This is a genomic window from Streptomyces sp. M92 (genome assembly GCF_028473745.1).
GTDB lineage: Bacteria > Actinomycetota > Actinomycetes > Streptomycetales > Streptomycetaceae > Streptomyces.
In genome coordinates this window covers 1-114174 of the sequence record NZ_CP101137.1, presented here as the reverse complement: position 1 = coordinate 114174, position 114174 = coordinate 1, and the positions used below count along the sequence as shown (strand labels likewise).

Genomic DNA, 114174 nt, shown 5'->3' with positions numbered 1-114174 from the left:
CACAGCATCGTGACGCCGCCCGCCAGGACGAGCGGGCGCAGCCGGGGGTGCCCCCACAGGTACCGGGCGCCCTCGGTCGTCTGCCGCCGCCAGTTCACCGTGGGCCGTTCCGGCCTCGCCTCCCGCCCGCGCACAGCCGCGTACAGCCCGGCGGCCAGCACGAACGTCGCCGCGTCCAGCAGGGCCACACTCGCGCCGCCGTACGCCGCGTACAGGCCCGCCCCGGCCGCGGGAGCAACGAGCTTCATGCCCTCGTTCGCGGTCATGCGCAGCCCGTTGAAGTCGCCGAGCAGCCGGGTGTCGACGGCGGAGGCGACGAGCGCCGACTCGGCCGCGTCGTGCACGACGCCCGCCGCGCCGTACACGAACAGCACGGCGAACAGCAGCCACAGCGCGTCCGGTGAGTCGACCGCGAAGAGGGTGAGCAGGAGGGCGGCCATGAGCAGGCTGGTGCCGATCAGCAGGGGCCCCCGGCGAGTGCGGTCGGCGAGCGTGCCCAGCGCCGGGCCCACCAGCGTGGGCGCCCACATCGCGAGCACGGCCAGCGCCGCGAGTCCGTCCGAGCCGGTGAGGTCCTTCACCCAGACGCCGGCCGCCAGCCACAGCGCCGAGGTGCCGAAACCGGACACCACCACCCCGGCGAGATACAGGCCCGCGTTGCGGTCGCGCAGGACGCGGGCCACGGGCCATGCCCTGCGCGTCATCTTCCTCGTGTGCGTCTTCCTTGCCGTCATGCCTGGTCATCGTCGATCTGAGGGGTGGGTGTCGGCATCGGGCAGACGCCTTGGGTGCGGGCGTGGCCGCCGATGAGTTTCGCGGCCGTGATCGGTCTACCTCCTGACAGAGCCGACCGCCCGTTCCCGAGGAGCAGCCGATGACCGCCGACCCCGCCACCCCCGACCTCGGACCGCAGACGCGGGTCCTGGCACGCCTCGCCGAGGGCGTGGGCGACGCCCGGCTCGCCGACCCGACCCCCTGCCCCGACCTGGCCGTCCGCAACCTCATCGGCCACCTCGCCGGCCTGGCCGTCGCCTTCCGCGACGCCGCGCGCAAGGAGCTGGGTGCCACCACCGACACCAGCCCCGAGGCGAGCGTGCCCGACATCGGCCCCGGCTGGCGCGAGGAGCTGCCGAAGGTGCTCGGCGAACTCGCCGAGGCCTGGCGCGACCCGGCCGCCTGGACCGGTATGACCCGGGCCGGTGGCGTCGACCTGCCCGGTGAGGTGGCCGGCGCGGTCGTCGCCGACGAGCTCGTGATCCACGGCTGGGACCTGGCCCGCGCCACCGGCCAGGAGTACGCCCCCGACCCGGCCGCCCTCCAGGCGGCGTACGGCCTCCTCGCCGCCTCCGCCGAGGAGTCCGACCGGGACGCCGGCATGTTCGGCCCCGTCGTCCCCGTGCCCGCCGACGCGCCGCTGCTCGACCGGGCGGTGGGCCTGAGCGGACGCGACCCGCGCTGGACGCCGCCCGCCCGGTAGCGGCACCGGAACCTCCCGGTAACGGCACCAGAACCTCAACTTCCTTTGTCAGAAGCATTGACGCCGCCCCGCGCCCCTCTTACCTTCAACGCGTCGTACTCCGTACGTCATATATGAGACGCGATACGCGATATCCCGAGAGGCGCGCATGACCTCTGTGCCCACGCCGATCCCCTCCCGCACGCAGTACGTGCTGGAGGAGATCAAACGCCGCATCCTCACCGGTCGGCTCACCCCCGGCCAGGCCCTGGTCGAGACCGACCTCGCCGCACAGTTCGGGGTGTCCAAGACACCGGTGCGCGAGGCGCTCAAGACGCTGGCCGGTACCGGACTGGTGGTGATGAACCAGTACAAGGGCGTCACGGTGCGCATGGTGGACGCGGACATGGCGCGCGAGGTCTACGACGTGCGGCTGCTCCTGGAGCCCGAGGCGCTCAAGCGCGCCGTGCGCCGCGGAGCCTCCCTGGACGCCGCCAGCGACGCGCTGACCCGGGCCGACCGGGCCACGGACACCGCCGAACGGTCGCTGGCCAACCGGGAGTTCCACCGCGCCCTGTACGTGCCGTGCGGCAACCCGCTGCTCGGCCGGATGCTCGACGAGGTCCGCGACCAGGCGGCCCTCGTCTCCGCCGTCGCCTGGGCCGCCGACCCCTCATGGGAACGGGAGGCCGGCGAGCACCAGGAGATCCTGCGCCTCGCCCTCGCCGGTGACGCGGACGGTGCGGCACGCGCCCTCCACGCGCACATCGCGTCCTTCGTCGAGCGGGCCTTCCCCGAAGCGGGAGACCAGGCCCAGGAAGAGGACGGTCAGGCATGACAGCGACGTTCGAGACCCAGCGGGCGGCCCTGGCCGACGTGGTGGCGATCCCGGTGACCCCGTTCGCCGAGGACGGCTCCGTCGACCCCGCCACCTACCGGGCCCTGCTGCGTCGTCTCCTCGACGGTGGCATCACGACCCTCACCCCGAACGGCAACACCGGCGAGTTCTACGCCCTCTCCCCGGCCGAGCGCAGCCTCGTCACCGAGCTGACGGCCGAGGAGGCCGGCGACCGCGCCGCGATCCTCGTCGGGGTCGGCCACGACGTGCCGACCGCCGTCGCCTCCGCCCGGCACGCCCGCGACCTCGGTGCTTCCATGGTCATGGTCCACCAGCCCGTCCACCCCTACGTCTCCCAGGGCGGCTGGGTCGACTACCACCGCGCCATCGCCGAGGCCGTGCCCGAGCTGGGCGTCGTGCCCTACCTGCGCAACCCGCAGCTGCCCGGCGCCCGCCTCGCCCAGCTCGCCGACGCCTGCCCCAACGTCATCGGCGTCAAGTACGCCGTCCCGGACGCCGCCCGCTTCGCCGCCTTCGCCCGCGACGCCGGCCTCGACCGCTTCGTGTGGGTCGCCGGCCTGGCCGAGCCGTACGCGCCCTCCTACTTCTCCGCGGGCGCCACCGGCTTCACCTCCGGGCTGGTCAACGTCGCCCCGGCCGTCTCGCTCAACATGATCGAAGCCCTTCGAGCCGGTGACTACCCGGCCGCGATGAAGGTCTGGGAGCAGATCCGCCGCTTCGAGGAGCTGCGCGCCGCCAACGGCTCCGCCAACAACGTCACCGTGGTCAAGGAGGCCCTGGCCTCGCTGGGCCTGTGCCGCCGTGAGGTACGCCCGCCGAGCAAGCCGCTGCCCGAGGACGAGCGCGCCGAGGTCGCCGCCATCGCCGCGGGGTGGTCGATATGACAGCCCCGGCCGGCCGGAGGTCTCCCGAGCAGCTCCGCAGCCACCAGTGGTACGGGAGCGGAGTCTCGTCGGGCCTGCGCTCCTTCAGTCACCGCGCCCGCACCCGCCAGCTCGGCTACCTGCCCGAGGAGCACCTCGGCAAGCCCGTCATCGCGATCCTCAACACCTGGTCCGACATCAACCCCTGCCACGTCCACCTGCGCGACCGTGCCCAGGCCGTCAAGCGGGGCGTCTGGCAGGCGGGCGGCTTCCCCCTCGAATTCCCGGTCTCCACGCTCAGCGAGACCTTCCAGAAGCCGACCCCGATGCTCTACCGCAACCTGCTCGCCATGGAGACCGAGGAGCTGCTGCGCTCCTACCCGGTCGACGGCGCCGTGCTCATGGGCGGCTGCGACAAGTCCACCCCCGCCCTGCTCATGGGCGCCGCCAGCGTCGACCTGCCCGCCGTCTTCGTGCCCGCCGGGCCCATGCTCCCCGGCCACTGGCGCGGCGAGACCCTCGGCTCCGGCACCGACATGTGGAAGTACTGGGACGACAAGCGGGCCGGCCTCATCGGCGACTGCGAGATGCTGGAGCTGGAGAGCGGCCTGGCCCGCTCGCCCGGCCACTGCATGACGATGGGCACCGCCTCCACGCTGACCGCCGCCGCCGAAGCCCTCGGCGTCACCGTCCCGGGCGCCTCCAGCATCCCGGCCGTCGACTCCGGCCACGACCGGATGGCCGCCGCCGCCGGACTGCGCGTCGTCGAACTCGTCCACCAGGACCGGAAACTGAGCGACATCCTCACGGCCGACGCCTTCGAGGACGCGGTCACCACCGTGCTCGGCCTCGGCGGCTCCACCAACGCGGTGATCCACCTGATCGCCATGGCGGGCCGCGCGGGCGTCACCCTCACCCTCGACGACTTCGACCGCGTCGCCCGCACCGTCCCGGTACTGGCCAACGTCCGCCCCGGCGGACAGACCTACCTGATGGAGGACTTCCACTTCGCCGGCGGCCTGCCCGGCTTCCTCTCCCGCATCCCCGACCTGCTCCACCTCGACCGGCCGACCGTCTCGCACGACACGATGCGCGAGCAGATCGCGGCCGCACGGGTGCACCACGACGACGTCATCCGGCCCCGCGACAACCCGGTCGCGGCCGAGGGCGGGGTCGCCGTCCTGCGCGGCAACCTCTGCCCCGACGGCGCCGTCATCAAGCACATCGCCGCCGAGCCCCACCTGCTCAAGCACACCGGCCCCGCGGTCGTCTTCGACGACTACAAGACCATGCAGCGCACCATCAACGACCCGTCCCTCGGCATCACCGCCGACAGCGTGCTGGTCCTGCGCAACGCCGGACCCAAGGGCGGGCCGGGCATGCCCGAGTACGGCATGCTGCCCATCCCCGACCACCTGCTCAAGCAGGGCGTGCGCGACATGGTCCGGATCTCCGACGCCCGCATGAGCGGCACGAGTTACGGCGCGTGCGTGCTGCACGTGGCCCCCGAGTCGTACGTCGGCGGACCGCTGGCGCTGGTCCGCACAGGCGACCCGATCACCCTCGACGTCGAGGCCCGCTCCCTCCACCTGGGCGTGGACGACGAGGAGCTGGAGCGCCGCAGGGCCGCGTGGACGCCGCCACCCGCCCGCTACGAACGGGGCTACGGCGCCCTCTACAACGAACAGATCACCCAGGCCGACACCGGCTGCGACTTCGAGTTCCTGGCCCGGCCGGGCAAGGTGCGGGACCCGTACGCCGGCTGAACCCCGTACGACATGAACGCCTCCGCACACCCCTGCACGCCGAGAAAGCGCTTCCTGCACGACCCACGCACGATGTACCAGAACGGAGAACTGTCATGGCCCAAGCCGCAGCCGTGGCGAAACCGCCCGCGCCACCCCGGCGGCGCCGTGCCTCCGCCACACCGCGCAGGCTCCCGTACCTGCTGATCGCACCGGCCGCCCTGCTGATGCTGGGCTTCATCGCCTACCCGGTCATCAGCGTCTTCTACTACAGCCTGCAGGAGTACAACCCCACCAAGCCGTGGCGGAACGGCTTCGCGGGCCTCGACAACTTCGTCAAGATCTTCACCGACGACCCGATCTTCTGGGACACCCTCGTCTTCAGCGCCAAGTGGGTCTTCGTCGAGGTCGGACTCCAGCTGCTCTTCGGTCTGGCACTGGCGCTCATCGTCAACCAGACCTTCGTCGGCCGGGGCATCGGGCGCGCCCTGGTCTTCTCCCCCTGGGCCGTCTCCGGCGTGCTGACCTCCGCGATCTGGGTGCTGCTCTACAACTCCCAGACCGGCATCACCCGTTACCTCGCCGACCTGGGCATCGGCGACTACGGCACCAGCTGGCTGTCGGACACCTCGACCGTGTTCTCCGCGGCCGTCGTCGCGGACCTGTGGCGCGGCGTGCCCTTCTTCGCGATCCTCATCCTCGCCGACCTCCAGTCCGTCTCGAAGGACCTGTACGAGGCCGCCGAGGTCGACGGGGCCAGCCGGATCAAGCAGTTCTGGCACATCACGCTGCCCCACCTCAAGGACGCCATCATCCTGTCCACGCTGCTGCGCGCGGTGTGGGAGTTCAACAACGTGGACCTGCTCTACACCCTGACCGGCGGCGGACCGGCGGGGGTCACCACGACCCTGCCCCTCTACATCGCCAACACCAGCGTCGACGCCCACGACTTCGGCTACGCGTCGGCCCTCACCACGGTCGCGTTCGTGATCCTGCTCTTCTGCTCGATCGTCTACCTGCGGCTGAGCAAGTTCGGAGGCGAGAACAAGTGATCACCAAGGAGGCCACCGCGCCCGCCCCCGCGCCCGCGCGGGCCGACCACGAACCGCCCCGGCCGGCGAAGAAGCGCCGCCCGGCCTGGGACGAGGTCCCCCGCTGGCAGATCTATCTGCCGCTCGGCGTCTACCTCGTCTTCACCCTCGTCCCGTTCTACTGGATCCTGCTCTTCGCGCTCCGCCCGGCCGGCTCGACCTCGCTCGTGCCCTGGCCGATGACCTTCGACCACTTCGAGAAGGTCTGGAACGACCGGTCCTTCGGCACCTTCTTCGAGAACAGCGTGTACGTCGGACTCGCGACGCTGGTGATGACCACGCTCGTCGCCCTGGCCGGCGGCTACGCCCTCGCCCGGTTCGACTTCAGGGTCAAGCGGGTCTTCATGCTGGCCCTGCTCTGCTCCCAGTTCGTGCCCGGCGCGCTGCTGCTGGTCCCGCTGTTCGAGATCTTCGCCGAACTCCAGCTGATCAACTCACTCGGCAGCGTCATCATCGCCGAGACGGTCTTCCAGCTGCCGCTGTCGATCATCCTGATCAGCAACTTCATCAAGAACGTGCCGTACTCCCTGGAGGAGGCCGCCTGGGTCGACGGCTGCGGGCGGATGCGGGCCTTCCTGGTCGTCGTCCTGCCGCTGCTGCGGCCGGGCCTGATCGCCGTCGGCTCCTTCGCCTTCGTGCACTCCTGGAACCACTTCCTGTTCGCCCTGATGTTCCTCAACAACCAGGACAAGCAGACGATCCCGGTCGGCCTCAACACCCTGATGAGCGCGGACAGCGTCGACCTCGGCGCGCTCGCCGCCGGCGGCATCATCGCGGCCGTGCCCGTCGTCCTGGTCTTCGCCTTCATCCAGAAGTGGCTGATCACCGGCTTCAGCGCGGGGGCGGTGAAGGGATGAGCCCGGTCCCCGCAACGAACCCGATCCCCGCAAGGAGCCCGGTCCCCGTCGTCCTCGCCGGTGCCCGCGGTCACGGCCGCTGGCACGTGGCCAACATCCGCCGCCTGGAACGGGCGGGACTGGTCCGGCTGGCCGGTGTCTGCGAGCTGACCCCGCTGACCGAGGAAGAGGCCGGCGGGCAGGTGCCCGAGCAGTCCGCCGACCTCGGTGCTCTGCTCGACTCCACCGGCGCCCGGATCGCCGTGATCTGCACGCCGATCCCCACCCACACCGACCTCGCGCTGACCGCCGCCCGCCGTGGCGTCCACCTGCTGCTGGAGAAGCCCCCGGCGCCGTCGTACGCCGACTTCCGCCGTATGGCCGACGGGGTCGCCGAGGCCGGGGTGGCCTGCCAGGTCGGGTTCCAGTCGCTGGGCTCGCACGCCGTGCCGGCGATCCGCGCGCTGATCGCCGAGGGCGCGATCGGGGAGGTCGTCGGCATCGGCGGGGCGGGCGCGTGGGTGCGCGACGAGGCGTACTTCCGCCGGGCGCCCTGGGCGGGCCGGCGGCGGCTGGACGGCGCCGACGTCATCGACGGCGTGCTGACCAACCCGCTCGCGCACGCGGTCGCCACCGCCCTCGCCCTCGGCGGCAGCACCCGCGCCGAGGACGTCACCGGCATCGAGACCGAGCTGAGCCACGCCAACGACATCGAGGCCGACGACACCTCCTGCGTACGGATCGGCACCGCGCGCGGCCACCGCGTCACCGTCGCCGCGACCCTGTGCGCGGAACGGGCGGACGAGCCGTACGTCCTGGTGCACGGCAGCAGCGGCCGCGTCACCTTCTGGTACAAACAGGACCGCGTCCTGCTCCAGCGCGGCGGCCACGGCCCCGAGGAGTACGAGTACGGCCGCACCGACCTGCTGGAGAACCTGGTCGCCCATCTCACCGACGGCACGCCCCTGCTGGTGCCGCCCGAGGAGACCGGCGCCTTCATGCGGGTCGTCGAGGCGATCCGCCGGGCCCCCGACCCCGAACAGTTGCCCGACGCCGCCTGGCGCCGCGTCGCCGGAGAGGCCCGCCGCGTGGTCCCCGGCATCGACCAACTGGTGGCCGCGGCGGCCGACACCCTCTCCCTCTACTCCGAACTGGGCGCCCCCTGGGCCCCGCGCACCGAGCACCCGCTGAGCGAGGTGAGCACCCGATGACCGGCCACGACTCCCTGGTCCTGCGCGTGGCGGGCCGCCCCGTCGCCCGCTACGTCACCCGGCCCGAACTGCCCGTCCGGCTCTCCCCACGCCCCTACCTGCACCCGGTCACCACCCTGGCCGGCACGGCCGTGACCGAGTTCAGCCCCGCCGACCACCTCCATCACCTCGGCGTCGGTGTCGCCGTTCCCGACGTCGAGGGGCACAACTTCTGGGGCGGGCGCACCTATGTACGCGACCGGGGGCCGACCGAGCTGGACAACCACGGCGCCCAGCGGCACACCGCCTTCCAGCTCCGCGATCCCGACGGCTTCGTCGAGGAACTGCGCTGGGTCGCCGCCGGTACCGAGTTGCTGCGCGAGCGCCGTACCGTCGCCGCCACCGGCCTGACCGCCACCGCCTGGGCGCTGGACTTCACCTTCTCCCTCACCAACGTCACCCCGGACCCCCTCACCATCGGCAGCCCCGCCACCAACGGGCGCCCCGGCGCGGCCTACGGCGGCTTCTTCTGGCGCGCCCGCAAGGAGGCCACCGCCCCCCGGGTCTTCACCGCCGACCGCGAGGGCGAGCCCGAGGTCCACGGCCGCCGCGCCGACTGGCTCGCGCTGACCGGCGCGACCTGGTCGCTGGTCTTCGCCGGGGCCACCGAGCCCACCCGCCGCGACCCGTGGTTCGTGCGCACCGAGGAGTACCCGGGCGTCGGCTCGTCCCTCGCGTACGACGCACGGCCGGCGATCGCCCCCGGCGACACCCTCGTGCGCCGGATCGTCACCGTCGTCGCCGACGGCCGCCTCGGCCCCGACGACGCCGAGACCCTCGTACGGAAGGCGGTGAGCCAGTGACCCCCGAGCACCCGCGTGCCGAGCCCCGGGACACGTACACCAACCCCGTCCTGAACGCCGACTGGTCCGACCCGGACGTGGTCCGCGTCGGCGACGACTTCTACCTCACCGCCTCCAGCTTCGGCCGCGTCCCCGGCCTGCCCCTCCTGCACTCCCGCGACCTGGTCAACTGGACGCTGGTCGGGCACGCCCTGCCCCGCCTGGAACCGGCGGAGGCCTTCGCGACGCCGCGCCACGACTGCGGCGTCTGGGCCCCGTCCCTGCGCCACCACGCCGACCGCTTCTGGATCTTCTGGGGCGACCCCGACCACGGGATCTTCCAGGTCAACGCCCCCGGGATCCGGGGCCCGTGGACGGCGCCGCACCTGGTGAAGGCGGGCAGGGGCCTGATCGACCCGTGCCCGCTGTGGGACGACGAGACGGGCGAGGCGTACCTCGTGCACGCCTGGGCCCGCTCCCGCTCCGGGATCAAGAACCGCCTCACCGGCCACCGCATGCGCCCCGACGCCACCGGACTCCTCGACGAGGGCAAGGTGATCGTCGACGCCGACCGCATCCCCGGCTGGTTCACCCTGGAGGGCCCCAAGCTCTACAAGCACGACGGCCGGTTCTGGATACTCGCCCCCGCCGGGGGAGTGGAGACCGGCTGGCAGGGCGCCTTCCGCTCCCGCGACTTCTTCGGCCCGTACGAGGAGAAGGTCGTCCTCGAACAGCGGGACACCGACGTCAACGGCCCCCACCAGGGCGGCTGGGTGCGCACCGGGGCCGGCGAGGACTGGTTCCTGCACTTCCAGCAGCGCGGGGCGTACGGCAGGGTGGTCCACCTCCAGCCGGTGACCTGGGCGGAGGGAGGCTGGCCGGTGATGGGCGACGACGGTGCCCCGGTCACCGGGCACGCCCGTCCCGCCCTGCCCCCGCAGCCGCCGGCCGCGCCCGCGACCGACGACGACTTCCCCGGCGGACGGTTCGGCCGCCAGTGGTCCTGGACCGCCAACCCCCGCGACGGCTGGGCCACGCAGCACTCCGGGGACGGGCTGCGGCTGGCCTGCGTCCGCTCGGCCGACGCGCACGACCTGCGCCGGCTGCCGAACGTGCTCACCCAGCGGCTGCCCGGCGTCCCCTCGGTTGTCGAGGTCGACCTGCGCCTGGACGCCGAGGAGCCGGGTGCGCGGGCCGGGCTGGCGGTGCTCGGCGACGCCTACCGCTGGATCGGGCTCCAGCGGGACGCGGACGGGGCCGTGCACCTGGTCCACCGGTTCGCCGAGACGGTCGCGGAGACCGAGCGGGACGCCGACCACCCGCGTCCCGCCCCCGGGGGCCGGGTCCGGCTGCGGATCGAGACGGTGCCCGGCGCGCGCTGCCGCCTCTCCTGCGACCTGGGCGACGGCCACCGCCCCACCGGCCGGGAATTCGCCGCCACCCCCTGGCGCTGGGTGGGCGCCCTGCTCGGTCTGTTCGCGCTCGCGCCCGCCGGCGAGGGGCACGCCGGCACCGCCACCTTCACCCGGTTCCGGATCGGACCCCGGTAACCACCGACCTCATCCGCACGCCTGTTGGGAGAGCCGCAATGACGCACCTCCGTCGCAAGCGCTTGCCGGGCACGGGCACCGGCAGGGCGCTGGCCGCCGTACTCGGCCTGGTCGCCGCCCTGGCCCTGGGGACGGCCGGGGAGGCCCGGGCCGTCCCGGCCGAGGGGACGGCAGCGCCCCGCCACTCCGACCGGCCGCACGGTTTCGCCTCCCTCGCCGGCGGCACCACCGGCGGCGCGGGCGGCGAGGTCGTCACCGTCACCGACCAGGCGGCGCTGGCGAAGTACGCGGCGGCCGAGGAGCCGTACGTGATCCGGGTGGCGGGCTCGATCGAGGTCGCGCCCTTCGGTTCGGACATCCTGGTCGCCTCCGACAAGACGATCGTCGGCGTCGGCGACACCGGCGAGATCGTCCACGGCGAACTCCACCTGGACCCGGGCACGCACAATGTCATCATCCGGAACCTGACCATCCGCGACAGCTACGTCGAGGGCGACTGGGACGGCAAGACCAACGACTTCGACGCGATCCAGATGGACTCCGTCCACCACGTCTGGATCGACCACAACCGCCTCACGCGGACGGGCGACGGACTGCTCGACATCCGCAAGGACAGCGAGTACATCACCGTCTCCTACAACCGGTTCGAGAACCACAACAAGGCGCTCGGCATCGGCTGGACGGACAACGTCCGCACCCAGATCACCATCGACCACAACTGGTTCACCGGCACCAAGCAGCGCAACCCGTCCGCCGACAACTGCGCCTACGCGCACCTCTACAACAACTACCTCTCCGCCCAGGTGTCCGACGGCGATCCGCAGTGGACGTACGGGAACTGGGCGCGCGGCGCGACCCGGATGGTCATCGAGAACAGCTACTACGACGGCGTCCAGCACCCGTACCAGGCGGACGCCACCGCGGAACTGGTGCAGCGCGGATCGGTCCTCGAGAACACGACCGGCCGGCACGACGCGTGGGGCGACGCCTTCGAACCGGGCGACTTCTACCCGTACCGGCTGGACCCGGCGGCCGCCGTCCCGGCGCTGGTCAAGCGCTTCTCCGGGCCGCAGAAGCACCTCGGCGCCCACGCACTCACCCACTGATCCCCCCCCACGTGTCCAGCACGTCCGAAAGAAGAGAGCCGACCAATGAAGATCAGCAATCGCAGCAGCAGAGGCACGCGCGCGGGCCGGACCTCCGCCGCCGTGGCCCTGGGGGCCGTACTCGCGCTGACCGCCACCGCCTGCGGTGACGACGGCAGCGGGGCGGGCGGCGACAAGGGCGCCGAGGGCAGCGGCACGGGGAAGATCACCTTCTGGGACAACAACGGCGGTATCCGTACGGCCGTCTGGAAGGAGATCATCGCCGACTTCGAGAAGGCGAACCCGGACATCGACGTCGAGTACGTCGGGATCGCCGCCACCGAGTACCAGTCGAAGGTCGACACCGCCATCCAGGGCGGCGGCCTGCCGGACGTCGGCGGTGTGGGCGCGGCGATGCTGGCCGGCTTCTCCGCCCAGGGCGCCCTCGAACCGCTGGACGACCGGCTCGCGAAGTCCTCCCTGAGCGGCAAGCTCAACAAGGACATGGTCGAGTCCCTGAAGGCGGCCGGGGGCGGCGACGGCACGCTGTTCTCGGTGCCGACCTCCGCCAACAACGGCGTCCTCTACTACCGGACCGACCTGTTCGAGAAGGCCGGGCTGGACGCGCCGACGACGTGGGACAAGTTCTACGACGCCGCCGAGAAGCTGACCGACGAGGACCAGAACGAGTTCGGTTACACCATCCGCGGCGGGTCGGGATCGATCGCCCAGGCGCTCGACGCCATGTACGGGCAGTCCGGCATCACCTCGTTCTGGAGCGAGGACAAGAAGACGACGACGGTAAACGACCCGAAGAACGTCGAGGCGCTGGAGAAGTACGCGGCCCTCTACAAGAAGGTCACGCCGGCCGCCGACGTCAACAACGACTTCGCCAAGATGACCGCCCAGTGGGACACCGGCACGATCGGCATGCTCAACCACAACCTGGGCTCCTACCAGGACCACGTGAAGGCGCTCGGCGTCGAGAAGTTCCGCGGCATCCCGCAGCCGGTCGGCGCCTCCGGCAAGCGGGTCCAGGTCTCCAACCCGGTCGACGGGCTCGGCATCTTCAAGAGCTCCAAGAACAAGGAGGCCGCCTGGAAGTTCATCGAGTTCGCCACGTCGCACGAGCAGAACTCGCGGTTCAACGAGTCGGCGGGGCAGGTGCCGTCGAACACGGAGGCCGCGAAGGACGCGTGGATCCAGAAGGCGGAGCCGACGAAGCTGGCGGCGGACGCGCTGAACGACGGGTCCACGACCATCGTCCAGCTGCCGTACTACCTGCCGGACTGGAACACGCTGTCCAAGTCGGAGAGTGAGCCGGGGTTCCAGAAGGTGCTGCTCGATGAGATGAGCGCGAAGGACTTTCTGGACGACCTGGCCGAGAAGCTGAACGAGGCGCAGGCGGAGTGGACCGAGCAGATGGGTTAGTTCTTTCCGGGTTTCGCCGTGGGGCGGTCCGTTGTGCGCGGGCTGCGGGCCGTCCCTGGCTGGTCGCGCCCACGCGGCGGAGCCGCACATCGATACAGCCCCGCGCCCCTTGGGTGAGTCACCTTCCCCCTTCTGAAAGGTACCCAGCGTGGTCCTCAGCCGAAGACAAGTCACCGCGGCCGCCGTCTCGGCCGTTCCTCTGGCGGTCGCCGCCGCCGGTACCGCACGTGCCGGCGGGCACCGCCCCCGCACCCTCTACATCGCCGGTGATTCCACCGCCGCGCAGAAATACGCCGACGCCGCGCCCGAGACCGGATGGGGGATGGCGTTGCCCTTCTTCCTTCGCAAGGGGCTCCGGGTCGCCAACCACGCCGTGAACGGGCGGAGTTCCAAGAGCTTCGTCGACGAGGGGCGGCTGGACGTCGTCCTCGACGCGATCCGGCCCGGCGACTTCCTGCTGATCCAGTTCGCGCACAACGACGAGAAGGCGGCGGACCCCGCCCGCTACACCGAGCCCTGGACGACGTACCAGAACCATCTGCGGCTGTACGTCGACGGGGCGCGGGCCCGCGGGGCGCGGCCGGTGCTGGCCACGCCCGTCGAGCGGCGGCGGTTCGACGCGGCGGGCGACGCGCGGCCGAGCCACGGGGAGTACCCGGCGGCGATGCGGGCGCTCGCCCGTCAGGAGGGCGTGGCCCTGCTCGACGTCCAGGCGTTGTCGCTCGCGCTGTGGCAGCGGCTCGGTGCCGAGGAGACCAAGGCGTACTTCAACTGGACCGCCACCGAGCAGGACAACACCCACTTCAACCCGCCCGGTGCGATCGCGGTCGCCCGGCTCGTCGCGCGGGAGCTGCTGCGCACGCGGGTGCTGGCGCACCGGGACGTGCGCCGGCTGGACGAGGAGGTCCCCGAGTCCTGGATCGAATGGCCCGCAGCGGACCTCGCGTAACACCCACCGACCTCCGGAAAAGGAGAGCCGCACCATGAGCACATCGAGATGGCATGGGCATGCCATGAAGAGAACCGCCGCGCTCGTCGGCTGCACCGCCCTCGTCCTGAGCCTCACCGCCGCCACCGCGCAGGCCCGCCCCGGCCACCACCCCCGCGACACCGCCCGGCAGACCCTGCCGGCCAACGACGGCTGGGCCTCCCACGGCACCGGTACCACCGGCGGGGCGGACGCCGCCCGGGAGCGCGTCTTCACCGTCTCCACCTGGGCCGAGTTCAAGGCCGCCCTCGCGGTGGAGGGCACCGCGCCGCGGATCGTCAAGGTGAAGGGCACGATCGACGCCGTGTCCGAGGGCTGCGAGGCCTTCGCCGCGCCCGGCTACGACTTCGACGCTTACCTGGAGAAGTACGCACCGGAGAGCTGGGGCAGGGAGACCGACCTGAGCGACGAGCCCGACGACAGCCCCGAGGGGCTGCGCCGTGCCTCGGCCGAGCGGCAGGACCGGTCCATCAAGGCGAGCGTTCCCTCCAACACCACCATCATCGGCGTGGGCCGCGACGCCGGGCTCAAGGGCGCCAGCCTCCAGATCAAGGGCGTGGACAACGTCATCGTCCGCAACCTGACCTTCGAGAGCCCCGTGGACTGCTTCCCGCAGTGGGACCCCACCGACGGGGACAAGGGCAACTGGAACTCCGAGTACGACAGCGCCGTGGTGTACGGCTCGACGCACGTCTGGCTGGACCACAACACCTTCACCGACGGCGAGCACCCCGACAGCGCCGCGCCCACCTACTTCGGCATGCTGTACCAGCAGCACGACGGCCAGCTCGACATCGTGAAGGGCGCCGACTACGTCACCGCCTCCTGGAACGTCTTCACCGAGCACGACAAGACGATCCTCATCGGCAACAGCGACAGCGAGTCGACGGCTGCCGTCGACCGCGGCCACCTGAAGACGACCTTCCACCACAACCTCTTCAAGGACCTCGTCGAGCGCGCGCCCCGGGTGCGGTTCGGCCAGGTCGACGTCTACAACAACCACTTCGTGGCCGGCGAGGACTACTCCTACAGCTTCGGCGTCGGCAAGGAGTCCCAGCTCGTCGCCGAGCACAACGCCTTCACCCTGCCGGACGGCGTCAGCCCCGCGAAGGTGCTCAAGAAGTGGAGCGAGGCGCCGGTCACCGCCGCGCACAACCGGGTCAACGGCCGCTCCGTCGACCTGATCGCCGTGCACAACGCCCAGATCCCGGACGAGACCCTCCAGTCGGGCGCGGGCTGGACACCCACCCTGCGCACCAAGGTCCTCCCCGCCTGGGCCGTCCCCTTCGTCGTCGGCCACGGCGCGGGCGCCGGCCGCCTGCGCTGACGCCCGCCCCCGAACCGGGCCGGGGCGCCCGCACCGCCCCGGCCCTCCCCTCCCTCCCGCGCCCCGAAGGAGAGCACCCGCATGCCCCGACCCGCCCTGTCCCGCCGAGGCTTCCTCCTGACCACCGCCGCCACGGGCGCCGCCGTCGGCCTCGCGGCCGGCCCGGCCGCCGCCGGCCCCCGTCGCCCGCGCCCGTTCGGCCGGTACGGCTCGCCGGCCGACCGCCGCACCCCGAAGACCCTGTACGTCGACCCGCACGGACGGGGCGACTTCACCTCCGTCCAAGCCGCCGTGACCGCGGCCGAGGGCCCCGGCTGGACGCTGGTCCTCGCACCCGGCACCTACCGCGAGACGGTGTCCGTGGCCGCCGACCGCACCGACGCGACCTGGATCGGCGCCTCCCACGACCCCCGTGACGTCGTCATCGTCTACGACAACGCGGCCGGCACCCCCAAGCCGGACGGCTCCGGCAACCACGGCACCAGCGGGTCGGCCACCACCACCGTGCGGGCCGACGGCTTCACCGCCCACCGGATCACCTTCGCCAACGACTGGCTGCGCGCCGACCACCCCGGCCTCAGCGGCACCCAGGCCGTAGCCATCAAGGTCCAGGGCGACCGCAGCGCCTTCCACCACTGCCGCTTCCTCGGCCACCAGGACACCCTCTACGCCGACACCCGCGACCTCGGCCACTTCGCCCGCCAGTACTTCGCCCACTGCTACGTCGAGGGCGACGTCGACTTCGTCTTCGGCCGGGCCACGGCCGTGTACGAGGACTGCCACTTCCGCACCCTGGTCCGCACCGACCTGTCCGGCGCCCCGTACGGCTTCGTCTTCGCGCCGTCCACCGCGGGCGCCAACCCGCGCGGCTACCTGGTGACGCGGGGCCGGATCACCAGCGAGGCCCCCGACGGCTACTACAAGCTGGCCCGCCCCTGGGTGCCCAGCTCCGACACCACCGCCCGCCCCATGCTCACCGTGCGCGAGACGCGCCTCGGCGCGGGCATCGACGCGGTGGCGCCGTACGCCAACATGCGGGACGCCCACCCCTGGCAGGAGCAGCGGTTCGCCGAGTACCGCAACACCGGACCGGGCGCCGCGGTCACCGTGCCGGAGAACCGGCCCCAGCTCACCCGCGCCGAGGCCGCCGCCCACACGCGGGAGGCGTACCTCGGCGACTGGCGGCCGTATGACCGCCGGAGGTGATCCGCCCGGTGTGCTCCCCGGCTTCCACCCGGCGCTCAAGGACGAGCTGACCTTCCCGCTCGCCTGGGGCACCTCGCCGGTCCGGGACTTCGAGGCGTGGCGGCGCACCGCCCGCGCCACCGTGGAGGCGCACCTCCTCGTCGACCGGCAGGACGACACCCCGTACGCCCCCGAGTCCACCGCCCGCGAGGACGGCGACGGGTACACGCGGGAGCTGGTCACCCTCTCCCTGACCCGGTACGGACGGGTCCGCGGCGCCCTGCTCACCCCGCGGGGCCCCGGGCCCTTCCCGGCCGTCCTGTTCCTGCACGACCACGGCTCGCGTTTCGACATCGGCAAGGAGAAGGCGGTCCGGCCCTGGTACGACGACACCCGGCTCGCCGCCGCCGAGGAGTGGGCGGACCGGCACTTCGACGGGCGCTTCCCGGGCGACGAACTGGCCCGGCGGGGCTACGTGGTGTTCTGCGCGGACGCCCTGGGCTGGGGCGACCGCGAACCGCTCGCCTACGAGCGGCAGCAGGCCCTCGCGAGCAACCTCTTCCACCTCGGCAGCTCGCTGGCCGGGCTGCTGGCCCGCGAGGACCAGCGCGCCGCCGGCTTCCTGGCCGGCCTCGACCGGGTGGACGCCCGCCGGGTCGCGGCCGTCGGCTTCTCCATGGGCGGCTACCGCGCCTGGCAGGCCGCCGCCCTCAGCGACGACGTCGCCGCCGCGGTGAGCGTGTGCTGGATGACCGGCCTCAAGGGCTTGCTGGTGCCCGGCAGCAACACCCTGCGCGGGCAGTCGGCGTTCCACATGCTGCACCCCGGGCTCGCCCGCCACCTCGACCTGCCCGACGTGGCGAGCATCGCCGCGCCGAAGCCCATGCTCTTCCTCGGCGGAGGACGGGACCCGCTGTTCACCGCCGAGGGCGTCCGCACCGCCCACACCCGGCTGCGCGCCGTCTGGCACTCGCTCGGCGCCGCCGGCCGGCTGCGCACCGAGACCTGGCCGGAGGCAGGACACGCCTTCCCCGGGCGCATGCAGGAGGCCGCCTTCGCGTGGCTGGATTCGGTCACCGGCATCCGGTCCTGAAACGGGGAACGCCCCGCCGGTCGTTTCACGAACCGCTGGCTCACGAACCGCCGTCGCGGGCTGCGAAGTCACCCCGCACCGAGAGCCCGCCGGACCCGGCGGCGGCCGTCGCGGTGTAGCGGTCGGCCTGCGCGTCCCGGCCCCCGCGGGCGTGGTCGTACTGGCCGGCGAACACCCACTCGCCCGCCGGGACCGTACGGCCCTCCTTCAGCGTCCACCGGTACACCAGGAAGCCGTCCCGCTCGCCGACGGCGAAGTCGAAGTCGTCCTCGGGCAGGGAGCGCCAGGCGCCGGTCGAGGTGACCCCGCCGGTCTGCGCCACCCTCAGTTCCACGGTGAGCGCGGTCAGGGCCTCGGCGGTCCTGAGGGTGACGTTGTTCTGCGCCCAGAACTCGTTGCTGTGCGGGTCCACCGCGCCGTTCGACCACAGCGGGCCGTCGGCCGCGGCGGAGGCGGGCGGACGGGAAGGGACGGGGGCGTCCGGGGCCTTCGAGCCGGGTGCGGTGCTCGGGGTCGACGAGGCGGCGGCGACTGAACGCCGCTCGGGAGCGTCGTCCTTCAGCGCGGAGGCGACCGCGTAGCCGCCGACGGCGAGGACCCCCGCCACGGCGGCCGTCGCCCCGGCCACCCGCGCCCAGCCCGGCAGCGGCGGACGCGTCGTCCGGTGGTGGACCGGGCGGCCCCCGCCCGCCATGCCGCGCTCCACCCGCGTCAGGATGCGCGCCCGGTCGGGCCGGTGCGCCCCGGCCGCCTCGTGCAGCCGGGCCCGCAGCTCCTCGTCCACGTCCCGCCGCCCGGTCATCGGTTCCTTCCCGCGGTCCCGCCACTGCGCGCGATCGCCGCGTGCACCTGCCCGACGGCCGCCCGCGTGCCCAGCAGCCGCTGTAATTCGGCCATCCCCTTCGACGTCTGGCTCTTCACCGTACCCACCGAGACGCCCAGGGCGAGCGCCGTGTCCTTCTCCGAGAGGTCGAACGCATGGCGCAGCACCACGCACGCCCGCTTGCGGAACGGCAGCCGGCGCAGCGCCTCCTGCACGTCCACCACCCCGGCGACGTCCGGGTTCTCCGTCCTCTCCTCGCGCTGCGACCAGAACAGGGCGACCCGTCTGCGCTCGCGCACGGCGGTGCGGACGCGGGTACGGGCGAGGTTGGCGACGACGCCGCGCGCGTACGCCGCCGGACGGTCGGCGGCGCGGACCCGGTCCCAGCGGTGCCACAGGGCCAGCAGGGCGTCCGCCGCGAGGTCGTCGGCGGCGTCCGGTTCGCCGGTCAGCAGGTGGGCGAGCCGGGCGAGTTCCGCGTAGTGGCGCTCGAAGAAGGCGTGGAACTCCGCGGAGGCGGCGTCGTCGACGAACGTCCCCACGGGCGGACCCTCCTCGCAGCGGCTTCCCCGGCGTCGAACAGCCGTGCGCCGGGCCGGAGTCCGGAACTGTAGCAGCGTTCGACGCACCACCTGTACGGTGCGTCGAACGCCGTGTGACAAGCCGAACCGGCCGCGGAAGCCTGCCCGTCGGGTCAGGTCTTGAGCGCGGCCTCCATCATCGCCTTGGCCACCGGGGCGGCCAGGCCGTTGCCGCTGACCTCGGAGCGGGCCGCGTCGGACTGCTCGATGATGACCGCCACGGCCACCTCCCGGTCCGAGGAGTCCGACTCGGCGTACGAGGTGAACCAGGCGTACGGGGTCTTGCTGTTGTTCTCACCGTGCTGGGCGGTGCCCGTCTTGCCGCCCACGGTCGCGCCGGAGATCTGCGCGTTCGACCCCGTGCCCTTCTCGACGACGGTCTGCATCGCCGACCGCAGCTGCTCGGCCGTGTCGGAGGAAACGATTCGCTTCGAGTCGGGGTCGGTGTGGTCCTCCAGGACCTCGCCGCCGCTGTCGGTGATCTGCGACACCATGTGCGGCGAGACCAGCTCGCCGCCGTTGGCGAGCGCCGCCGACACCATGGCCATCTGCAGCGGGGTCGCCGTCACGTCGAACTGGCCGATGCCCGTCAGCGCCGTCGACGACGCGTTCATGTCCTTCGGGTACACGCTGGTGTAGGCGCGCACCGGCACGTCCTGCGTCTCGTCGTTGAAGCCGAACTTCTCGGCCATCGCCCGCACCTTGTCCTGGCCGAGGTCGACGGCCATCTTCGCGAAGACGTTGTTGCACGAGTACCGCAGCGCGGTGCGGATCGTGGCGTCCTCGCAGGGCGCGTTCGGGTTCTCGTTCGTCAGGTCGGTCACGGTGCCCGGCAGCCGGTACGGGTCCGGGCTGTCGGTCTTCTCGTCCACCGACCCGTACAGCCCGTCCTCCAGTGCGGCGGCCGCCACCACCAGCTTGAACGTCGAGCCCGGCGGCAGCGGCTGGCGCAGGGCGCGGTTGGTCAGCGGCTTGTCCGGGTCGCCGGTCAGCCTCTCCCAGGCCTCACCGGCGGTGTTGGCGTCGGTCAGCGACGTCGGGTCGTACGACGGGGTCGACACGACCGCCAGGATCTCGCCGGTCTTAGGGTCGATCGCGACGGCGGCTCCCTTGGTCTCGCCCAGCGCCTCGAATCCGGCCTTCTGGACGGCCGGGTCGATGGTCGTGACCACGTTGCCCGGCTCGGCGCGGGTGCCGGTGACCGTGTCCATCACGGTCTTCAGCCGCGGGTCGGTGCCGTTGAGCACGTCCTGGTAGATGCCCTCCAGCTGCGTCGGCGCGTACGCCTGCGAGGCGTAGCCCGTCACCGCGGCGTACAGCTTGCCGTTCTCGTACGTCCGCTTGTACGCGAGGTCACCCCCCTCCGTGGGTGCCGAGCCGGTGACCGACCGGCCGGCCACGATGATGTTCCCCAGCGGCTCCGCGTACGTCTCGATCGCGTTGCGCCGGTTTTCGTTGTCGTCCGCGAGTGCCTCGGCCTTGTAGAACTGCACCCAGGTCGCTCTGACCAGCAGAGCGAACACCAGGAGCAGCGTGAAGACCGATGCGCGCCTGATCGTCTTGTTCATCCCGCTTGCTGGACGAACGGGGCGGAGCGAATCGTTCCCGTGTGCCCGTTTTCTCATCGTCCGTTCATGAAGCCGGCCTCGTAGGCCCGGATGACCGCCTGGGTGCGGTCGCGGCTGCCGGTCTTCGCCAGCACCGACGCCACATGGGTCTTCACCGTGGCCGGCCCCACCCGCATGCGCCCGGCGATCTCGGCGTTGGTCAGCCCGGTCGCCATCAGGCGCAGCACCTCGGCCTCGCGTCCGGTGAGCCGTGCCGCCCACGCCGGCGGGGCGGGGTTGGCGCGCGCGTGCTCGGCCGCCAGCGCGCGCACCGCCGACGGGAACAGCAGCGTGTCGCTGTGCGCCACCAGCCGCACCGCCCCGACGAGCGTGTCGGCGTCGGCACGCTTGAGCAGGAAACCGGCGGCCCCCGCGCGCAGGGCGTCGTAGACGTACGCGTCGTTCTCGAAGGTGGTGACGACCACGACGCGGGGCGGGTCGGCGAGCGTGGCGAGGATCTGCTCGGTGGCGCGGATGCCGTCGGTCCCGGGCATGCGGACGTCCATCAGGACCACGTCCGGCAGGGTCTCCCGCACGACCGAGACGGCCTCGGCCCCGGTGGCCGCCTCGCCCGCGACCTCCAGGTCCGGCTCGGCGGAGAGGATGGCGCGCAGGGCGGTGCGGACCATGCGCTCGTCGTCGGCGAGGACGATCCGGACGGGCGGGCGGGCCGCCCGGTCCGCTGCGGTCTCCTGCGATGCCGTCACACGGTCTCCTTCGGTCTTCTCCCGCGTACCGCGGTCGGTCATGTGGTGCTCGCCAGGGGCAGCCGTACGTGCAGGCGCCACGTCCGGCCGACGGGACCCGCTTCCGCCACCCCGCCCAGCAGGCGGGCCCGGTCGGCGATGCCGCGCAGGCCGTGCCCGCCGCCGGGGCGCGGGACGCCGCCGGACGGGTGGGCCGCCCCGCCCGCCGGGCCGACGGGGTTCTCGACGGTGATCCGCAGCTGACCGTCCCGCACCTCCACGCACAGGGTCACGGTGACCTGGCCGCCCGCGTGCCGCAGCGCGTTGCTCAGTCCCTCCTGCACGATGCGGTACGCCTCCCGGGACACCGGCGGCGGCAGCGCTCGCGGGTCGGCGGCGACGGTGGCCGTGACCCGCAGTCCGCCCGCCCGGGTGCGGTCCAGCAGGCCGTCGAGGTCGGCGGCGAGGGTGGGGGCGGGCGCGGTGCCGGGCGCGTCGCCGTCGCGCAGGACGCCCAGCACGGCGTCGAGTTCGCCGACCGTGCGCCGCGTGGTGTCCTCGATCGCGGCGAGGGCCTCGCGGACGAACCCCGGGTCGGAGTCCAGCAGCCGGCGGGCCGCGCTCGCCTGGAGGGTGACCGCGCTCAGGGCGTGGCCCACGGAGTCGTGCAGTTCGCGGGCCAGCCGGTTGCGGACGGCGAGGTCGGCGGCGCGTGCCTCGGCCGCCGCCACCCGGTCCTCGGGGGAGGGGCCGAGCAGGGCGGGCGCCCACCGGGCCAGCAGCGTGCCGCACCCGGCGGCGCACGCGGCGAGCGCGACCAGCATCACGGCACCCGCGACCGGCGCGAGCACGAGCGCCCACGCGTGGTCGAGAAAGGCGGGCAGCCCCGGGTCGTCGCGCAGTGCCGGGACGAACGGCAGCACGATCAGCGCCGCCGCGAACGGCGGCACCGCCAGCGACATCCCCGCGACGATGCCGCCGAGGCCGAGGTGGAGCGTGAACCAGGCCGCCGTGCGCCCCTTCTCGCCCTTCGTCCGGGCGGGCCCGTACGCCAGCCGGTCGGCCCCGACCCCGCACAGCCACCGCACCACGCCGGACTCCAGGGGGCGGGTGAGCGGGAACAGCGAGGTGACCGCGGCGAGCGGCAGGCCCACCGCGAACGAGGCCAACTGGAGGGTGAGCGACCCGAAGACGTCGTCGACGCCGGTGAACGGGCCGACGACGACCGAGCCGACGAGGACGTACGGCATGGCGAGCGCGCCGCCGAGGATGAGGTGGATCCACCGCAGCCGGGCCCGCCGCCCGAACAGGAGCCGGAGGAGAGCGGTCACGGCCGGACGCGGGACGTGGCCGACCGCCGGGCGAGGAAGTGGGCGCCGACTGAGGCGAGGAGCAGGCCGACGGTCATCTGACCAGCGTAGGTGAAGGTCATCAGCGCTGTGGGGCGCTCCGCGGAATCGTCGGCCGGCAGCAGCGCCGCGAGCAGCACCCAGCCGCCCCAGCAGGCCGCGGCGCCGGAGCCCGCCCAGGACGAGGCGAGCGGCACCTTGACCGGCAGGACCCGCGCGCCGCGGAAGGCGAGCAGCAGGGTCCCGGCGACCGCCGCCGCCAGGAAGGCGACGTGCATGGCCTCCAGCGCCCGGAAGCCGGCGGTGCGTTCCCCGTCCCCGAGCCCCGTGGCGCCGCCGCACGCCCAGTACAGCCGGACCGCGACCGGGAACGACGCGAGGACCGCACCGACGACGGCGAGCACCTTGTACGGCGCCCCGACGGAGCGCGCCGGCAGGTCCCGCACCCGACCGCGCCACAGGTGCCCCCAGCGGCCACGCGCGTAGCGCACGAACAGCGCCCCCAGGGCCAGTCCCTGCACGATGAACCCGGTGTAGACGACCGTGAACACCCATGGGTCGAGGAAGGGTTCGCGATCCGAGCCCGACGCGGACACGTCGTCCCCGCCGAACGCCCGCGTCAGGAGCTGCAACGGAAACCCGGCCATGATCGGCGCGAGCAGCCCCGTGGCGACCCACACCGGGGAGGCCAGCGCCCACGCGGGCACCCGCAGTCCCCAGGGACGGGTCAGCACCAGGGCCAGCACGATCACGCAGCTGTCCAGCAGCAGGGTCAGTGCGTTGCCCACCGCCATGGCCACCCGGTGCTCCAGCAGCACGCTGCCGTCCGGGATGCCGATGTGACTCCCGGCGATCCAGGCGGCCTTGAGCCCTAGGTAGGGAAGGCAGGCGGCGACGGCGACGGCCCGCAGCAGCCGGAGTGTCCGGGCGGTACGGCGGCCGGGGGCCGGTGCGGAAGCGGATGCGAGCGTCTGCGTCATGGCTCCACGCTCCCGCGTCCGGCCCCGCGGGCGCGTCCTGCGCCGCGACGATCCGCCTCCGCCGCGCGGTGGAGAGCCGCTCAACCCGCGAGGTGCAGCACGACCTCGTCGATCTCCTCGCCCCGGGCCCTGGCGAATCCGCGGGCCCACGCGGAAGTCTCGAAACCGCACTTCTCCAGCACCCGGCGCGACCCGGCGTTGTCCGCCGCCGCCCGTGCGTACAGCGGGCGGTCGCGCACCTCGGAGAGCAGCGCCCGCAGCGCCGCCGTGGCCACCCCGCGCCCCCAGTACGCCCGGTCGACCCAGTACGTCACCTCGCGCTCGCCCGGCTCCCCGTACACCGCCGCGCTGCCGATCACGTCACCGTCGCCGAGGACGGTGCGCACGACGTCGCGCGAGGCCCGGATCTTGCGCCAGTGCGTGGTGAACGCGTCCCAGTCGGCGGGATCCGGCGGGGTGAAGGCCGCCATGCGCAGGGCTTCCGGATCGTTCATCTGCCGGAAGAAGACGGGCAGGTCGCTGTCGTGTACCTCGCGCAGAGCGATGTCCATGGCTCAGAGCCTACGCGTGGCCAGCGTCAGCCGGTCCCGCGCGTCGAACAACGCGTCCTTCACCATCTGCTCGTGCGCGGGCGTCAGCCGCGCCACCGGCACCGAGCAGCTGATCGCGTCCCGCGCGGGAGTACGGTAGGGCACCGCCACACCGAAGCAGCGCAGGCCCAGCGTGTTCTCCTCGCGGTCCACGGCGAAGCCCTGCTCCCGCACCTGGCGCAGCTCCTCGATGAGCTTCTCCCGGTCGGTGATGGTGTGCTCGGTCAGCGCGGGCAGCGTCTGAGGGAGCATCTTGCGCACCTGCTCGTCGCTGTAGGTGCTCAGCAGCGCCTTGCCCAGCGACGTCGAGTGCGCGGGCAGCCGCCGGCCGACCCGGGTGAACGGCCGCAGGTAGTGCTGCGACTGCCGGGTGGCGAGGTAGACGACGTTGGTGCCGTCCAGCCGCGCCAGGTGGATGGTCTCCGTGGTGTCGTCGGAGAGCCGGTCCAGCGTGGGCCGCGCCGCCGCGACCACCTCGTCGCCGTCGATGTACGACGTGCCGACCAGCAGCGCCCGCACGCCGATCCCGTACCGGGTGCCGGTCGAGTCGGTCTCCACCCAGCCCAGCTCCACCAGCGTGCGCAGCAGCATGTAGAGGCTGGACTTGGGGTAGCCCACGGCCTCCTGGACGGACGCGAGGGAGTGCATACCGGGGCGTCCGGCGAAGTACTCGAGCAGTTCCACCGTCCGCACGGCGGACTTGACCTGCGCTCCGCCCCCCGTCTCGCCAGCCGACATCGCCCTTGACCCCTTCGTTCGCCGGGAAATAGTCTCCAACAGCATATTCATCATGAGAGACGGCGTTCAGTATATCGAACGAGCCTGATGTTGGGCACGTTCGACGCCGAGCACGTTCCGATGCAGAGCACGTGGAGGGACCGCGGTGGCAGCAGCACCAGTCTGGAGTGTCGACCCCCGTACCGGGAAGCAGCGTGAACAGGTCGCGGTGGAAGCCACGGCCCAGGAGGTGGACGCCGCCGTGCGCGCCGCGCACGCCGCCCGGGACGCCCTCGCGGACCGCACCGTCCGCGCGGCGTTCCTGCGCACCGCCGCCGACGAACTGAAGGCCGCCGAGGACACCCTCGTCGAGGCCGCCGACGCGGAGACCGCGCTCGGCCCGGTCCGGCTCACCGGCGAACTCGCCCGCACCTGCTACCAGCTGCGCGCCTTCGCCGGCATCGTCGACGAGGGCGAGTTCCTCGGCGTCGTCGTCAACCACCCCGACGACACCGCCACCCCGCCCGTCCCGGACCTGCGCCGCTACAAGGTGCCGCTCGGCGTCGTCGCCGTCTACTCCGCCTCCAACTTCCCCTTCGCCTTCTCCGTCCCCGGCGGCGACACCGCCAGCGCCCTCGCGGCCGGCTGCCCGGTCGTGGTCAAGGCCCACCCCGATCACCCGGCCCTGTCCGAGCTGGTGGCGAAGGTGCTGCGCCGGGCCGCCGCGCGGCACGGCATTCCCGAGGGCGTCATCGGTCTGGTGCACGGCTTCGAGGCGGGCATCGAGCTGATCAAGCACCCGCTGGTCGCGGCGGCCGGCTTCACCGGTTCGGTACGCGGCGGGCGCGCGCTGTTCGACGCGGCGGCGGCGCGTCCGGTCCCGATCCCCTTCCACGGCGAGCTGGGCTCGCTGAACCCGGTCGTGGTCACGGCGGCGGCGGCCGCGGAGCGGGCGGAGGCGATCGGCGCCGGGCTGGCCGGTTCGATGACCCTGGGCGTCGGCCAGTTCTGCGTGAAGCCCGGCCTGGTCCTGGTCCCGGCGGGCGACGCCGGGGACGGCCTGGTCAAGTCCCTCACCGACGCGGTCGGCGCCACCGACGCCGGGGTGCTGCTCGACCACCGGATGCGGGACAACTTCGTCGCCGGGGTGGCCGAGCGCGCGGCGCTGCCCGACGTGGAGGCCCCGGTGACACCGGGCCCGGGCGACGAGCACACCGTCAGCGCCGGGTTCCTGACCGTGCCGGCCGCGCGACTGGCGGCCCGGGGCGAGCACGACCTGCTGCTGGAGGAGTGCTTCGGGCCGGTCACCGTGGTGGCCCGCTACGAGGACGAGGCCGAGGTCCGGGGCGTGCTGTCGCGGCTGCCGGGGAACCTGACGGCGACGGTCCAGCTCTCCGCCGGGGAGACGGCGGGGGAGGGGGCCGGGGCGGCCCTCCTCGCCGAGGTGACGCCGCTGGCGGGGCGGGTGCTGGTCAACGGCTGGCCGACGGGGGTCGCGGTGGCGGCGGCCCAGCACCACGGGGGGCCTTACCCGGCGACGACGTCGACGTCCACGTCGGTGGGGGGCACGGCGATCGAGCGGTGGCTGCGGCCGGTGGCGTATCAGGGGGTGCCGGAGGCTCTGCTGCCGGCTGAGCTGCGGGACGGGAATCCGCTGGGCCTTCCCCGGCGGTTCAACGGGGTGCTGGAGCGGTAGCGCCGTGGGGTGCGGGGTCGTATGCGCAGTGCTGCGCCGTCGTGGCTGCTCGCGCGGTTCCCCGCGCCCCTGGGTGGGATCCGGCGGCCTGAGAGGATCATGCCATGTCGCTTGAACTTCCCGAACTGCCCTTCCCCCTCCGTCCGTACGGCCCCGACGGCGATTGGGCCTACGAGGACGGCGTGCTCACCGGAACCGCCGGGCCCCGGCAGGACCGCTTCGTGCCGCCCACCGGGGAAACGCTCGACCCCGCCTCCGACGCGCCCCGGCTGCTGGGCGCTCCCGAGGGGGACTTCCAGCTGATCGCCCGTGTCACCGTCGGCTTCGGGGCCGCCTTCGACGCCGGGGTGCTCTACGTCCACGTCGGTGAGCGGGCCTGGGCCAAGCTGTGCCTGGAGTACTCCCCGGACGTGGCCACCGTCTGCACGGTGGTCACCCGGGGGCACTCCGACGACTGCAACTCCTTCACCGTGGACGGGGACTCGGTGTGGCTGCGCGTCAGCCGCGCCGGGCGGGCCTTCGCCTTCCACGCCTCCCGCGACGGCGAGCGCTGGACCTTCGTCCGGCTCTTCACGCTGGGCGACGAGGAGGAGACCGGCGCCGCCCTGGTCGGCTTCCTGGCGCAGGCACCGACGGGCGACGGCTGCACGGTGACGTACGACCACCTGGAGTTCCGGCCGGCCTGGCCGGCGGACCTGCGGGACGGCAGCTGAGGGCGGGAATGGGACCGGCTGGTTGAAGGTTCACACGGGTAGCGGAGGGGGCCTCCGTACCCGTACGACCTGGAGAAGAGCCGAGACATGCGCGTCGAGATCTGGAGCGACATCGCCTGCCCGTGGTGCTACGTGGGCAAGGCCCGCTTCGAGAAGGCGCTGGCGGCCTTCGAGCACCGGGACGGCGTCGAGGTGGTCCACCGGTCCTTCGAGCTGGACCCCGGGCGGGCCAAGGACGACGTCCAGCCCGTGCTGACCATGCTCACCGCCAAGTACGGCATGAGCGAGGCACAGGCCCAGGCCGGTGAGGACAACCTCGGCGCGCAGGCCGCCGCCGAGGGCCTGGACTACCGCACCCGGGGCCGCGACCACGGCAGCACCTTCGACATGCACCGGCTGCTGCACCACGCCAAGGACAAGGGCCGGCAGGAGGCACTGCTGGACGCCCTGTACCGGGCCAACTTCGCCGAGGAGCGTTCCGTCTTCGACGACGACGAGCGCCTGGTCGGCCTGGCCGTCGCCGCCGGTCTGGACGCGGACGCCGCCCGCGCGGTGCTCGCCGACCCCACCGCCTACGCCGACGAGGTGCGCGCCGACGAGCGCGAGGCCGCGCAGTTCGGGGCGACGGGTGTGCCGTTCTTCGTGCTCGACCGGAAGTACGGTGTCTCCGGCGCCCAGCCCGCCGAGGTCTTCGCGCAGGCGCTGACCCAGGCGTGGGGCGAGCGCACGCCCCTGAAGCTGATCGACGACGGGGACGCCGAGGCGTGCGGTCCGCAAGGGTGCGCGGTGCCCGGGCAGTGATGCCGCAGGTGGGCGCGCTCGCATAAGCGTCCCTTGGAGGTACCGCGTAGAAATACGCGATGGACGGGGAGATCGCGGGGCCGCACAGTGGTCCCATGGAGAGCTTCGACAATCTCGTCCGTACCGAGTTCGCCCCGAAGACCACGTACCTCAACACCGCCAGCACCGGTCTGCTCCCCGCCCGAGCCCTCGTCGCCATGCGGGACGCGGCGGCCTCGGCGGCGGCCGGGCTCCCGTCCGACATGTTCGCCGACGTCGAGGCGTCCCGGTCCGCCTACGCCCGGCTGTCGGGGGTGCCCGCCACCCGGGTCGCGGCCGGCGCGTCGGTCGCCACGTACAGCGGGCTCGTCGCCGCCTCGCTGCCCCGGGGCGCCGAAGTGCTCACCGCCGAGGGCGACTTCAGTTCCCTGGTGAATCCGCTGTACTCGCGGGACGACCTGAAGGTGCGCGGTGTGCCGCTGGAGCGGATCGCCGAGTCGGTGGGCCCGGACACCGCGCTCGTCGCGGTCAGCTCCGTCCAGTCCGCCGACGGGCGGATCGCGGACCTCGCTGCGGTTCGGGACGCCGCCCGGGCGCACGGGGCGCGGACGCTGGTCGACGCCTCGCAGTCGAACGGGTGGCTGCCACCGGCCGCGGACGACTTCGACTTCGTGGTGGCCGTCGCCTACAAGTGGGTGCTCTGCCCGCGCGGCGTCGCCTTCCTCGTCGTACCGGAGGACCTGGGAGAGGCGGCCGGGCTGACGCCGCTGTTCGGCGGGTGGGCGTCGGGGGAGCACCCCTGGGACAGCTGCTACGGCCGCGTCGAGGAACTCGCGCACTCCGCGCGGCGCTTCGACGAGAGCCCCGCCCTGTTCTCCTACACGGGAGCCCGGCACTCCCTCGCCCTGATCGAGGAGCTGGGCGTGGACGCGGTGCGCGCCCACGACACCGCCCTCGCCGACCGGTTCCGCGCGGGGCTCGCCTCCCTGGGGCACGAGCCGGTGCCCGCGCCGGGCTCCGCGATCGTGTCCGTGCCCGGGCTCGGCCACCGCCAGGAGGAGCTGGGCCGGGCCGGGATCCAGGTCTCCGACCGGGCGGGCAACCTGCGGGCCGCCTTCCACGTGTACAACACGGCGGCGGACGTGGACCGGCTGCTGGACGTGCTGGCGGGCTGACACGGCAAGGCCGCGAGAATATCGGGCAGGGGCCTCCCGTCCCACACGAAAAGGCCCCTGCCCGAGATCAGATGCGGGTCACTTCACCGGAGTAAAGTCCCGCGCCCCGATGCTGTGGTCTCCGGGGGACAACCCCCGGGCCCCCGGCCGGGCCGGGTCACCGGACGGGAGTGAAGTCCCGCGCCCCGATGAACTCCGGCCGCCGGATCGGTGCCGCGAACGGCTCGACCGCCGTGTTCTCCACGCTGTTGAACACGATGAACACGTTGCTGCGCGGGTACGGCGTGATGTTGTCGCCGGAACCGTGCATGCAGTTGCAGTCGAACCAGGTCGCCGAGCCGGCCTTGCCGGTGAACAGCTTGATGCCGTACTCGGACGCCATCTTCGTCAGCGCCTCGTCGGACGGCGTCCCCGCGTCCTGCATCTGCAAGGACTTCTTGTAGTTGTCCTTCGGCGTGGCCCCCGCGCACCCGAGGAACGTCTTGTGCGACCCCGGCATGATCATGAGACCGCCGTTGGTGTCGTAGTTCTCGGTGAGCGCGATCGAGACCGAGATCGTGCGCATGTTGGGCAGGCCGTCCTCGGCGTGCCAGGTCTCGAAGTCCGAGTGCCAGTAGAAGCCGCTGGCCCCGAAGCCCGGCTTCACGTTGATCCGCGACTGGTGGACGTAGACGTCCGAGCCGAGGATCTGCCGGGCCCGCCCGACCACGCGCTCGTCGCGCACCAGCTTGGCGAAGACCTCGCTGATCTTGTGCACCTCGAAGACCGACCGGATCTCCTGGGACTGCGGCTCCACGATCGAGCGCTCGTCCGCGCGGATGGCCGGGTCGGTGGTGAGCCGCTCCAGCTCGCGGCGGTAGACCTCGACCTCGTCCGGCCCGATGAGCTGGTCGATGGCGAGGAAGCCGTCGCGGTCCAGGGCCTGCAGATCACCCGCCGAGACGGGACCGGGCGTGTCCGGGGAGCCCCAGACGACCGGGTCCTGCCGAGGGGTGGCCACCTCGGCGGCGCCGCGGGTGGGATAGAGATCGGTGACGTTCGTGGTCGTGGTGGTCACGGGACTCACACCTCCTCGGTGAGCAGCGGGTAGACGCCGTTCTCGTCGTGATCCTCCCGTCCGGTGACGGGCGGGTTGAAGACACAGATGCAGTGGAAGTCCTCCTTGACCTTGAGCGTGTGCCGCTCGTGGCCGTCCAGGAGGTACATCGTCCCCGGCGTGATGTGGTACGTCTTCCCCGTCTCGCGGTCGGTCAGCTCGGCGTCGCCCTTGGTGCAGACGACTGCCTCGATGTGGTTCGCGTACCACATCGACGTCTCCGTACCCGCGTACAGGATCGTCTCGTGGACGGAGAAGCCGACCTTCTCCTTCGCGAGGACGATGCGCTTGCTCTCCCAGGTGCCGGACGCCGATTTCACGTGCCGGTCGGTGCCTTCGATCTCCTTGAACGAACGGACGATCACGGTGTTGCGATGCCTCCTAGGTGAAGGGTGTGCAATGGTCCCCGGCGTCTTCGGCCCACGGTCGCGCGGGCCGAAGACGCCGGAAGCACGGGGGGTGCCGGCGGGCGGGCCCGTCCGGCGGTCATGCGGTCAGGCGGTCTCGCGCACGGCGCGGGCGAGGGTCTTCATGCCCTCGTCCAGCTCGTCGGGCGTGATGGTGAGCGCCGGCAGCAGCTTGACGACCTCGCTCTCGGGACCGGACGTCTCGATGAGCAGCCCGAGCTCGAAGGCGCGCTTGGCGACCCGGCCCGCACGCTCCTTGTCGTGGAACTCCAGGCCCCAGACCAGGCCGCGGCCGCGGTACTCCTTGACGTCGGCGAGGTTCTCCTCGGTGATGGCGATCATGTGCTGCTCGACCTGCTCACCGCGGGTGCGGGTCTGCTTCTCCATCGCCGACCCGTCGGCCCAGTACGTCTCCAGCGTGGCGGTCGCCGTGACGAAGGCCGGGTTGTTGCCGCGGAAGGTGCCGTTGTGCTCGCCCGGCTCCCAGACGTCCAGCTCCGGCTTGAACAGGGTCAGCGCCATCGGCATGCCGTAGCCGCTGATCGACTTGGAGACGGTGACGATGTCCGGCGTGATGCCCGCCTCCTCGAAGGAGAAGAAGGCGCCGGTACGGCCGCAGCCCATCTGGATGTCGTCGACGATGAGCAGCATGTCCTGGCGCTCGCACAGGGCGGCCAGGGCGCGCAGCCACTCGGCCCGGGCGACGTTGATGCCGCCCTCGCCCTGCACCGTCTCGACGATCACGGCGGCCGGCTTGTTCAGGCCGGAGCCCTGGTCCTCCAGCAGCCGCTCGAACCAGATGAAGTCCTCGACGGTGCCGTCGAAGTAGTTGTCGAACGGCATGGGCGTGCCGTGCACCAGCGGGATGCCGGCGCCGGCCCGCTTGAACGCGTTGCCGGTCACCGCGAGCGAGCCCAGCGACATGCCGTGGAAGGCGTTGGTGAAGGACACGATCGACTCGCGCCCCTTCACCTTCCGCGCCAGCTTCAGCGCGGCCTCGACGGCGTTGGTGCCCGTGGGGCCCGGGAACATGACCTTGTACGGCAGGTCACGCTTGCGCAGGATGATGTTCTGGAACGTCTCCAGGAAGCGGCGCTTGGCGGTGGTCGACATGTCGAGCCCGTGCGTGACGCCGTCCCGCTCCAGGTAGTCGATCAGCGCGCGTTTCAGGACGGCGTTGTTGTGCCCGTAGTTGAGCGAGCCCGCTCCGGCGAAGAAGTCGAGGTACTCGTGGCCGTCCTCGTCGTACATGCGGCTGCCGTGCGCACGGTCGAAGACGGTGGGCCAGCCGCGGCAGTAGCTGCGCACCTCGGACTCGACGGTCTCGAAGACGCTGAGGTCGGGCTGGGTGATGGTCACGACGAATCGCTCCTCGTTGGGTGAGGGTGGGAGAGGAAGGTCGTACTTGGTCCGAGGGACCGGTGCGGTCCCGCCGGGAAGTCTGAGGGGGCCGGACTGGCACGGGGTGCCGGGCTGTCCGGCGCGCCGGTCGGTCAGCGGGCGGTGGCCCGCAGGGGGCCGATGCGGTACAGGACCTCGGGCTCGTGCGGCCCGTCGGGGAACAGGCCGGTGTCGAACAGCACCTCACGCTCCAGCCGGGCGCCGTGGCGCTCGGCGAACGAGGTGAACAGCCGCTGGGACGCGGTGTTGTCCGGCGAGATCGTGGTTTCCAGGGTGGTCAGTCCGCGCTCCGCGACGGTGCGGGCGGCCAGTCCGTCGAGCAGGGCGGCGGCGAGCCGGCGTCCGCGGTACGCCTCGTCCACCGCGACCTGCCACACCAGCAGGGTGTCCGGCCGGTCCGGCCGAACGTACCCGGTGACGAAGCCGACCGGCTCCCCGCGCTCGTCGCGGGCGACGGCCGACGTGGCGGCGAAGTCACGGCACCAGAGCAGATAGCTGTAGGACGAGTTCAGGTCGAGGACCTTGGAATCCCTCGCTATCCGCCACAGGGCGGCCCCGTCGGCCACTCTCGGACGGTCGATTTGCAGGTCTGCTTGCGCGGCAGTCATGCAAATTGAATTTACCGAGCGAAATTCGAAATTGCATCGCCGCGGGGGGTTACGTATGGGCGCGTCGTGTGCTATCACGCGGGCGCGTGCCGCCGCGCGAGGCGACGGCGTTATGTGGGGGTTTCTGCCGGGTGTAAGCCGCAAAACGGGCAGCGTGTGTATCGGGTCACAATCGCGTAACTCGCACGGGACGTGCCCGAAATGTGTAGCTTGGGCTTCGCGGAATCTTTGTGTTTAGGTCCCGGAAAAGCGGGCAGAAGAATACGGGAAGCTGTGCTGAGCGTAATTCCTTAATTCTGTTTGTGTGAGCGTCGGGAATTACCCCGAATTCACGCGCCCGTGCCCGCCGCCGAATGGCCGGGAGCGGCCGGCCCGTCCCAGGCGTCCTCGACGGCCCGCCGGGCGGCCTCCAGATCGGCCTTCAGTCCCTTCTCGACCAGTGCGGCACCCAGTGCCGCCAGGGAGCCCTGAACGGTCCCGGGCGTGGCGCCCGGGCCGTAGTGGTTGACGCGGATCATCTCCTTGGCCAGCGCGCCCCCGCCCGCGGCCAGCGGCAGCGACGGGTCGGACTCCAGGGCGCGGGCCACCAGTTCCGACGCGTCCACGTCCGGCGGCGTGCGCAGCGTCGTCGCGACCGGCGCCGCGTCCCGCTCCGCGTGCACGTACGGCTCCAGACCGCCCAGCGCGAGCACGCCGGCCCGGGTGGCCGCCGCGGCCGACGCGTGCCGCGCCGTCACCGTCTCCAGCCCTTCCGCCTCGATGCGCTCCACGCACGCCTCCAGCGCGAGCATCTCCAACTGCGCCGGCGCGTGCAGCAGCGCCTTGCGCCCGCCGTCGACCCAGCGCTCCTTCCAGTCGAGGAGGGACAGGTAGGACCGCCGCGGGGCGTTCGGGTTCGCCGCCATCCGCGCCCACGCCCGCTCGCTCACCGACACCGCCGACACCCCGGCCGGGCCGCCCATCGCCTTCTGTGCGCCGATCACGCACAGGTCCACGCCCCACGCGTCCGGCAGCACCGGCTCGGCACCCACGGAGGCCACCGCGTCCAGGTAGAACAGCGCGCCGTGCGCCCGCACCACCTCGCCGATCTCCGCCACCGGGTTGGTGTTCCCCGTCGCCGCCTCCGCGTGCACCAGGGACACGAAGTCGATCTCCGGGTGTTCGGCGAGGGCCGCGCGGACCTGCTCGGCGGACACCGCCGTGTGGAACGGCACGACGAGGTCGTGCACGGTCGCGCCGCAGTCCCGCAGCCAGTCCCCGAACGTCTGCCCGTACGGCCCCGTGATCACGTTCAGGGCGACGGTCCCCGGCCCGGCGGCTGCGCGGATGGCGCCCTCCAGTGGCAGCAGCGCCTCGCCCTGCATGATCACGACGTCCTGCCCGGTGCCGAGCAGGCGTGCGACCCGGTCCTCGATCGCGGCGAAACGGCCGGCGCTCAGCGGGGGGAGGTCCAGGAAGGGGTGGGTCACGGCGGTGCTCTCTTCAGTAACGGTCAGGTGTACGGCGCGTACGCAGTCGAGAGTAACCACCGCCCCCGCCGCCACTCGCGCCGGAGGGCTTCCGTTGCGACACCCCCACGCCCGGAATTGTGGCTTCCGCAACAGCCACGGTGATCGCCGGGGTGATGGACTCGGCCCGTGCTCGCTCTCCTGCTGCTCGTCCTCGTCGCGGTGGCGACGGCCGCCGTCCTGCGCCGGGGCGCGGGCGCGTATCCCCGTGTGCGGAAGGCCTCGGCCGTCGTTCCCCCGCCGCGCAAGCCGGGCGCGCCCTTCCGCGTCGCCGCCGGGGTCGCGGGCTGGGCCGCCGCCCTGCTGTACCTCTGGGGCCTGGTGTGTGTGGGTTTCGCGGCCATGGAGGCCGAGGACGGCGGCACGGACTCCGCGCCGCTGCGGCCGTGCCGAGCCGGCGTGTCCCCGGAGCTGTCCGGTCAGGTCATCGACTACTCCGTCTCCTACCTGCCCCTGCGCTTCGAGTGCGAGACCGTCGACGGCGAGACCTACGGCTCCGCCGACGTCCCCGGCTACGTCAACCCCGGTGTCGCCGTCCTCGCCCTGACCGCCGTGGCGAGCGCCGTCGCGGCCGGGTACGCGACCGAACTGCGCGCCCGCGCGGCAGCACGACGGGACGGCGGCCGGTGACCGGGCCCTCGAACGGCCCCGGGGCCCGGTCTAAGGTGCGGGGCATGAGCGATCGCACGGTGCTGCACGTGAAGGGTCGGGTGCTCGTCGGACCGCAGGACGTCCGGGACGAGCTGTGGGTGGTCGACGGCAGGGTCACGTACGACCGCCCGGCCGGCGCCGCCGACATCCGCACCGTGCGCGGCTGGGCCCTGCCCGGCCTGGTCGACGCCCACTGCCACGTCGGGCTCGACCAGCACGGAGCCGTTCCCGAGGACGTCGCCGAGAAGCAGGCGCTGACCGACCGGGAGGCGGGCACCCTGCTCATCCGCGACGCCGGCTCGCCCTCCGACACCCGCTGGATCGACGACCGCGACGACCTGCCGAAGATCATCCGGGCCGGCCGGCACATCGCCCGGACCCGCCGCTACATCCGCAACTACGCGTGGGAGGTCGAGCCCGACGACCTCGTCGCGTACGTGACCCAGGAGGCCCGGCGCGGCGACGGCTGGGTCAAGCTGGTCGGCGACTGGATCGACCGCGACCTCGGCGACCTGTCGGCCTGCTGGCCGCGCGGCGCGGTGGAGGCGGCCATCGCGCAGGCCCACCGCCTCGGTGCCCGCGTCACCGCGCACTGCTTCGCCGAGGACTCCCTGCGCGACCTCGTCGAGGCCGGCATCGACTGCGTCGAGCACGCCACGGGCCTCACCGACGACACCATCCCGCTCTTCGCCGAGCGGGGCGTCGCCATCGTGCCGACCCTGGTCAACATCGCCACCTTCCCCGCCCTTGCCGACGGCGGCGAGTCCAAGTTCCCCCGCTGGTCGGCCCACATGCGCCGGCTCCACGAACGCCGCTACGACACCGTGCGCAGCGCCTACGACGCCGGGATCCCGGTCTTCGTCGGCACCGACGCGGGGGGTTCGCTGGCGCACGGCCTGGCGGCGGCGGAGGTCGGGGAGCTGGTCACCGCCGGCATCCCGCCCGTCGAGGCGCTGGCCGCGACGACCTGGGCGGCCCGGCGCTGGCTGGGACGCCCCGGCCTGGACGAGGGCGCGCCGGCCGACCTGGTGGTGTTCGACGAGGACCCGCGCGCGGACGTGCGGGTGCTCGGCGCTCCGCGCCGGGTGGTGCTGAACGGGCGGGTCGTCGGTTAGCCGACCGGAGTGACGGAGGGGAACACCCGTGCCGTGAGATTCGAAAAGAAGGCCGGAAACCCCACGAAGGGGTGAAGTGTCCCGCTATCGCTGACGGTTCGCCGTGCGCGGCGACATTCTTTCCGGGTCCCAAGCATGTCGCTCATGCGTGTCCCGCACGCATGTCTCACTGGGGGTCCCACCACCTTGAACGGCAACACCTTCCGCATGCCCGCACGCCGCCTCGTGACCGCCGCGGCGGCCACCGCCCTCGCCGTCGGTCCCGCGGCGCTGGCCGGCGCGGGCACCGCACAGGCGACCGGCGACCACGGCCGTGCGAGCGCCACCGTCCTGCGCACCGGGCTCGACGTGTCCCTGCTCAACAAGACCGTGAACGTCCCGCTCACGGTCACCCTCAACGAGGTGCGGGCACCCCAGAGCGCCGAGAAGACCGCGCTGACCGCCCGCCTCGACGGCGTCGACGGCGGCAAGCCCTTCAGCGTCCTGCGCGCCGACGTGGCCCGGGCGAAGGCGACGGCGACCGCGGCGAAGAGCGAGGGCCGCACCGAGCTGGCCCACGCCAAGGTGCACGTCCCGGGCCTGCCCCTGCTGTCCCTGATCGAGGTCGGGAAGGTCACCTCCACGGCGACCTGCGAGGCCGGGAAGGCGCCGGTCGCCGACGCCAACCTGCTGGGCGCGGTGACCGTCCTCGGCAAGAAGGTCACGCTGACCACCGGCGGGCCGACGGAGGTGAAAGTGCCCGGCGTCGGCGAGGTGCGGCTCGACCTCTCCAAGACGCGGACCACCTCGACCACGGCCGCCGCCACCGCGCTCGAACTCGAGGTGTCCGTCAACCCGCTCGACCTGAACGTCGCCGAGGTCGACGGCACCCTGACCCTGGCCGAGGCGACCTGTGAGTCCCCGGCCGCCCCGGCATCGGAGGCCGCACAGCCCCCGGCGAAGGGCGAGGAGCCCCCCGCCGCCGAGCAGGAGGCGGAACCGGCCGCCGACGTCCAGCCCCAGGGCGCCCGCGCCGAGGCGGACCTGGCCGAGACCGGCGGCAGCTCCGCCACCCCGTACATCGCCGCGGGCGCCGCCGCGCTGGTCCTGGCGGGCGGCGGCTCCCTGGTGCTGGCCCGGCGCAGGCGCGGCTGAACCGGCGACGGCGGCGGCCGGGCGGTTCCGGTTCCGGGAGGGAGCAAGACCGTGCGGGGCCCCAGGCGGAGCACCGCGCGAAGCTCCGGGGGAGGCGCGGGAGTCCGGCGCGCGGGCCCGGCACGGCTCCTGGGGGGCGTGGGGCCGGTCCGGCTCCTGCGCGCAGGTTCTGAGGGACTGCGCACGGGACCCGGGAAGAGTGCCTGTCGGACGTACGCCGGTCCGCGCGGGTACCGGTACCTGACCGGTGGGCGCCAGCTGGCGCGTGGGGGCCGATGGGAGGGGCGTGCGGTCCCGTCGGCCCGACGGGGACGGCTGCGCGTCCGGCCCGGGCAGGGCACTCGGAACGGCCGTGAGGCTCCGCAGGCCGCAAGTCCCCGCCCCGCTCACGGAGACTCCGCCACCGCCCGCCCCAGCGCCCCCAGGAAGCCGTCCGTCGTCGCCCGGCCCCGTACCGCCAGCCGCAGCCACTCCTCGCCCAGCCCCGGGAAGGTGTCCCCGCGCCGCACCGCGTACCCGAGACCGCGCAGCCGGTGGCGCACGGCGGCGGCCCGCGGGAGGCGGAGGAGGACGAAGGGACCCTCGGCCGGAGCCACGACCCGCAGCCCGGCGCCGCCGAACTCGGCCAGCCCGGCGACCAGGTGCGCCCGGTCCGCGGCGATGCGGTGGGCCGCGTGGGCGGCCTCCGCCAGCGCACGCGGCGCCACGCACGCCTCGGCCGCCGCCAGCGCGGGCGTGGACACGGGCCACAGGGGCTGGGCGCGTTCCAGGTCCGCGATCGTGTCCGGGGCCGCCAGGACGTACCCGATGCGCAGCCCCGCCAGCCCCCACGTCTTGGTGAGACTGCGCAGGACCACCAGCCCGGGCACGTCCGTGCGCCCGGCCAGCGCCTCCCGCTCGTCCGGTACCGCGTCCATGAACGCCTCGTCCACGACCAGCGTCCGCCCGGGACGGGCGAGCCCGGCGAGGGCGTCCGCCGGGTGCAGCACCGACGTCGGGTTCGTCGGATTGCCGACGACCACCAGGTCCGCGTCCTCGGGGACGGCGGCCGGGTCCAGCCGGAAACCGTCCGCCTCCCGCAGCAGCACCCGGCCGACCGTGTGCCCCGCGTCCCGCAGCGCCGCCTCCGGCTCCGTGAACTGGGGGTGCACCACGACCGGCCGGCGCACCTTCAGCGCCCGCGCCAGCAGCACGAACGCCTCCGCCGCGCCCGCCGTCAGCAGCACCCGCTCCACCGGCAGCCCGTGCCGTGCCGCCACCGCCGCCCGCGCGGCCCGCCCGTCCGGGTAGGCCGCGAGGGAGCCGAGCGAACCGGCGACGTGCTCGCGCAGCCAGGCCGGGGGCGTGTCCGCGCGGACGTTCACCGCGAGGTCCACCAGCGCCGAACCGTCGCCGCGCACCTCGGCGTCACCGTGGTGCCGCAGGTCGGGGCCCTGGTGCCCGGTGTGCGGCCCCCCGGCCTCAGTGTGCGTGGGTGTGTGCGTGTCCATGCCCGTGATGGTGCCCGTGGTGGTGATGACCGTCGTCGTCGGGGTGGAAGTGCGGCTGCTGCGGCAGCCCCACCTTGTCCTCGAACCCCGGCAGCGCGATCCGGTACACGCAGGAGTCGCAGTTCATCCTCAGGTCGCCCTTCACGGCCTCCTCGTACCGCTCCCACACCAGGTCCAGCAGCTCCGGCTCCGGGCCGATGACGTCCGCCGACCGCACCTCGGTCTCCGGGTGCGCGGCGGCCCACTCCTCGGTCTGGTGCCGGACCCGGTCCGGGAGGATGCCCGTGAACAGGAAGTACGGCAGCACCACGACCCGCCGCGCCCCCAGCCGCACGCACCGCTCCAGGCCGCCGGGCACGTCCGGCTTCGCCAGCGACACGAACGCCGTCTCCACGGCCCCGTACCCGCGCCCCTCCCACAGCAGCCGCGCCGCCTTGAACACCTCGGCGTTGGCGTCCGGGTCCGTCGACCCGCGCCCCACCAGCAGCACGGTCACCTCGGACGGCTCCCAGGACGGGTCGACCGCCTCGGCCAGCCGCCGCTCCAGCACCCGCAGCAGCGCCGGGTGCGGGCCCAGCGGACGCCCGTACGTGTACGAGATGCCGGGGTGGCGCTCCTTCTCGCGGGACAGCGCCGCCGGGATGTCGCCCTTGGCGTGTCCGGCGGACACCAGCATCAGCGGCACCGCGGCGAACCGGCGCACCCCGCGCTCGACCAGCTCGGTGACCGCCTCGCCGAGCGGCGGCGGGGACAGCTCGATGAAGCCGCCCGCGACGGGCAGCTCGGGGTGGCGGCGGCCCAGCTCGCGCACGAAGTCGCGGAAGGCCTCGGCTCCGGCCTCGTCCCGGGTGCCGTGTCCGGCGACGAGCAGGGCGGGCGGGGGGGTGGTCACGATTTCTCCTCGGAATGCTCGGAATGCTCGGGATACTCGGAGTGCTCGGGGTAGTGAGCGGGGTGGTACAGCAGGGCGTTGAGCGCGGCGGCGGCGACCGCCGAGCCGCCCTTCTCGGACACGTTGCTGACGGCGGGCAGTCCGCTGTCGCGCAACGCGGCCTTGGACTCGGCCGCGCCGACGAAGCCGACGGGCAGACCGACGACGAGCGCCGGGTCGGCGTCCAGGGTGAGCAGCTCCTCCAGGGCGGTCGGCGCGTTGCCGATCACCCAGAGGGCACCGGGACCGACCTGCTCGTACGCGAGCCGGATCGCGTGCGCCGAACGGGTCAGGTCCGGCCCGGCCACGGCGTCCTTCAGCCGGCAGACGGTCTCCCGCCGGGTGATCCCGGCCGCGACCATCTCGACGTCCACCACGACGGGCGCCCCGGCGTGCAGCGCGGCGTAGGCCTTCTCCAGCGCGGCCTCGTCGGTCACGAGGTCGCTCGCGTACTCCAGGTCGGCGGCGGAGTGGATGACCCGCTCCACCACCGCCCGGGTCAGCGGCGGGAAGTGCGAGGTGTCCAGGCGGGCGCGCAGCCGCCGGTAGGACTCCTGCTCGATGGGATGGACGACACGGTTCACTTCGGTTCCTCCTGCCACCGGTAGCCGCGCGGCGTCACCATGCGCCCGGCGATCCGGCGGGTCGCGGTGTTGCCCACCGTCACGACCGTCATCATGTCGACCGTCGCCGGGTCGAGGCCGGCGAGCGTGGTGAGGCGGCTGGACTCGTCCGCGCGGGACGCGTTGCGCACGACACCCACCGGCGTCGCCGGCTCCCGGTGCTCCGCGAGGATCGCCAGCGCCTTGGGCAGCTGCCAGTCCCGGCCCCGGCTGCGCGGGTTGTAGAACGTCACGACGATGTCCGCCTCGGCCGCCGCCCGCACCCGCCGCTCGATGACCTCCCACGGCGTGTGCAGGTCGGAGAGGCTGATCGACACGTGGTCGTGGCCGAGCGGCGCGCCCAGGATCGCCCCGGCCGCCAGCGCCGCCGTCACGCCCGGCACCCCGACCACGTCGATGTCGTCGGACGCCTCCGCCAGCGCGGGCGAGGCCATGGCGTACACCCCCGCGTCCCCGCTGCCGATCAGCGCCACGGCATGCCCGCGCCGGGCCTGTTCGACCGCTGTCCGGGCCCGCTCCTCCTCGGCGCCGAGCCCCGACTCCAGGACGCGCGTGCCGGGCCGCAGCAGGTCGCGGATCTGGTCGACGTACTGGTCGAGCCCGACCAGCACCGACGCCCGCCGCAACTCGGCCTGCGCGCGGGGCGTCACCAGGTCCCGGGCGCCAGGCCCGAGCCCGACCACCGCGAGCCGCCCGCGCCCCGGCCGCCGTACGACCGCGCAGGTCGCCATCGCGGGCGACGCCGCCGACTTCCGCTTGGGCACGAGCAGTTCGCCGCCGCCCACCAGCGCCGCCGCCTCCGCGACCGAGGGCGTGCCCACGGCCGCGAGCGGGGCGTCGGAGGGGTTGGGCACCTCGACGCCCGCCAGCTCGTCGGCGGCGTACGTCACCAGGGGCACGCCCAGCCGCTCGGCGGCGCCCACGATCCCGGGCTCCTGAGCCTTGGCGTCCACGGTGGCCAGCTCGGCGACCGACGCGGCGGACAGCCCGGCGTCCCGCAGGGCGTCCTCCACCAGCCCGAGCACCTCGTCGACCGGCGCGCCCTTCGACGCGCCGACGCCGACCACCAGGGACGGCGGACGCAGTACGGCCTCGCGCCCGGCCGGCTCCACCAGACGGTCGGTCAGCCGGACCGTGTACGCCCCGTCCCCGGCGACCGGCAGCGGCGGCAGCGGCCAGCTCACCTCCGCCCGCAGCGCCACCGGGTCGCCGTCCAGCAGGGCCCGCGAGACCCCGGCGACGTCACCCTCCACGGGCAGCCCGAGCGTGTCCAGGCCGGGCAGGCCCACGGCGTCCGTCGCCGTCGTCACCACCGGCTCCGCGCCCAGTACCCCGCCGACCGCGCGGGCCAGTTCGTTGGCGCCGCCGCCGTGGCCGCCGACCAGCGACACGGCGAACCGCCCGCCCTCGTCGACGCAGACCACACCCGGGTCCGTCCGCTTGTCGTCCAGCAGCGGCGCCACCAGCCGGACCACGGCCCCCGTGGCCAGGAAGCACACGAGCTGCTCGCACTCGGCGAACGCGGTCCGCACGGCGTCCGCGACGGGACCCCCGTACACGCGCGTGCGGTCCGGCCACGCCGCGGCCAGCCGGTCCCGCGCCGCCGCTCCCGCCGCGGTGGCGGAAATGAGGCCGATCAAGGGGCAACTCCTTCGGTACGGCTGTGCGGCCTGACGCCCCACAGCAGGAACACGGGATTGGTGGCCGCGAGCCGGGTCACGTCACCCGGCAGCGGTGCCAGCCGGGACGACTGCAGCAGCACCCCGTCACACTCCAGCCCGGCGTCGAGCAGCGCCTCGCGGGCCGCCGGCACCCGGTCCAGCGCGGCCATCGCGACGACCACGGCGCGCCGGGCGCGCCGCGCGCAGGCGGCGACGATCGACGGCAGTTCGCGCCCGCCGCCCCCGACGAACACGGCGTCCGGATCGTCCGGAGCATCCAGGCCGGACAGCACCGCGGGAGCCGCCCCGTGCACCACCCGCACGTCCAGACCGTGCGCGGCGGCGTTGGCGCGGACCCGCTCCACGCCGTCCGGCGTCTTCTCCACGGCGGTGACGGCGGCGCCGAGCCGCGCGCACTCCACGGCCACGGACCCCGAGCCGGCCCCGACGTCCCACACCAGGTCCCCGGGCCGGGGCCCGAGCCGGGCCAGCGCCAGCGCCCGCACCTCGAACTTGGTGATCATCGAGTCGCGGTGGGCGAACTCCGTCTCGTCCAGGGCCCAGCCACCGGGGCCCGTCCGCGGCCCGGCGACCGAGCGCACCGGCCCCAGCGCCCGCGCCTCGTCCAGGCACAGCACCACGCTCACCGCCGACCCCCAGTCCCGCCCGGCGGCCTCGGCGGGCGTCACCCGCTCCACCCGCTCCTCGCCGGAGCCCAGCGAGGACGCGACGACCAGGACCCGGGCGTCCCCCCGCAGCGCGGCGCCCAGCTCCGCCGGACCGGCCCCCGGCCCGGTCAGCACGGCGACCTTCGGGTGCGCCCGGCACAGGTTCACCGCCGTCCGCAGGTCCCGCCCGTGCGCGCTGGCCACCACGGCGTCGTCCCACGGCAGCCCGGCGCGCGCGAAGGCGGCGGCCACGGAGGACACCCCGGGTCGCACGTCCAGCCGCTGAGCCCCGAACCGCTCGGCCAGCACCCGCACGATCCCGAAGAACCCCGGGTCGCCGGAGGCCAGCACGACCACCGGCCGTTCCTTCGCGACGTACTCCGCGACCGTGTCCAGGGCGGGCGCCAGCGCCCCGAGGACGACCCGCTCGGCCCCCTCGGGCAGCCGTACGGCGTCCAGGTGCCGCCGCCCGCCGACGACCAGCTCCGCCCCGGCGGCGACGTCCGCGCCCGGGGGCGCACCGGCGCCCATGCCCACCACGGTGATCACGTGCTCGCACCCCGCGCACGCAGCTCACGCCGCGCCTCTGGATCGGCCTTCCGGTAACCGTGGAAGTGCCCCGGGTGGTACAGGTGCGAGCGCGTGCCGTGCGCGTCGAGGGCCGGACCGACCAGGAACAGGGTGTGCTTCCAGAGCTTGTGCTCCTTGACCGTCTCCTCCAGGGTGCCGACCGTGCACCGCACGACCAGCTCCTCCGGCCAGGTGGCCTGGTAAGCGACGACGACCGGCGTGTCCGTCGGGTACCCGCCCTCCAGCAGCTCCCGCACCAGCTGCCCGCTGCGCGCCGCCGACAGGAACACCGCCATGGTCGTCCCGTGCTTCGCGAACTCGCGGACCTCCTCCCCGGGCGGCATCGGCGTCTTGCCGCCGCCGAGCCGGGTGAGGACGACGGACTGCGCCACCTCCGGGATCGTCAGCTCACGCTGCGCCAGCGCGGCCACGGCGGAGAAGGCGGAGACGCCGGGCACGACCTCGGTCGCGATGCCGATCTCCGCGCACCGGTCCAGCTGCTCCTGCGTACCGCCCCACAGCGCCGGGTCGCCGGAGTGGATACGGGCCACCCGCAGCCCCTGGGCCAACGCCCGCCGGTAGACGGCCACGACGTCCTCCAGCGACATCGTCGCCGAGTCCAGAACCTCCGCGTCCTCCCGCGCGTGCTGGAGCACCTCCGCCTGCACCAGGCTCGCCGCCCAGATCACGACGTCGGCCTCGGCGATGGCGCGCGCCGCACGGAACGTCAGCAGGTCGGCGGCGCCGGGACCGGCACCGACGAAGGTCACCTTGCCGGTACGGGCGGCGGCATCACGGGCCACGAAATCCATGGGACGGGGTCCTTTCCTACGCATACTTACTGCCGTTGCTGCTGTCGTGCGCACGGATTCGCGCTCCGATCGGATAGCAAGGGCCCATGGCGGTCTTCGTCGCGCTCGGCGCGTTCCTGATGACGCTGGCCGGCGGCTGGACGGCACAGCGGGTGACCGACCGGCGCCACCTGGTCCTCGGTCTGGCCGGCGGCCTGATGCTGGGCGTGGTCGGCCTCGACCTGCTGCCGGAAGCCCTGGAGGCGGCCGGCGACGAGGTGTTCGGCGTGCCCGAGGCGCTGCTGCTCTTCGTCGCCGGCTTCCTGCTGGCGCACCTGGTGGAACGCCTGCTGGCCGCCCGCCGCGCCGCGCACGGCGCCGAGGAGCACGGACACCGCTCGCCCGAGGTGGGCCTGACGGCCGCGGCCGCGATGGTCGGGCACAGCGCGATGGACGGCGTGGCGATCGGCGCGGCCTTCCAGGTCGGCGGCGGCATGGGAGCGGCGGTCGCGATGGCCGTGATCGCCCACGACTTCGCGGACGGCTTCAACACCTACACGCTCACCAGCCTGTACGGGAACGCCCGCCGCCGCGCCGTCGCGATGCTGTTCGCCGACGCGGTGGCCCCCGTGGCCGGTGCCGCGTCCACGCTCCTGTTCGAGATCCCCGAAGGCGTACTCGGCGCCTACCTCGGCCTCTTCGGCGGTGCGCTGCTCTACCTCGCCGCCGCCGAGATCCTCCCCGAGGCCCACCACGAGCACCCGGCCCGCTCGACGCTGCTGTGCACGGTCGCGGGCGCGGCGTTCATCTGGCTGGTGGTCGGCGTGGCGGAGTGACCGGCCCCGGTTCACAACTTCCCGCCCCGCCCGCCCTCGCGCCGGGCGGGCGCGATGAGCGTCGAGAGGTAGGGCAGCGGCCCGCCGTCCAGCTCGGCGGCCGCCCGTACCGACTCCTCGGGCAGTCCCAGCGCCGACCCCCACACGGCGTCGTCCAGCCGCCCGGTCTCCCGCAGCGCCTCGGCCACCTCGGCGGCCTGCCGGCCGAACTTGTAGGCGACGACGGTCCCGGGCCCGTTCAACGCGTCCTTGAGCACGGCCGCGCCCGCCGTCACCGGCACCAGCGTCAGCGGCTCGGTGCCCTCGGTCAGCACGGCCCCCGACCGCGCCGCGAGGTCCTGCATCGCGGTGATCCCCGGCACGGTCTCCACGACGGTGCCCGGCACCAGCTCGCCGACGGTCTGCGCGAGGTAGGTGAAGGTCGAGTACACGTTGGGGTCGCCGATGGTGGCGAAGGCGACGCGCCCGTACTCCCGCAGCAGCCCGGCGACCCGCTCCCCGGCCGCGTCCCAGGCCGCCTCGCGCCGCGCCCGGTCGGTGCGCTCGTTGAGCGCGAACACGACCCGTACGACCTTCTCGGCGCCCACGTAGTGCAGCACGGTCGCCTCGGCGCGCCCCCGCTCACCCGTGTCCATGACGGGCACGACGACGACATCGGCGGCCCGCAGCGCGTTGACCCCCTTGACGGTCACCAGCTCGGGGTCACCCGGGCCGACCCCGACCCCCACCAGACGGCTGCTCATGACGTTCGGCACCTCTCCACGAACCGACGGGCGACACCGGGCTCGGACGCCCAGTGCGTGTGCAGATAGCTCGCGTGCACACCGCGCTCCACGAATCCCTCGACGCGCCGCTCGGGCGCCCGCATCCCCCATGCCGGCGTGGCCCCGGCCCCCGGCTCCACCACGGTCCGGTGGAACTCGTGCCCCCGCATCCGCGTCCCCGCGACGGCCAGCGCACTGTCGGACACGGCCACGGCGTCCCGGTATCCCAGCGTCAGCCGCTCCGACATCCGGGCCGAGGCGTCCAGCACCCCGCACATAGGCAGCCCGTCCAGCTCCCGGCACAGGTACAGCAGCCCCGCGCACTCGGCGGCGACGGGAGCACCGCCCAGCACCAGCTCGGCGACGGCCTTGCGCAGCGGCTCGTTGGCGGACAGCTCGGAGGCGTACACCTCGGGGAACCCGCCCCCGACGACGAGCCCGGCGGTCCCCTCGGGCAGCTCCTCGTCCCGCAACGGATCGAACGTGACGACCTCGGCCCCGGCGGCGGTGAGCAGCTCGGAGTGCTCGGCGTAGGAGAACGTGAACGCGGCCCCACCGGCAACGGCAATGCACTTCAGCCCGTCTGGGGGCGCAGCCCCCAGGGACGGGACGGGAAGGGGCGGCGGGGGCGGGGAAACCAAGGCGTCACCCGCATCCCACGCCGCACAGGACAACGCACCGGCCCCCCGCGCCAGCCCGACCAACGCCTCCAGATCACACCCGTCGGCCACCTGCGCCGCCATCGCGGCAACGGCCTCCACCGCCTGCGAACCCCGTTCGGCCACCGGCACCAACCCCAGATGCCGAGCCGGCGTCTCCGCCTGCGCGGCCCGCCGCAACACCCCCAGCACCGGCACCCCGACGGAGTCCACCGCCTCCCGCAGCAGCGCCTCGTGCCGGTCCGACCCGACCTTGTTGAGGATCACGCCCCCGATCCGCACCTCCGGATCGAAGGACACGAACCCGTGCACCAGCGCCGCCACCGACCGCGACTGCGACGACGCGTCCACGACGAGCACGACGGGCGCCCGCAACACCTTGGCGACCTGCGCGGTGGACGCGAGCTCGCCCTCCCCGGCGGCCCCGTCGTACAGCCCCATCACGCCCTCGACCACGGCGATGTCACACCCGCGCGCCCCGTGCAGGAACAACGGCCCGATCAGCTCGGGCCCGCACAGGTAGGCGTCCAGGTTCCGCCCCACCCGCCCGGTGGCGAGCGCGTGGTACCCGGGATCGATGTAGTCGGGCCCGACCTTGTGCGGCGACACGGCGAGCCCGCGCCCGGCGAGCGCGGCCATCAGCCCCGTGGCGACGGTGGTCTTGCCGCTCCCCGAGGAGGGCGCGGCGACGACCAGCCGGGGCACCGACGAGGACGCGGACGAGGTCACCACTCGATGCCCCTCTGCCCCTTCTGCCCCGCGTCCATCGGGTGCTTGACCTTGGACATGTCGGTGACGAGATCGGCGAACTCCACCAGCTTCTCCGGCGCGTTCCGCCCGGTGATCACGACGTGCTGGGTCCCGGGCCGCTCCCGCAGCACCGACACCACCTCGTCGGTGTCGACCCAGCCCCAGTGCATCGGGTAGGCGAACTCGTCCAGCACGTACAGCCGGTACGTCTCGGCGGCCAGGTCCCGTTTGACCTGCTCCCAGCCCTCCCGGGCCTTCTCCTCGTTGTCCATCTGGGCGTCCCGCTGGACCCAGGACCAGCCCTCGCCCATCTTGTGCCAGTCGACGGACCCGCCCTCACCGCTGGCGCCGAGCACCCGCAGTGCGTTCTCCTCGCCGACCTTCCACTTCGCCGACTTGACGAACTGGAACACCCCGATCGGCCACCCCTGGTTCCAGGCGCGCAGCGCCAGCCCGAAGGCGGCGGTGGACTTGCCCTTCCCGATGCCCGTGTGCACGACGACCAACGGACGATTACGCCGCTGACGGGTCGTCAGGCCGTCGTCCGGCACGACACTCGGCTGCCCCTTCGGCACTACGCGGCCCTCCTCGTCCCCTGCACGTCCCTCACCAAGCCGGCGATCGAGTCCGCCCGCAGCTCGTCCAGCGTCACCGCCGTACCGCCCAGCTCACCCGCGAGCCGCCCGGCCAGCCCCAGCCGCACCGGCCCCGACTCGCAGTCCACGACCACGGACGCGGTGCCCTCGGCCGCGAACAGCCGCGCCGCCCGCCCCGCCAGCGCGACGGGCTCGGGACCACCCGTGGCCCGCCCGTCCGTCACCACCACGACCAGCGCCCGCCGCGCCGGGTCCCGCAGCCGCTCGACCCGCAGCACCTCGTGCGCCTTGAGCAGCCCGGCGGCGAGCGGCGTACGCCCCCCGGTCGGCAGCGACTCCAGCCGCACCGCCGCCGCGTCCACCGACGAGGTCGGCGGCAGCGCGACGTCGGCCGCCGAACCCCGGAAGGTCACCAGTCCCACCTTGTCCCGCCGCTGGTAGGCGTCCAGCAGCAGCGACAGCACGGCACCCTTCACGGCGCTCATCCGCTGCCGCGCGGCCATCGAGCCGGAGGCATCGACGACGAAGAGCACGAGATTGCCCTCGCGCCCCTCCCGGCTCGCCTGCCGCAGGTCGTCCCGCCGCACCACCAGGCCGGGCCCCGACCGTCCCCGCGCCCGCTGGTGCGGGGCGGCGGCCTGCACGGTGGCGGCCAGATGCAGCTTGGTCAGGGCACCCTGCGGCCGCCGGGCCCCGGTGGTCCGCCCGTGCTCGGTCCGCGCCCGCGAACGCCGCCCGGCGGCACCCTCACCGAGCCCCGGCACGCTCAGCACCTTGGTCCGGAACGGCTCGGCGGCACGCGCGGGCGACTGCTCACCCGCACCACCGGCAGGCTGCGGCTCCCCGCCCTCCCCGGCCTCGGGCCGCGCGGCGGCGTCACCGTCGCCCTGCGGCGCGTCATCGGGCTCCGGCTGCCCACCGGGGCCGTCGGGACCCGGGTCGGGATCGTCGTCCCCACCGCCGTCCCCGTCCTGCCCGCCGAACTCCTCCAGCGTCTCGTCCAGTTTGTCCTCGTCCAGCCCCGGCGCGTCGAACGGATTCCGCCGCCGCCGGTGCGGCAGTGCCAGCAGCGCGGCCTGCCGCACGTCCTCCGCCAGTACGTCGGTCCGCCCGGCCCACGCCGCCAGCGCGGTCGCGGTCCGCGCCATGACGATGTCGGCGCGCATGCCGTCCACCTCGAAGGCGGCACAGGTCGCCGCGATCTGCCGCAGCGCCCCGTCGCCCAGCCGCACCGACGGCAGCAGCGCCCGCGCCGCCACGATCCGCGCCCGTACGGCGGCCTCCTCGTCCGCCCAGCGCGCGGCGAACCCGGCCGGGTCGTCGTCGTAGGCCAGCCGACGCCGTACGACCTCCACGCGCTGGTCGGGCTCGCGCGAGGCGGCGACCTCGACGGTGAGACCGAACCGGTCCAACAATTGGGGCCTCAACTCCCCCTCTTCAGGGTTCATCGTCCCGACGAGCAGGAACTTCGAGGCGTGCCGCACCGACACACCCTCACGCTCGACATAGGAGGCGCCCATGGCGGCGGCGTCCAGCAACAAGTCGACGAGGTGGTCGTGCAGCAAGTTGACTTCGTCGACGTAGAGGATCCCGCGGTGCGCGTCAGCGAGGAGGCCCGGCTCGAACGCCTTCACGCCCTCCGCGAGCGCCCGCTCGATGTCGAGGGCGCCCACCAGCCGGTCCTCGGAGGCGCCGACGGGCAGCTCGACCATCCGCGCCGGCCGCGAGGCGAAGGCACCCGGCTCGTGCGGACCGTCCGGGCAGCCCGGGTCGGGGGAGTCGGGGTCGCAGGAGAAACGGCACCCGGAGACGACGTCCACCGGCGGCAGCAGCGCGGACAGCGCGCGTACGGCGGTGCTTTTCGCGGTGCCCTTCTCACCACGCACAAGGACGCCACCGACGGCTGGGCTCACCGCGTTGAGGAGTAGTGCCAGACGCAAGTCGTCCTGTCCGACGACTGCAGTGAACGGAAAAGGCATGCTCACGCGGTGATCACTCCTTCGGGTGGTTCAGTCGAGAAATGCGCGCGATTCACATGTCGATCAGCGACAGTGAATGCCTGCTCCCCGCCGATGCGGGGGTGGTCCGTCCCGTTTCTCCGGGTCCAAGACGTACTCGGTGCGCTCCCCGCACTCGCGGGGTTTTCCAGAGGGATCACGCGTCTCCCTCCAGATCCCCCTCAAGTTCGAGGTAGGTCGCCCGGAGCCGGTCCAGGGTTTCCTGGTCCGGCTCCGCCCACAGACCCCGGTCGGCGGCCTCCAGCAGCCTTTCCGTGATGCCGCGCAGTGCCCAGGGGTTGGACTTCCGCATGAATGCCTGGTTCTCGGGCGAGAACACGTACTCGGCAGACAACTTCTCGTACATCCAGTCGTCCACGACCCCGGCCGTGGCGTCATACCCGAAGAGGTAGTCCACAGTCGCCGCCATCTCGAAAGCACCCTTGTAGCCGTGCCTTCTCATGGCGCTCATCCAGCGCGGGTTGACCACCCGCGCCCGGAAAACGCGATGCGTCTCCTCGCCCAGCGTCCGCGTCTTCACCTGGTCCGGGGTGGCCGAGTCGCCGACGTACGCCTCCGGGCTCTCGCCCGTCAGGTGTCGCACCATCGCCACCATGCCGCCGTGGTACTGGAAGTAGTCGTCGGCGTCGACGAGGTCGTGCTCGCGGGTGTCCACGTTCTTCGCCGCCACCGCGATCCGCCGGAACGCCGTCTCCATGTCGCCGCGCGCCGCCCGCCCGTCGAGCCCGCGCCCGTAGGCGTAGCCGCCCCACACCGCGTACACCTCGGCGAGGTCCGCGTCACTGCGCCAGTTCCGGGCGTCGATCAGCGGGAGCAGACCCGCACCGTACGCACCCGGCTTGGAGCCGAAGATGCGCGCCGTGGCCCGCCGCCGGTCGCCGTGCTCGGCCGCGTCCTCCTCCACGTGCGCCCGTACGTAGTTGGACTCGGCCGGCTCGTCCAGCTCCGCCACCGCCCGCACCGCGTCGTCGATCAGCCCGACGACGTGCGGGAACGCGTCCCGGAAGAAGCCCGAGATGCGCACGGTGACGTCCACGCGCGGCCGGCCCAGCTCGGCCAGGGGCACGATCTCGAAGCCCGTCACCCGGCGCGACGCGTCGTCCCACACCGGACGGCAGCCCAGCAGCGCCAGGATCTCGGCGATGTCGTCACCCTGGGTGCGCATCGCGGACGTGCCCCAGACCGTGAGGCCCACCGACTTCGGGTACTCGCCGGTGTCGGTCAGGTACCGCTGCACCAGCGAGTCCGCCAGCGACTGCCCGACCTCCCAGCTCAGCCGGGACGGGATCGCCTTCGGGTCTACGGAGTAGAAGTTCCGGCCGGTCGGCAGCACGTTGACCAGGCCGCGCGTCGGCGAACCGGACGGTCCGGCCGGGACGTAACCGCCGTCCAGGGCCCGCAGGATGTGCCCGATCTCGTCCGTGGTCCGGGCCAGGCGCGGCACGACCTCCGTGCAGGCGAACTCCAGCACCGCGACCGCGTCGGGGAGTTCGGCGCCCAGCACCTCGCCCACCAGGCCAGGGGCCGCCGCCGTGTCCCAGGCCCGCAGCTCCATGCCCTCCGCGATCCGCCGGCACAGCTGCTCCAGCAGGTCGATCGCGTCGGCGGCCGACCGCGCCGGGCCGTCCACCAGGTCCGTCAGCTCCACCGGCACCTTCACCGGTGCGCCCGGCTCGGCCAGCAGCTCCTTCTCCACCAGCCCGAAATGCTCGGCGAGGGACGCCCGCAGGCCCGGCAGCGCGTTGGCCTGTCCGCCCCACACCTGGGAGGCGCGCAGCACCGCCAGGACCAGGTTCACGCGCGGCTCGCCGACCGGACCGCCGCCCAGGACGTGCAGACCGTCGCGGATCTGCACGTCCTTGATCTCGCACAGATAGCCGTCGATGTGCATGACGAACTCGTCGAACTCGTCGTCGTCCGGCTGGTCGTCCACATGCAGGTCGTGGTGGAGCTCGGCCGCCTTGACCAGCGTCCAGATCTGCGCCCGGACGGCGGGCGCCTTCACCGGGTCCAGGTCGGAGACGAGCGCGTACTCGTCGAGCAGCTGCTCCAGCTTGGCCAGGTCGCCGTAGGTGTCCGCGCGCGCCATCGGCGGCACCAGGTGGTCGACGACCGTGGCGTGGCCGCGCCGCTTGGCCTGGGTGCCCTCGCCGGGGTCGTTGACGATGAACGGGTAGATCAGCGGCAGGTCGCCGAGGACCGCGTCGGGCGCGCAGCCGGCGCTCAGGCCGAGGCCCTTGCCCGGCAGCCACTCCATCGTGCCGTGCTTGCCCATGTGCACGATCGCGTCGGCGCCGAAGCTGTTCTCCAGCCAGCGGTAGGCGGCCATGTAGTGGTGCGACGGCGGCATGTCCGGGTCGTGGTAGATCGCGATCGGGTTCTCGCCGAAGCCGCGCGGCGGCTGGATCATGACGACGACGTTCCCGAACTGCAGTGAGGCGAGGACGATGTCGTCCCCGTCCACGTACAGCGAGCCCGGCGGCTCGCCCCACGCCTCCCGCATCGCGTCCCGCAGCTCGGGGTCCAGCTTCTCGAACCACGCCCGGTAGTCCGCCAGCGGAACCCGCGCGGGCGCCGCCGCCAGCTGGTCCTCCGTCAGCCACTCCACGTCGTGGCCGCCCGCCTCGATGAGCCGGTGGATCAGTTCGTCGCCCTGGGAGGGGTAGTCGGTGACCCGGTAGCCCGCCTCGCGCAGCGCGTCCAGTACCCGCACGGCCGACGCCGGGGTGTCGAGACCGACCGCGTTGCCGACGCGGGAGTGCTTGGTCGGGTACGCGGTGAAGACCAGCGCGAGCCTCTTGTCCGCGTTCGCCTTGTGCTTGAGAGCCGCGTGCCGTACGGCGATCCCGGCGACCCGCCCGGCCCGCTCGGGGTCGGCGACGTACACGGGCACGTCGTCGGGGCCCTGCTCCTTGAAGGAGAACGGCACGGTGACCAGGCGCCCGTCGAACTCCGGGATGGCGACCTGCATCGCCGCGTCCATGGGGGAGAGGGCGGCGTCCGACTCGTCCCAGGCGGCCCGGGAGGAGGTCAGGCAGAGCCCTTGCAGCACGGGGACGTTCAGGTCGGCCAGCGCCCCGATGTCCCAGGCCTCCTCGTCGCCGCCCGCCGACGCCTGCGAGGCGTGCGTGCCGCCGGCCGCGAGGACCGTGGCGACCAGGGCGTCGGCCCGGCCCAGCAGCTCGTACAGCCCGGCGTCCGCGCCCCGCAGCGAGCCGCAGTACACCGGCAGGGCGTTGGCGCCGCGCGCCTCGATCGCGTCGCACAGGGTGTCGACGAAGGCGGTGTTGCCGCTGAGCTGGTGGGCGCGGTAGAAGAGCACGCCGACCGTCGGGCGGCCCTCGACGACGCCCCGGGTGCCGTGGACGCCGTACTCCGGCATCTTCTCCGGCTCCTCGAAGCCCTCGCCGGTCAGCAGCACCGTGTCGGACAGGAACCGGGCGAGCTGGGTGAGGTTGGCGGGCCCGCCCTCGACCAGGTAGCGCAGCGCCTCCGCCACCACGCCGGCCGGCACCGAGGACTCGGCCATCAGCTCGGCGTCCGGGACGCTCTCGCCGCCCAGCAGGACGGTCGGGACACCGGCGGCCTTCAGCGCCGCGAGCCCGTCCTCCCAGGCGCGCTTGCCGCCCAGCAGGCGCACGACGGCGACGTCCGCGCCCTCGACGAGGGACGGCAGCTCCTCCGTCACGTCGACCCGGGTCGGGTTGCCGATCCGGTAGGCGGCGTCCGACGCGCGGGCCGCCAGCAGGTCCGTGTCGGCGGTCGACAACAACAGCACTGTGCTCATGCGGGCGCTCCCGGTGGAATGAAGGGCAGTCCTTGTGGCGCGCCGGACTCGATGAGCCGCCACAGCGCGTCCGTGTCCGCGTGGTGTTCGATCAGGTCGCCGAGCCGGTCGAGCTGCTCCTCACGCAGCGCGGCGAACGAGGTGTCGGGGGCCGGCACGAAGCGGCGGCCCGCGGCGGCGGCCACCTCGCGCAGGAACGCCCGCCGGAAGCCGTCCGACTCCAGCGAGCCGTGCCAGTGCGTGCCCCAGGTCTGGCCGACCCGGCAGCCGTCCAGGAAGGGTTCCCCGCCGGTCACTTCGGCGACCCCGTGATGGATCTCGTACCCCTCGACGTGCTCGCCGAGGGCCTTACCGACCGGCCGGGTGAGGGTCTTCTCGCGGGCGAACCGCACCCGTACGGGCAGCAGTCCGAGCCCGGCCACGTTCCCGGCACGCGACTCGACCTCGTCCTCGATGTGCTCGCCGAGCAGCTGGAAGCCGCCGCAGATGCCGAGGACGGGCCGCCGCGCGGCCACCCTGCGCGCGACGGCGTCCGCGAGCCCCCGCTCCCGCAGCCACTCCAGGGCCCGGACCGTCCCGCGCGTCCCCGGCACGATGACGAGATCCGCGTCGGCCAGCTCCTCCGGCCGGTCCACGAACCGCACCACGACACCGGGCTCGGCGGCCAGCGCGTCCACGTCCGTGAAGTTGGACATGAGCGGGACCGCGCAGACGGCGACCCGCAGCACGTCCTCGCCGACCGGCGGTGCGACGACCGACTCCCGCACCGTCCCGCGCAGGGAGACGCGGAGCCCGTCCTCCTCGTCGATGCCGAGCCCGTGCCGGAAGGGCAGGACGCCGTACGTGTGCCGCCCGGTGAGCCCGTGCAGCATCTCCAGCCCCGGCTCCAGCAGCGAGACGTCGCCCCGGAACTTGTTGACGAGGAACCCGGCGACCAGCGCCTGGTCCGCGGGCGCCAGCAGCGCCACCGTCCCGAAGAACGAGGCGAAGACCCCGCCCCGGTCGATGTCGCCCACCACCAGCACGGGCAGCCCGGCACCCCGGGCGATCCCCATGTTCACGATGTCGGTCCGGCGCAGGTTGATCTCGGCCGGACTGCCCGCCCCCTCGCAGATCACCGCGTCATACGTGCCCCGCAGCTCGGCCAGACAGTCCAGCACGGTGCCCAGCAGCTGCTGCTGCCGTCCGCCGTGGTAGCCGCGGGCGCTCATCTCGCCGACCGGCTTGCCGAGCAGCACGACCTGGCTGCTGCGCTCACCGCCCGGTTTCAGCAGCACCGGGTTCATCTGCGCGGCCGGCTCCACCCGGCAGGCCTGGGCCTGCATGGCCTGCGCCCGCCCGATCTCGGCGCCCTCGCGGGTCACGAACGAGTTGAGGGACATGTTCTGCGCCTTGAAGGGCGCGACCTTCACGCCCTGGCGCACCAGCCAGCGGCAGATCCCGGCGGTGACGACGCTCTTGCCCGCGTCGGAGGTGGTGCCGGCGACGAGGAGGCCACCGTTCATGACGTACGTCCCTTCTTGACGACCCCGCGGACGAGCAGCCGCGCGCCCGCGCACGCGCCGAGCGCCAGCCAGCCCACGCGCCGGGAGAGCCGCACGGCCCGCTCGATGTCGCCGGAACCGGCCCGTACGGGGCGTCCCGCCGCCCCGTTCAGGACGGGCCGGTGCTCGACCCGCCCGCCGTAGGAGAGCGTCCCGCCGAGCCGCACGCCCAGGGCGCCCGCGAACGAGGCCTCCACGGGGCCGGCGTTGGGACTCGGGTGCTGCGCGGCGTCGGCGCGCCAGGCCCGTACGGCACCCCGGGGATCGCCGCCGGCGGCGGTGGCCAGGGCGGCGGTGAGGCGGGCGCCCGGCCAGCCCGCGAGGTCGTCGAGCCGGGCCGAGGCCCAGCCGTAGCGGCGGTACCTGGGCGACTTGTGGCCGACCATCGCGTCCAGGGTGTTCACGGCCCGGAAGCCGACCAGTCCGGGCACCCCGCCCAACGCGCCCCACACCAGGGCGCCCACCACCGCGTCCGAGGTGTTCTCCGCGACGGACTCCACGACCGCCCGGGCGATCCCGTCGGCGTCCAGGGCCTGCGGGTCCCGGCCGCACAGGTGCGGCAGCCGCGCGCGGGCCGCCTCGACGTCACCGGCCTCCAGGGCGCGGCCCACCGCGCTCGCCTCGCGGGCGAGCGAGGTGCCGCCGACGACCGCCCAGGTGGCGGCGGCGGTCAGCGCGACGGAGGCGGCGGGGGAGTGGCGTACGGCGCGGCCGGCGGCCAGCCCGAGGGCGGCGGCGCCACCGGCGCACACGGCGGTGTGCAGCACGCCCCAGCCTCGGTGGTCACGCCACAGCAGCCGTTCCACGGCACCGGCGGCACGGCCGAACGCGGCGACCGGGTGTCCGCGGCGCGGGTCGCCGAGGAGGTGGTCACCGAGGAGGCCGGCGGCGGCGCCGTACGCGAAGACGCGTTCGGCGCGCACGGCTCAACCGGCCGTGGGGACGGGAAGGCGGAGAGTCTCGCTGGTGAGCCTGGAACGGCAGCCGCGCATGGCGATAGGTCCTCACTCAGGGTGTCCGCGCCCTGGTTAGAAGAGAACGGCGGTGGGAGTTCCTGGCTCCCGGGGATCGCTCCCCGGTCACAGTGGCGGGACCGCGCCGGATTCGCACCGGGCTTCCTCTCCAGCCGCCGCATTGGCTCCGGCAGTCCACCACGCCCCGCGAACACCCGTCAACTTGCCGTTGACCTGCGAGGCCAGGTGTGCTGAGGCCCACACCGTCGATAGTTGGCCATGCCCGCGACATCGGCGCTTTCTGGGCTCTTCCCCGGCGGGCGGGCTGGGAAGACTGGAGGGGATGGCAGCGCGTGTACGCGGGCGGGTGGCAGCGGCAGGGCGGCGGGTGAGGGGGCCGGGGCCGCGTGACGGCCGGTGGGCCGAAGGAGGTGGGTGCGATCGAAAGCGAACTGTCAGAGCACGCGTGGGTCACGAGCAGTTACACGGACGGGGGTGAGGCATGTGTCGAACTGGCCATGGGGAGCGGCCGTGTACTGATACGTGACTCGAAGCAACGTCGACACGCTGTGCTCGCCTTTCGTCACGCCTCGTGGTGTGGTTTTCTGGCGGGGCTTGTGGACCCGGATTCGCGCGGCGCCTGACCGCCGCGCGGGGGGACGGGAGGTACACGCATGGCAGACCGAATCAAGGGGACCGCTTCCGCGCGTGCGGGTTGGCCCGGCACGCGTGGGCACCGGATGACCGGGGCGGTGCCGCTGGCGCTCTTCTGCTCGGTGGCGGGGGTCCTCGCCGTCGGGCTCGGCGCGCTGGCGGCGTTCCTGGCGCCGAGCGGTGCGGCGCGCGGCACGGTGTGGCTGGTGGTGACCGCCGCGGTGGCCGTGGGCGCGGGGCTGTGGTGGGGGCTCACTCCCGTCACGGACCGCCTCCGCGTTCTGAACCGCGCTCTGACGGCCGTGGAGCCTCGGCGGCGCCACCACTGACGGGCTGGGCGGGCGCCGACGCGGCTCGGCCGCGCAGCGCCCTGCCGAGTCCGGCGCCCAGGGCGGTGAGGAGGGCCGCGCCGAAGGCGCCGATGGCGGCGGTGGTGAGGGGGGACGCGGGGCCGTGCGGCAGACTGGGCGCGACTCGTGTGGCGAGAGCCATGCTGAACAGCAGGATGCTCCCGCACGCCGTGCCCAGCAGAAGCCGGGTGGAGACCAGCCGGATCTCCCCGGCCACCCGGGCGTTCTCCACGTCGATGAGCGCCTCGGCCCATTCGGGTCGCTGCATGGCGTACGCCTTGAGCATGCAGTCGTCGAGCGGGGGAGGGCCCTGTTCCGCGTCACCGGATCCCCCCGGCGGGTCGGCGGTGGGACCGGTGCCGGCCGGCGCGCGCCACCGCTGCCACCACGCTCGTACTCCGAAGACCGTCATGGGGCCTCCCCCGTCTCGTGCCGGGCCGTCCCAGCCCGGATTCAGCTGTCGGCCAGGCTCTCCCTGACCTCGTCGAGCAACTCGATCACCCGAGCGCCGTCATATGCCTTGTCGCTGATGTCCTCGAAGGATTCCTGGTGGCGGGCGGTGAGTCCGAGGTCGTCACGGCTGGACAGGCCGCCGCCCGGGCCTTCGAGGTACAGCAGGTCGTCGTCGTCCTTGAACTCGAGCAGGATGAAGGACGTGGAGACACTGAAGTGGGCGCCGACGGAGAAGGGCAGCACCCGGATGGTGAGCCTCGGGTGTTCCATCAGCGACTTGAGGTGGTCCAGCTGCCGCCGCATCACCGCCGGGCCCCCGATCTGACGCCGCAGGGCCGCCTCGTCGAGGACGATGTCGATCTCCGGGCCGTCGTCGCTGTCGAAGAACCGCTCCTGGCGGGTGATGCGCAGCTCCACCTGCGGGCGCACCCGTGCTTCTTCCGTCAGCGTGGACATCAGCGCCGTGGCGTAGTCCTCCGTCTGCACCAGACCGGGCAGCACCACCGGGTTGTACATGCGGATCGTGTCCGCGGAACCCTCGTAGCCCAGGTAGAGGGCGTACGCGGGCGTCACGACCTCGCTGTACTGCACCCACCACGACACTCCCTTCGAGCCGCGGGCGGCCTCCTCCAGCTCCTCGACCCGAGCGGGGTCCGTGACCCCGTACAGCTGGAGCAGGGCCCTGAGGTCGGTGACGCTGAGGCTGACCGTGCCCTTCTCGATCCGGATCAGTTTGGAGAGTGACCATTCCAGCTGCTGCACGGCATCCCGTTGGGTCAGTCCGGCCTGATCGCGGGCTTTGCGCAGCTCGATTCGCAGCCTTCGTCGGTTGAGGCTCGGATCGATGTCCCTGGCCATGGTGCTCCCTGCCACATGTCGTCGTTGACCGGTCGGGTCGCCACCGTCGAAATAACAACTCTCGTTGAGAATAGGTTAGTTCGACACTGGCGACCAGAGGTGGTCAGTATGACATGTGTCTTTCCGGCAGGGTCACCTCGCTAGCCCGAACGCTGACGAAGCCGCTCGAAATGACACCAAAGGGATGTGCCTTCTGAGGGGAAAGTTGCTCGTGTGGCAGGACCGGAGCAGTGGGTCCTGCGTCGGCTACTGGAGGTCGACGAAAATTCACAAGCGGAAGCCGTCACACGCGGTTGACGGTGGGATTCCCTCCCAGGGGGGCACCGGAGCCGCAAGGTGCGCACGTCGCCGGTGTTGTCCGTGAAACGGGAACCGCCCCGCCCGGAGGCCGGTGGAGACCGGGTCCGGACGGGGCGGGCGAGTACGTGCGGGTGGGGCTCAGGCGACGATCAGATAGATGCCGTACGCCACCGCCGCCGCGCAGGCGGCGAAGCACGCGTAAGCGCCGGTGACCGCGAGGCCCGCGGAGCCTCCCTCGGCGGCGGCCCGCTCCTGGCGGGAGAGGCCGGCGATGCCGAGGGTGAACAGGCCCACCAGGGCCACGGTGGCCACGAGGCTGACCCCGAAGACGGAGCCGAGAGCTGCCCAGTCGATGCTCATGGAGGTTCGTTTCCTTCGTACCCGGGGCGCGGGCTCAGACGGTGGTGGCCGAGGGGGCCTTGGACTCGGACGACTCCGGCGACTCCGCCACGGAGGACGCGACGGCGGCCACCGGCTCCTCGGTCACGCCCGCCGGGGGCGGGGTCACGGCGGCCATCGCCTGGGTCACCACGCCGGACTGCTCGGGCTCGTCGGCGTCGATGACGTTGGTGTGGTCGACGACCTCGCGCCGGGAGAGCTTCCAGATGGCGGCGCTGGAGGCGACCAGGAAGACCGCGACCAGGGCGGTGCCCCAGTCACCCAGTCCGCAGACCCACTCGGCGATCGCGGCGACCAGGGCCGCGGCCGGCAGGGTCAGGCCCCAGGCGACGAACATCCGGGTGGCCGTGGACCAGCGGACCACGCCCCCCTTGCGGCCGAGGCCCGCGCCCATCACCGCGCCGGAGACCGAGTGCGTGGTGGAGAGGGAGAAGCCGAGGTGCGAGGAGGCCAGGATGACCGTCGCGGCGCTGGTCTGGGCGGCGAAGCCCTGCTGCGGCTGGAGGTCGGTCAGGCCCTTGCCCATGGTGCGGATGATGCGCCAGCCGCCGAGGTAGGTGCCGAGCGCGATGGCGATGCCCGCGGAGAGGATGACCCACATGGGCGGGTCGGAGTCGGGGGCGAGCGAGCCGCCGGCGACCAGGGCGAGGGTGATGATGCCCATCGTCTTCTGGGCGTCGTTGGTGCCGTGGGCCAGCGAGACCAGACCGGCGGAGGCGATCTGTCCGGCCCGGTAGCCCTTCGCGGCGGCCTTGCCGTCGGCCTTGCGGCCGAGCTTGTACGTCAGCCGTGCGCCGAGCATCGCCGCGACGCCCGCGACGAGCGGGGCGGCGATCGCGGGGATCAGCACCTTGGTGACGAGCGCGTCGCCGTTGACCGCGCCGACGCCCGCCGAAGCGACCGCGGCACCGATCAGGCCGCCCATGAGGGCGTGGGAGGAGCTGGACGGGAGCCCGACCAGCCAGGTCAGCAGGTTCCAGAGGATCGCGCCGACCAGGGCGGCGAAGATGACCTCGGGACGGATGCCGGTCTCGTCCACGAGACCCTTGGAGATCGTGTTGGCGACCTCCACGGAGAGGAAGGCGCCGACAAGGTTGAGGACGGCGGACATCGCCACCGCCACCTTGGGCTTGAGCGCACCGGTCGAAATGGTCGTTGCCATCGCGTTGGCGGTGTCGTGGAAACCGTTCGTGAAATCGAACGCGAGAGCGGTCACCACCACAATCGCGAGGATCAGCGAGAAGCTTTCCATTTACCCAGGCAATCGTTCGAGGTCATTGGCTGGACGAACGTAGGTAACCATGGTGAACGGAAGATGAACTGAGCAGGGCGCCACGGTGACCGGAACCGGCGCCACCGCCTCCCTCCGCGTGTCCGCCCCGATGCTCTCCGGAGACGTGCCTGGCAGGATCGCCGCGACGCCGGTCGGCGGTGGCCAAAACGGGCCCGGAGCGGGCGGGGAGGAGACGGTGACTGTGACGTATTCGCGGGCCGCAGGGGCGGCCGGACGAACGGAACCGGAAGAGGAACGGGACCGGAGGGCGGCCTGGGCGGCGCTCGTCGCCGCGGCCCGGCGGACGGTGGCGGACGGGCTGGTGGTCGGCACCTCGGGCAACGTCTCGGTGCGCGTCGGCGACACGGTGCTGGTCACCCCTTCGGGTGTGTCCTACGACCGTCTGGCCCCCGAGGACATCACCGGCGTCGACCTCGACGGCCGGCAGGTGCTCGGCACCCTCGTCCCCACCAGCGAACTGCCCATGCACCTCGCCGTCTACCGAGCCACCGACGCCCGCGCCGTCGTCCACACCCACGCCGTGCACGCCACGGCCGTCTCCCTGCTCGTCCCCGAGCTCCCGCCGGTCCACTACATGACCGCGGCGCTCGGCGGCCCCGTCCGCGTCGCCCCCTACGCGGCCTACGGCACCGACGAACTGGCCCGCCACATGCTCGACGCCCTCACCGACCGCACCGGCTGCCTGCTCCAGAACCACGGCACCCTCACCTACGGCACCTCCCTCGACCAGGCGTACGACCGCACCGCCCAGCTGGAGTGGATGTGCCGTCTGTGGCTGACGGCCTCCTCGGTGCCGGGCCGGTCGCCGTCGCTGCTGACCGGGGAGCAGCTGGCCGAGGCGGCCGACCGGCTGCGCGGGTACGGGCAGCGGCCCTGACCCCCGGCACGGCCCACGGTCCCGTTGATCCGAACGGGCCCGCGCGTCCGTCGTCCGGTGGCTTACTCCGCGGCCCCCCGGGAAACTGAAAGGCGTGCGCATCCTCCCCGCGACGGCCGCCGCCGTCACCGCAGCCCTGGCCGCAGGGGCGGCGAGCGTCGCCGCCGGACGGCTCGCCAGCGACGCCGCGCTCAAGGCTCCGCCCGGCCGGCCCCTGCCCACCGAACCGCGGCTCACCGTGCACGGCACCGCCGCCGGCCAGATCATCCTCACCCGGGACCTGGCCGCACTGCGCCCCGGCCGCTACGGCCTCGCCGGCGACGGCTCCCACGCGGTCGTCGGCCCGGTCCTCGGCACCGCCGACCACGGCGCCGACACCGTCGTACGCCGCCTCGAACGCGTCACGCACGGCACCCTCACGGCCGGCGACCGCGCCTGGTTCACGCCGAACCTGTACGTCGGCAACCCGGGCACCGCCCTCGACCTCGACTTCGCCGACGTCGAGGTCCCCGGCGAGCTCGGGCCGCTCCCGGCCTGGTTCCTGCCCGGGTCCCGGCCGACCTGGGTCATCGCCGTGCACGGCCTGGCCGCCACCCGCGAACACGCCCTGAACCTCATCGCGCCCCTGCACCGCCGCAGCGTCCCGGTGCTCGCCCTCGCCTACCGCGGCGACGTCGGCGCCCCGCCCTCGCCGGACGGCCTGCACCACTTCGGCGAGACCGAGTGGCGCGACGTGGACGCGGCCGTCCGCTACGCCGTCGAACACGGCGCCCGCCAGGTCGTCCTGCTCGGCTGGTCCACCGGCGCCACCATGGCCCTGCGCACCGCCGCGCTCTCCGGCGTACGCGAGCGCATCGCGGGGCTCGTACTCGACTCCCCGGTCCTCAGCTGGGAGACCACCCTGCGCGCCCTGGCCGCCGCCCGCCGCACCCCGGGCGCGCTCCTGCCGCTCGCCGTCCGCGCCGCCCAGGGCCGCGCCGGCCTGCACGCCGACCACGACGCGGGAACCGCCGGCCTCTACCGCCCGGCGGTCCCCACCCTGATCTTCCACGGCCCCGACGACGCGGTCTCCCCCTGGCGCCTCTCCCGCCGCCTCGCCGACACCCATCCCCGCCTGGTCGCCCTGCACCCCGTCAAGGGCGCCCCGCACGGTGCCATGTGGAACGCCGACCCCGACGACTACGAAGAGACGCTGCGCCGCTTCATGACCCCGCTGGTGTGACCCGGCGGTCTCCGCGCCGGCCGCCTCCGTCGGTCCGCCCGGGCACTCCGGCGCGCACCCGTGCCGGTGTTCCCTCGAATCCCTGCCCGGTGCCTTCGGCGGCCCTGCTCCCTGCCTCGTCGGCGCACCCGTGCGGTGCGCCTCCAGGGACGCGCCGGCCAGTCGGCGGCTCTTTGCCACCCGCCCCGGCCCGCCCGCCGGTGCCTCCGGTGGGCAGGCCGGTGCCTGCCGTGTACGGGCGGCCCCGTGCTCCGTACCGCCGGGTACGCCCCGGCCGCGTGCCTCCGTCGAGTCCGTGCCGTGCGTGTCCGCCGGGTCTGTCGTGTACTGCCGGTGATCGTCGCGATTCGTCCCGCGGGTTGGCCTTCCCGCCGGTGTCTTCCGGGCACGCGTGCCTGAGGGGTGCCTTGCGGTGCGCGTGCTGTGTTCTGGCGGTCCGGTGCCGTGCGTGTCCGCCGGGACTGTCGCGTACTGCGGGCGGCCCTCGCCGTCCGCTCCGGGCGCCGCCCGGCCGGCGCCCCCGGCGACGGGTGACGGGCGGCCCGGCGGGACCGTGCCCACCCTGCTCCCTACCGGTTCCGTTTAATGCCGTACTGGTGGCTTGATCGTGCTCCGGAAGGCGTTCCAGACCGATACGTCCCCCGTGCCGGACGGGGGTCGTCGCATTCCGTTTGGGTTTTCGGACGGTCAACCGGAAGACTGCACCCGTGACGTCCCGTATCCCGCGCGACTCCAGGCTCCGACTCGTCCGCCCGCGACCCCTGGCCGCCGCCCCCCAAGCGATGACCCAGCGGCGTCCGCGCCGCGCCGCGCCCCGGCCTCCGGAGGGCACCCCGGCCCGGTCGGAGCTGGCCAGAATGGCACGCTCCGGCCTGGCAGACGCGGCCCGCGTCGCCCGCTGGGCCGACACCGCACTCGGCAGCGGCAGCGCGACCGCCGACGGCAAGGCCACCCTCTCCGACGCGACCGCCGACCGCGCGGCCCGGGAGCTGGGCCTCACCCCGGCAGAGGTCCGCGCCGACTGGGACACCGCCCGCCTCGCCGGACTGGTCGAGGTGCACGGCGACAGCGCCCGCCCCGGCTGGCGGCTGCGCGCCTGGAACCGTGACGACAGCGCCGTGCTGCGCGGCTGGGTCGCCCTCTTCGACGCCTGGTCGCTCGCCCACCCCGAGCCCGCCGGGCAGGAGCCCGCAGCCGTGGCCGAGGTCATCTCCGCGATGCCCCAGGTGCTGTCCTTCCTCCAGCTGTCCGCCGGACCCGTTCCGGTGGCGCAGCTCCTGGACCTGCTGGAGCAGCGCGTCACCGAACTGCGCACCGAGCGCTGCGAGGTGCCCTACGGCCCCCGGCTCGAGCCGGGAACCCCGCAGCCCGCCGAGGCCGCCCCGGTCCCGGACGCCGCCCCCGGCACCCCGCTCGCCCCGCTCCTCGACTGGGCCCTGCACGCCCTCGCCTCCGTCGGCGCCCTCACCTGTGGCGACGGTCACGCCACGCTCACCCCGCTCGGCAGCTGGGCGGTCTGGGTCAAACTGGAGCAGATCTGCGTCGCCGCGCAGAGCCCCGCCGGCAACATCGAGCAGCCGGCCGAGGACATGCTCCGCGGCTGCGGCCGGCTCCGCCCGAACGCCGCCCGCGCCGAGTACCGCGCCTGGCTCGCCGCCCGCCCCGTCGGCAGCGCCGTCGCCGAGCTGATCGGTGCCGCCCGCGGCGAGGACGCCCTGCTGCGCGGCCTCGCCTTCGACGCGCTGCGGGTCGTGGGCGCCCCCGCCGAGCCCGACGTCCGCGCCGTCGTCGACGAACCGGCGTTGCGGCCCTACGCCCTCCTGTGGCTGGCCGAGCACGACGGCGCCGACCCCGAGGACGCCCACCACGTCCTCACCCGCCGGGAGGCCACCTGGCTGTGGGTCGACACCGCCGCCGCCGTCGCCGACCACGGGGAGGCCCCGCTGCTCGTGCGGCACCTGGAGTCCGCGGTGCAGCCCACCGTCCCGGCCCTGCTCGACGAGGTACGGGCGGTCGGGCACCCGCGCACCGTGCAGGTCCTGGTCGCGCTCGCCGCCGCGCACCCCGACCCCGCCCTGGCCAAGGCCGTGCGCCGGGCGGCGTTCCAGGTGCACACCGGAGGCGGCTGAGGGGCGGGCCGAGGACCTCGGCCCGGGTTCAGGCGCGGATCTCCGGCGCGTAGGTGCCGAAGCTCCAGATGTTGCCCTCCAGGTCCCGGGCCATGTAGTCCCGCGAGCCGTAGTCCTGGTCGGTCGGAGGCATCAGGATCTCCGCGCCGTGCTCCACCGCCCGGCGGTGGTGGGCGTCGACGTCGTCCACCACGACGTACACCCCCGTCGTCCCGGCGTTCTTCATCGCCTCGTCGAAGCGGCTGCCCGTGCCCTTCGAGCCGAGCATGACCGCGCCGTTGCCCTGGGCGAGCTCGGCGTGGGCCACCGAGCCGTCCTCGCCCTCGTACACGGCGAGTTCCGTGAAGCCGAAGGCCTGGGTGAGCTGGCGCACCGCCGCCTTGGCGTCCGCGTACAGCAGCGTCGGGTAGACGCTGGGACGACCGCCGTCCATGCCTGCCATGCCGATCACTCCCTTGTGAGCCGGTGCCGGAGCCGGACGCCGCGAGGACCCCGACTGGCCTGTGAGGTCCCGGAATCCAGCCCTGCCGCCAGTCTGGCACCGTCCACCGACAACGGCCCGGACCAGCGCTTCCGAACAGGGGAGCCCCGAACAAGGGGCCGCTGACGGCCGGACCCGGGAAAAGTGCTTGCACGGCCCCGTTAGACTGGCCCCATGGCCATTCTCCTCGCGCATTAGACGGCGGGAACGTCCTCCAGCCGCCCGTCCCGCCACCCACCCGCCCAGGAGTCTGACCGTGATCTCCGCCTCCGGCATCGAGCTGCGCGCCGGTGCCCGCGTCCTCATCGAAAGCGCCACCTTCCGCGTCGCCAAGGGCGACCGCATCGGCCTGGTCGGCCGCAACGGCGCCGGCAAGACCACCCTCACCAAGGTCCTCGCCGGCGAGGGCCAGCCCGCCGGCGGCACCGTCACCCGCTCCGGCGAGGTGGGCTACCTCCCGCAGGACCCGCGCACCGGCGACCTCGACGTGCTCGCCCGCGACCGCATCCTCTCCGCGCGCGGCCTGGACGTACTGATCCGCAAGATGCGCGAGAACGAGCAGCGCATCGCCAACGGCCAGGGCGCCACCCGCGACAAGGCGCTCAGGCAGTACGAGCGCCAGGAGACCGAGTTCCTCACCAAGGGCGGGTACGCCGCCGAGGCCGAGGCAGCCACCATCGCCGCCGCGCTGAACCTGCCCGACCGGGTGCTCGGCCAGCCCCTGCACACGCTCTCCGGCGGTCAGCGCCGCCGCATCGAGCTGGCCCGCATCCTGTTCTCCGACGCGGACACCCTGCTGCTCGACGAGCCGACCAACCACCTCGACGCCGACTCGATCATCTGGCTGCGCGACTACCTGAAGACCTACCGCGGCGGCTTCATCGTGATCTCCCACGACGTCGAGCTGGTCGAGACGGTCGTCAACAAGGTGTTCTACCTGGACGCCAACCGCTCCCAGATCGACGTCTACAACATGGGCTGGAAGCTCTACCAGCAGCAGCGCGAGGCCGACGAGAAGCGCCGCAAGCGCGAGCGCGCCAACGCCGAGAAGAAGGCCGCCGCCCTGCACTCGCAGGCCGACAAGATGCGCGCCAAGGCCACCAAGACGGTCGCCGCGCAGAACATGGCGCGCCGCGCGGACAAGCTGCTCTCCGGCCTGGAGGCGGTCCGCCAGTCCGACAAGGTCGCCAAGCTCCGCTTCCCCGAACCCTCACCCTGCGGCAAGACCCCGCTGACCGCCGAGGGCCTGTCCAAGTCGTACGGCTCCCTGGAGATCTTCACCGACGTCGACCTGGCCATCGACAAGGGCTCCCGGGTCGTCATCCTCGGCCTCAACGGCGCGGGCAAGACCACCCTGCTCCGCCTCCTCGGCGGCGTCGAGAAGCCCGACACCGGCCAGGTGATCGAGGGCCACGGCCTCAAGCTCGGTTACTACGCGCAGGAGCACGAGACCCTCGACCCCGAGCGCACCGTCCTGGAGAACATGCGCTCGGCCAACCCCGACCTGGACCTGGTGGAGGTCCGCAAGACCCTGGGCTCGTTCCTGTTCTCCGGCGACGACGTCGACAAGCCGGCCGGTGTCCTGTCCGGCGGCGAGAAGACCCGCCTGGCGCTCGCCACCCTGGTGGTGTCGTCGGCCAACGTGCTGCTGCTCGACGAGCCCACCAACAACCTCGACCCGGCCAGCCGCGAGGAGATCCTCGGCGCGCTGCGCACCTACAAGGGCGCGGTCGTCCTGGTCACCCACGACGAGGGCGCCGTCGAGGCGCTGCAGCCGGAACGAATCATTCTGCTGCCGGACGGCGTCGAGGACCTCTGGGGCGCCGACTACGCGGATCTCGTCGCCCTGGCTTGATCGAATGGATGATCCACTGGTTATGGATCATTCGGTCGATCCGTGATCCACCATCTGTGTGAGATCTCCTCATCACGAGGTGTGTCCTACACGGATTTCGCGGCCGGACCCCCCATCGCCGGGGGTCCGGCCGCGACGCCTTTCTGACCTGGCACTTCGTGGAGAAACCCGTTCGGGTGTACGGACACGATTCTCTGGAATCCCGTATTCCGTATGTGGGGACCCGCTCCTGTCGTCACAACCTTGTCTCATCGACCTTGCCGAATGGGTGGCCATCGGGGCCGGGAGGGGTGATCATGAGGAGACCAGAGCGCACTTCCCATGAGGAGGCACGGGTGGCCGAGACTCTGAAGAAGGGCAGCCGGGTGACCGGCGCCGCGCGCGACAAGCTCGCGGCAGACCTGAAGAAGAAGTACGACGCCGGTGCAAGCATCCGGGCGTTGGCCGAGGAAACCGGCCGCTCGTATGGCTTCGTGCACCGCATGCTCAGTGAGTCGGGCGTCACGCTCCGAGGGCGTGGCGGGGCTACCCGGGGCAAGAAGGCCACATCGGCCTGACGCTCCGGGCGACCCCTCGGCTTTCGAAAGTGAAGGTGGTCACCCGGTCGGTCGTCGGACCGTCCGGGTGGTTACTGTGCAGTCACTTAACTCCGTCGTCGCACGGCATGCCCGTCGGCGTACGACGGGGACGACGACCGCACCTTTCGGAGGCGCCCCATGGCTTCGCCCGCCCACGACCCCGGTCCCGCACTCGACAAGGACGGCGTGCGGCTCACCGTCGACGACGCGATCGCCACGGTGACACTGACCAACCCGGCCAAGCGCAACGCGCAGAGCCCCGCTCTGTGGCGGGCGCTCACCGAGGCCGGCCGGCTGCTGCCGGGCTCCGTCCGGGTCGTGGTGCTGCGCGCCGAGGGCAAGTCCTTCTCGGCCGGGCTCGACCGGCAGGCGTTCACGCCCGAGGGCTTCGACGGCGAACCGTCGTTCATCGACCTGGCCCGGGGCGACGACGCCGAGCTGGACGCGACCATCACCGAGTACCAGGAGGCGTTCACCTGGTGGCGGCGCGGCGACATCCTGTCGATCGCCGCCGTGCAGGGGCACGCCATCGGGGCGGGCTTCCAGCTGGCCCTCGCCTGTGACCTGCGGGTCGTCGCGGACGATGTGCAGTTCGCCATGCGCGAGACCAGCCTCGGCCTGGTGCCGGACCTGACGGGCACGCACCCCCTGGTGTCCCTGGTCGGCTACGCCCGCGCGCTGGAGATCTGCGCGACGGGCCGCTTCGTCATGGCCGAGGAGGCCGTGAACACCGGGCTGGCCAACCTCGCCGTGCCCGCGGACCAGCTCGACGGTGCCGTCCACGACCTGGCCTCCGCCGTGCTCGCCGCGCCGCGCGACGCCGTCATCGAGACCAAGGCGCTCCTCCAGGGCGCCGTCGGCCGCGACTACGAGGCCCAGCGCGCCGCCGAACGCGCCGCCCAGGGCCGCCGCCTGCGCGACCTGGCCGGTCTCGGGGAGTGACCGGGGCCGTCGGCGCGTCGGAGTAGCCGGTGCGCCACTGCGGTCAGTCGACCGCCGTCACCAGTACCGCCACCGAGGGACGGTCCGGCAGGGCGTCGGACACCGCCGTGCGCACCTGCCGGGCCACCTCCACCGCGTGGTGCCCGGCGCCCACGGCCAGTTCCACCCGGACGTGACGGCGCGGCAGGGCGGACTCCCGTGGCGGCTCCGCGATGTCCACCGCACGGCCCAGCGTGGCCGTCAGCCGGGACACGCCCGGCACGGCCAGCGCCGCGTCCGCCACGCGACCCGCGTCACCCTCCCCCCGGCTGACGGCGCCGCCCTTCCCCGGCTCGCGCCCCGGTGCCGGCGCCGGTCCCGCGGCGGGCCCCGCGGCCGTCTCCAGCAGGGCCGTCGCCCGCAGATCCACGTCCGTCACCGTCAGGCCCAGCCCGCGCGCCGCCGTCGCCAGCGCGGCACGCAGCCGGGCGGCCGTCACCGGCAGCGGCTGAGCCGCCGTCGCCGCGAAGTCGGCCGTCACCCGCAACGGCCCGGGCGGCACGGCACTCGGCGGTGCCGGCACCGCCGGTTCCCGCGCGTCACCCGGATCGGCGGGTGCCACGCGCAGAACGTCCGTGCGCACACCCGCCACGGCTCCGGCAGCGGCCAGCAGCACTTCGCGCACCGCCCGCTCGGCGATCCACGCGCCGTCCCCCGGCCCGCCCAGCGGCAGCAGCCTGCCGAGCCCCAACTGTTCCCGCACCGCCCGCGCCCACCGGTCCGCCGTCGTCATTCCTCCACCCTGCCGCATCCCCGGCGCGGGATCGCGCAACCTTGCTTACGGTGGTCTGAGAAGGACGGACCGGGAAAGGACTGTGGCGATGAGTGACCTGACGGAGAAGGACACGCCCGAGACCGGAGCCCAGCGAGCACAAGGCGCCCGGCGCGGCGGTGGAGCCCCCGGCGAACGGGGCCGCACCACCATCGCCGACGGCGTCGTGGAGAAGATCACTGGAATGGCGGCACGCGACGTCGCCGGTGTGCACGCCATGGGCAGCGGCATGTCCCGCACCTTCGGCGCCGTGCGCGACCGGGTGCCCGGGGGCACCAAGTCGGTGACGCGCGGCGTCAAGGCCGAGGTCGGCGAGAAGCAGACCGCCCTCGATCTCGAGATCGTCGTCGAATACGGCGTGTCGATCTCGGACGTGGCCCGCGATGTGCGGGAGAACGTGGTGGCGGCCGTGGAGCGGATGACCGGCCTCGAGGTCGTCGAGGTCAACATCGCGGTCAGCGACGTGAAGCTGCCCGACGAGGAGGACGAGGAGCAGCCGGAGCCTCGGATCAAGTGACGCGGACGCGGACTGAGGGGAGCGCACCATGAGCATGGCCGTGGTCGGCCTGATCGCCGGCATGGCGCTGGGTTTCGCCGGGTACTTCGGGGGCTTCGGGGCCTTCGTGCTGGTGGCGGCCCTGGGAGCCGTCGGCTTCGTCGTGGGCCGCCTGCTGGAGGGGGACATGGACCTCGGCGACTTCTTCCGCTCCCGCGACGACCGGCGGCGGTGACCGGCGTGAGCGGTGGGGCCGGTGAGCTCCTCGAACCCCTGACCGTCGTGCCGCCGGGCGAGCGCGGAGCCACCCGGATCGCCGACCGGGTCGTCGCCAAGGTCGCCGCGCGGGCGGCGCGCGAGGCGGTCGGTCCGCTCCACCCGGACGCGGCACGCCCGTACGCCACCGTCGCGGTCCACCACGACACCGCCCGCGTCCGGGTCCACCTCGAACTGGACTACCCGTGCGACATCGGCGCCCGCTGCGGGCAGGTGCGGCACCAAGTCGTCCAGCGGGTACGGGCGTTGGTGGGCATGGCGGTGCCGGAGGTCGCCGTCCAGGTGGAGCGGCTGCATCTGGCGGCGGAGTACGGCGCGAAGCAGGGGAGGGCGCGATGAACGACCCCCGGGGCACCGAGGGTGCGGAGGGCACCGAGGGCAGCACCCGCCGGCTGCCCGTCATGGAGCCCGGCACGGAGACCGGCACGGAGGGGAAGGCACCCGGCGACGGACCGCCGCCGGAGCCCGGACCCGACGCCGCCGACGGACGGGCCGGCCGCTTCTGGTCGGCACGCCGCGTCCCCGCGGGCATCGTCGCGCTGCTGCTCCTGCTCGTCGCGGCCGCCTTCCTCTACGACGTCGTCGCCGTGCGTACCGGCCGCTCGGCCCTGGGCTGGCGCCGCGACCTGGCCCGGCAACTGGCCGAGCGGACCCTCGACGACACGTGGGTCCTGGTCGGCGCGGGAGTCGCCGCGGCCCTCGGGCTCTGGCTGCTGCTCCTGGCCCTCACGCCCGGCCTGCGCAAGGTGCTGCCGATGCGGCGCACCCTGCCCGGCGTACGCGCCGGGCTCCACCGGGACGCCGCCGCCACGGTGCTGCGCGACCGGGCCATGGAGGTCGCCGGAGTGCAGTCGGCGCGCGTGCGCCTGCGCCGCCGCAAGGCACGCGTGCGCGCGCTGTCCCACTTCCGCGAACTGGACGACGTAGGGACCGATCTGGACGGCGTGCTCGACGACGCGGTGCGCGGGCTGGGCCTGGCCCGGCCGCCCGCCGTGTCCGTCAGGGTGGCGCGCCCCGGGAAGAAGGGGTGAGGACGGTGCTCAGGACCGTCGACCGGGTGCTTCTGGGGCTGGTGGGCCTTGTCCTGCTCGCCCTCGGCGGCTCGGTGCTGGCCATCGGTTTCGGCGCCCCCGCGCCCTCCTGGTGGCTGCACCAGGGGCCGCACGACGTGCTGCTCACCGCCGCCGAGCGGACCAGGTGGCGGGAGGCCGGCTGGTGGTGGCCGGTCGTCATCGCCGCGCTCGCCGTTCTGCTGCTGCTCGCCCTGTGGTGGCTCGTGGCCGTGGTGCGCCGCCGCCGGCTCACCGAGGTGCTCGTCGACACCGGTGACGGCGAGGGCGCGGCGCTGCGCGGCCGGGCCCTGGAGGCCGTCATCGCCCAGGAGGCCGACGGTGTGGACGGGGTCGAACGGACCAGGGTCCGGCTCACCGGCCGCCGCACCTCCCCGGCCGCCCGGGTCCGTCTCCTCCTCGCCCCCCACGTCGACCCCGGCACCGCCCTCGACGACCTCACCACCCGCGCCCTGACCCACGCCCGCACCTCGGCGAACCTCGCGGCCCTTCCGGCCGAGGTCCAGCTCAAAGGCGTCAAGCACGGTGCCGAGCGGGTCAGCTGACCACCGCGAACGGGGACCGTGCCCGACGTCTAGAACCCGTGCCGCATCCCGCCGTCCACCGGCAGCATCACGCCCGTGACGTACGACGCCGCGGGGGACAGCAGGAAGGCCGCCGTGCGGCCGAACTCCTCCGGGGCGCCGTAGCGGCGCAGCGGGACCCGGGACTCGGCCGCCGCCCTCGTCGCCTCGGGGTCGGCGGACATGCCGTCCAGCTCGCGCACCCGGTCGGTGTCGATGCGGCCCGGCAGCAGGCCGACGACGCGGATGCCGCGCGGGCCCAGCTCGTCGGCGAGGGACTTGGCGAAGCCCGCCAGGCCGGGCCGCAGGCCGTTGGAGATGGTCAGGCCCGGGATCGGCTCGTGCACCGAGCCCGACAGCACGAAGCCGATGACGCCGCCGCCCTCCAGCTCGGCCGCCGCCGTCCGGGCCAGCCGCACCGCGCCGAGGAACACCGACTCGAACGCGGCCTGCCACTGAGCGTCCGTGTTGTCGGCGACGAACCCGGGCGGCGGCCCGCCCACGCTGATCAGTACGCCGTCGAAGCGGCCGAAGCGCTCACGGGCGGCCGCGATCAGCCGGCCGGCGGCCTCCGGGTGGGCGTTGTCGGCGGCCACGCCCACCGCGTCCGGCCCCAGCGCCGAGGCCGCCTCCGCGACGGTCTTCTCGTCCCGCCCCGTGACGACCACCTTCGCCCCGTCGGCGACCAGCTCGCGCGCGGCGGCGTTGCCCAGGCCCCGGGTGGCTCCCGTGACGACGTACACCCGGTTCTTCAGTCCAAGATCCATGGCCCTATCCTGCCCCCTCGTCCCCGAACAGGGCGAGGGCCGTGTTCACCAGACCGACGTGGCTGAACGCCTGCGGGAAGTTGCCCAGCTGATGGCCGGCGACCGGGTCGTACTCCTCGGCCAGCAGCCCCACGTCGTTGGCGAGCCCGACCAGCCGCTCGAACAGCGCACGGGCCTCCTTGGTCCGGCCCGTCGCGTGCAGCGCGTCCGCGTACCAGAACGAGCACACCAGGAAGGTGCCCTCGCTGCCCGGCAGCCCGTCGACCGGCTCGCCCTCGGTGCTGTACCGGCGCACGAGCCCGTCCCGGGACAACTCCGCGCCGATCGCGTCGACCGTCCCGACGACCCGGGGGTCGTCCGGCGGCAGGAACCCGACGCGCGGGATGAGCAGCAGCGAGGCGTCCAGCTCCCGCGAGCCGTAGGACTGGGTGAAGGTGTTGCGCTTTGGGTCGTAGCCCTTGTCGCACACCTCCCGGTGCACCTCGTCGCGCAGCGCGCGCCAGCCGTCCGGGTCACCGCCGCTCAGCTCGGGATGGTTCTCCAGGGTGCGCACCGCCCGGTCCAGCGCCACCCACGTCATCACCTTCGAGTGCACGAACTGGCGGCGCCCGCCGCGCACCTCCCACAGCCCTTCGTCGGGCTCGCGCCACGCCGTGGCCAGGAAGTCCATCAGCGCGCACTGCAGCTCCCACATCTGCGGCTGCGGGTGCATGCCGGCCAGCCGGGCCAGCGACAGGGAGTCCATGACCTCGCCGTACACGTCCAGCTGGAGCTGGTTCACCGCGTCGTTGCCGACCCGTACGGGCGTGGACCCGGCGAAACCGGACAGCCACGGCAGCTCGAACTCCGGCAGCCGCCGCTCACCCGCCAGGCCGTACATGATCTGCAGGTCGGCCGGGTTGCCCGCGACCGCGCGCAGCAGCCAGTCGCGCCAGGCCTCGGCCTCCTCCAGGTACCCGGCCGACAGCAGGGCGCCCAGGGTGAGGGTGGAGTCGCGCAGCCAGCAGAAACGGTAGTCCCAGTTGCGCACGCCGCCCGGCTCCTCGGGCAGCGAGGTGGTCGGCGCGGCCACGATGCCGCCGGTGGGCTTGTAGGTGAGCGCCTTCAGGGTGATCAGCGAACGGACGACGGCGTCCCGGTGCGGGCCGTCGTAGCGGCAGTGCGCGGCCCAGGCCCGCCAGTCCTCGACGCTGTGCTCCAGGGCGATGAACGGGTCGACCAGCGGAGGGCGGGGCTCGTGCGAGGGGTGCCAGGTGAGGACGAAGGCGACCTTCTCGCCCTCGGCGATCGTGAACTCCGCATGGGTCCCGAAGTCCTGCCCCCAGCTGCGCACCTCCGGCTCGCTGCGCAGCCACGCCGAGTCCGGCCCGGCGACCGCGACCCGGTGCCCGTCGGTCCGGCGCATCCAGGGCACGACCGAGCCGTAGTCGAAGCGCAGCCGCAGCACACTGTGCACGGTGACCTCGCCGCGCAGACCCTCCACGACGCGTACGAGGTCGGGGGCGCGGTCGCGCTGGGGCATGAAGTCGGTGACCCGAACCGCGCCGTCCGCGGTCTCCCACTCGGTGTCCAGGACCAGGGTGTCCGGCCGGTAGGCGCGCCGAGTGCAGCGCTGAGCCCCCTTGGGGGCGATGCGCCAGTGACCGTTGTCCTCGTCGCCGAGCAGCTTGGCGAAGCAGGCGGCGGAGTCGAAACGGGGCAGACAGAGCCAGTCGACGGAACCGTCCGTGCCGACCAGACCCGCGGTCTGCTCGTCGCCGATGAGCGCGTAGTCCTCGATGTGGGGGTGCACGGGGTCCGTCTTCCCGACGAGGAGCGGAGCAATCGGGTCCGTCCGTGTGCTCCGTCCGTGTGCTCCGTCTGCGCGCCGCTGTCGGGACGCCCTTGACGGGCGGCTAGACCTTCGCGGGTTCCGCCTGCGCCGGTGCCACGTCCTCGGCGGCCTCACGTTCGCGCTTCTCGCGACGGACCAGGAACCACCAGCCGACCGGTACGGCCGCGGCGAACAGCCACCACTGGATCGCGTACGCGAAGTTCAGCGCGGCGTCCGCGTTGCCGGGTTTGCCGATCCGCTCCGGGGTGTTGTTCTCCGGCTCCGGCTCGATCAGGGCGACGTACCCGCCGAGCACCGGGGCGTCCAGGCGCTCGGCCTGCTGCTCGCTGTTGATGAGCATGATCTGCCGGTCCGGCAGGCCCTCCAGGTCCTTGATGCCGCTCGCCTCGGTCGTCTCGTCGGGCATCAGCCGCCCGGTGACGGTGATCTCTCCGCCGGGCGGTGCGGGGATCTCGGGGAACGCGGTCTGGCTCGGGCCGTCGGCGGGGATCCAGCCCCGGTTGACCAGCAGGATCCTGCCGTCGTCCAGCACGAACGGGGTCAGCACGTGGTAGCCGATGTTGTCGTCGGAGTCGGTGCGGCGGCGGACGACGACCTCGCGGTCCGTGTCGAAGCGCCCCTGCGCGGTGACGGTCCGGTACCGCTCACTGGTGGTGATCTTCTTGCCGGGAGCGGTCAGCGACTCGGCGGGCACCGGCGCCGCGTCGAGCGCCCGCGCGACGAGGTCGTTCCGGGCGGTGCGATCCTCGTAGCGGTGCATCTGCCAGAAGCCCAGCCAGATCATCGTGGGGATGAGCAGCACGGCGATCAGGGTGAGGATCACCCACTGGCGGGACAGGAGGAAGCGGTACACGCGTCGACGGTACCTTGACCGCGCTCGGCCCTCGCGGGGAGGTCCCTGCGAGGGCCGTGGCCCCGCGTCGGCGGGGAGTACACGACCGGCTTGTAGCGCCGTGGGGTCCACCGCGGAGCATTCCCGCGTCGGCGGGGAGCACGTTCGACATTCACGCCGCGGCGTGGGTCTCAGCGAGCGGTTTGCCCGGTGGTCGTGCGAAGCGCTCAGACCTTGTCGACGATCCCCGCCCTCCCCTCCGCGCGGGCGCAGTGGGCGCCGCAGTACCAGTGGCCCTCGACCTCGACGCCCTGGCCGATGATCTGCACGCGGCAGTGCTCGCAGATGGGGGCCATCCGGTGGATCGCGCAGGAGAAGCAGTCGAAGACGTGCACCGCTCCCTGGGCGTGGACCTCGAAGGTCATTCCGTAGTTGTTGCCGCAGACTTCGCATGTCGCCATGCGCCACAGGGTGAGCCGTCGCCGCGACGCGGGCGAGCGGGCGCCGGGCGAGTCGCCCGGAATCACCCGTCCGTACGGCTCGCCCGGGAAGCTTGCCCGGCCCGGCTCAGGGCTCCGCGTCCGCCGGTTCGACGTCCCTCAGGAGCTGGCCGAAGGCCGCCTCGTCCACCACCGGCGTCCCGAACTGGCGCGCCTTGACCACCTTCGACGTGCCCGAGTCCGGGTCGTTGGTGACCAGCAGGCTGGTCAGCCGGGACAGACTCGTGGCGACGTGCAGCCCGGCCTCGGTGGCACGGTCCTCCAGCAGGTCCCGCTCGACGGAGGTGTCACCCGAGAAGGCGACCCTCATGCCTTGCTTGAGTCTTTTGCCCGCTTCGTACCGGCCCGGGTTGGGATAGGGGCATGCGGGCCTTTTGCGGGAGGGGCGCCAACTCGTCGGCCGGTAGCCGCCGTAACCGGCCTGCTGTCCGATCCGGGGGGCGGGCGCGTCCGACCACTCGGTCAGCGGCCGGCACTCGTGCAACGGCAGCCGCAGACCTCCCGCCGCCGCGGCGAGCAGGCTCGGCCGGAACGCCTCCGCCAGCACCCGCGCGTCGTCCAGCGCGTGGTGCGCCCGCCGCTGTACGACGCCGAAGTGGGCGGCCAGCGACTCCAGCTTGTGGTTGGGCAGCGGCAGGGCCAGCGCCTTGGACAGCGCGATGGTGCACAGCCGTTGCCGCACCGGGGCCTCACGCCTCGCGCGGGCGTACTCGCGGGCGATCATCTGCCAGTCGAAGACGGCGTTGTGCGCGACGAGCACCCGCCCGTCCAGACGGGCGGCGAACTCCTCGGCGACGTCCGGGAAGAGCGGCGCGTCCCGGAGCACCTCACTCGTCAGACCGTGTATCCACACCGGCCCCGGGTCCCGCTGGGGATTGACCATGGTGTACCAGTGGTCCTCGACCTCGCCGCGGGCGTCCAGACGGTAGACGGCCGCGGAGATTATCCGGTCGTCGCGGGCCAGTCCGGTGGTCTCCACGTCGACGACCGCGTACCCCTGCGGATACGCGGCCGGCCACGCCGTGGCGGACGGCGCTGCGGTCGTGCGGTCTTCGAGCATGGTCCATGAGGATACGGGCCACGACCGACACTCCGGTGCGGCAGGGGCCGCACGGCGCTGAGGCGAAACGGTTCCTCCGCCAAGCGGCCGACCGTGAGCGGGCGTTGCGGGACTCACCACCGGATCACCACCGGATCGGCACCGGAAGGGCCGTCAGCAGCCCCGAGACCGCGACCACCACACCGAGTACGGCGACCTCCGCGCGCGCGGGGGAGCAGGCGGCCAGCGGGTCGGGCGCGCGGCTCAGCCGGACCCTGGCCCACAGGGCGAGAGCCGCGACCGCGACCATGAGGATGACCTTGGCGAGCAGGACCCGCCCGTACGCCGTGTCCGTCAGCTGGTCCGCGATCGTGCCCGGCGGCATGCGGCGCAGCGAACTGCACACGCCCGTCGCCGTGATGGCCGCCAGCAGAACGGCCGCCACGCGCGCGTAGAGGCCCAGCAGCGCCGGGCCCGCCTCGGCCTGCCGCCAGGTGCGCAGGGTCCGCAGCACGTACAGGAGGCCGCCCACCCACAGGGACGCGCACGTCAGGTGGACGAGGGTGAGTCCCGATCCGAGCAGCGGGCTGTACTCGGTCGTGGGGTGCGCGCGCAGCGCCTCGGCGACGATCACCGCGGCCAGCGGCCAGACCTGGAGGCCGGGGCGCCGGGAGGTGGCGCACAGGCCGACCGCGAGGAAGCCGTTGACCTCCAGGAGGGCGAGTTTCCCGTCGCGGGACGAGTAGAGCCCGCCGACGTCGATGTCGGCGGCGCTGTCCGGCACCAGGTTGCCGGTGGCCACGACCGACGCCAGGCCCAGCGCGGCCACGAAGCCGGCGGCGGCCGCGTACGGGGCCCAGCTGCGGGGGCGCTGCGCGGGAGCGCCGGGGAGCGACCCGGCGAGCCGGTTCACGAAGAGTTCGCCGACCGGGACGCTCAGGGCGGCGAAGAGCACCGTGCGCAGCAGGGCTATGCCGCCGGTGCCCGGGGCCTCGGCCTCCCCGGTGCCGTGCAGGGCGGGGGACGGGCCGAGGGCGGGTATCAGCGCGGCCAGCACCACCAGCACGAGCACGGCCGCGGCCCGGCCGGTGCCGGATGGCCGCGCGTGCCGTCCGGTGCCGGTGGTCCGGGACGGGGGTCTTGTCAAGGTCACCTCGAGATCTTCACCAGCTCCCCCAGATCCGGGCAAGTTCCGGAAAACAACTGGCGGTCCGGCATTCCGCACATGAGGACGTTTTCGGTCGCCGTACGGTTCGAGGGAGCCGGGAAGGGAGTGAGTGACGCGTCACACCCCGGTACGCACACGGCGGGCCGGGAGATCGCTCCCGGCCCGCCGCACGCGCGCGTGGTGACCGCCGCGGTCACCGTGCGGGTACTACCAGGTGACCGCGTCCAGCGCGTCGGTCATGCCCCAGCCGTAGAAGCCGTTGCGGTTCTTCGGGCCCTCGCACACCGCGTCGGCCTTGCCGTCGCCGTCGATGTCGTACGGCTTGGTGCACGCGGTGGCGTCGGCCTGGGCGTACAGCAGGGCCTTGACCATGGCCGGGGGAGCGTACGGGTGCGTCGACTTGATCAGGGCGGCGACGCCCGCGACATGCGGGGACGCCATCGACGTACCGGCCATGTAGCCCCACTTGCCGCCGGGCAGCGTGCCCAGGATCAGTCCGCTGGTGGCGGGCGGCTCGGGGGTCTGGTAGGCCGTGGAGTCGCCGCCGGGCGCGGCGATGTCGATGACGCCCAGACCGTGGTTGGAGAACGACGACTTGAGGCCCTTGGCGCCGGTCGAGGCGACCGTCACGACGCCGGGCAGCTGGGTCGGGATGTCCAGGCACTCGGACGGGTCCACGACCCGGTCGCCGGGCGTGGTGTCGTTCGGGGAGGACGGGTCGGTGATCTCGTCGGCGGAGAGGTCGTAGTTCTCGTTGCCGGCCGCGGCGACGTTGACCGCGCCCTTCTTCTCCGCGTACCGAGCGGCCCGGCTGACGGCCTCGACGAGGGCCTTCTGATCCGGGTCGTTCTTGCAGTTGAAGTACCAGGGGTCGGTGTAATAGCTGTTGTTGGTCACGTCCACGTCGTGCTCCGCCGCCCACATGAAGCCGCAGACCACGGCCTCGGTGTAGAAGAAGCCGTCGGGGTTGGAGACCTTGATGCCGGAGACCTTCACCCCGGGCGCCACGCCCGTCATGCCGATGCCGTTCTTCGCCGCGGCGATCTCCCCGGCCACGTGGGTGCCGTGCGGGCTCTCCGCCGCGCTCGGCCGCCAGGCGCCGTCGGTGGTGTCCGGCTTGCCGGAGACGCAGTTGACGGAGGCCTCACGGTCGAAGTTCGGGGCGATGTCCGGGTGGGTGTCGTCGACGCCGGTGTCGATGACCGCGACGGTGACGTCCGCGCTGCCCAGCGACTTCTCGTGCGCCTTGTCCGCCTTGATGGCGGGCAGGTCCCACTGGAGGGACTGCAGCGGGTCCTGGCCCTCGGCGGCCTCGGCGGCGGCGATCTCCTCGCCGCTGAGCACCTTGGGCGCACCGGTGTCGGTGGTGGCGGCCGACGGCAGCGGAGCGGTGCGGGTGGCGCCGGCCGACTGCACGCCGCGCGCCTTGCGGACGGCCTTGGCGAAGTCCGCGTTCGAGGAGTGGACGACGACCACGCCGATCCGGTCGTACGACGTCACGATCGTGCCGCCGGCCTTGGCTATCGCCCGCTTCACGTGCGCCGAGGGGCCGTGCCCGGGACGGACGTTGACGACGTAGCTCATCGAGGACGACGAGTCCGCCGACAGCGTGGGAGCGGCCTCCGCGGCGGAGGCCGGGACGCCCGGCAGGAAGGCCAGCGACGCGGCCACGGCCATGCCGGCCGGGATCGCGAGGGCACGGCGGTGACGCGGGTGAGGAGCTGTCATGTGCGGTGTCTCCAGTTCGTTCGTGCAGTCGTTGCCGGAAGGGAGAGGAAAGTCTGAGTGGTGGGCGGTGAGTGGTGGGCGGTGAGCCGGGCGGGTCACCTCACCGCGCGCAGCGCGTCGACGATGCCGTAGCCGTAGAAGCCGTTGACCCGCTTGCCGCCGTCGCAGCCGGCGTCCTGCGTGCCGTCGCCGTCCTGGTCGTAGGAGGCCGGGCAGCCCGGGTTGTCGGCCTGGGCCTTCAGCAGCCACTGGAGCTGCGCCGGGGACGCCCAGGGGTGCTCCGACTTCAGCAGCGCGGCGACGCCCGCGGCGTGCGGGGAGGCCATCGAGGTGCCCTGGAGCCAGCCGTACTCGTTGTTCGGCATGGTCGACAGGATGCGGCCGTTCTTCGACGGCGTGTCCGGGGTCTGGTAGCGCCCGTCGCCGCCCGGCGCCGCGACGTCCACGACGCCCTTGCCGTACGAGGAGTAGTAGGACTTCTCCTTGTCGACGCCCGTGGCGCTGACGGTGACGATGCCCGGCAGCTGGGTCGGCACGTCGAAGCACTCGTGCGGGTCGATGGTCCGCGTCACCGGCGTCGAGTCGTCGGGGCTGGAGTCGTCGACGATGGCGTCGGAGTCCAGGTCGTGGTTGGAGTTGCCGGCGGAGGCCAGGTGGAGGGTGCCCTTGCGCTGGGCGTACAGCTGGGCCCGGTTGACCGCGTCGACGATGGCGCGCTGGTCCGGGTCGTCCATGCAGTTGTACAGCCAGGGGTCCACGTAGTAGCTGTTGTTGGTGATCTCCACGCCGTGGTCGGCGGCGAACATGAAGGCGCAGACGACGTTCTCGGGGTAGAAGAGCCCGTTGTCCGGGTCGCTCACCTTGATGCTGGAGACCTTCACGCCCGGGGCCACACCGGCGACGCCGATGCCGTTGCGGGCGGCGGCTATCTCACCGGCGACGTGGGTGCCGTGGTAGTCGTCGGCGGTGTACGGCCGCCAGGCGCCCTCGCTGGTGTCCGCCTTGCCGCCGACGCAGTTGGCGGACTGCGAGGCGGAGAAGTTCGGGGCGAGGTCGGGGTGGGTGTCGTCGACGCCGGTGTCTATGACGGCGACGGTGACCCGGGAACTGCCCGGGTTGATCTTCGCGGCCTTGTCGGCGCCTATCGCGCGCAGGTCCCACTGGTCCGCTTCCAGCGGCTCGCCCGCCCCGGCGGCCTCGGACGCCTTCGCGGTCCGCGCGGCCTGCTCGTCGGTGAGCGGCTCGGCGGCACCCTGGTCGGTCGTCCCGGCGGCGGTCAGCGGCGCGGTGCGGGTCGCGCCCGCGGACTGCACCCCGCGGGCCTCGCGTATCTCCTCGCCGAAGTCCGGGTTGGCCGAGTGGACGACGATCACGCCGATCTTCCGGTAGGTGGCGACGACGCTGCCGTCGGCCTCGGCTATCGCCCGCTTCACCGACGCGATCGTGCGGTGGTCCGTCCGCGTGTTGACCACGTACGCGAGGTCGGGTGCGTCCGTGCTGCCGGCGGTCCGGGCGGCCTCCTGGGCGGTGTCCGCACCCGGTGCGGCCGAGGCGGCGGCCGGCAGGAAGCCGAGGGACGCGGTGAGCGACAGCACGACCGGCACGGCGAGAGCGAGCCGCCGTCTGGAGCGCGGCGGCCGCGACGAACACGTCGAACGCAGATGATCCATGGGGTCTCCACATCATCCGGAAGAGGGACCGGCCCGAGACACGGGTGGTGACCGGGCAGGTACATGACGGAGTGGTGCAGGGCGAAGCTATCCCTCGTGGCCGCCGGCCAGCAATGACCCGCAACGGGAGACTTCGGAAAGTGCCGCACGGGTTGAACCGGTGCCGGTGGGGCGCCGTGTCGTTGGTCAGGGAGTCCGAGCACGATCAGGCCCCCGCGAGAACACCGAGGTACAAGCCGTCATGTCCGTCGTACGAGGAGACTCCGTGGCCACCGACGCACCGCCCCCCTCGAAAGAGGAACGCCATCTTCCGTCACCCGAGGAGTTCTCCGAAGTGCAGCAGAGCGCTGAGTTCGCCGAACTGCGCCGCTCCTTCCGCTCCTTCGCCTTCCCGCTGACGATCGCGTTCGTCGCCTGGTACCTGCTGTACGTGCTGCTGTCGAACTACGCCGGCGGCTTCATGGGCACCAAGCTCTTCGGCAACATCAACGTCGCCTTCGTCTTCGGCATCGCCCAGTTCGTCACCACGTTCCTCATCGCCTGGTGGTACTCGCGGCACGCCGCCGCGAAGCTCGACCCCAAGGCCGAGGCCATCAAGTCCCGGATGGAGGGCGGCGCATGAGCCCCGCACAGACCGTTCTCGCCGCCGAACTCGCCGCCAACGAGGCCAGCGAGCACCGGCCGCTGATCATCACCCTCTTCGCCCTCTTCGTCCTCGCGACGCTGGGCATCACCGTCTGGGCCGGCCGCCAGACCAAGGACGCCGCCGACTTCTACGCGGGCGGCCGGTCCTTCAGCGCCTTCCAGAACGGCCTCGCCGTCTCCGGCGACTACATGTCGGCCGCGTCCTTCCTCGGCATCGCCGGCGCCATCGCCCTCTTCGGCTACGACGGCTTCCTCTACTCCATCGGCTTCCTGGTCGCCTGGCTGGTCGCCCTGCTCCTGGTCGCCGAGCCGCTGCGGAACTCCGGCCGCTACACCATGGGCGACGTCCTCGCCTACCGCATGCGCCAGCGCCCCGTGCGCACCGCCGCCGGCACCTCCACCATCGTCGTCTCGATCTTCTACCTGCTGGCCCAGATGGCGGGCGCGGGCATCCTCGTCTCGCTGCTGCTGGGCATCACCTCCGACGCGGGCAAGATCCTCATCGTCGCCCTCGTCGGCATCCTGATGATCGTGTACGTCTCCATCGGCGGCATGAAGGGCACCACCTGGGTCCAGATGGTCAAGGCCGTCCTGCTGATCGGCGGCACCATCCTGATCACCTTCCTGGTGCTGCTGAAGTTCGACTTCAACATCTCCGACCTGCTGGGCACCGCCGCGGAGCGCAGCGGCGAGGGCGCCGCCTTCCTGGAGCCCGGGCTGAAGTACGGCGCCACCGGCACCACCAAACTGGACTTCATCTCCCTGGGCCTCGCCCTGGTGCTCGGCACCGCCGGCCTGCCGCACATCCTGATCCGCTTCTACACCGTGCCCAACGCCAAGGCCGCCCGTAAGTCCGTGAACTGGGCCATCGGCATCATCGGCGCCTTCTACCTGATGACCATCGCCCTCGGCTTCGGCGCCGCCGCCCTCGTCGGCAAGGAGGAGATCATCGCCTCCAACGCCTCCGGCAACACGGCCGCGCCGCTGCTCGCCCTGCACATCGGCGGCGTCGACTCGGCCTGGGGCGCGATCCTGCTCGCCACCATCTCGGCGGTGGCCTTCGCGACCATCCTCGCCGTGGTCGCCGGCCTCACCCTCGCCTCGTCGTCGTCCTTCGCGCACGACATCTACGCCAACGTCATCCGCAAGGGCAAGGCCACCGAGAAGGAGGAGATGCGGGCGGCCCGCTGGGCGACCGTGTTCATCGGCATCGTCTCCATCGCGCTGGGCGCCCTCGCCCGCGACCTGAATGTGGCGGGCCTGGTCGCCCTGGCCTTCGCGGTCGCCGCCTCCGCCAACCTGCCGACGATCCTGTACAGCCTCTTCTGGAAGCGGTTCACCACCCAGGGCGCCCTGTGGTCGATCTACGGCGGCCTGATCGTCGCCGTCGGCCTGGTGCTGTTCTCGCCCGTGGTCTCCGGCGACCCGAAGGCGATGTTCCCCGACGTCGACTTCGCCTGGTTCCCGCTGCAGAACCCGGGGCTCATCTCCATCCCGTTCGGTTTCCTCATGGGCTGGCTCGGCACGGTCCTGTCGAAGGAGAGGCCCGACACGACGAAGTACGCGGAGCTCGAGGTCCGGTCCCTGACCGGCACCGGAGCCCACTGATCCACCCCGCGCGGGGCCCCCTCGTAGGGATCTACGACGGGGCTCCGCCGTACGTCGTAGGGATCGGCCCGCTGTCGTTGTCGGACGCGTCACGTAGGCTCGCAGGTGTCGGAGGAGAGAAGTGCTCCGCCGATCCGCGTCGAGGGAGGGGGCCCACGTGCTCATCGACACCTACGGCCGAGTGGCCACCGACCTGAGGGTCTCGCTGACCGACCGCTGCAATCTGCGCTGCACCTACTGCATGCCCGAAGAGGGCCTCCAGTGGCTGGCCAAGCCCGACCTGCTCACGGACGACGAGATCGTCCGCCTCATCGACATCGCCGTCACCTCCCTCGGTATCGAGGAGGTCCGCTTCACCGGCGGCGAGCCCCTGCTGCGTCCCGGCCTCGTGGGGATCGTGGAGCGCGTCGCGGCCCTGGAGCCGCGCCCCCAGATGTCCCTCACCACCAACGGCATCGGCCTCAGGCGCACGGCGGCGGCCCTGAAGGACGCCGGCCTGGACCGGGTCAACGTCTCGCTGGACACGCTGCGCCCGGACGTCTTCAAGACCCTCACCCGCCGCGACCGCCACAAGGACGTCCTGGAGGGCCTGGAAGCGGCCCGCGAGGCCGGCCTGACCCCCGTCAAGGTCAACTCCGTCCTCATGCCGGGGCTCAACGAGGACGAGGCCCCCGACCTGCTCGCCTGGGCCGTGGAGCACGACTACGAGCTGCGTTTCATCGAGCAGATGCCCCTGGACGCCCAGCACGGCTGGAAGCGCGAAGGCATGATCACCGCCGGTGACATCCTCAGCTCCCTGCGCACCCGCTTCGAGCTGACCGCCGAGGGCTCCGAGGAGCGCGGGTCGGCCCCCGCCGAGCGCTGGCTCGTGGACGGCGGCCCGCACCGGGTCGGCGTCATCGCCTCCGTCACCCGCCCCTTCTGCTCGGCCTGCGACCGTACCCGCCTGACCGCCGACGGCCAGGTGCGCACCTGCCTGTTCGCCACCGAGGAGACCGATCTGCGGGCCGCCCTGCGCTCCGACGCACCGGACGAGGAGATCGCCCGCATCTGGCGGCTGGCCATGTGGGGCAAGAAGGCCGGCGCCGGCCTCGACGACCCGGCCTTCGTCCAGCCCGACCGGCCGATGTCGGCGATCGGGGGATAGGACAGCCCGATAGGAGCCCGACAGGGCGGCCCCTAGGAGCCCGCGGGGGCTTCCCACTCGTCCAGCGGGACCACGTCCTTCAGGAAGCCGCGCACTCCGAGGAACTGCGACAGGTGCTCCCGGTGCTCGTCGCAGGCGATCCACGTCTTGCGCCGCTCCGGCGTGTGGATCTTCGGGTTGTTCCAGGCCAGCACCCACACGGCGGCGGTGCGGCAGCCCTTCGCGGAGCAGATAGGGGCGGTTTCCGGGGCGGTCTCGTCACTCACAGGTTCGTCTCACAGGTCCACACACAAGGCGACGCCGAGCAGCCACGGGGGGAGCTGCCCGGCGTCGGTCCGTCGCTCCGACGGGGGATGCGGAGCGCGTACGAAGTATGTCACGGGTCACCCATCGCCCGGCACCGGAACCACATGATTCATCTGAGCATTTCTTCGGCCTGGCGAGGAATCGACGTGCGTCCCGCGGTCAGGCTCGTGCGCGGGGCTCACCGGCGGCGCCCGGAGTGGCTGCGGGCGAGGCGTCCTCCGGGTCGGATTCCGCCGGACCGTCGTCGTCGCGCGGCGGCGTGATCATCGGGGCGGTCGGCATCGTCACGAACGTCGACGGCAACGATGGCGCGTTCTCGCGCCCGGCGTTCGCGATCACCACGGCGATGTACGGCAGTACCGCGCCCAGGACCAGCGCCACGATCGCCACGTGCCGTTCCACGTTCCACAGGCAGGCCGCGAGGACCACCGACAGGGTACGGATCGACATCGAGATGACGTACCGGCGCTGCCGGCCGCGCACGTCTTCCTGAAGGCCCGTCCGGGCCCCGGTGATCCGGAACACCTCGGCCTTGCCGCCGGCACTCTGCTTCCGCATCTGGTTCCACCATCCGCCCGCATCGGACTCTCCCCGCCCCGCTCCCGTCCGCGGCCGCACGGGGACTCCGGTCCCGGACAACTCTCCACGTTACGCCGCACCTGCGCCGTCCACGAGACCGGGGCACCCTCCGGCCCGCCCGCAGGACCTGCGCCGCACCGCGCAGCCCGGTACCCCATTCGGCCCCACCCGCCATGCGCCGTACGCGGTACGGCCGAACACTGGCCGTATTGCTCGTTTGGAGCCGATTGAGGAGGCAGCCATGGGCTGGTTGTGGGCGATCATCGTCGGATTCGTGCTGGGTCTGATCGCCAAGGCGATCATTCCCGGGAAGCAGCACAGCCCTCTGTGGCTGACCACCATCTTCGGCATCCTCGGAGCCATCGCCGGTAACGCGATCGCCCGCGCCGTCGGCGTGGAGGCTACCCGCGGCATCGACTGGTGGCGGCACCTGTTCCAGCTGGTGGCCGCGGTCATCATCGTGGGCGTCGGCGACGCGCTCTACATGGCGGTGCGCGGCAACAAGCGGCGCGAACGGGCCTGAGTGTCCCGAACGGACCCGAGCGTCAGAAGGGCCTCCTGATGGTCCGCACGCTCCCGTACGGCCAAGGGGCGGTCTCCGGCAGCCGTACGGCTGCCGGAGACCGCCCCTTGACGCGTGCGCTCAGCCGCCGGTGACCTCGACCGCGGCCAGGTTCTTCTTGCCGCGGCGCAGCACCAGCCACCGTCCGTGCAACAGCTCCTCGCGGGCGGGGACGGCGTCCTCGGCGGCGACCTTGGCGTTGTTCACGTAGGCGCCGCCCTCCTTCACCGTGCGCCGGGCGGCGGACTTGCTGGCGACCAGGCCGACCTCGGCGAACAGGTCCACGACCGGGGCCGGCTCGGCGACCCGCACGTGCGGCAGCTCGGACAGGGCCGCGGCCAGCGTCCGCTCGTCCAGCTCCGCCAGGTCGCCCTGGCCGAAGAGGGCCTTGGACGCGGCGATCACGGCGGCCGTCTGGTCGGCGCCGTGCACCAGCGTCGTCAGCTCCTCGGCCAGCGCGCGCTGCGCGGCCCGCGCCTGCGGACGCTCCTCGGTCTGCTGCTCCAGCTCCTCCAGCTCCGTCCGGGAACGGAAGGACAGGATGCGCATGTAGCGCGAGATGTCCCGGTCGTCCACGTTCAGCCAGAACTGGTAGAACGCGTACGGCGTGGTCATCTCCGGGTCCAGCCAGACGGCGCCGCCCTCGGTCTTGCCGAACTTGGTGCCGTCCGCCTTGGTCATCAGTGGCGTCGCGTAGGCGTGCACGGACGCGTCCGGCTCCAGCCGGTGCAGCAGGTCGAGGCCGGCCGTCAGGTTGCCCCACTGGTCGCTGCCGCCCTGCTGCATCGTGCAGCCGTAGCGCCGGTAGAGCTGGAGGAAGTCCATCGCCTGGAGGAGCTGGTAGCTGAACTCCGTGTAGCTGATGCCCTCGGAGGACTCCAGGCGCCGGGCGACCGAGTCCTTGGTCAGCATCTTGTTGACCCGGAAGTGCTTGCCGATGTCCCGCAGGAACTCGATGGCGGACAGGCCCTCGGTCCAGTCGAGGTTGTTGACCATCAGGGCCGCGTTCTCGCCCTCGAAGGACAGGAACGGCTCGATCTGGCCGCGCAGCCGCTCGACCCAGCCCGCGACGGTCTCCGGCGAGTTCAGAGTGCGCTCGGCGGTCGGCCGCGGGTCGCCGATCTGGCCCGTCGCGCCGCCGACCAGCGCCAGCGGCCGGTGCCCGGCCTGCTGGAGCCGGCGCACGGTGAGCACCTGCACCAGGTGCCCCACGTGCAGGGACGGCGCGGTCGGGTCGAAACCGCAATAGAACGTGACGGGACCGTCCGCGAGCGCCTTGCGCAAAGCATCCTCATCGGTGGACTGGGCGAACAGCCCACGCCACTTCAGCTCGTCGACGATGTCCGTCACGGTTCTCGTGTCTCCTACATGCTCATGATCTTCGGCAGCCAGGTGGCGGCCGACTACGAGGTTATACGCCCTGACTGACAGAGCTCATATTGAAGTCCGGCACCCTCAGGGCGGGCATCGCAGCCCTAGTGAACCAGTCGCCCCACTCCCTGGGCAGCGTCTTTTCCGTCCGCCCGGCCTCGGTGGCCCGGCCCAGCAGGCTCACCGGCGACTCGTTGAACCGGAAGTTGTTCACCTCGCCGACCACCTCGCCGTCCTCGACGAGGTAGACACCGTCCCGGGTCAGCCCGGTCAGCAGCAGCGTCGCCGGGTCGACCTCGCGGATGTACCAGAGGCAGGTCAGCAGCAGCCCGCGCGAGGTGCCGGCGACCATCTCGTCCAGGGACCGGCCCGGGGCCCCGCCGTCCAGGACCAGGTTGCCGACGGCCGGCGCCACCGGGAGCCCGGTCAGCCCGGCGCTGTGCCGGGTGGTGGTCAGCCGATGCACCTCGCCCGCGCGGATCCAGTCGGTCGCCGCGACCGGCAGCCCGTTGTCGAACACCGACTGGTCGCCGCCCGAGGAGTGCGCCACCACGAACGGCGCGCACTCCAGACCCGGCTCGTGCGGATCGCTGCGCAGGGTCAGCGGCAGCTCGCCCAGCCGCTCGCCCACGCGCGTGCCGCCGCCCGGCTTGGAGAACACCGTGCGCCCCTCGGCCGCGTCCCGCCCCGACGCCGACCAGAACTGGTAGATGAGCAGGTCGGCGACCGCGGTGGGCGGCAGCAGAGTCTCGTACCGTCCCGCGGGCAGCTCCACCCGCCGCTCGGCCCAGCCGAGCCGAACCGCGAGCTCCGCGTCGAGCGCGGCCGGGTCGACGTCCTTGAAGTCCCGCGTGGCCCGGCCCGCCCACGCCGACCGGGTGCGGTCCGGCGACTTGGCGTTCAGCTCCAGCGTCCCGTTCGGCTGGTCGTGCCGCAGCCGCAGCCCCGTGGACGTGCCCACGTAGGTGGACGTCATCTCGTGGTTGGCGAAGCCGTACAGCTCCCGTCCGCCCGCACGCGCGCGTGCGAACGCCTCCCCGAGGGCCGGCGCGAAGCCGGCGAACACGGCCGACGAGGTCTCGGCGGGCGCGTCGGTGAAGTCGGGCGACGCGGGCACGTCCGTGACCAGCGGCCGCGCGTCCTCGGCCGGTCCGGCACCGCGCGCGGCGGCCTCGGCGGCGCGCACCAGGGGCTCCAGCTCGTCCACGGTCACCGCGGAGCGCGACACGACGCCGGACGCCGTGCCCTCCCGCCCGTCGACGGTGGCGACGACCGTGAGCGTGCGCCCGCGCGTGACACCGTTCGTGGTGAGGGCGTTGCCCGCCCAGCGCAGGTTGGCGGTGGACTCCTCGTCGGCGATCACGACGCAACCGTCGGCCCGGGACAGCTCCAGCGCCCGCTCGACGATCTCGTGCGGCCTGCTCGTGCGCGCGCTCATCGACCCGCCTCCTGGGTGGTGTTGAGGATGTTGACTCCCTTGAAGAGGGCGGACGGGCAGCCGTGCGAGACGGCCGCCACCTGCCCCGGCTGCGCCTTGCCGCAGTTGAAGGCGCCGCCCAGGACGTACGTCTGCGGGCCGCCGACGGCCGCCATGGAGCCCCAGAAGTCGGTGGTCGTCGCCTGGTAGGCCACGTCCCGCAGCTGACCGGCGAGCCGACCGTTCTCGATCCGGAAGAACCGCTGACCGGTGAACTGGAAGTTGTACCGCTGCATGTCGATCGACCAGGACCGGTCCCCGACGACGTAGATCCCGCGTTCCACGCCCCCGATCAGGTCCTCCGTGGACAGCCCGCCGGGATCCGGCCGCAGCGACACGTTGGCCATGCGCTGCACGGGCACGTGGGCGGGGGAGTCGGCGTACGCGCACCCGTTGGACCGCTCGAAGCCGGTGAGCCGCGCGATCCGCCGGTCCAGCTGGTAACCCACCAGCGTCCCGTCCTTCACCAGATCCCAGGACTGGCCCGCCACGCCCTCGTCGTCGTACCCGATGGTCGCGAGCCCGTGCTCGGCGGTGCGGTCGCCGGTGACGTTCATCAGCTCCGAGCCGTAGCGCAGCTTGCCGAGCCGGTCGAAGGTGGCGAAGGAGGTGCCGGCGTAGGCGGCCTCGTAGCCGAGGGCGCGGTCCAGCTCGGTGGCGTGCCCGATGGACTCGTGGATGGTCAGCCACAGGTTCGACGGGTCGACGACCAGGTCGTACAGGCCCGCCTCGACGCTCGGCGCCCGCATCTTCTCGGCCAGCAGCTCCGGGATGCCGGCCAGCTCGGCGTCCCAGTCCCAGCCGGTGCCGGTCAGGTACTCCCAGCCGCGCCCGGCGGGCGGGGCCAGGGTGCGCATGGAGTCGAACTCGCCGCTGGAGTCGTCCACCGACACGGCGGTCAGCACCGGATGCAGCCGCACCCGCTGCTGCGTCGTCACGGTTCCGGCGGTGTCGGCGTAGAACTTGTTCTCGTGCACGGTGAGCAGCGAGGCGTCCACATGGTCGACCCCGTCGGCCGCCAGCAGGCGCGCGCTCCAGTCGGCCAGCAGGGCCGACTTCTCGGCGTCGGGCACGGTGAACGGGTCGATGTCGTACGCCGAGATCCAGGTCTTGTCGGCGTGCACGGGCTCGTCGGCGAGCTCCACCCTCTCGTCCGACCCCGCCGCCTTGATCACCTGCGCGGAGAGCTTCGCCATGGCCACCGCCTGGGACGCCACCCTGGCGGCGGCGTCCATGGTCAGGTCCACCCCCGACGCGAAGCCCCAGGTACCGCCGTGCACCACGCGCACCGCGTACCCGAGGTCGGTGGTGTCCGAGGACCCGGCGGGCCTGGCGTCCCTCAGGCGCCAGGAGGCGTCCCGCACCCGCTCCAGCCGGAAGTCCGCGTGCTCGGCGCCGAGGGCGCGCGCCCGGGCCAGGGCGGCGTCGGCGAGGGCGCGCAGGGGGAGTGCTGTGAAGGCTTCGTCGATGCTATGGGGCACCTGCGTCTCTTTCTGTCGACTGGACGAGGCCGGGGCGCACCGGGCCGGTGTGTCCGCGGTCGCTCCGATCATGTCGCCCATCTCGCTGCCGGACCAGAGGTTTCCGACCGGTCCGCGCACGGTTCTGTAGGGATCCGACAGTCACTCCCGTAAGCCACTGTGGGTGCCCGAATGTCCCCGGCCGGTCCCCGACCGATAGGTTTTCGAGGAAGCCGCCTGCTCTCCACGGGGCCGGGCGGGTGCACCAGACCGCTATTGAAAGGGTGATCCGTTGAGCCGCTCGGTTCTCGTCACCGGAGGAAACCGGGGCATCGGCCTCGCCATCGCCCGCGCATTCGCCGACGCCGGCGACAAGGTCGCGATCACGTACCGCTCGGGCGAGCCGCCTGCCGGCTTCCTGGCCGTCAAGTGCGACATCACCGACAGCGAGCAGGTGGAGCAGGCCTACAAGGAGATCGAGGAGACGCACGGTCCCGTCGAGGTCCTGATCGCCAACGCCGGCGTTACCAAGGACCAGCTCCTGATGCGGATGTCGGAGGAGGACTTCACCTCCGTCGTCGACACCAACCTCACCGGCACCTTCCGCGTCGTCAAGCGCGCCAACCGCGGCATGCTGCGGGCCAAGAAGGGCCGCGTCGTGCTCATCTCGTCGGTGGTCGGGCTCCTCGGCTCCGCGGGGCAGGCGAACTACGCCGCCTCCAAGGCCGCCCTGGTCGGCTTCGCCCGCTCCCTCGCCCGTGAGCTGGGCTCGCGCAACATCACCTTTAACGTCGTGGCGCCCGGTTTCGTCGACACCGACATGACCCGGGAGCTCACCGAGGAGCAGCAGACGAAGATCATCGCGCAGGTGCCGCTGGCGCGGTACGCGCGGCCGGAGGAGATCGCCGCGACGGTGCGGTTCCTCACCTCGGACGACGCCTCGTACATCACTGGAGCCGTCATCCCCGTTGACGGCGGACTGGGAATGGGTCACTGATCACCATGAGCGGAATTCTCGAGGGCAAGCGCATCCTGATCACCGGTGTGCTGACGGAGGCCTCGATCGCCTTCCACGCCGCCAAGCTGGCCCAGGAGCAGGGCGCCGAGGTCATCCTGACCGCGTTCCCGCGGCCCACGCTGACCGAGCGTGTCGCCAAGAAGCTGCCCAAGCCCACCAAGGTCATCGAGCTGGACGTCACCAACGACGAGCACCTCGGGCGCCTGGCCGACGTCGTCGGCGAGGAGCTGGGCGGCCTCGACGGAGTCGTCCACTCCATCGGTTTCGCCCCGCAGGACGCGCTCGGCGGCAACTTCCTGAACACGCCGTTCGAGTCGGTCGCCACGGCCATGCACGTCTCGGCGTACTCCCTGAAGTCGCTGACCATGGCCTGCCTGCCGCTGATGCAGAACGGTGGTTCCGTCGTCGGCCTCACGTTCGACGCCCAGTACGCCTGGCCGCAGTACGACTGGATGGGCCCGGCCAAGGCGGCGCTGGAGGCCACCAGCCGCTACATGGCCCGTGACCTGGGCAAGCAGAACATCCGCTGCAACCTGGTCTCGGCCGGCCCGCTCGGCTCCATGGCCGCCAAGTCCATTCCCGGCTTCGGGGAACTGGCCTCGGTGTGGGACAGCCGGGCCCCGCTGGAGTGGGACCTCAAGGACCCCGAGCCGGCCGGCCGCGGCGTCGTCGCGCTGCTCAGCGACTGGTTCCCGAAGACCACGGGCGAGATCGTCCACGTGGACGGCGGTCTGCACGCCATCGGCGCCTGAGCCGACGTCCCCGCGGGGCCCGCATCCACCCGGGTGCGGGCCCTCGGTGTGTGACCGCGCGGGTGGACCACGCGCGGGGGAGCCGGGTCAGCCGATCCGGCCCGCGCGGCACTGGAACGGGTAGCCCGCGGCCTCCGTGTGCGCCGTCTCGGCGTCGCCCGCGCGGATCGCGTCGACCAGCCTGGTGTGGTCCATGCGCGTCTCCGGTGTCAGCTCGCCGCCCACGTCCACGCGCAGCCAGTCCCGCATCACCTCGCCGAGGTCCGCGTACATCGCGGTCATCACGTCGTTGTGCGAGGCCGCCACGACGGCCAGGTGGAAGGTCGAGTCCGCCGTCACGTACGCCTCCGCGTCGCCCGTCTGCCACGCTTCCTCGCGGCGTGCGAGGAGCGCGTCGAGCTGCCTGAGGTCCTTCTCCGTGCGCCGCTCGGCGGCCAGCCGGGCGGCGGCGGACTCCAGGGTGGAGCGCAGCTCGGCGATGTGCCGCGGGTCGGCCTCGGCGAAGCGGCGCTGCATCACGCCGGCCAGCTCGCTGGTTGCCACGACGTACGTGCCGGAGCCCTGGCGGATGTCCAGCAGGCCGTTGTGGGCCAGCGCGCGGACCGCCTCCCTCACCGTGTTCCGGGCGACCCCGAGCTGGTCGACCAGCTCGGGCTCCGTCGGGATGCGGGAGCCGACCGGCCACTCGCCCGAGGCGATCTGCTGCCGCAGTGCCGCGATGACCTGCTCGGACAGTGCCGAGCGACGGGGATGGCTCAGGGGCATGGCTCACCTTCACGCGCGAGTCGACAAGCGAGTGGACAATCAATCATCCCATGATTCTATGATGGGTCTCATGGCTAGTGACGAGACCCGGACCGACACACGGACGGAGACGCGGACGGAGACACGGGCGATGCGGCAGACGGAGACCACGCGGTCGTCGACCGGCACGCGCGCGTGGACGCCGTGGATGACCCGTCTGCTCGTTCTCGGCATCGTGCTGGCCGCGCTCAACCTGCGCCCCGCCATCACGAGCCTGGGCGCCCTCCTGGAAGAGGTCCGCGACGGACTCGGCATGAGCGGCAGCGTGGCCGGACTGCTCACCTCCGTGCCCCCGCTGTGCTTCGCCGTCTTCGGCGTCGCCGCCCCGCGCCTCGCCCGCCGCTTCGGTCCCGGCGCGGTGGTCTTCGGCGGCATGGTCGCCATCACCGCCGGCCTGCTGATACGCCCGTACGCGGGCGGCACGGCGGGCTTCCTGGCCGCCACCGCCCTCGCCCTGATGGGCATCGCCCTCAGCAACGTGCTGATGCCGGTCATCGTCAAGCGCTTCTTCCCCGACCGGGTCGGTTCCATGACGGGCCTCTACTCGATGGCCCTCGCCTTCGGCACCTCGATCGCCGCCGCGGCGACCGTGCCCGTGACGAACGCGCTGGGCGGGCACTGGCAGCCCGGCCTCGCGGTGTGGGCCGTGCCGGGCGCGGCGGCCGCCCTGGCGTGGATCCCGTTCGTACGGGCCCGGAAGGCCTCGGTGTCCGCCGAGTCCGCCGAGTCCGCCGAGTCCGCAGGGTCCGCCGGGTCCGACGATCGGCGTGCGGACGCCGACGGCCGCAGGGCCGAGCAGCCCCCGCTGCGCATCACCCGCAGCCGCACGGCCTGGGCACTCGCCGTCTTCTTCGGCCTCCAGGCCACCGCCGCCTACATCACGATGGGCTGGATGGCGCAGATCTTCCGGGACGCGGGCGTCTCCGCCGGCACCGCCGGTCTGCTGCTCGCCGTCATCATGGTGATGGGCGTGCCGCTCGCCTTCGTCATCCCGCGCGTGGCCACCCGCCTGCCCCACCAGGGGCCGATCGTGGTCGTGCTGGGCGTGTGCGGACTGGCCGGATACGCCGGGCTGTACTTCGCCCCGGCCGGCGGCGCCTGGGTCTGGGCCCTGCTCCTCGGCGTCTCCAACTGCGCCTTCCCGCTCGCGCTGACCATGGTCGGGATGCGGGCCAGGACCGGCGCGGGCGTCGCCCAGCTGTCCGCCTTCGCGCAGAGCACCGGCTACCTGATCTCCATCCCGGGGCCGCTGCTGGTGGGTGTGCTCTACCAGCACAGCGGGGGCTGGGGCCTGCCGATCGCGCTGATGAGCGCCCTGATGGTGCCGCAGATCGTGGTGGGCGTGCTCGCGGGGCGCGACCGCACGGTGGAGGACGAAGCGGTCCGCTGACCGGGCCCGCGTCCCGGGCGTGGGCGGCGGATGCGAGACTTGCCGTATGCCAGTCCTCGACCCGAACCCCCAGCACGGCCAGAAGAAGATGCTGATCGTCTTCGGCTCCTTCCTCGCGATCTTCGTGATCATCGGCATCGTGGCGACGATCGCCTCACCGTGACGCCGCCCGGGGGTGGGGTTAACCCCCCATCCCCTAGGGGGTGAGGGTCAGGGTCAAGTGGGTGGACCTCCGGATGGGACGGGCCCCGCGGATTCCGTAGCTTCGAGATGTGCCCGCTTCAGGCGGGCCGCGCAGCACGGACCAGGGACGCCCGAAGACCCGCGGAGGCACTCATGTCGGCCCCTACCCACACCCGGCCTCCCCAGGCGACCAGGGGCGGCGTCGACATCCGGCTGCCCTGGTGGGCCCTCGCCCTGCCCGTGCTCGCCTTCGTGACCCTGCTCCTGCTGATACTCAACCCCGCCGACGCCCACGCCGCCGCGGGGGAACCCGGGATCGCCCACCTCGTGGCGTGGCTGCGGCAGCTGATCGCGCGCTGAGGACGGACCACGTCGCTGAACGCGCGCCGGCGGGGGTGAATCCGCATGTCAACTCCCTGCGCCCCGTGGCCTGTTTCATGCGAAGCTGGATGCCATGAGCGTCGCAGAATCCCGCAGGATCGTCCTCTTCCGGCATGCGAAAGCCGACTGGCCACAGGTGACCGACCACGAGCGGCCGCTCGCCGAGCGGGGCCGCAAGGACGCCGCAGAGGCCGGACGCCGGCTCGCGGACACCGGAGTCCCCTTCGACCAGGCCCTGTGCTCCACCTCCACCCGGACCCGCGAGACCTGGAAGCTCGCCGTCGCGGAGTTCCCGCAGCGGCCGAAAACCGTTTACGAGGAGCGGATCTACGAGGCCTCGCCCGGCGAGCTGATCGCCGTGCTCAACGAGACCCCCGACGACCTGCGGAACGTACTGGTGATCGGCCACAACCCGGGCATGGAAGGACTCGCCGAGATCCTGGCGGGCTCGGCAGAGGACGACGCCCGCGAGCGGATGGGCCGCCGCGGATTCCCGACCGCCGCCTTCGCCGTGCTGACCTTCACCGGCTCCTGGAAGGACGTGGAGCCGGGCGTGGCCTCCCTCGTCGACTACTGGGCGCCGACCGACTGACCCGACCCCCGTGACAGGGCCCGGCACCCAGGGTGTTCCGGGCCCTCGCCCGCAGTGGGCCGCCCGCCCCGGCCGGTTGCGGCCAGGTGCCGGGAAAGGCCGGTCAGGACCGGTCGAGGGGCTTGCTCAGGCTGTCGCCGAGGCCCTCTTCCAGCGTGTCCGCCGCCTCGACCTCCTCGCGGGTGATGCCCAGCAGGTACAGGACGGTGTCCAGGAAGGGCACGTTCACCGCGGTGTGTGCCGCCTCGCGGACCACCGGCTTGGCGTTGAAGGCGACGCCGAGCCCGGCCGCGTTCAGCATGTCCAGGTCGTTGGCCCCGTCACCGATCGCCACCGTCTGCGACAGCGGCACGCCCGCCTCGGCGGCGAACCGCCGCAGCAGTCGCGCCTTGCCCGCCCGGTCCACGATCTCCCCGGTGACCCGGCCGGTCAGCTTCCCGTCGACGATCTCCAGCGTGTTGGCCTGGGCGAAGTCCAGCCCCAGCTTCTCCCGCAGATCGTCGGTGATCTGGGTGAACCCGCCGGAGACGACGCCCACCTGGTAACCGAGCCGCTTCAGCGTGCGGATCAGCGTGCGGGCACCCGGCGTCAGCCGAACCTCGCTGCGCACCTTGTCCACCACGGAGGCGTCCAGCCCCGCCAGCAGCGCCACGCGCGCGTGCAGCGACTGCTCGAAATCCAGCTCCCCGCGCATCGCGGCCGCCGTGACCTCGGCGACCTTGTCCTCACAGCCGGCGTGCGCGGCGAACAGCTCGATGACCTCGTCCTGGATCAGCGTGGAGTCCACGTCCATCACGACCAGGCGCTGCGCCCGCCGGTGCAGGCCCGCCGACACGACCGCGACGTCCACACCCAGCGCGGCGGCCTCGGTCGCCAGCGCGGTGCGCAGCGGCTCGGTCTCCACACCGGACACCGCGAACTCGACGGCGGTCACGGGGTACTTGGCGAGCCGGAAGATACGGTCGATGTTGCTGCCGGACTCGGTGATCCGGGCCGCTATGGCGGCCGTCGCCTCGGCGGTGAGCGGGTGGCCCAGCACGGTGACCAGGGAGCGGCCCAGCCCCCGCGGCCGGTTGTCACCGATGCCGGAGATGATCTCCGCCTGCAGCTTCAGCGACTCCGCCCAGCTGTGGACGGTCGCCCGCAGATCGCCCTCCAGTCCCCGGGGCGGCTCGGTCACGAGCGCGCACAGGACGATCCGGCCACGGGTGACGACCTGCTCGATGTCGACGACGTCGACGGAGTAGGCGGCGAGGGTGTCGAACAGGCCGGCCGTGATGCCCGGTCGGTCCTTGCCGAAGATCTTGACGAGAAGCGTGGGAACGTCAGAGGTCTGCGAAGCGCTCATGGTGCTCCAACCGTATCCGGCACCCGGTGCCTTCCGCCCGTGAGGTCCGCCTGACGGACAGCGCGGTCGTGGCGGGCCCGTACACCAGCACCAGCCGTACGACAGCGGCCGCCCTGCCGCCGCGGCGGCTCTTGCGGGCGAGCCCGCGGTCCGCCGCCGCCCGGTCATCCGCCCTTCGGCCGCCGAGGGGGCGCCGGAGGCGGGGGAGGAGGCGGTGGCGGGCCCTCGCCCCAGCGTGGCGCCGGCCTGCCCGGCCGCTCCCCGGGACGCAGGGGCCGCCGCGGCGTTCCCGGCGGTGGTCCCAGCGGCCCGATGACCGTGGGAGCGCCGGACACGTCATCGTCACCCGGATCGTCCTCGCCGCTTCCGGACGGCCCGTCTCCACCACCGGTCCACCGCTCTTCGCCGGGCGGCCTGCTTCGGTCGCCGGGCGGCCGGTCTTCGCTGCCGTATGGCCCGTCTCCACCGCCGGGCGGCTTGCCTCCGCCGCTGGGCCGCTGGTTTTCGGTGCCGGGCTGCTCGTCTCCGCCGTGTGGCGGCCGCTCAGGGTTGCCGTGGGGTTGCGCGCCGGGTGCGGGCGGCCTGCTTCGGTCGTCGGGCGGCCGGTCTTCGCTGCCGTATGGCCCGTCCCCACCGCCGGTCCACCGCTCTTCGCCGGGCGACCTGTTTCCGTCGCCGGTCCGCCGGTCTTCGCTGCCGGGCTGCTCGTCTCCGCCGTCTGGCGGCCACCCAGGGGCGCCGTGCGGCCGAACGCCGGGTGCGGGCGGCCCGCTCCCCGCAGCGCGGCCCGAATCGGACGGCGGCCGGGTGGGCGCCCACTCCGGCCGTGCGTCCTCTGGTTCCCCCGCCCTCTCCGACCGCAGGTACGGATTGGTGTCCGGGTTCGGCGGCCGGTGCGGAGGCTCCGGCCAGTACGGCCCCGAGGGCTGCCCCGCGTAAGCCGCACCGCCGGGAGCCCTGCCACTGCCACCCCCGCGTCCACTATTGGCGTGGCCACTCCCGCCCGGGACACCGCCTCCCGCCTCGGCGGCACCGCTGCTCCCGCGCGGGGTGCCTCCTCGCCCACCAGTGGCGTCGTCGCTCCCGCCCGGGCTCCCGCCTCCGGCCCCACCGATGCCGCTGCTCCCGCGCGGGGTACCGCCGTGCCTACCACTGGAGTCGCCCCCGCCCGGGACACCACCCCCGGCCCCAGCGAACCCGGCACCAGCGAACCCGTCACCCCCGCCCGTGCCACCCCCGCCGCCCCCGTGCCCGCCACCCCCACCCGAAGCCCCCGCCCCCACCACCCCGGCACTCCGTGCCACCGCCGACGCCCGAACCCCGGCCGCCCCGCTCACCCCCGCCAGCAGCGCCCCGGCGGCCCCCGCGCCCGCGCCCCACACCGCGCCCAGCAGCAGTGCCGTTCCGAACTGCCCGCGCAGGTCGATGCCCGCGCCGAACGCGTCGATGCCGAGGACGGACAGCGAGGCGTCCACGGACACCTCCGTCAGCCGGGCCAGCAGCCCCAGCGCCACCGCGGTCGCGATGCCCAGCCGCACGGCACACCGCCCGGCGAAGGCCGCGGAACGCGCCTCATCGGGCGCCACGGGTGTCCGCACCGCCGTCAGCGCGCCGGCCAGCAGCATCACCAGCGCCGCGGCCACCCCGAGCAGCCACACCCGCCCGTCCAGCTCCGCGAGCCGCCCGAGCGTCACCGGCTCCCGCCCGCCGGCGCCCAGCAACTCGTCCAGCGGATCCGGAAGCACTCGGACCAGTGCGCCCGTGGCCCGCCCCTCCCACGGCACGAACAGGCCGAGCGGAACACCGAGCCAGACCCCGTTCGGCGCGCCCAGCAACGCGGCGCCGAAGACCCGCCGCGGATGGTCGTCGCCGATCGCCGCGTACGCCGCGGCCGCCCAACCGGCCGCGACCGCCGTCAGCGCCACCGTGACCAGGGCGGACACTGCCGGACGCACCACCCGGTGCACCGCCTCGCACCCGCGCGGCAGGGGAGTGCGGCGCGAGGCCAGCAGCGCGACCAGCAGGACCCCGACGGACCAGACCAGCCCGCCCAGCAGCGTCGGTCCCGTGTCGACGGAGAAGCCGACCGCGGCCTCGGCGTCGACCAGGTCGCCGATCCGGTCGGGGAGCAGCCCGCCGATGTCCCCGATGTCCCCCACGTCGCCGAGCCCGGGAATCTCGATGCCCCCGGTACCGCCCTCCGGCAGATCGTCCAGTCCCAGCGAGCCGCCGTCGATCGTGACGACATCGTGACCCACCCAGGCCAGTCCGCCCAGCATCGCCAGGAACAGGGCGACCACCGCACCGGCGCGCGCCAGTAGTTCCGCCGGGGAGACCACAACTCCGGCCGCCCGCAGGGACCGTAGGAAGAAGAAGGACAGGAAGAGCGCACCGACCAGCCCCACGCCCAGTGGCGTGATCTCGACGGCCGTGTGCGCCTGTGCCCCTTCCAGTCCGAAGACGGACACATCGCCGGCCGGTGACACCGAACCACCCGCACCGAGCGCCACCACCGCCGCGGTCATCGGACCCAGCGCGCCCGCCGCGTCCGCGCCCAGCAGCCGCAGGCCGAGCGCCGCCGTGCCCGCCATCCCGATCAACGCCCAGCTCACGGAGGCGATCGCGGACATCAGGACATCGCCCCACGGCACCCTCGTGCCGTAACCCTCGGCGCCGACGCTCGTGGACGCGCTCATGGCAGACCCCCCGATCCGCGGCGCGGCTCAGCTGCCGCGCATGTCCCCCTCGCGTGGAATACCACTCTCCGGGCAGGTTTCAACCCCGTCAACGGGATCGGCCGATGGCCGCCTACGCAAGTTTCACAAGGCCCGACTTTCGGTCAGGGGGCCGAGCCTGAAATAGTTCCCCCCGATGTTCGACATCCCTAGACTCCCCGCGACGGGGGTACATCGGGGGACAACTCAGTGGGGCTTGGAGTGCCGGAACTCGTACTGGAATCCAATGGACAGACCTGGACGCTCGATCCGTCCCGGTCATACGCGCTCGGACGCGATCCGCAGGGGGAACTTGTCTTCGACGACGCCAGGGTGTCCTGGCGTCACGCCACGATCAGCTTCAACGGCCGCAGTTGGGTCGTCGAGGACCACGGCAGCACCAACGGCACGTTCGTGCACGGGCAGCGCGTCCAGCACGTGGAGCTCGGCGCCGGCACGGTGCTCAACCTGGGCAACGCCACCGACGGACCGCGCGTCAGCCTGACCGGCGCGCAGGCCCCGGTCGGCACGCCGCAGGGACAGCAGCAGCCGTACGCCGCGCAGGGCGCGAACGCCGGCTGGGCCCAGCAGTCGCCGCCGGTCCAGGAGCCGCAGCAACAGCAGGCTCCGCCGCAGCAGGTGCCGCAGCACGGACAGCAGCAGGCCGGCTGGCAGCACCAGCAGCCGCAGCAGCAGGCCGGGTCACCGCAGGCCGCGCCGCAGCAGGGCGCACCGCACTTCCCCCAGCAGCAGGGCTCCGGCGGCGCGGCGGGGGCGTCACCGGTCCACGGCGACCGCAGCCCGACCACGTTCCACCAGTTCTCGCTCGGTCGCGTGATGCGCATCGGACGTGCCCTGGAGAACGAGCTGGTCGTCTCCGATCTCCAGGTCAGCCGCCACCACGCGGAGTTCCACTCGACGCCCGACGGGCGCATGGAGATCCGCGACCTCGGCTCGCACAACGGCACGTACGTCAACGGTCTGCCGATCGCCAAGGGCGGCTCCCAGCTGCTCGGCCCCACCGACATCGTGGGCGTCGGACACTCGACGTTCCGGATCGTCGGCGACCGGCTCGAGGAGTTCGTCGACACCGGTGAGGTTTCCTTCTCCGCCCGTCACCTGACCGTCACGGTCGACGGCGGCAAGCAGATCCTCAAGGACGTCTCCTTCGGCGTACCGGAGAAGTCGCTGATCGCGGTCATCGGCCCGTCCGGTTCCGGAAAGTCGACCCTCCTCAAGGCGCTCACCGGCTACCGGCCCGCCGACCAGGGCGAAGTCCTCTACGACAACCGGAACCTGTACAAGCAGTTCGCCGAGCTGCGCCAGCGCATCGGTCTGGTCCCGCAGGACGACATCCTGCACAAGGAGCTGACCGTCAAGCGGGCCCTGAAGTACGCGGCCAAGCTCCGCTTCCCGGCCGACACCACGGCCGCCGAGCGCGACGCCCGTATCGACGAGGTGCTGCGCGAGCTGAAGCTGGACATCCACAAGGACAAGAAGGTCACGTCCCTGTCCGGCGGCCAGCGCAAGCGCGTCTCCGTCGCCCTGGAGCTGCTGACCAAGCCGTCGCTGATCTTCCTGGACGAGCCGACCTCCGGCCTCGACCCGGGCATGGACCGCGACGTCATGCAGCTGCTGCGCGGCCTCGCCGACGACGGCCGCACCGTCCTGGTCGTCACCCACTCGGTGGCCGAGCTGGCGATCTGCGACAAGCTGCTGGTGATGGCGCCGGGCGGCTCCGTGGCCTACTTCGGCCCGCCCGAGGAGGCGCTGAACTTCTTCGGCTACGACACCTGGGCCGACGTCTTCTCCGCCTTCGAGAACTACCGCGACTACGACTGGGCGGGCCGCTGGAAGGGCTCGCAGCACTACCAGATGTACGCCGCGGACATCGACGCCGTCGCCCCGCAGTCCGTACAGGTCCCGGCGATGCAGGCGATGAAGCCGCCGAAGCCGCAGGGCTGGATGTCGCAGTTCGTCACGCTGGTGCGGCGCTACGTCTCGGTGATCGTCTCCGACAAGGGCTTCCTCGCCCTGATGGTGATCCTCCCGGCGGTGCTCGGCGCGGTGAGCCTGCTCATCGACGCCGACAAGGGCCTGCTGCCCAACCCGCCCAACGCGGCCGGCCGGATCATCCCGAACGGCACGGCGACCACGGTGCTGCTGATCCTCGCGGTCGGAGCCTGCTTCGCCGGTGCCGCGAACTCGGTCCGCGAGCTGATCAAGGAACGGGTGATCTACGAGCGGGAGCGGGCGACCGGCCTGTCCCGGTCGGCGTACCTGATGTCCAAGGTGTTCGTGCTCGGCGTGATCACCGTGCTCCAGGGACTGCTGGTCGGCGTCATCGGTTTCGCCTCCCGGGAGATCCCCGAGGAGGGCCTCGTCCTCGGCGGGCTCACACTCGTCGAGCTGTCGCTGCCGATCATGGCGCTGGGCTTCACCTCGATGATGTTCGGCCTGATCATCTCCTCGCTGGTGAAGACCGCCGAGAAGACCATGCCGCTGCTGGTCATGTTCGCGATCATCCAGGTCGTCTTCACCGGCTGCCTCTTCGCGCTGAACGGCGCGGTCGGCGTCAACCAGTTCTCGTACCTGATGCCCTCGCGCTGGGCGGTGGCCGCGGCCGGTGCCACGCTGGACTTCAACAAGATCAGCCCGCCCGAGCAGGGCGCCGAGGCCGACCCGCTGTGGGAGCACACCGTCGGCGCCTGGGCCATGGACATGGCCGCGCTGATCGCCCTCGGTGTGATCTGCGGGTTCTTCGTGGCGCGTTTCCTGCGCCGCCACGAGCCCGAGGTCATGCGGAAGTGACCGCCAGGGGCCCCTCGGCCCCGTGAACGCCCCGAAGGGCGGCACCCCGTCAGGAGGGTGCCGCCCTTCGGCGTACGGTGCGGCGTCGGCGACGTCGTGAAGAGGTCCGCGCCGACCTCAGTACGCGCTGTCGACGTTGTCCATGGTGCCGTACTTGTCCGCCGCGTAGTTGCACGCGGCGACGATGTTGGCGACCGGGTCGTAGATGTTCTTCGACGTGCCGGGCACGTGGTAGGCCTTGAACGTCGGCGGGATGACCTGGAGCAGGCCCTTGGACGGGATGCCGTTCTGGGCGTTGATGTCCCAGAGGTTGATCGCCTTCGGGTTGCCGGAGGACTCCCGCATGATGTTGCGGTGGATGCCCTCGTAGGAGCCGGGGATGTCGTGCTTCTTCATGATGGCCCGGGCCTCGCGGATCCAGCCGTCGAGGTTGTCCGGGTAGGACTTCTTGACCTCGGTGCGCTCGGCGGAGCGGCTGGCGGACTGCTTCGCCTCACGCTTGGCGGCGGCCTTCTCGGCGGCTGCCTTCTTCGCGGCGGTCTCCTTCTTGGCGGCCGCCTCCTGCTTCGCCTCGATCGCGGCGACCTTCTGGCTGGCGCCGGCGAGCTGGCCGGTGACGCCGGCGTGCACGTCCTGGATCTGCTTGGTGCTGTACGCCACCTTGGCCGTCGGAGCGGCCTCGCTCGTGGTCGTCGTCTGACCGCTGGCCGGGACCGCGGTGAGCGCGACGGCGGCGGCGCCGAGCGCGCCGACACCGGCGACCGCGAACTTGTGCTTGCGGTTCAGGGGAAGACTGCGACCACGGGTGAAGATGTTCTTGGGCATGGCGGGATAGACCTCTTCGAATAGCGCGGAGGTCGCTCTCGTCCGGTGGGGACAGTTGATGCTTCCGGCACGAACGCCGCGGGGAAACGACCCACGGCGCTGAGCGACGAGAGCAATTCTTAGCGGCCGCAAAATTCGGAGGCAAAGGTGTGACGTACGATCCGAGATAGTGGATCAGGGAGGGGAGAAACGGGACAGATTAGACCATCTGCCCCGCTCAAAACGGACGAGTCGTTCTCCTACTCCCCTTCGTACGTGACGTGGGCCCTATGCGCGGGCTCACACGCGCCCCCCGCTCTTCTCACTGTTGGTTGCTGGAGCAATGCAGTGGGTGAGGGACTGGTCGTCGCCCTCCTACGGCAGGAGGAGATGGACATCGCCGAACTCGTGCCACAGGTAGCGCCCGCGCACCGCCGCCTCGTACCCGCGGTCGATCGCCGCCCGTCCCGCCACCGCCTCCAGCATCAGCAGATGCGAGGCCTCCGGCTCGTGCAGCCCCGTCAGCAGCCCGTCCACCACCCGCACCCCCCGCTCCGGGGTGACCACCAGACCGGTCCACCCGGCCCGCGCCCGCACCACTCCGTCGCCGTCGGCCGCCGACTCCACCGCCCGCACGGCGGTCGTCCCCACGGCCAGCACCCGCCCGTCACCCGCCCGGGCCGCGTTGATCAGCCGCGCCGACGCCTCGGGCACCCGGAAGCGCTCCGGAAACGGCGGCTCGTGCGACTCCGCCGACGCCACACCCGTGTCCAGCCGCACCGGCGCGAACCGCACCCCGCGGCTCACCAGCTCCGCCACCAGCCGCGCCGTGAAGGGACGGGCGGCGCTCGGCATCTCGGCGCTGCCCGTCCCGTCGCCGGACGGCAGCGCGAACACCGTCTGGTACACCGACAGCGGCTGGTCGCGCTCCGTGTACGAGTAGCGAATGGGCCGCCCGTGCTCCCGCAGCAGCACCGGCACGCCGGCCCCGTGCACGCGCGCCCACCACAACCGTCCCGACCCCGGACGCAACGGCTCCTCCAGCACCAGCCGGCCGCCACCCGGCAGCCGCACCTCCAGCCCTTCCTCCTTCTCCGCACGCGCGCGCGTGGTGCCCCGCCCGTCCGGCTCCCGCAGCTCCACCGCCCACCGGCCGTCGTCCCCGCGCGTGGAGAAGTGCACCACCACGCGCGCGTGCCCCGCCCATCCGTCCACGGCGGCGGCCAGCGTCGCCGACGTGTTGACGACGAGCAGGTCCCCGGCCCGCAGCAGCCCCGGCAGCTCCCGGAACCCGTGGTGCGACACCTCGGTGCCGCGCGACACCAGCAGCCGTACGTCGTCCCGCTCCAGCCCGGGCCCCCGCTGCTCGGCCGGCACCCGGGCCGACAGCTCCTCCGGCACCCGCACCGCCAAGGTCATCGCCGGCCCCCCAGCAGCGTCGGCGCCCCGTAGCGGCCCCCGGCCGGCCGCTCGTCCAGCAGCCGCAGCAGCGCCGGTACGACACTCGCCGGATCGGGCCGCGGATCGTCGTCGTCCGGTACGGCCGCCGCGTACAGGTCGGTGGCCATGTCCCCCGGATCGACCGCCCAGACCCGCAGCCCGGGCTCCTCCACGCCCAGCACCGCCACCAACTGGTCCAGGGCCGCCTTGGACGCCCCGTAGCCGCCCCACGTCTCGTACGCCTCCGCCGCGGCGTCCGAGCTGACGGCCAGCACCGCGCCCGCCGGGGCCGCCCGCAGCAGCGGCAGTGCCTCCTGGACGAGGCCCAGCACCGCCACCACGTTCACCTCCAGCGCGCGCCGCAGTCCGTCCAGCGGCAGCTCCTCCAGCCGCACCAGCGGCTCGGCCCCCAGCGCGCTGGCGTTGCCGACCAGCAGGTCCACCCCGCCCAGCCGCCGGGCCTGAGCGACCAGCGCGGCCCGGTGCCCGGCGTCCGTGACATCACCGGGCAGCGCCCGCACGCGCGTGCCGTACGTCCCCAGCGCCGCCGCCGTCTCCGCGAGCACGCCCGGCGTCCTGGCGTCCAGCACCAGGTCCCAGCCCCGCGCCGCCAGGGCCTCGGCCAGCGCCCGTCCCAGCCCCTTCGAAGCACCCGTGATGATCGCAACCGCCATGACACACGTCCCCTCGTCGTCCACGCCCCCTGATCGGGCCGGCGTGGTCCTCAACGTAGGAACCGGACCGTGCGGGCCGCCTCGGGCACCGGCCGCAACCGCGCGGGGCCCTTCGCCCTAGGACCGGCCGACGGGACCTCTGACCTAGGCCCACCGCCCTAGGCGGCGGCGTCCACAGGCCGATCCCGCCGTCACACCCCGCCGGTACCGTGAGGACATGAGTCACGGCCCCCGGTCCGGCCTCGCCGCGGTGAGTTCCGCGCTGCTGGCCATGAGCAGGCACCTCGAGGTGCGCGACGTCCTCAAGACGATCGTCGCCTCGGCCCGCGAGCTGCTCGACGCGCAGTACGCCGCCCTCGGCGTCCCCGACGACCACGGAGGCTTCGCGCAGTTCGTGGTCGACGGCGTCAGCGACGAGCAGTGGAAGGCCATCGGCCCCCTGCCCCGCCAGCACGGCATCCTCGCCGCGATGCTGCACGAGGCCACGCCCCAGCGCCTCGCCGACGTCCGCAAGGACCCCCGCTTCGAGGGCTGGCCGTCCGCCCACCCCGACCTGGTCGACTTCCTGGGCCTGCCGATCAGGGACGGCGACGAGGTCATGGGCGCGCTGTTCCTGGCCAACAAGAACTGTCCGAAGCCGACCGGCGGCTGCGGCTTCACCGCGGACGACGAGGAACTGCTGGGCATCCTCGCCCAGCACGCCGCCATCGCCCTCACCAACGCCCGCCTCTACGAACGCAGCCGCGAGCTGACCATCGCCGAGGAGCGCTCCCGCCTCGCCCACGAACTGCACGACGCGGTCAGCCAGAAACTCTTCTCCCTGCGCCTGACCGCCCAGGCCGCCGCCGCCCTGGTCGACCGCGACCCCGCCCGCGCCAAGGGCGAGCTGCAGCAGGTCGCCGCGCTCGCCGCCGAGGCCGCCGACGAGCTGCGCGCCGCCGTCGTCGAGCTGCGTCCCGCCGCCCTGGACGAGGACGGCCTCGTCGCCACCCTCCGCACCCAGATCCAGGTCCTCGACCGTGCCCACACCGCGCGTGTGACCTTCGCGGGGCACGGCGTCAAGGCCCTGCCCGCCGCACAGGAGGAGGCGATGCTGCGCGTCGCCCAGGAGGCCCTGCACAACGCCCTGCGGCACGCCGCGGCGGACCACGTCGCCGTGACACTGCACCGGCGCGGCACCGGGGCGGTGCTCCGGGTCACCGACGACGGCACCGGCTTCGACCCGCACACGGTACGCCGCGCGGGACGCCACCTGGGCCTGGTCTCGATGCGGGACCGCGCCAACGGCGTCGGCGGCAGGCTCACCGTGGAATCGGCGCCCGGCAAGGGCACCACGATCGAGATGGAGGTCCCCGGTGGCTGACGGAATCAAGGTGCTGCTCGTCGACGACCACCAGGTGGTCCGCCGGGGCCTGCGCACCTTCCTGGAGGTGCAGGACGACATCGAGGTGGTGGGCGAGGCCGCGGACGGCGCGCAAGGAGTCGACCGCGCCGAGGAGCTCAAGCCCGACGTGATCCTCATGGACGTCAAGATGCCGGGCATGGACGGCGTGGACGCGCTGCGCAGGCTCCGTGAGCTGGACAACCACGCGCGCGTGCTGATCGTCACCAGCTTCACCGAGCAGCGCACCGTGGTCCCGGCCCTGCGGGCGGGGGCCGCCGGGTACGTCTACAAGGACGTCGACCCCGACGCGCTGGCCGGCGCCATCCGCTCCGTGCACGCCGGCCACATCCTGCTCCAGCCCGAGGTGGCGGGCGCCCTGCTGGCCCAGGAGGAGAGCGGTCCCGGTTCGGGCAGAGCGGGCTCCCTCACGGAGCGGGAGCGCGAGGTGCTGGGTCTGATAGCGGACGGCCGCTCCAACCGGGAGATCGCGCGCGCCCTGGTCCTCTCCGAGAAGACGGTGAAGACCCACGTCTCGAACATCCTGATGAAGCTCGACCTCGCGGACCGCACCCAGGCCGCGCTGTGGGCCGTACGCCACGGTGTCACCGGCTGACCCCCTACGCGGCGGCAACCCGGAGGGTTCCCCTCCGGTGCGAGATTCATACCGTCGTGGGAATGTCCCCCATATGGCGCATCCTCTCCGGCGCCCGGCCGTTCTCCAGTGCGTGCCGCGGCGACTGCCGCGGCAATCGCAAGGAGGGCTTGTAAGTGAAGAACCTGAAGAAGGCAGCGGCCGTGACGATGGTGGCCGGCGGGCTGATCGCCGCCGGCGCGGGCATGGCCTCCGCCACCGACGGCTCCGCCGCCCACGGCGAGGCCATCGGCTCCCCGGGCGTCGCCTCCGGCAACGTCGTCCAGGCGCCGGTTCACATCCCGGTCAACGCCGTGGGCAACAGCGTCAACGTCATCGGTGTCCTGAACCCGGCCTTCGGCAACCTCGGCGTCAACCACTGACCCAGGACCCACGGACCCCCGGCCTCCCGGCCCCACCCGGGAGGCCGGTCGCCGTCATGCGGTCGGTGCTTCCAGCCCGTCCGGCGTTTGACGACGAGACCGTTCAGGCCGAACACGGGGGTCTGGGGCGCAGCCCGGGTACGGAGTCGGTCGGCCAGTCACCGCACCCCCTTCTCCCGCTCCTCCACAACGGAGTTGTACGCCGCGACCTGCGCCCGCCGAGCCGTCCGCTCCACCGGACGCAACGCCTCCCCCCGAGCCGCCATCTCACCGGCACTCACCGCACCCCCGTGCCCGTTCTCGTACGCCAGCGAGATCAACATCCCCACCCGCTGAGCCATCTCCAGCACCCGCACCGCCCGCGACGGATATCCCGGAGCCAGCACTTCCCGCCCGCGCTCCGCCCGCGCCCGGTACGCCGCGACCGCCGCCTCCGCCACCGGCCCCGACCCGGCGACGTCCAGCCGCGTCAGCACCTCCGTCGCGTCCCGCAGCGCCTCCGCCAGCTCCCGCTCGGCCTCCCCGAGCGACGGCACGTCCGCCGGCGGCGCCTCCCGCACCGGCAGACAGTGCCAGACGACCTCGACGTGCACGTCACCCTCGGGCCCCACCTCGTACACCTCCGGCACCAGCCCCAGCGCCGCCCCGTGGCAGACCACCGCCTCCTGCGCCTCCAGCGCCCGCGCGTTGAACTCCGGCGGCCCGCTCAGCCCCAGCGGATGCCCCGGCGCGGGCAGTGCGACCCGCAGCCCCCTCGCCCCGAGCGCCCGCAGCCGCCCCAGCGCCAGCGTGAGACCGACCGGCGCCGGCTCGCCCGGCAGCCCCTCCACCCGGTGGACCGCGTCCTCGCCCACGATCGCGATCGCGGCGTCATCCGGCGAGACCATTCCGGCAATAAGGGCATTTCCCCAGGCGGCAAGGCGCCCTGCGCGTGGTTCCGAGAGCATGCCCCCACCCTAAGGACCGGACCGATGGAACGGTGAAGCCGACCGGTGGCGTAGATTTCCTGGAGGGCCTGCGCCCACCGGCGCGGCGGCCCGAGCCACAGGCGTACGCGACAGCCGAGACCGGCCACAATGCAAGGGGAGACAACGCGCTCATGAGCGATGTTCTGGAGCTTCAGGACGTATCCGTGGTCCGCGAGGGCCGGGCTCTGGTGGACCAGGTCTCCTGGTCGGTGAAGGAGGGTGAGCGCTGGGTCATCCTCGGCCCCAACGGCGCCGGCAAGACCACCCTCCTCAATGTCGCGTCCAGCTACCTCTACCCGAGCAAGGGCACCGCCACCGTCCTCGGCGAGACCCTCGGCGAGCCCGGCACCGACGTCTTCGAGCTGCGCCCGCGCATCGGCATGGCCGGCATCGCCATGGCCGACAAGCTGCCCAAGCGCCAGACCGTCCTGCAGACCGTGCTCACCGCCGCCTACGGCATGACCGCCGGCTGGCAGGAGGAGTACGAGGACGTCGACGAACAGCGCGCCCGCGCCTTCCTCGACCGCCTCGGCATGACCGAGTATCTGGAGCGGAAGTTCGGCACCCTCTCCGAGGGCGAACGCAAGCGCACGCTGATCGCCCGCGCCCTGATGACCGACCCCGAGCTGCTGCTGCTGGACGAGCCGGCCGCCGGCCTCGACCTCGGCGGCCGCGAGGACCTCGTCCGCCGCCTCGGCCGCCTCGCCCGCGACCCGATCGCCCCCTCGATGATCATGGTCACCCACCACGTCGAGGAGATTGCCCCGGGCTTCACCCACGTCCTGATGATCCGTCAGGGCAAGGTCATGGCCGCAGGCCCGCTGGAGCTCGAGCTCACCTCCCGCAACCTCTCCCTCTGCTTCGGACTCCCGCTCGTCGTCGAGCAGGTCGGCGACCGCTGGACCGCCCAGGGGCTCCCGATGTCCTGACCGCCCCCCGTGCGCCCTGTCCCCGGCACACCACCGGACCTACCATGACCATGTGAACGACATCGACGCATGGGTGTGGTGGCTCGTCGCCGCGGCAGCGCTCGGAATTCCGCTCGTCGTGACCGCGATGCCGGAGTTCGGGATGTTCGCCGTCGGCGCGGTCGCCGCCGCAGTGGCCTCCGGCTTCGGCGCGGACCTCGTCGTCCAGATACTCGTCTTCGTCATCGTCTCGGTCGCCCTCATCGCCGTCGTACGGCCCGTCGCCGCCCGGCACCGCGCCCAACGGCCTCAACTGGCCTCCGGCGTCGACGCCCTGAAGGGCAGACAAGCCGTCGTACTGGAACGGGTCGACGGGGCCGGCGGCCGCATCAAGCTCGCCGGCGAGATCTGGTCGGCGCGCGCCCTCGACACCGCACGCGCCTACGAGGCAGGTGAGGAAGTGGACGTCGTGGACATCGAAGGGGCAACGGCGATCATCATGTGACCTCGCCGGACGTATGCCGGACACAAGTGGACCGAACCCCCACCGGGACACACGACGGTCTGTCAGACTCGACGGACAAGATCCTCAACAGCCTCAACAGCCGTAAGATGCACAGCAGTCAGGGTCAGTAGGATCTGCCGGAGCACCGAGGCGGAGAAGGGGACGGACAGCCACTATGGAGCCGGTCATCATCGTTCTGATCATCCTGGTGGTGTTGGTCTTCATCGCCCTGATCAAAACCATCCAGGTCATCCCACAGGCCAGCGCCGCCATCGTCGAGCGCTTCGGCCGCTACACGCGGACCCTCAACGCGGGCCTCAACATCGTCGTCCCGTTCATCGACACCATCCGCAACCGCATCGACCTGCGCGAACAGGTCGTCCCCTTCCCGCCGCAGCCGGTCATCACCCAGGACAACCTGGTCGTCAACATCGACACCGTCATCTACTACCAGGTGACCGACGCACGCGCCGCGACCTACGAGGTCGCCAGCTACATCCAGGCCATCGAGCAGCTCACCGTCACCACCCTCCGCAACATCATCGGCGGCATGGACCTGGAGCGCACCCTCACCTCCCGCGAGGAGATCAACGCGGCCCTGCGCGGCGTCCTCGACGAGGCCACCGGCAAGTGGGGCATCCGCGTCAACCGCGTCGAGCTCAAGGCCATCGAACCACCCACCTCCATCCAGGACTCGATGGAGAAGCAGATGCGCGCCGACCGGGACAAGCGCGCCGCGATCCTCCAGGCCGAGGGCGTCCGCCAGTCCGAGATCCTGCGCGCCGAGGGCGAGAAGCAGTCCCAGATCCTGCGCGCCGAGGGTGAGGCCAAGGCCGCCGCTCTGCGCGCCGAGGGCGAGGCCCAGGCCGTCCGCACCGTCTTCGAGGCCATCCACGCCGGCGACCCGGACCAGAAGCTGCTCTCCTACCAGTACCTCCAAATGCTCCCGAAGATCGCCGAGGGCGACGCCAACAAGCTCTGGATCGTCCCCAGCGAAATCGGCGACGCCCTCAAGGGCCTCTCCGGCGCCATGGGCAACATCGGCGGCCTGGGCGGCGCTTCGGGCAACGGCAACGGCGGCGGTGCGTCGGTCCCGGCCCAGGAACGCCGCGAGAAGCCGTCGATCGACTGACGGACCTCATAATCGCCGGGTGCGGGCCCAACGCCCTCAGGGGCGCGGGGCTGTATCGATTTGCGGCTCCGCCGCGTGGGCGCGACCAGCCACAGACCGCCCGCACCCGGGCACGCGCCCGAACCTCTACGGCGAACCCCTCACGCGGCGTCCAGCACCAACCAACCCGGCAGCGCCTCAAAGTCGTCCCTGGCCAGCGCCAGCAACATCGCATCCGCAGGCGTCGGCTCGAACGGCTCCCGCAGCAACGGCATCCCCGCCTGCTCCGGCGTCCGGTTCGCCTTCCGGTGATTGTCCTCCGCACAGGAGGCCACCGTGTTCAGCCACGTGTCCTGGCCACCGTGCGACCGCGGCACCACGTGGTCCACGGTCGTCGCCCGCCGCCCGCAGTACGCGCACCGGTGCCGGTCCCGCACCAGCACACCCCGCCGCGACCACGGAGCACGTCTTCGGAAGGGCACCCGTACGTATTGGCACAGCCTGATCACCCGGGGCGCCGGCATGTCGAGCGCGGCTCCGCGCATCCGCAGTGAGGGGTGGGCCTGTTCGACGACGGCCTTGTCCTGGAGCACCAGAACGACGGCTCGATTCAACGTCACCGTCGACAACGGCTCGAAGCTCGCGTTCAGTACCAGCGTGTCCCGCATACCAGCCCACCTCCCGTGTGCACCGGCCCACCCCCTGGCGGGCTGGGATCAACTCTGGCCGGGCACGCCGGGATGGACAACGCAATATCCGCTGCTCCTACGGGGGACGCGCCCCGCCACCCCCCGCGACAAAAATGCCCGCCCCTGATCCATTCCAAGACCAGGGACGGGCAAACGTTCCATGAACGCTCGGCACACTCAGCCCTCGGCGGGCACCTCGTACTCACCGATCAACTGCGCCCGGCCGATCGTGTGGAACCGCAGGTTGAAGCCGACGAAGGCGGGAGTCGCCTCCGCGTCCGGACCCAGCTTCTCCTCGTCCACGGCGTACACCGTGAACACGTACCGGTGCGGCCCGTCGCCGGCCGGCGGCGCGGCACCACCGAACTCCTTGGCCCCGAAGTCGTTGCGCGCCTGCACGGCCCCCTCCGGCAGACCCTCGAACTTGCCGCTGCCGGCCCCCACCGGCAGCTCGGTCACCGAGACAGGGATGTCGAACACCACCCAGTGCCAGAAACCGCTTCCCGTCGGTGCGTCCGGGTCGTAACAGGTCACGGCGAAGCTCTTGGTCTCGGCCGGGAAGCCTTCCCACCGCAGCTGCGGCGAGGTGTTGCCGGCCGCGTAGACCTGAGCGTCCTTGAGCGTCGCCCCCTCCTGGACATCCGTACTCGTGACCGTGAACGACGCCACGGGCGGGTGGAAGTCATGGGGGAGCGGACGCCGCTTGAGCTCGGTCACCTCGGTACCTCCTGATGGTTCGGTGCAGTGATCTCCGAGCCTAGGACCCTCAGAACCAGTTCCGCTTGCTGCCGACCTCCGACAGCCACTGGTTGAGGTACGCCGTCCAGTCGGTGCCCTGGTAGTCGTTCAGCCCCACCTTGAAGGAACGGAAGGTGTCGCTGCCCTCGCTGAACAGACCCGGCTTCTTGTCCATCTCCAGCACGACGTCCATCGCCTGCGCGTCGGCCACGAAGCTCAGCTCGACCTGGTTCAGCCCCCGGTACTGCTGCGGAGGGAAGAACTCGATCTCCTGGTAGAAGGGCAGCTTCTGCCGCGTGCCCCGGATGTGGCCGCGCTCCATGTCCGCGCTCTTGAAGCGGAAGCCCAGCCCGATGAACGCGTCCAGGATCGCCTTCTGCGCGGGAAGCGGGTGCACGTTGATCGGGTCCAGGTCACCGGAGTCCACCGCGCGGGCGATCTCCAGCTCCGTGGTGACGCCGATGTTCATACCGCGCAGCGCCTGCCCGTCGATCATCGTGATCGGCGTCTCCCACGGGATCTCGAGCCCGAACTGCACGGCGTGCACCGCGTTCGCCTCCAGCTCGAAGGCACCGCCGAGCCGGCTCTTGGTGAACTCGATGTCCTGCTTGTACTCCTGGTCGCCGCTCTCCACCTCGACCTTGGCCTGGAGCCCCACCGACAGGCCCTCGATCTGCTGGTCGACGGAGCCACCCTGAATCCGCACCTCGCCCTGGACGACACCGCCCGGAACGACGTTGACCTCGCTCAGCACGGTCTCCACCGAAGCCCCACCGGCCCCCAGGCTCGCGAGCAGCTTCTTGAACGCCATGTCTCTCCCTCTCCAGGCTTTGCGTGTGAACTCTTGATCCCTACAAACGCGATCCGGCCATGACCGGTTCCACGCCTCACACCCCGGCAAAGGCGACGAGCCCTGGCCACCCCTCCCACGGACGCATCTGCGTTACGCTCGGAAGGCATGATCGCGAGCCCCGACCGTACGCCTCTGCCCAGGGATTTCTTCGACCGCCCCATCCTCGAGGTGGCCCCCGACCTCCTGGGCCGCATCCTCGTGCGCAACACCCCGGACGGTCCGATCGCCCTCCGCCTGACGGAGGTGGAGGCCTACGACGGCCAGAACGACCCCGGCTCCCATGCCTACCGCGGCCGCACACCCCGCAACGACGTGATGTTCGGTCCCCCCGGACACGTGTACGTCTACTTCACCTACGGCATGTGGTTCTGCATGAACCTGGTGTGCGGACCCGAGGGCCGGGCGAGCGCGGTCCTGCTCCGCGCCGGCGAGATCATCGAGGGCGCCGAGCTGGCACGTACCCGACGGCATTCCGCCCGCAACGACAAGGAACTGGCCAAAGGCCCGGCCCGCCTCGCCACCGCCCTGGACGTCGACCGCGCACTGAACGGCACGGACGCCTGCACGACGGAGGACACTCCGTTGCGCATCCTGACCGGCAGTCCCGTCTCCGCTGACCAGGTGCGCAACGGTCCGCGCACGGGCGTGGCCGGCGAGGGCGGCGTCCATCCGTGGCGTTACTGGGTCGCCGACGACCCGACGGTGAGCCCCTACCGGGCCCACGTGCCCAGGCGCCGCCGAAGTTGACTCTCCCTAGGGGGACGCGTAATGTAGCCCGAGCCGCTTGACCCGGGTACGGCAATCGCCTGCAGCCGGAAGCGGCCAACCCACTACCTACGGCTTCCCCTCAGCGGGGGCGAATTCTGCGTGCCTGCATGTCTGAATTCAATCTCGCGGGACTCGATTATGAGTCTCCGGGGAAATCCGCTAACGTAGTGAAAGTCGAAAGGCCGACAGGCGAAAGCCGGAAGCCGACGACAAATCCCGCCGACC

General features: G+C 72.7%; 107 protein-coding genes, 3 pseudogenes and 1 riboswitch (1 of these 111 only partly in view). Of the genes and pseudogenes, 54 read left to right on the top strand and 56 right to left on the bottom strand.

Annotated elements, in window-relative coordinates:
• Positions 1-704, bottom strand: partial view of an MFS transporter gene (locus tag M6G08_RS00550; RefSeq protein WP_272585210.1) — the 5' portion only. The gene continues 478 nt to the left of window position 1, outside the view; only the first 704 of its 1182 coding nucleotides appear in the window; it begins with the start codon at positions 702-704; its stop codon lies off the left edge, out of view.
• A 170-nt stretch (positions 705-874) separates the two neighbouring features.
• Here M6G08_RS00550 and M6G08_RS00545 point away from each other — a divergent pair, with 170 nt between their 5' ends.
• The 15 genes and pseudogenes from M6G08_RS00545 to M6G08_RS00475 all read left to right on the top strand — a co-directional run bounded on the left by M6G08_RS00545 (position 875) and on the right by M6G08_RS00475 (position 17541).
• Complete coding sequence (locus M6G08_RS00545; protein WP_272585209.1) at positions 875-1477, top strand: TIGR03086 family metal-binding protein; 603 nt, start codon at positions 875-877, stop codon at positions 1475-1477.
• 148 nt (positions 1478-1625) lie between these two features.
• Positions 1626-2294 (top strand): GntR family transcriptional regulator, encoded by a 669-nt coding sequence (locus M6G08_RS00540; protein ID WP_073721513.1) that lies wholly within the window; start codon positions 1626-1628, stop codon positions 2292-2294.
• The gene (locus tag M6G08_RS00535) at positions 2291-3199 is read left to right on the top strand and encodes a dihydrodipicolinate synthase family protein (RefSeq protein WP_272585208.1); all 909 of its coding nucleotides are present in this window, start codon (positions 2291-2293) and stop codon (positions 3197-3199) included. Before M6G08_RS00540 ends, M6G08_RS00535 begins: the two co-directional genes overlap by 4 nt.
• Positions 3196-4944 carry an L-arabinonate dehydratase gene (gene araD, locus M6G08_RS00530; protein WP_272585207.1) on the top strand — a complete coding sequence of 583 codons (1749 nt, stop codon included), beginning with the start codon at positions 3196-3198 and terminating at the stop codon, positions 4942-4944. Before M6G08_RS00535 ends, araD begins: the two co-directional genes overlap by 4 nt.
• Before the next feature lie 95 nt (positions 4945-5039).
• Positions 5040-5975, top strand: a complete 936-nt coding sequence (locus M6G08_RS00525) for a carbohydrate ABC transporter permease (RefSeq protein WP_272585206.1) — start codon at positions 5040-5042, stop codon at positions 5973-5975.
• Complete coding sequence (locus M6G08_RS00520; protein ID WP_272585204.1) at positions 5972-6871, top strand: carbohydrate ABC transporter permease; 900 nt, start codon at positions 5972-5974, stop codon at positions 6869-6871. The genes M6G08_RS00525 and M6G08_RS00520 overlap by 4 nt, the downstream gene beginning before the upstream one ends.
• The gene (locus tag M6G08_RS00515) at positions 6868-8061 is read left to right on the top strand and encodes a Gfo/Idh/MocA family protein (protein WP_272585203.1); all 1194 of its coding nucleotides are present in this window, start codon (positions 6868-6870) and stop codon (positions 8059-8061) included. Before M6G08_RS00520 ends, M6G08_RS00515 begins: the two co-directional genes overlap by 4 nt.
• Positions 8058-8903 (top strand): DUF6807 domain-containing protein, encoded by an 846-nt coding sequence (locus M6G08_RS00510; RefSeq protein ID WP_272585202.1) that lies wholly within the window; start codon positions 8058-8060, stop codon positions 8901-8903. Before M6G08_RS00515 ends, M6G08_RS00510 begins: the two co-directional genes overlap by 4 nt.
• Entirely contained in the window at positions 8900-10432 is a 1533-nt protein-coding gene (locus M6G08_RS00505; protein WP_272585201.1) for a glycoside hydrolase family 43 protein, read from the top strand. Before M6G08_RS00510 ends, M6G08_RS00505 begins: the two co-directional genes overlap by 4 nt.
• Before the next feature lie 38 nt (positions 10433-10470).
• Positions 10471-11517 (top strand): annotated as a pseudogene (locus M6G08_RS00500) (pectate lyase family protein); the annotation flags it as partial.
• Positions 11518-11583: 66 nt separating this feature from the next.
• Entirely contained in the window at positions 11584-12948 is a 1365-nt protein-coding gene (locus M6G08_RS00495; protein WP_272585200.1) for an ABC transporter substrate-binding protein, read from the top strand.
• Positions 12949-13096: 148 nt separating this feature from the next.
• Positions 13097-13897: a rhamnogalacturonan acetylesterase gene (locus M6G08_RS00490; RefSeq protein ID WP_272585199.1), complete on the top strand. Its 801-nt coding sequence runs from the start codon at positions 13097-13099 to the stop codon at positions 13895-13897.
• Between the two features lie 34 nt (positions 13898-13931).
• Positions 13932-15263, top strand: coding sequence for a pectate lyase family protein (locus tag M6G08_RS00485; protein WP_272585198.1), 1332 nt, complete (start codon positions 13932-13934; stop codon positions 15261-15263).
• An 81-nt stretch (positions 15264-15344) separates the two neighbouring features.
• Complete coding sequence (locus M6G08_RS00480; RefSeq protein WP_272585197.1) at positions 15345-16469, top strand: pectinesterase family protein; 1125 nt, start codon at positions 15345-15347, stop codon at positions 16467-16469.
• Positions 16453-17541, top strand: a complete 1089-nt coding sequence (locus tag M6G08_RS00475; protein WP_272585196.1) for a dienelactone hydrolase family protein — start codon at positions 16453-16455, stop codon at positions 17539-17541. Before M6G08_RS00480 ends, M6G08_RS00475 begins: the two co-directional genes overlap by 17 nt.
• Positions 17542-17581: 40 nt before the next feature.
• Here the strand turns inward: M6G08_RS00475 and M6G08_RS00470 are convergent, their stop codons facing one another.
• The 8 genes from M6G08_RS00470 to M6G08_RS00435 form a co-directional block, all read right to left on the bottom strand.
• Positions 17582-18343: a hypothetical protein gene (locus M6G08_RS00470; protein ID WP_272585195.1), complete on the bottom strand. Its 762-nt coding sequence runs from the start codon at positions 18341-18343 to the stop codon at positions 17582-17584.
• A complete protein-coding gene (locus M6G08_RS00465) occupies positions 18340-18906 on the bottom strand; it encodes a SigE family RNA polymerase sigma factor (protein ID WP_272585194.1) in 567 nt (188 codons plus the stop codon). The genes M6G08_RS00470 and M6G08_RS00465 overlap by 4 nt, the downstream gene beginning before the upstream one ends.
• Positions 18907-19058: 152 nt before the next feature.
• A complete protein-coding gene (locus M6G08_RS00460; protein WP_272585193.1) occupies positions 19059-20513 on the bottom strand; it encodes a peptidoglycan D,D-transpeptidase FtsI family protein in 1455 nt (484 codons plus the stop codon).
• 53 nt (positions 20514-20566) lie between these two features.
• Positions 20567-21181 (bottom strand): response regulator transcription factor, encoded by a 615-nt coding sequence (locus M6G08_RS00455; RefSeq protein WP_383144290.1) that lies wholly within the window; start codon positions 21179-21181, stop codon positions 20567-20569.
• 116 nt (positions 21182-21297) lie between these two features.
• Entirely contained in the window at positions 21298-22569 is a 1272-nt protein-coding gene (locus M6G08_RS00450; RefSeq protein WP_272585191.1) for a sensor histidine kinase, read from the bottom strand.
• On the bottom strand, positions 22566-23567 hold the full coding sequence (locus tag M6G08_RS00445) for a hypothetical protein (RefSeq protein WP_272585190.1): 1002 nt from the start codon (positions 23565-23567) through the stop codon (positions 22566-22568). The genes M6G08_RS00450 and M6G08_RS00445 overlap by 4 nt, the downstream gene beginning before the upstream one ends.
• 80 nt (positions 23568-23647) lie before the next feature.
• Positions 23648-24118, bottom strand: coding sequence for a GNAT family N-acetyltransferase (locus M6G08_RS00440; RefSeq protein WP_272585189.1), 471 nt, complete (start codon positions 24116-24118; stop codon positions 23648-23650).
• Positions 24119-24121: 3 nt separating this feature from the next.
• Positions 24122-24895 carry an IclR family transcriptional regulator gene (locus tag M6G08_RS00435; RefSeq protein WP_272585188.1) on the bottom strand — a complete coding sequence of 258 codons (774 nt, stop codon included), beginning with the start codon at positions 24893-24895 and terminating at the stop codon, positions 24122-24124.
• A 145-nt stretch (positions 24896-25040) separates the two neighbouring features.
• Between M6G08_RS00435 and M6G08_RS00430 the strand changes: the two genes are divergently transcribed.
• The 4 genes from M6G08_RS00430 (at position 25041) to M6G08_RS00415 (ending at position 29238) form a co-directional block, all read left to right on the top strand.
• A complete protein-coding gene (locus M6G08_RS00430; RefSeq protein WP_272585187.1) occupies positions 25041-26570 on the top strand; it encodes an aldehyde dehydrogenase (NADP(+)) in 1530 nt (509 codons plus the stop codon).
• 104 nt (positions 26571-26674) lie between these two features.
• Entirely contained in the window at positions 26675-27283 is a 609-nt protein-coding gene (locus tag M6G08_RS00425) for a DUF1349 domain-containing protein (protein ID WP_272585186.1), read from the top strand.
• A gap of 87 nt (positions 27284-27370) precedes the next feature.
• Positions 27371-28084, top strand: coding sequence for a DsbA family oxidoreductase (locus M6G08_RS00420; RefSeq protein ID WP_272585185.1), 714 nt, complete (start codon positions 27371-27373; stop codon positions 28082-28084).
• A gap of 59 nt (positions 28085-28143) precedes the next feature.
• Positions 28144-29238: an aminotransferase class V-fold PLP-dependent enzyme gene (locus tag M6G08_RS00415; protein ID WP_272585184.1), complete on the top strand. Its 1095-nt coding sequence runs from the start codon at positions 28144-28146 to the stop codon at positions 29236-29238.
• 157 nt (positions 29239-29395) lie between these two features.
• On the opposite strand, the gene thpD is transcribed toward M6G08_RS00415, so the two are convergent.
• From thpD to M6G08_RS00390, 5 genes are all read right to left on the bottom strand, one after another.
• Positions 29396-30295 carry an ectoine hydroxylase gene (thpD, locus tag M6G08_RS00410; protein WP_272585183.1) on the bottom strand — a complete coding sequence of 300 codons (900 nt, stop codon included), beginning with the start codon at positions 30293-30295 and terminating at the stop codon, positions 29396-29398.
• A 5-nt stretch (positions 30296-30300) separates the two neighbouring features.
• Complete coding sequence (locus M6G08_RS00405) at positions 30301-30699, bottom strand: ectoine synthase (RefSeq protein WP_217144727.1); 399 nt, start codon at positions 30697-30699, stop codon at positions 30301-30303.
• A gap of 129 nt (positions 30700-30828) precedes the next feature.
• A complete protein-coding gene (gene ectB, locus M6G08_RS00400; RefSeq protein WP_272585182.1) occupies positions 30829-32100 on the bottom strand; it encodes a diaminobutyrate--2-oxoglutarate transaminase in 1272 nt (423 codons plus the stop codon).
• Positions 32101-32234: 134 nt separating this feature from the next.
• A complete protein-coding gene (ectA, locus tag M6G08_RS00395) occupies positions 32235-32750 on the bottom strand; it encodes a diaminobutyrate acetyltransferase (RefSeq protein WP_073721484.1) in 516 nt (171 codons plus the stop codon).
• A gap of 329 nt (positions 32751-33079) precedes the next feature.
• Positions 33080-34219 (bottom strand): pyridoxal-phosphate-dependent aminotransferase family protein, encoded by a 1140-nt coding sequence (locus M6G08_RS00390; RefSeq protein WP_272585180.1) that lies wholly within the window; start codon positions 34217-34219, stop codon positions 33080-33082.
• A 168-nt stretch (positions 34220-34387) separates the two neighbouring features.
• Between M6G08_RS00390 and M6G08_RS00385 the strand changes: the two genes are divergently transcribed.
• The 3 genes from M6G08_RS00385 (at position 34388) to M6G08_RS00375 (ending at position 37158) form a co-directional block, all read left to right on the top strand.
• Positions 34388-34888 carry a hypothetical protein gene (locus M6G08_RS00385; RefSeq protein WP_272585179.1) on the top strand — a complete coding sequence of 167 codons (501 nt, stop codon included), beginning with the start codon at positions 34388-34390 and terminating at the stop codon, positions 34886-34888.
• 44 nt (positions 34889-34932) lie between these two features.
• A complete protein-coding gene (locus M6G08_RS00380; RefSeq protein WP_272585178.1) occupies positions 34933-36024 on the top strand; it encodes an amidohydrolase family protein in 1092 nt (363 codons plus the stop codon).
• A 186-nt stretch (positions 36025-36210) separates the two neighbouring features.
• Positions 36211-37158 carry an SCO1860 family LAETG-anchored protein gene (locus M6G08_RS00375; RefSeq protein WP_272585177.1) on the top strand — a complete coding sequence of 316 codons (948 nt, stop codon included), beginning with the start codon at positions 36211-36213 and terminating at the stop codon, positions 37156-37158.
• Positions 37159-37544: 386 nt separating this feature from the next.
• Here M6G08_RS00375 and cobC read toward each other — a convergent pair whose 3' ends face one another.
• From cobC to cobM, 6 genes are read right to left on the bottom strand one after another with little or no spacing between them, the layout of a single operon-like run.
• The gene (gene cobC, locus M6G08_RS00370; RefSeq protein WP_272585176.1) at positions 37545-38648 is read right to left on the bottom strand and encodes an Rv2231c family histidinol phosphate aminotransferase CobC; all 1104 of its coding nucleotides are present in this window, start codon (positions 38646-38648) and stop codon (positions 37545-37547) included.
• Complete coding sequence (locus tag M6G08_RS00365; protein ID WP_272585175.1) at positions 38620-39540, bottom strand: sirohydrochlorin chelatase; 921 nt, start codon at positions 39538-39540, stop codon at positions 38620-38622. The genes cobC and M6G08_RS00365 overlap by 29 nt, the downstream gene beginning before the upstream one ends.
• Entirely contained in the window at positions 39537-40163 is a 627-nt protein-coding gene (locus M6G08_RS00360) for a precorrin-8X methylmutase (RefSeq protein ID WP_272585174.1), read from the bottom strand. Before M6G08_RS00360 ends, M6G08_RS00365 begins: the two co-directional genes overlap by 4 nt.
• A complete protein-coding gene (cobJ, locus tag M6G08_RS00355) occupies positions 40160-41842 on the bottom strand; it encodes a precorrin-3B C(17)-methyltransferase (RefSeq protein ID WP_272585173.1) in 1683 nt (560 codons plus the stop codon). The genes M6G08_RS00360 and cobJ overlap by 4 nt, the downstream gene beginning before the upstream one ends.
• Positions 41839-43080 carry a precorrin-6y C5,15-methyltransferase (decarboxylating) subunit CbiE gene (cbiE, locus tag M6G08_RS00350; RefSeq protein WP_272585172.1) on the bottom strand — a complete coding sequence of 414 codons (1242 nt, stop codon included), beginning with the start codon at positions 43078-43080 and terminating at the stop codon, positions 41839-41841. Before cbiE ends, cobJ begins: the two co-directional genes overlap by 4 nt.
• Positions 43077-43913 (bottom strand): precorrin-4 C(11)-methyltransferase, encoded by an 837-nt coding sequence (gene cobM / locus M6G08_RS00345; RefSeq protein ID WP_272585171.1) that lies wholly within the window; start codon positions 43911-43913, stop codon positions 43077-43079. Before cobM ends, cbiE begins: the two co-directional genes overlap by 4 nt.
• An 86-nt stretch (positions 43914-43999) precedes the next feature.
• Here cobM and M6G08_RS00340 point away from each other — a divergent pair, with 86 nt between their 5' ends.
• On the top strand, positions 44000-44728 hold the full coding sequence (locus M6G08_RS00340) for a ZIP family metal transporter (protein WP_073721436.1): 729 nt from the start codon (positions 44000-44002) through the stop codon (positions 44726-44728).
• An 11-nt stretch (positions 44729-44739) separates the two neighbouring features.
• Here the strand turns inward: M6G08_RS00340 and cobI are convergent, their stop codons facing one another.
• The 7 genes from cobI to M6G08_RS00305 all read right to left on the bottom strand — a co-directional run bounded on the left by cobI (position 44740) and on the right by M6G08_RS00305 (position 55769).
• Entirely contained in the window at positions 44740-45471 is a 732-nt protein-coding gene (cobI, locus tag M6G08_RS00335) for a precorrin-2 C(20)-methyltransferase (protein ID WP_272585170.1), read from the bottom strand.
• On the bottom strand, positions 45468-46883 hold the full coding sequence (locus tag M6G08_RS00330) for a cobyrinic acid a,c-diamide synthase CobB (RefSeq protein WP_272585169.1): 1416 nt from the start codon (positions 46881-46883) through the stop codon (positions 45468-45470). The genes cobI and M6G08_RS00330 overlap by 4 nt, the downstream gene beginning before the upstream one ends.
• Positions 46877-47476, bottom strand: coding sequence for a cob(I)yrinic acid a,c-diamide adenosyltransferase (gene cobO / locus M6G08_RS00325; RefSeq protein WP_019329328.1), 600 nt, complete (start codon positions 47474-47476; stop codon positions 46877-46879). Before cobO ends, M6G08_RS00330 begins: the two co-directional genes overlap by 7 nt.
• On the bottom strand, positions 47476-49482 hold the full coding sequence (locus M6G08_RS00320; protein ID WP_272585168.1) for a putative cobaltochelatase: 2007 nt from the start codon (positions 49480-49482) through the stop codon (positions 47476-47478). Before M6G08_RS00320 ends, cobO begins: the two co-directional genes overlap by 1 nt.
• Positions 49483-49651: 169 nt before the next feature.
• Positions 49652-53302 carry a cobaltochelatase subunit CobN gene (cobN, locus tag M6G08_RS00315; RefSeq protein ID WP_272585167.1) on the bottom strand — a complete coding sequence of 1217 codons (3651 nt, stop codon included), beginning with the start codon at positions 53300-53302 and terminating at the stop codon, positions 49652-49654.
• A complete protein-coding gene (locus tag M6G08_RS00310; protein ID WP_272585166.1) occupies positions 53299-54807 on the bottom strand; it encodes a cobyric acid synthase in 1509 nt (502 codons plus the stop codon). The genes cobN and M6G08_RS00310 overlap by 4 nt, the downstream gene beginning before the upstream one ends.
• Positions 54804-55769: a cobalamin biosynthesis protein gene (locus M6G08_RS00305; protein WP_272585165.1), complete on the bottom strand. Its 966-nt coding sequence runs from the start codon at positions 55767-55769 to the stop codon at positions 54804-54806. The genes M6G08_RS00310 and M6G08_RS00305 overlap by 4 nt, the downstream gene beginning before the upstream one ends.
• A 106-nt stretch (positions 55770-55875) precedes the next feature.
• A riboswitch (cobalamin riboswitch) is annotated at positions 55876-56014 on the bottom strand.
• Between the two features lie 192 nt (positions 56015-56206).
• Between M6G08_RS00305 and M6G08_RS00300 the strand changes: the two genes are divergently transcribed.
• Positions 56207-56443, top strand: coding sequence for a DUF397 domain-containing protein (locus tag M6G08_RS00300; RefSeq protein ID WP_336298974.1), 237 nt, complete (start codon positions 56207-56209; stop codon positions 56441-56443).
• Between the two features lie 30 nt (positions 56444-56473).
• Positions 56474-56782 carry a hypothetical protein gene (locus tag M6G08_RS00295; protein WP_272585163.1) on the top strand — a complete coding sequence of 103 codons (309 nt, stop codon included), beginning with the start codon at positions 56474-56476 and terminating at the stop codon, positions 56780-56782.
• Here the strand turns inward: M6G08_RS00295 and M6G08_RS00290 are convergent.
• From M6G08_RS00290 to M6G08_RS00275, 4 genes are all read right to left on the bottom strand, one after another.
• A complete protein-coding gene (locus M6G08_RS00290; RefSeq protein ID WP_272585162.1) occupies positions 56715-57215 on the bottom strand; it encodes a hypothetical protein in 501 nt (166 codons plus the stop codon). The two genes, M6G08_RS00295 and M6G08_RS00290, sit on opposite strands and share 68 nt — an antisense overlap.
• A 41-nt stretch (positions 57216-57256) precedes the next feature.
• Positions 57257-58114: a helix-turn-helix domain-containing protein gene (locus M6G08_RS00285; protein ID WP_272585161.1), complete on the bottom strand. Its 858-nt coding sequence runs from the start codon at positions 58112-58114 to the stop codon at positions 57257-57259.
• A 438-nt stretch (positions 58115-58552) separates the two neighbouring features.
• Complete coding sequence (locus tag M6G08_RS00280) at positions 58553-58774, bottom strand: hypothetical protein (RefSeq protein ID WP_043374477.1); 222 nt, start codon at positions 58772-58774, stop codon at positions 58553-58555.
• A 34-nt stretch (positions 58775-58808) separates the two neighbouring features.
• On the bottom strand, positions 58809-60065 hold the full coding sequence (locus tag M6G08_RS00275) for an inorganic phosphate transporter (RefSeq protein ID WP_272585159.1): 1257 nt from the start codon (positions 60063-60065) through the stop codon (positions 58809-58811).
• Positions 60066-60288: 223 nt separating this feature from the next.
• On the opposite strand from M6G08_RS00275, the gene M6G08_RS00270 reads away from it, so the two are divergent.
• From M6G08_RS00270 to M6G08_RS00260, 3 genes are all read left to right on the top strand, one after another.
• A complete protein-coding gene (locus M6G08_RS00270; protein WP_272591213.1) occupies positions 60289-60984 on the top strand; it encodes a class II aldolase/adducin family protein in 696 nt (231 codons plus the stop codon).
• Positions 60985-61078: 94 nt separating this feature from the next.
• The gene (locus M6G08_RS00265; protein WP_272585158.1) at positions 61079-62206 is read left to right on the top strand and encodes an alpha/beta hydrolase family protein; all 1128 of its coding nucleotides are present in this window, start codon (positions 61079-61081) and stop codon (positions 62204-62206) included.
• Positions 62207-62913: 707 nt separating this feature from the next.
• Positions 62914-64335 (top strand): hypothetical protein, encoded by a 1422-nt coding sequence (locus M6G08_RS00260; RefSeq protein ID WP_272585157.1) that lies wholly within the window; start codon positions 62914-62916, stop codon positions 64333-64335.
• Between the two features lie 28 nt (positions 64336-64363).
• Here M6G08_RS00260 and M6G08_RS00255 read toward each other — a convergent pair whose 3' ends face one another.
• A complete protein-coding gene (locus tag M6G08_RS00255) occupies positions 64364-64768 on the bottom strand; it encodes a VOC family protein (protein WP_217254287.1) in 405 nt (134 codons plus the stop codon).
• A gap of 304 nt (positions 64769-65072) precedes the next feature.
• On the opposite strand from M6G08_RS00255, the gene M6G08_RS00250 reads away from it, so the two are divergent.
• The 3 genes from M6G08_RS00250 to M6G08_RS00240 all read left to right on the top strand — a co-directional run bounded on the left by M6G08_RS00250 (position 65073) and on the right by M6G08_RS00240 (position 68191).
• Entirely contained in the window at positions 65073-66671 is a 1599-nt protein-coding gene (locus M6G08_RS00250; RefSeq protein WP_272585155.1) for an ABC-F family ATP-binding cassette domain-containing protein, read from the top strand.
• Positions 66672-67006: 335 nt separating this feature from the next.
• Positions 67007-67228, top strand: a complete 222-nt coding sequence (locus M6G08_RS00245) for a helix-turn-helix domain-containing protein (RefSeq protein ID WP_003976983.1) — start codon at positions 67007-67009, stop codon at positions 67226-67228.
• A 159-nt stretch (positions 67229-67387) separates the two neighbouring features.
• The gene (locus tag M6G08_RS00240) at positions 67388-68191 is read left to right on the top strand and encodes an enoyl-CoA hydratase/isomerase family protein (protein WP_272585152.1); all 804 of its coding nucleotides are present in this window, start codon (positions 67388-67390) and stop codon (positions 68189-68191) included.
• Between the two features lie 43 nt (positions 68192-68234).
• Here M6G08_RS00240 and M6G08_RS00235 read toward each other — a convergent pair whose 3' ends face one another.
• The gene (locus M6G08_RS00235; protein ID WP_272585151.1) at positions 68235-68963 is read right to left on the bottom strand and encodes a nucleopolyhedrovirus P10 family protein; all 729 of its coding nucleotides are present in this window, start codon (positions 68961-68963) and stop codon (positions 68235-68237) included.
• A gap of 88 nt (positions 68964-69051) precedes the next feature.
• On the opposite strand from M6G08_RS00235, the gene M6G08_RS00230 reads away from it, so the two are divergent.
• The 5 genes from M6G08_RS00230 to amaP are packed head-to-tail and all read left to right on the top strand — an operon-like array spanning position 69052 to position 71389.
• Entirely contained in the window at positions 69052-69519 is a 468-nt protein-coding gene (locus M6G08_RS00230; RefSeq protein WP_272585150.1) for an Asp23/Gls24 family envelope stress response protein, read from the top strand.
• Between the two features lie 28 nt (positions 69520-69547).
• The gene (locus M6G08_RS00225; RefSeq protein ID WP_073721406.1) at positions 69548-69733 is read left to right on the top strand and encodes a hypothetical protein; all 186 of its coding nucleotides are present in this window, start codon (positions 69548-69550) and stop codon (positions 69731-69733) included.
• The gene (locus M6G08_RS00220; protein WP_272585149.1) at positions 69730-70113 is read left to right on the top strand and encodes a hypothetical protein; all 384 of its coding nucleotides are present in this window, start codon (positions 69730-69732) and stop codon (positions 70111-70113) included. Before M6G08_RS00225 ends, M6G08_RS00220 begins: the two co-directional genes overlap by 4 nt.
• Positions 70110-70805: a DUF6286 domain-containing protein gene (locus M6G08_RS00215; RefSeq protein WP_272585148.1), complete on the top strand. Its 696-nt coding sequence runs from the start codon at positions 70110-70112 to the stop codon at positions 70803-70805. The genes M6G08_RS00220 and M6G08_RS00215 overlap by 4 nt, the downstream gene beginning before the upstream one ends.
• The gene (gene amaP / locus M6G08_RS00210) at positions 70802-71389 is read left to right on the top strand and encodes an alkaline shock response membrane anchor protein AmaP (RefSeq protein ID WP_272585146.1); all 588 of its coding nucleotides are present in this window, start codon (positions 70802-70804) and stop codon (positions 71387-71389) included. Before M6G08_RS00215 ends, amaP begins: the two co-directional genes overlap by 4 nt.
• A gap of 29 nt (positions 71390-71418) precedes the next feature.
• Here amaP and M6G08_RS00205 read toward each other — a convergent pair whose 3' ends face one another.
• The 8 genes from M6G08_RS00205 to M6G08_RS00170 all read right to left on the bottom strand — a co-directional run bounded on the left by M6G08_RS00205 (position 71419) and on the right by M6G08_RS00170 (position 80945).
• Positions 71419-72174, bottom strand: a complete 756-nt coding sequence (locus M6G08_RS00205; protein WP_272585145.1) for an SDR family oxidoreductase — start codon at positions 72172-72174, stop codon at positions 71419-71421.
• Positions 72175-72178: 4 nt separating this feature from the next.
• Positions 72179-73966 carry a glycoside hydrolase family 15 protein gene (locus M6G08_RS00200; RefSeq protein ID WP_272585144.1) on the bottom strand — a complete coding sequence of 596 codons (1788 nt, stop codon included), beginning with the start codon at positions 73964-73966 and terminating at the stop codon, positions 72179-72181.
• A gap of 103 nt (positions 73967-74069) precedes the next feature.
• Positions 74070-74861, bottom strand: coding sequence for an SURF1 family cytochrome oxidase biogenesis protein (locus tag M6G08_RS00195; protein WP_272585143.1), 792 nt, complete (start codon positions 74859-74861; stop codon positions 74070-74072).
• Between the two features lie 206 nt (positions 74862-75067).
• Complete coding sequence (locus M6G08_RS00190; protein ID WP_071528763.1) at positions 75068-75301, bottom strand: metallothionein; 234 nt, start codon at positions 75299-75301, stop codon at positions 75068-75070.
• Between the two features lie 106 nt (positions 75302-75407).
• Positions 75408-76400, bottom strand: coding sequence for a DEDDh family exonuclease (locus M6G08_RS00185; protein ID WP_272585142.1), 993 nt, complete (start codon positions 76398-76400; stop codon positions 75408-75410).
• Positions 76401-76524: 124 nt separating this feature from the next.
• On the bottom strand, positions 76525-77532 hold the full coding sequence (locus M6G08_RS00180; RefSeq protein WP_272585141.1) for a CopD family protein: 1008 nt from the start codon (positions 77530-77532) through the stop codon (positions 76525-76527).
• Positions 77533-77754: 222 nt separating this feature from the next.
• A complete protein-coding gene (locus M6G08_RS00175; protein WP_272585140.1) occupies positions 77755-79275 on the bottom strand; it encodes a S8 family peptidase in 1521 nt (506 codons plus the stop codon).
• Positions 79276-79370: 95 nt separating this feature from the next.
• Positions 79371-80945 (bottom strand): S8 family peptidase, encoded by a 1575-nt coding sequence (locus M6G08_RS00170; protein WP_272585139.1) that lies wholly within the window; start codon positions 80943-80945, stop codon positions 79371-79373.
• Between the two features lie 265 nt (positions 80946-81210).
• On the opposite strand from M6G08_RS00170, the gene M6G08_RS00165 reads away from it, so the two are divergent.
• The 3 genes from M6G08_RS00165 to moaA all read left to right on the top strand — a co-directional run bounded on the left by M6G08_RS00165 (position 81211) and on the right by moaA (position 84345).
• On the top strand, positions 81211-81567 hold the full coding sequence (locus M6G08_RS00165; protein WP_217254157.1) for a DUF485 domain-containing protein: 357 nt from the start codon (positions 81211-81213) through the stop codon (positions 81565-81567).
• A complete protein-coding gene (locus M6G08_RS00160; protein WP_272585138.1) occupies positions 81564-83198 on the top strand; it encodes a monocarboxylic acid transporter in 1635 nt (544 codons plus the stop codon). Before M6G08_RS00165 ends, M6G08_RS00160 begins: the two co-directional genes overlap by 4 nt.
• 157 nt (positions 83199-83355) lie before the next feature.
• Positions 83356-84345, top strand: coding sequence for a GTP 3',8-cyclase MoaA (gene moaA / locus M6G08_RS00155; protein WP_272585137.1), 990 nt, complete (start codon positions 83356-83358; stop codon positions 84343-84345).
• 32 nt (positions 84346-84377) lie between these two features.
• On the opposite strand, the gene M6G08_RS00150 is transcribed toward moaA, so the two are convergent.
• Both M6G08_RS00150 and M6G08_RS00145 read right to left on the bottom strand, forming a co-directional pair.
• Positions 84378-84611, bottom strand: a complete 234-nt coding sequence (locus M6G08_RS00150) for a hypothetical protein (RefSeq protein WP_073721353.1) — start codon at positions 84609-84611, stop codon at positions 84378-84380.
• Positions 84612-84810: 199 nt separating this feature from the next.
• Positions 84811-85209: a DUF3099 domain-containing protein gene (locus tag M6G08_RS00145; protein ID WP_272585136.1), complete on the bottom strand. Its 399-nt coding sequence runs from the start codon at positions 85207-85209 to the stop codon at positions 84811-84813.
• Between the two features lie 262 nt (positions 85210-85471).
• Here M6G08_RS00145 and M6G08_RS00140 point away from each other — a divergent pair, with 262 nt between their 5' ends.
• A complete protein-coding gene (locus tag M6G08_RS00140; protein WP_272585135.1) occupies positions 85472-85753 on the top strand; it encodes a GlsB/YeaQ/YmgE family stress response membrane protein in 282 nt (93 codons plus the stop codon).
• Positions 85754-85873: 120 nt separating this feature from the next.
• Here M6G08_RS00140 and tyrS read toward each other — a convergent pair whose 3' ends face one another.
• The 3 genes from tyrS to M6G08_RS00125 form a co-directional block, all read right to left on the bottom strand.
• Complete coding sequence (gene tyrS / locus M6G08_RS00135) at positions 85874-87142, bottom strand: tyrosine--tRNA ligase (protein WP_272585133.1); 1269 nt, start codon at positions 87140-87142, stop codon at positions 85874-85876.
• 61 nt (positions 87143-87203) lie between these two features.
• A complete protein-coding gene (locus M6G08_RS00130; protein ID WP_272585132.1) occupies positions 87204-88601 on the bottom strand; it encodes a metallopeptidase TldD-related protein in 1398 nt (465 codons plus the stop codon).
• Positions 88598-90121 carry a TldD/PmbA family protein gene (locus M6G08_RS00125; RefSeq protein ID WP_272585131.1) on the bottom strand — a complete coding sequence of 508 codons (1524 nt, stop codon included), beginning with the start codon at positions 90119-90121 and terminating at the stop codon, positions 88598-88600. The genes M6G08_RS00130 and M6G08_RS00125 overlap by 4 nt, the downstream gene beginning before the upstream one ends.
• A gap of 271 nt (positions 90122-90392) precedes the next feature.
• Between M6G08_RS00125 and fabG the strand changes: the two genes are divergently transcribed.
• Positions 90393-91097, top strand: coding sequence for a 3-oxoacyl-[acyl-carrier-protein] reductase (gene fabG, locus M6G08_RS00120; protein ID WP_272585130.1), 705 nt, complete (start codon positions 90393-90395; stop codon positions 91095-91097).
• 5 nt (positions 91098-91102) lie between these two features.
• Positions 91103-91870 (top strand): enoyl-ACP reductase FabI, encoded by a 768-nt coding sequence (fabI, locus tag M6G08_RS00115; RefSeq protein ID WP_272585129.1) that lies wholly within the window; start codon positions 91103-91105, stop codon positions 91868-91870.
• A gap of 87 nt (positions 91871-91957) precedes the next feature.
• Here fabI and M6G08_RS00110 read toward each other — a convergent pair whose 3' ends face one another.
• Positions 91958-92635 (bottom strand): FadR/GntR family transcriptional regulator, encoded by a 678-nt coding sequence (locus M6G08_RS00110; protein ID WP_272585128.1) that lies wholly within the window; start codon positions 92633-92635, stop codon positions 91958-91960.
• A 58-nt stretch (positions 92636-92693) separates the two neighbouring features.
• Between M6G08_RS00110 and M6G08_RS00105 the strand changes: the two genes are divergently transcribed.
• The 4 genes from M6G08_RS00105 (at position 92694) to M6G08_RS00090 (ending at position 95220) form a co-directional block, all read left to right on the top strand.
• Positions 92694-94064 (top strand): CynX/NimT family MFS transporter, encoded by a 1371-nt coding sequence (locus tag M6G08_RS00105; protein ID WP_272585127.1) that lies wholly within the window; start codon positions 92694-92696, stop codon positions 94062-94064.
• Between the two features lie 46 nt (positions 94065-94110).
• A complete protein-coding gene (locus tag M6G08_RS00100) occupies positions 94111-94227 on the top strand; it encodes an SGM_5486 family transporter-associated protein (RefSeq protein WP_019329374.1) in 117 nt (38 codons plus the stop codon).
• A gap of 173 nt (positions 94228-94400) precedes the next feature.
• Positions 94401-94607: a hypothetical protein gene (locus tag M6G08_RS00095; protein WP_272585126.1), complete on the top strand. Its 207-nt coding sequence runs from the start codon at positions 94401-94403 to the stop codon at positions 94605-94607.
• 94 nt (positions 94608-94701) lie between these two features.
• Positions 94702-95220, top strand: coding sequence for a SixA phosphatase family protein (locus M6G08_RS00090; RefSeq protein WP_073721341.1), 519 nt, complete (start codon positions 94702-94704; stop codon positions 95218-95220).
• Positions 95221-95323: 103 nt separating this feature from the next.
• Here M6G08_RS00090 and serB read toward each other — a convergent pair whose 3' ends face one another.
• On the bottom strand, positions 95324-96568 hold the full coding sequence (serB, locus tag M6G08_RS00085; RefSeq protein ID WP_272585125.1) for a phosphoserine phosphatase SerB: 1245 nt from the start codon (positions 96566-96568) through the stop codon (positions 95324-95326).
• An 836-nt stretch (positions 96569-97404) separates the two neighbouring features.
• Positions 97405-99264 (bottom strand): annotated as a pseudogene (locus tag M6G08_RS00080) (streptophobe family protein); the annotation flags it as partial.
• A 240-nt stretch (positions 99265-99504) separates the two neighbouring features.
• Between M6G08_RS00080 and M6G08_RS00075 the strand changes: the two are divergent.
• Complete coding sequence (locus tag M6G08_RS00075; RefSeq protein WP_272585124.1) at positions 99505-102093, top strand: ABC transporter ATP-binding protein/permease; 2589 nt, start codon at positions 99505-99507, stop codon at positions 102091-102093.
• Between the two features lie 117 nt (positions 102094-102210).
• Here the strand turns inward: M6G08_RS00075 and M6G08_RS00070 are convergent, their stop codons facing one another.
• The 3 genes from M6G08_RS00070 to M6G08_RS00060 all read right to left on the bottom strand — a co-directional run bounded on the left by M6G08_RS00070 (position 102211) and on the right by M6G08_RS00060 (position 105011).
• Positions 102211-102918, bottom strand: a complete 708-nt coding sequence (locus M6G08_RS00070) for a transglycosylase SLT domain-containing protein (RefSeq protein ID WP_272585123.1) — start codon at positions 102916-102918, stop codon at positions 102211-102213.
• A gap of 354 nt (positions 102919-103272) precedes the next feature.
• Positions 103273-104316 carry an S-adenosylmethionine:tRNA ribosyltransferase-isomerase gene (locus M6G08_RS00065; protein ID WP_272585122.1) on the bottom strand — a complete coding sequence of 348 codons (1044 nt, stop codon included), beginning with the start codon at positions 104314-104316 and terminating at the stop codon, positions 103273-103275.
• Entirely contained in the window at positions 104313-105011 is a 699-nt protein-coding gene (locus M6G08_RS00060; protein WP_272585121.1) for an SDR family NAD(P)-dependent oxidoreductase, read from the bottom strand. Before M6G08_RS00060 ends, M6G08_RS00065 begins: the two co-directional genes overlap by 4 nt.
• Positions 105012-105228: 217 nt before the next feature.
• Here M6G08_RS00060 and M6G08_RS00055 point away from each other — a divergent pair, with 217 nt between their 5' ends.
• From M6G08_RS00055 to chpE, 3 genes are all read left to right on the top strand, one after another.
• Entirely contained in the window at positions 105229-106374 is a 1146-nt protein-coding gene (locus tag M6G08_RS00055) for a GAF domain-containing sensor histidine kinase (RefSeq protein WP_272585120.1), read from the top strand.
• Positions 106367-107008 (top strand): response regulator, encoded by a 642-nt coding sequence (locus M6G08_RS00050; RefSeq protein WP_272585119.1) that lies wholly within the window; start codon positions 106367-106369, stop codon positions 107006-107008. The genes M6G08_RS00055 and M6G08_RS00050 overlap by 8 nt, the downstream gene beginning before the upstream one ends.
• Positions 107009-107163: 155 nt before the next feature.
• Positions 107164-107409: a chaplin ChpE gene (gene chpE, locus M6G08_RS00045; RefSeq protein WP_019329385.1), complete on the top strand. Its 246-nt coding sequence runs from the start codon at positions 107164-107166 to the stop codon at positions 107407-107409.
• 158 nt (positions 107410-107567) lie between these two features.
• Here chpE and M6G08_RS00040 read toward each other — a convergent pair whose 3' ends face one another.
• The gene (locus M6G08_RS00040) at positions 107568-108356 is read right to left on the bottom strand and encodes an Rv1486c family protein (RefSeq protein WP_272585118.1); all 789 of its coding nucleotides are present in this window, start codon (positions 108354-108356) and stop codon (positions 107568-107570) included.
• A gap of 152 nt (positions 108357-108508) precedes the next feature.
• On the opposite strand from M6G08_RS00040, the pseudogene M6G08_RS00035 reads away from it, so the two are divergent.
• The 3 genes and pseudogenes from M6G08_RS00035 to M6G08_RS00025 form a co-directional block, all read left to right on the top strand.
• Positions 108509-109039, top strand: a pseudogene (locus M6G08_RS00035) (ABC transporter ATP-binding protein); the annotation flags it as partial.
• 319 nt (positions 109040-109358) lie between these two features.
• Positions 109359-109790 carry an NfeD family protein gene (locus M6G08_RS00030; RefSeq protein WP_272585116.1) on the top strand — a complete coding sequence of 144 codons (432 nt, stop codon included), beginning with the start codon at positions 109359-109361 and terminating at the stop codon, positions 109788-109790.
• Positions 109791-109965: 175 nt separating this feature from the next.
• Positions 109966-110922 carry an SPFH domain-containing protein gene (locus M6G08_RS00025; RefSeq protein WP_272585115.1) on the top strand — a complete coding sequence of 319 codons (957 nt, stop codon included), beginning with the start codon at positions 109966-109968 and terminating at the stop codon, positions 110920-110922.
• 140 nt (positions 110923-111062) lie between these two features.
• Here M6G08_RS00025 and M6G08_RS00020 read toward each other — a convergent pair whose 3' ends face one another.
• The 3 genes from M6G08_RS00020 to M6G08_RS00010 all read right to left on the bottom strand — a co-directional run bounded on the left by M6G08_RS00020 (position 111063) and on the right by M6G08_RS00010 (position 113139).
• The gene (locus M6G08_RS00020; RefSeq protein WP_272585114.1) at positions 111063-111569 is read right to left on the bottom strand and encodes an HNH endonuclease; all 507 of its coding nucleotides are present in this window, start codon (positions 111567-111569) and stop codon (positions 111063-111065) included.
• A 198-nt stretch (positions 111570-111767) separates the two neighbouring features.
• Positions 111768-112307 (bottom strand): YbhB/YbcL family Raf kinase inhibitor-like protein, encoded by a 540-nt coding sequence (locus M6G08_RS00015; RefSeq protein ID WP_073721323.1) that lies wholly within the window; start codon positions 112305-112307, stop codon positions 111768-111770.
• A 49-nt stretch (positions 112308-112356) separates the two neighbouring features.
• Positions 112357-113139, bottom strand: coding sequence for a sporulation protein (locus M6G08_RS00010; protein ID WP_272585113.1), 783 nt, complete (start codon positions 113137-113139; stop codon positions 112357-112359).
• 147 nt (positions 113140-113286) lie between these two features.
• On the opposite strand from M6G08_RS00010, the gene M6G08_RS00005 reads away from it, so the two are divergent.
• On the top strand, positions 113287-113928 hold the full coding sequence (locus tag M6G08_RS00005) for a DNA-3-methyladenine glycosylase (protein WP_272585112.1): 642 nt from the start codon (positions 113287-113289) through the stop codon (positions 113926-113928).
• Positions 113929-114174 lie beyond the last annotated feature (246 nt).

Coding starts and splice junctions, on each gene's coding strand:
- M6G08_RS00545 (WP_272585209.1), top strand. CDS start 875: ATGACCGCCGACCCCGCCACCCCCGACCTCGGACCGCAGACGCGGGTC.
- M6G08_RS00540 (WP_073721513.1), top strand. CDS start 1,626: ATGACCTCTGTGCCCACGCCGATCCCCTCCCGCACGCAGTACGTGCTG.
- M6G08_RS00535 (WP_272585208.1), top strand. CDS start 2,291: ATGACAGCGACGTTCGAGACCCAGCGGGCGGCCCTGGCCGACGTGGTG.
- araD (WP_272585207.1), top strand. CDS start 3,196: ATGACAGCCCCGGCCGGCCGGAGGTCTCCCGAGCAGCTCCGCAGCCAC.
- M6G08_RS00525 (WP_272585206.1), top strand. CDS start 5,040: ATGGCCCAAGCCGCAGCCGTGGCGAAACCGCCCGCGCCACCCCGGCGG.
- M6G08_RS00515 (WP_272585203.1), top strand. CDS start 6,868: ATGAGCCCGGTCCCCGCAACGAACCCGATCCCCGCAAGGAGCCCGGTC.
- M6G08_RS00510 (WP_272585202.1), top strand. CDS start 8,058: ATGACCGGCCACGACTCCCTGGTCCTGCGCGTGGCGGGCCGCCCCGTC.
- M6G08_RS00495 (WP_272585200.1), top strand. CDS start 11,584: ATGAAGATCAGCAATCGCAGCAGCAGAGGCACGCGCGCGGGCCGGACC.
- M6G08_RS00485 (WP_272585198.1), top strand. CDS start 13,932: ATGAGCACATCGAGATGGCATGGGCATGCCATGAAGAGAACCGCCGCG.
- M6G08_RS00480 (WP_272585197.1), top strand. CDS start 15,345: ATGCCCCGACCCGCCCTGTCCCGCCGAGGCTTCCTCCTGACCACCGCC.
- M6G08_RS00475 (WP_272585196.1), top strand. CDS start 16,453: ATGACCGCCGGAGGTGATCCGCCCGGTGTGCTCCCCGGCTTCCACCCG.
- M6G08_RS00470 (WP_272585195.1), bottom strand. CDS start 18,343: ATGACCGGGCGGCGGGACGTGGACGAGGAGCTGCGGGCCCGGCTGCAC.
- M6G08_RS00460 (WP_272585193.1), bottom strand. CDS start 20,513: ATGAACAAGACGATCAGGCGCGCATCGGTCTTCACGCTGCTCCTGGTG.
- M6G08_RS00455 (WP_383144290.1), bottom strand. CDS start 21,181: ATGGTCCGCACCGCCCTGCGCGCCATCCTCTCCGCCGAGCCGGACCTG.
- M6G08_RS00445 (WP_272585190.1), bottom strand. CDS start 23,567: ATGACGCAGACGCTCGCATCCGCTTCCGCACCGGCCCCCGGCCGCCGT.
- M6G08_RS00440 (WP_272585189.1), bottom strand. CDS start 24,118: ATGGACATCGCTCTGCGCGAGGTACACGACAGCGACCTGCCCGTCTTC.
- M6G08_RS00435 (WP_272585188.1), bottom strand. CDS start 24,895: ATGTCGGCTGGCGAGACGGGGGGCGGAGCGCAGGTCAAGTCCGCCGTG.
- M6G08_RS00425 (WP_272585186.1), top strand. CDS start 26,675: ATGTCGCTTGAACTTCCCGAACTGCCCTTCCCCCTCCGTCCGTACGGC.
- M6G08_RS00420 (WP_272585185.1), top strand. CDS start 27,371: ATGCGCGTCGAGATCTGGAGCGACATCGCCTGCCCGTGGTGCTACGTG.
- M6G08_RS00415 (WP_272585184.1), top strand. CDS start 28,144: ATGGACGGGGAGATCGCGGGGCCGCACAGTGGTCCCATGGAGAGCTTC.
- ectA (WP_073721484.1), bottom strand. CDS start 32,750: ATGACTGCCGCGCAAGCAGACCTGCAAATCGACCGTCCGAGAGTGGCC.
- M6G08_RS00380 (WP_272585178.1), top strand. CDS start 34,933: ATGAGCGATCGCACGGTGCTGCACGTGAAGGGTCGGGTGCTCGTCGGA.
- cobC (WP_272585176.1), bottom strand. CDS start 38,648: ATGGACACGCACACACCCACGCACACTGAGGCCGGGGGGCCGCACACC.
- cobM (WP_272585171.1), bottom strand. CDS start 43,913: ATGGATTTCGTGGCCCGTGATGCCGCCGCCCGTACCGGCAAGGTGACC.
- M6G08_RS00340 (WP_073721436.1), top strand. CDS start 44,000: ATGGCGGTCTTCGTCGCGCTCGGCGCGTTCCTGATGACGCTGGCCGGC.
- cobI (WP_272585170.1), bottom strand. CDS start 45,471: ATGAGCAGCCGTCTGGTGGGGGTCGGGGTCGGCCCGGGTGACCCCGAG.
- cobN (WP_272585167.1), bottom strand. CDS start 53,302: ATGAGCACAGTGCTGTTGTTGTCGACCGCCGACACGGACCTGCTGGCG.
- M6G08_RS00310 (WP_272585166.1), bottom strand. CDS start 54,807: ATGAACGGTGGCCTCCTCGTCGCCGGCACCACCTCCGACGCGGGCAAG.
- M6G08_RS00295 (WP_272585163.1), top strand. CDS start 56,474: ATGGCAGACCGAATCAAGGGGACCGCTTCCGCGCGTGCGGGTTGGCCC.
- M6G08_RS00290 (WP_272585162.1), bottom strand. CDS start 57,215: ATGACGGTCTTCGGAGTACGAGCGTGGTGGCAGCGGTGGCGCGCGCCG.
- M6G08_RS00285 (WP_272585161.1), bottom strand. CDS start 58,114: ATGGCCAGGGACATCGATCCGAGCCTCAACCGACGAAGGCTGCGAATC.
- M6G08_RS00280 (WP_043374477.1), bottom strand. CDS start 58,774: ATGAGCATCGACTGGGCAGCTCTCGGCTCCGTCTTCGGGGTCAGCCTC.
- M6G08_RS00275 (WP_272585159.1), bottom strand. CDS start 60,065: ATGGAAAGCTTCTCGCTGATCCTCGCGATTGTGGTGGTGACCGCTCTC.
- M6G08_RS00255 (WP_217254287.1), bottom strand. CDS start 64,768: ATGGACGGCGGTCGTCCCAGCGTCTACCCGACGCTGCTGTACGCGGAC.
- M6G08_RS00240 (WP_272585152.1), top strand. CDS start 67,388: ATGGCTTCGCCCGCCCACGACCCCGGTCCCGCACTCGACAAGGACGGC.
- M6G08_RS00235 (WP_272585151.1), bottom strand. CDS start 68,963: ATGACGACGGCGGACCGGTGGGCGCGGGCGGTGCGGGAACAGTTGGGG.
- M6G08_RS00230 (WP_272585150.1), top strand. CDS start 69,052: ATGAGTGACCTGACGGAGAAGGACACGCCCGAGACCGGAGCCCAGCGA.
- M6G08_RS00225 (WP_073721406.1), top strand. CDS start 69,548: ATGAGCATGGCCGTGGTCGGCCTGATCGCCGGCATGGCGCTGGGTTTC.
- M6G08_RS00215 (WP_272585148.1), top strand. CDS start 70,110: ATGAACGACCCCCGGGGCACCGAGGGTGCGGAGGGCACCGAGGGCAGC.
- M6G08_RS00205 (WP_272585145.1), bottom strand. CDS start 72,174: ATGGATCTTGGACTGAAGAACCGGGTGTACGTCGTCACGGGAGCCACC.
- M6G08_RS00190 (WP_071528763.1), bottom strand. CDS start 75,301: ATGGCGACATGCGAAGTCTGCGGCAACAACTACGGAATGACCTTCGAG.
- M6G08_RS00185 (WP_272585142.1), bottom strand. CDS start 76,400: ATGCTCGAAGACCGCACGACCGCAGCGCCGTCCGCCACGGCGTGGCCG.
- M6G08_RS00175 (WP_272585140.1), bottom strand. CDS start 79,275: ATGACAGCTCCTCACCCGCGTCACCGCCGTGCCCTCGCGATCCCGGCC.
- M6G08_RS00170 (WP_272585139.1), bottom strand. CDS start 80,945: ATGGATCATCTGCGTTCGACGTGTTCGTCGCGGCCGCCGCGCTCCAGA.
- M6G08_RS00160 (WP_272585138.1), top strand. CDS start 81,564: ATGAGCCCCGCACAGACCGTTCTCGCCGCCGAACTCGCCGCCAACGAG.
- M6G08_RS00145 (WP_272585136.1), bottom strand. CDS start 85,209: ATGCGGAAGCAGAGTGCCGGCGGCAAGGCCGAGGTGTTCCGGATCACC.
- M6G08_RS00140 (WP_272585135.1), top strand. CDS start 85,472: ATGGGCTGGTTGTGGGCGATCATCGTCGGATTCGTGCTGGGTCTGATC.
- M6G08_RS00130 (WP_272585132.1), bottom strand. CDS start 88,601: ATGAGCGCGCGCACGAGCAGGCCGCACGAGATCGTCGAGCGGGCGCTG.
- fabI (WP_272585129.1), top strand. CDS start 91,103: ATGAGCGGAATTCTCGAGGGCAAGCGCATCCTGATCACCGGTGTGCTG.
- M6G08_RS00110 (WP_272585128.1), bottom strand. CDS start 92,635: ATGCCCCTGAGCCATCCCCGTCGCTCGGCACTGTCCGAGCAGGTCATC.
- M6G08_RS00105 (WP_272585127.1), top strand. CDS start 92,694: ATGATGGGTCTCATGGCTAGTGACGAGACCCGGACCGACACACGGACG.
- M6G08_RS00100 (WP_019329374.1), top strand. CDS start 94,111: ATGCCAGTCCTCGACCCGAACCCCCAGCACGGCCAGAAGAAGATGCTG.
- M6G08_RS00095 (WP_272585126.1), top strand. CDS start 94,401: ATGTCGGCCCCTACCCACACCCGGCCTCCCCAGGCGACCAGGGGCGGC.
- M6G08_RS00090 (WP_073721341.1), top strand. CDS start 94,702: ATGAGCGTCGCAGAATCCCGCAGGATCGTCCTCTTCCGGCATGCGAAA.
- serB (WP_272585125.1), bottom strand. CDS start 96,568: ATGAGCGCTTCGCAGACCTCTGACGTTCCCACGCTTCTCGTCAAGATC.
- M6G08_RS00070 (WP_272585123.1), bottom strand. CDS start 102,918: ATGCCCAAGAACATCTTCACCCGTGGTCGCAGTCTTCCCCTGAACCGC.
- M6G08_RS00065 (WP_272585122.1), bottom strand. CDS start 104,316: ATGACCTTGGCGGTGCGGGTGCCGGAGGAGCTGTCGGCCCGGGTGCCG.
- M6G08_RS00060 (WP_272585121.1), bottom strand. CDS start 105,011: ATGGCGGTTGCGATCATCACGGGTGCTTCGAAGGGGCTGGGACGGGCG.
- M6G08_RS00055 (WP_272585120.1), top strand. CDS start 105,229: ATGAGTCACGGCCCCCGGTCCGGCCTCGCCGCGGTGAGTTCCGCGCTG.
- M6G08_RS00040 (WP_272585118.1), bottom strand. CDS start 108,356: ATGCTCTCGGAACCACGCGCAGGGCGCCTTGCCGCCTGGGGAAATGCC.
- M6G08_RS00025 (WP_272585115.1), top strand. CDS start 109,966: ATGGAGCCGGTCATCATCGTTCTGATCATCCTGGTGGTGTTGGTCTTC.
- M6G08_RS00020 (WP_272585114.1), bottom strand. CDS start 111,569: ATGCGGGACACGCTGGTACTGAACGCGAGCTTCGAGCCGTTGTCGACG.
- M6G08_RS00010 (WP_272585113.1), bottom strand. CDS start 113,139: ATGGCGTTCAAGAAGCTGCTCGCGAGCCTGGGGGCCGGTGGGGCTTCG.
- M6G08_RS00005 (WP_272585112.1), top strand. CDS start 113,287: ATGATCGCGAGCCCCGACCGTACGCCTCTGCCCAGGGATTTCTTCGAC.